The organism is Streptomyces flavalbus, assembly GCF_042674625.1.
GTDB classification, from domain to species: Bacteria; Actinomycetota; Actinomycetes; order Streptomycetales; family Streptomycetaceae; genus Streptomyces; species Streptomyces flavalbus.
The window spans coordinates 4698646-4807655 of record NZ_JBHTEB010000001.1 but is presented as its reverse complement, the minus strand read 5'-3'; the positions used below and the strand labels follow the sequence as shown (position 1 = coordinate 4807655).

The following is a 109010-nucleotide window of genomic DNA, read 5'->3' as shown; positions in this document are numbered from 1 at the left end:
CTACCAGGCGTTCCGCCCCGGCCCCGGCGTCGGCGGCCACGCCGTCCCCCAGGACCTGGCCAGCCACGCGGGCCGCCCGCTGCGCATGGTGGAACTGGCCGAACAGGTCAACAGCCAGATGCCCCGCTACGTCGTCCAGCGCGCCGCCGCCCTCCTCAACGAGCACGGCAAGTCCGCCCGCGGCGCCCGCGTCCTCCTCCTCGGCGTCACCTACAAGCCCGACCTCGCCGACCAGCAGGCCACCCCCGCCCGCGAGATCGCCCTGCGCCTGCTGGACCTCGGCGCGTCGGTCAGCTACCACGACCCGCACGTCCCCGCCTGGAACGTCGCCGACCGCCCCATCCCCCGCGCGGACTCCCTCTACGAGTCCGCCGCCGACGCCGACCTCACGATCCTTCTCCAACACCACCGCACGTACGACCTCCAGGGCCTGTCGGTGAAGGCCCAACTGCTCCTGGACACGCGGGGGGCCACGCCTACGGGGGCGGCGCATCGGTTGTGAAGGGGGGCGCGCGAGGTGCGCAAGCCCCGGGAGCCGGTGGCGTGGGCCGGACCACACCGGTACCTTGGACGCAGGTGGAGCCCACCGCAGCGGCTACTGCAGCGGGCTCCGAGCCGTTGAGCAGAGTGTCCACCCCTAGTTCTCGTAGGGGTGGCCGCTCAACGACCGTAGATCCACAAGACACACCTCCTCCGGAACTTCACCAACCGCAGTCGCGTGCGGTCCCAGCGGGTGGGCTTGCGGTGACGGCCCATGGCGCGCCCCCTTCCACGACGCCACCCATTAGCCCGGTAGGCAGCACGTTGGATGTCGGGCCGGGCCCCGAGGGCCGGGGTCCGGAACCGTTCTCCTTGGAAGGGAGCGCCCCAGAGAAGCGGGTCGCCGAGCAAGGACACTACCGCCCCACTTCGCCCGTTCGGCCCACATTCGCCCCTAACGCAACCGTGCGCCCCTCTCACCCAACACACGCCCCCACCAGGCCACTTGGGCACACGAAAGGGCCGGTCACCCCGCCAGGGAGTGACCGGCCCCGTCAGCCGTAAGGCCCTGCGGCCTACCGCCGGTGCTGGGAGTCCGCCACCGTCACCTCGACGCGCTGGAACTCCTTCAGTTCGCTGTAGCCGGTGGTGGCCATCGCGCGGCGCAGGGCGCCGAAGAAGTTCATGGAGCCGTCGGGGTTGTGGGACGGGCCGGTGAGGATCTCCTCGATGGTGCCGACCGTGCCGAGGTCGACCTTCTTGCCGCGGGGCAGCTCCTCGTTGACCGCCTCCATGCCCCAGTGGTGGCCCTGCCCCGGCGCGTCGACCGCCCGCGCGAGCGGCGAGCCCATCATCACCGAGTCGGCGCCGCAGGCGATCGCCTTGGGCAGGTCGCCGGACCAGCCGACGCCGCCGTCCGCGATGACGTGCACGTACCGCCCGCCGGACTCGTCCATGTAGTCCCGGCGCGCGGCGGCCACGTCGGCGACCGCGGTGGCCATCGGCACCTGGATGCCGAGGACGTTGCGCGTGGTGTGCGCGGCGCCGCCGCCGAAGCCGACCAGGACGCCCGCGGCGCCCGTGCGCATCAGGTGCAGCGCGGCGGTGTACGTGGCGCAGCCGCCGACGATCACCGGCACGTCCAGCTCGTAGATGAACTGCTTCAGGTTCAGCGGCTCGGCCGCGCCCGAGACGTGCTCCGCGGAGACCGTCGTACCGCGGATGACGAAGATGTCCACGCCCGCGTCCACCACGGCCTTGGAGAACTGCGCCGTGCGCTGCGGGGAGAGCGCGGCGGCGGTCACGACGCCGGAGTCCCGCACCTCCTTGATCCGCTGCCCGATCAGCTCCTCCTTGATCGGCGCGGCGTAGATCTCCTGGAGGCGCCGGGTCGCGGCGTCGACCGGCAGGCCCACGATCTCGTCGAGCAGCGGCTGCGGATCCTCGTACCGCGTCCAGAGCCCTTCCAGGTTCAGCACGCCCAGGCCGCCCAGCTCACCGATGCGGATCGCGGTGGCCGGGGAGACGACGGAGTCCATGGGGGCGGCCAGGAAGGGCAGCTCGAAGCGGTAGGCGTCGATCTGCCAGGCGATCGAGACCTCCTTCGGGTCCCGCGTACGACGGCTCGGGACGACGGCGATGTCGTCGAAGGCGTACGCCCGTCGCCCGCGCTTGCCGCGCCCGATCTCGATCTCAGTCACTGTCTGTGGCCTTTCCCTGATGCGTTGCAGCGCCTTCCAGTATCCCCGACGGGCATGGCGAAGGCGGCCCCGGAACCCTCCGGGACCGCCTCACGCGCGGGCGAGTGCCTACTTGCGGCTGTAGTTCGGCGCCTCGACCGTCATCTGGATGTCGTGCGGGTGGCTCTCCTTCAGGCCCGCCGCGGTGATCCGGACGAAGCGGCCCTTGGACTCCATCTCCTCGATGGTGGCGGCGCCCACGTAGCCCATGGTCTGCCGCAGACCGCCCACGAGCTGGTGCAGCACGTTGGCCAGCGGGCCGCGGTAGGGCACCTGGCCCTCGACGCCCTCGGGAACGAGCTTGTCGTCGGAGGCGACCTCCGCCTGGAAGTAGCGGTCCTTGGAGTACGACCGGCCCTGGCCGCGCGACTGCATGGCGCCCAGCGAGCCCATGCCGCGGTACGACTTGAACTGCTTGCCGTTGATGAACAGCAGCTCGCCCGGCGACTCCTCGCAGCCGGCGAGCAGGCTGCCCAGCATCACCGTGTCGGCGCCGGCGGCCAGCGCCTTGCCGATGTCGCCGGAGTACTGGAGGCCACCGTCACCGATCACCGGGATGCCCGCGGGGCGGGCGGCGAGGGCCGCCTCGTAGATCGCGGTGACCTGCGGGACGCCGATCCCGGCGACCACGCGCGTGGTGCAGATCGAGCCGGGGCCGACGCCGACCTTGATGCCGTCCACACCGGCGTCGATCAGGGCCTGGGCGCCGTCGCGGGTGGCGATGTTGCCGCCGATCACGTCGACGTTCACGCTCGACTTGATCTTCGCCATCCAGCTCAGGGCGTTGCTGTTGTGGCCGTGCGAGGTGTCGACGACCAGGAAGTCCACCCCGGCCGCGGCGAGCGCCTGGGCGCGCTCCAGGGCCTCGGGGCTGGCGCCCACGGCGGCGCCGACGAGCAGACGGCCCTCGGCGTCCTTGGCGGCGTTCGGGTACTTCTCGGCCTTGACGAAGTCCTTGACCGTGATCAGGCCCTTGAGGACGCCCGCGTCGTCGACCAGCGGCAGCTTCTCGATCTTGTGGCGGCGCAGCAGCTCCATGGCGTCCTGCCCGGAGATGCCGACCCTGCCGGTGACCAGCGGCATCGGCGTCATGACCTCGCGCACCTGACGGCTGCGGTCGGTCTCGAAGGCCATGTCGCGGTTGGTGACGATGCCGAGCAGCTTGCCCGCCGGGTCGGTGACCGGGACGCCGCTGATGCGGAACTTGGCGCACAGCGCGTCGGCCTCGCCGAGCGTGGCCTCCGGGTGCACGGTGATCGGGTCGGTGACCATGCCCGACTCGGACCGCTTCACCAGGTCGACCTGGTTGACCTGGTCCTCGATGGACAGGTTGCGGTGCAGCACGCCGACACCGCCGAGGCGGGCCATCGCGATCGCCATGCGCGACTCGGTGACCTTGTCCATGGCGGCGGACAGCAGCGGGATGTTGACCCGGACGTTGCGGGAGATGCGGGACGAGGTGTCGACCGCGTTGGGGAGCACCTCGGATGCGCCCGGCAGCAGCAGCACGTCGTCGTAGGTCAGCCCGAGTGTCGCGAATTTACCGGGCACTCCGTCGACGTTTGCAGTCATGACACCTTCCCCAAATGGCCTTGATCGGTGCGGATGTCCATGCTAACGGGAATGGGAGGTGTCTCATTCCACGGTACGGACGCCCTCCGGGCTTCGTATGTTCGTACGGAAACGGCTCACCGCCTGTTCACCGAAGGGGCGTCACTGCTCCGCCAGCGCCCGCAACCGGCTCAGCGCCCGGTGCTGGGCAACGCGTACGGCGCCCGGTGACATTCCCAACATCTGGCCGGTCTCCTCCGCCGTGAGGCCCACCGCGATCCGCAGCAGCAGCAGCTCGCGCTGGTTCTCGGGGAGGTTGGCCAGCAGCTTCTTGGCCCACTCGGCGTCACTGCTGAGCAGGGCGCGCTCCTCGGGCCCGAGGGAGTCGTCGGGCCGCTCCGGCATCTCGTCGGACGGCACCGCCGTGGACCCGGGGTGGCGCATCGCGGCCCGCTGGAGGTCGGCGACCTTGTGGGCGGCGATGGCGAACACGAACGCCTCGAAGGGGCGCCCGGTGTCCCGGTACCGCGGCAGCGCCAGCAGGACCGCGACGCAGACCTCCTGCGCGAGGTCCTCGACGAAGTGCCGGGCGTCGCCCGGGAGCCGGGACAGCCGGGTACGGCAGTAGCGCAGCGCCAGTGGGTGGACGTGGGCCAGCAGGTCGTGGGTGGCCTGCTCGTCCCCGTCGACTGCGCGGTGCACGAGACCGCCGATCGCCCCGGGCGCCTGGACAGCCTGGGTCGCCTCGTCGTCGCGCATCGGTCCATGGTGCCCTGCGGACGACTGCTCCGCGGCACCGCCTCCGTCGTTGTGCACCGAAGCGTTATGAGCAGGTGCGCCGGAACTCATCCCCTGCGCCCTCCCCTTCCGCTCGACCGACTCGTCCCCGAGGAACTCCACACCTCAAGGATGCGGCATCCGCGGCGAAACGAGCAGCGGGCCGTTGCGGGACGGTTCGCACCGCGCCCCCGAGGGGCGCGGGACGGCGTCGAAACGCGGCTCCGCCGCGTGGCGTGACCAGCCCGGCACGGTCCGCACGAGACCACGCACGGACGACGGTGGACGAGCGGCGACCGGCCCCTCGTCGCACCACCGGGGCACTCAGCGAACGAGCCCCCACCGAAAACCCAGCGCCACGGCATGGGCCCGGTCGGACGCGCCGAGCTTCTTGAACAGCCGCCGCGCGTGGGTCTTGACCGTGTCCTCGGAGAGGAACAGCTCACGGCCGATCTCCGCGTTGGACCGCCCGTGGCTCATCCCTTCGAGCACCTGGATCTCCCGCGCGGTGAGCGTGGGAGCCGCCCCCATCTCGGCGGAGCGCAGCCGCCGGGGCGCGAGCCGCCAGGTGGGGTCGGCGAGGGCCTGGGTCACCGTGGCGCGCAGCTCCGCGCGGGAGGCGTCCTTGTGCAGGTAGCCGCGGGCACCGGCGGCCACCGCGAGGGCCACGCCGTCCAGGTCCTCGGCGACGGTGAGCATGATGATGCGCGCACCGGGGTCGGCGGACAGCAGCCGCCGCACCGTCTCGACGCCGCCCAGGCCGGGCATACGTACGTCCATCAGAATCAGGTCCGAGCGGTCGGCGCCCCAGCGGCGGAGGACTTCCTCGCCGTTGGCCGCGGTCGTCACGCGCTCGACGCCGGGCACGGTCGCGACCGCGCGGCGGAGCGCCTCTCGGGCAAGCGGGGAGTCGTCGCAGACGAGGACGGATGTCATGGCCGTCCTCCGCAGCTGATGCGCGTCACCTTGAGCCTCCAGGCTGGTACGAATCGTCACCTGTGCGGTCGACCGTCTCGGACGCCTGCCCGAGCGCTTGTGTTTTCAACCGCCTCCGCACTCTCAACGACGGTCACTCGAAAGAGTTACGGGGCCGTGCGCCGTCTTCGGCACTCTACGTGAGGGGGCGGACACAGCGCAGACACGCGCGGCAGACCCTCAAGCTTTCATCACAACCATGCCCCATTTAGCCGTATTTCTTCCCATCTGCTGGTGTCTGAGGCTAGATTCGCAATGAGTCATATTTTCATCTCCTTAGATCGTAGTTGTACGGTCGTGGGCACCGTATCCGCCCAGAACGGCTACAAGGGGTCACGCAATGGCAGATTTCTCCCGCCTTCCCGGACCGAACGCGGACCTGTGGGACTGGCAGCTCCTGGCTGCCTGCCGCGGGGTGGACAGCTCGCTCTTCTTCCATCCGGAGGGCGAGCGCGGGGCGGCACGGAGCGCCCGAGAGAACTCGGCCAAAGAGGTCTGCATGAGGTGCCCGGTGCGCGCCCAGTGCGCGGCGCACGCGCTGGCGGTCCGTGAACCGTACGGCGTGTGGGGCGGGTTGACCGAGGACGAGCGCGAGGAGCTGATGGGGCGGGCCCGGCACCGGCTGGTCTCGGCGTCGGCGTCGGCCCCCGGCGGACAGGCCGGGGCTCCGAACGACTGAAGGAACGTTTCCGCACGGCACCCGCCCCTACCGCACGGCACCCGCCACGCACCCGCCACTACCGCCGAGGGCACGCGCACGCGTGCCCTTTTCGCTTCGCGAGGTCAGGCGCCCGCTACCGCGCCGCCGCCCGCGTGAGCTGGTCCAGCGTCGCCGCCACCGCGGGCACCTGGGCCAGGTCGGGCAGCGTCAGCGCGACGATCTCCCGCCGCACCGCCGGTTCCAGCGCCACCGCACGGGCACCCCGGGGCCGTACCGACTCGATCGCGAGCTGGGGCAGGACCGCGACGCCGAGACCGGCGCCGACCAGGCCGACCACCGCCGGGTAGTCGTCCGTGGCGAAGTCGATGCGCGGCGTGAAGCCCGCCCCCTCGCAGACCTCGACCAACTGCCCGCGGCAGCGCGGGCACCCGGCGATCCACGGCTCCCCGGCGAGTTCGCCGATGGCGACGGACTCCGCGCGCGCCAGCCGGTGCCGCTCGGGCACCAGCGCCACCAGCCGGTCGGTCAGCAGCGGCCGGACGACGAGGTCGTCCCACTCCTCGGCGCCCGCCGCGCCCTCGTAGCGGAAGGCGAGCGCCAGATCGCAGTCGCCCTCGCGCAGCAGCGCCACCGACTGCGGCGGCTCGGCCTCCTCAAGCGAGACCCGGGTGCCGGGGTGCGCGGCGCGCAGCGCGGCGAGCGCGGTCGGTACGAGGGTGGAACTGCCGCTGGGGAAGGAGACCAGCCGGACCCGCCCGGCGCGCAGCCCGGCGATCGCGGCGACCTCCTCCTCGGCGGCGGTGAGCCCGGCGATGATCCCCGCCGCGTGCCGCACCAGCGCCTCGCCCGCCTGCGTCAGCCGCATCTCCCGGCCGCTGCGCACCACCAGCGGGGTGCCGACGGACGCCTCCAGCGCCTTCATCTGCTGGCTGACGGCGGGCTGGGTGCAGCCCAGTTCCCGCCCGGCCGCCGAGAAGGAACCGGTGGCGGCGACGGCGCGCAGCACACGGAGATGACGAGCCTCGATCACCCCTTGAGCATAAGCCAGCCTTGGGTACGGCGGTGAATAAGGCGTCGACACTTTGACGACCGCTCGCCTACCGTGCGCCCATGAAGCTTCTCTCGGTGAACCTCGGCAAGGCCACGGCCGTGCCCTACACGGACCAGCCGGACGGCCTGACCGGCATCGACAAGCGCCCGGTGGACGGGCCGATACGGGTGGCGGCACCCGGACCCAAGGGCGTCGGCGGCAGCGGCCTCGCCGGGGACGCGATCTGCCACACCCGGCACCACGGCGGCGACGACCAGGCCGTGTACGCCGTGGCCCGCGAGGACCTCGACGACTGGGAGCGCGAGCTGGGCCGCACGCTGGCGAACGGCGCCTTCGGCGAGAACCTCACCACCTCGGGCCTCGACGTCTCCGGCGCGCTGATCGGCGAGCGGTGGCGGGTCGGCGACGAGGTGGTCCTGGAGGTCACCAGCGGCCGGATTCCCTGTCGTACGTTCCAGGGCCACATGGGTGAGAAGGGGTGGGTGCGGCGGTTCACGGAGAAGGCGGCGCCGGGGGCGTACCTGCGGGTGATCACGCCGGGTGAGATCCAGGCGGGCGACCCGGTGGAGATCGTGCACCGGCCGGACCACGAGGTGACGGTGGCCCTGTCGTTCCGCGCGGGCACCACGCACCGCGAGCTGCTGCCGAGGCTGCTGGCGGCGGGTGACGCCCTGCACCCGGAGGAACTGGCGACGGCGCGGAAGTACGCCGCGAAGTACGGCTCCTGAACGCGCCGGGTGACGCTCGGTCAAGTGCGTTCGCCTCGCCGCCCGTTGGCCGGAAGCGGCCCGCGGGGGCGGTACGGGCGGCGGACGAGAGGGGTCCCGGTAACTAATCTTGGGCCATGACAACGGCTCTGATTACGGGATCGACCGCGGGGATCGGCGCCGCGTTCGCGCGGCGGCTGGCGGCTGACGGGCACAACCTCGTGCTGGTGGCCCGGGACACCAGACGGCTGCGGGAGCAGGCGACCGAGCTGCACGACCGGCACGGCATCGAGGCGGAGGTGCTGACGGCGGACCTGTCGACGGACCAGGGCATCGAGGCGGTGGCGGACCGGCTCGGGGACCGCAGGAACCCCGTCGACCTGTTGGTCAACAACGCCGGGTTCGGCAACAAGGGCCGTTTCCTGGAGGTCCCGATGGCCGACGAGCTGACCATGCTCAAGGTGCACTGCGAGGCGGTGCTGCGGCTGACCTCGGCGGCGGTCGCGGCGATGCGGGAGCGCGGGCGCGGCGGTGTCGTCAACGTCGCCTCGGTGGCGGCGTTCGTGCCGCGCGGGACGTACGGCGCGTCGAAGGCGTGGGTCGTGCAGTTCACCCAGGGCGTGGCGCGGGACCTGGCGGGCAGCGGGGTGCGGCTGATGGCGCTGTGCCCGGGGTTCGTGCGCACCGAGTTCCACGAGCGGGCCGGGATGGGCACCGACAACATCCCCGGCTGGATGTGGCTGGACGCCGACAAGCTGGTGGCGTCGGCGCTGGCGGACCTGTCCCGCGGCAAGACGGTGTCGGTCCCCGACGCCCGCTACAAGGCGCTGATGGGCGTCGTGAAGGTGGTGCCGCGCGGGCTGCTGGGTGGGATCACCTCGAAGACGGGCCGCAAGTACGGCCCGCAGTAGGAGCACCTTCCGGAGCAGGAGCACGTTCCGCGGTGGGGCACGTTCCGCGGTAGCGCCCACCCACCCCGGTGGGAGAATGGCCGTGACAAACCCAGGCAAACCGGATACCCGGGCGGCCGGGAGGTGGCGCCATGACCTTCGTACAGCTCATCGACTGCAGGACGAGCCGGTTCGACGAGATGGACCGGCTGATGGACAGGTGGGTCGAGCAGACCAAGGGGAAACGGACCGCGACGCACGACGTGATCGGCCGCGACCGGTCCGACCGCACCCACTTCGTCGAGATCGTGGAGTTCCCGTCGTACGAGGAGGCGATGGAGAACTCCCAGTTGCCGGAGACGGACCGGATCTTCCAGGAGATGGTGGCCCTCTGCGACGAGCCGCCGACGTTCACGGACCTCGACGTGGTGCGGGACGAGCAGCTCCTCAAGGCGACCGCGCGGCGGTTCTACGACCTCCTCGCCGCCGACACCGCCGAACTGCCGCCGATGGACGAGGTGCTGGCCGAGAACTACCACGACCACGACCCGGCCAACGTCGAGGACAACATCGGCATGGACCACATCCGCCGCGAGATGGAGATGTGGCGCGACGCCTTCGACTTCACCTTCGAACTCCACGACCAGCTCGCGGACGGCGACCGCGTCTGCAACCGCTGGACCTGGCGGGGCACCCAGAAGGGCGAGTTCCTGGGCATCCCCTCCACCGGCAGGAACGCGACCATGACCGGCACGACGATCTTCCGCTTCGGAGACCACGGCAAGATCGTCGAGGGCTGGTGGCAGTACGACCGCCTGGGGCTGATGGACCAGCTCGGGGCGTTGGAGGAACTGGAACGGTAGAGCGGGAGCCGTGGACGGCCGGAGGCCCGGCACCCTTCGCGGGGTGCCGGGCCTCAGAGCTGACGTACGGGGCGCGTCAGTGAGCGTGGCCGTGGCTGTGGCCGGCGGCGGGCTCTTCCTCTTCCTTCTTCTCGACGACCAGGGTCTCGGTCGTGAGGAGGAGGGAGGCGATGGAGGCGGCGTTCTCCAGGGCGGAGCGGGTGACCTTCACCGGGTCGATGACGCCCGCCTTGAGCAGGTCGCCGTACTCGCCGGTGGCGGCGTTGTAGCCGTTGCCCTTCTCCAGCTCGGCGACCTTGGAGACGATGACGTAGCCCTCAAGGCCCGCGTTCTCCGCGATCCAGCGCAGCGGCTCGACGGCGGCCTTGCGGACCACGGAGACGCCGGTGGCCTCGTCGCCGGTCTTGCCGAGGTTGCCCTCCAGGACCTTGACCGCGTGCACCAGGGCGGAGCCACCACCGGAGACGATGCCCTCCTCGACCGCGGCGCGGGTCGCGGAGATGGCGTCCTCCAGACGGTGCTTGCGCTCCTTCAGCTCCACCTCGGTGGCGGCGCCGACCTTGATCACGCACACGCCACCGGCGAGCTTCGCGAGGCGCTCCTGGAGCTTCTCGCGGTCCCAGTCGGAGTCGGTGTTCTCGATCTCGGCCTTGATCTGGTTGACGCGGCCCTCGACGTCGGCCTTCTGACCGGCGCCGTCGACGATCGTGGTGTCGTCCTTGGTGACGGTGACGCGGCGGGCGGTGCCGAGGACGTCCAGACCGGCCTGGTCCAGCTTGAGGCCGACCTCCTCGGAGATGACCGTGGCGCCGGTGAGGACCGCCATGTCCTGGAGCATCGCCTTGCGGCGGTCACCGAAGCCGGGGGCCTTCACGGCGACGGCGTTGAAGGTGCCGCGGATCTTGTTGACGACCAGGGTCGACAGGGCCTCGCCCTCGACGTCCTCGGCGATGATCAGCAGCGGCTTGGAGGAGTTCGTCTGGATGATCTTCTCAAGCAGCGGCAGGAGGTCCTGGATGGAGGAGATCTTGCCCTGGTTGATGAGGATGTACGGGTCCTCCAGGACGGCCTCCATGCGCTCCTGGTCCGTCACGAAGTACGGCGACAGGTAGCCCTTGTCGAAGGCCATGCCCTCGGTGAAGTCCAGCTCAAGACCGAAGGTGTTGGACTCCTCGACGGTGATGACACCGTCCTTGCCGACCTTGTCCATCGCCTCGGCGATCAGCTCGCCGACCTGCTGGTCCTGGGCGGACAGCGCGGCGACGGCGGCGATGTCGGACTTCTCGTCGATCGGGCGGGCGGTCGCGAGCAGGTCCTCGGAGACGGCGGCGACGGCCGCGTCGATGCCCTTCTTCAGGGCGGCCGGGGAGGCACCGGCGGCGACGTTCTTCAGGCCCTCGCGGACCAGCGCCTGGGCCAGCACGGTGGCGGTGGTCGTACCGTCACCCGCGATGTCGTTGGTCTTGGTCGCCACCTCCTTCACGAGCTGGGCGCCCAGGTTCTCGTACGGGTCCTCGACCTCTACCTCACGGGCGATGGTGACGCCGTCGTTGGTGATGGTGGGGGCGCCGAACTTCTTGTCGATGACGACGTTGCGGCCCTTGGGGCCGATCGTCACCTTCACGGTGTCGGCCAGCTTGTTGACGCCGCGCTCAAGGGCGCGACGGGCGTCCTCGTCGAACTTCAGGATCTTCGCCATGGCAGCGGGAGCCCTCTCGGAAAGCTAGAAAGCTGGGGGTAAAGACACTGCGCCCCGGGCGCCCGGCTTCGTTATCGGTCGCGGGGGCAGCCAGGGGCGCAGTGTGAAGCAAGGTGCTTCGGGTGAACTACTTCTCGATGATCGCGAGGACGTCGCGGGCCGAGAGGACGAGGTACTCCTCGTTGTTGTACTTCACCTCGGTGCCGCCGTACTTGCTGTAGAGCACGACGTCGCCGACGGAAACGTCGAGCGGAAGACGGTTGCCGTCCTCGAAGCGGCCCGGGCCCACGGCCAGGACGACGCCCTCCTGGGGCTTCTCCTTGGCGGTGTCCGGAATGACCAGGCCAGAGGCCGTGGTCTGCTCGGCGTCCAGCGGCTGGACCACGATGCGGTCCTCGAGCGGCTTGATGGCAACCTTGGAGCTGGCGGTCGTCACGATCCGACCTCCCCCTTCGGAGATCTCACGGGGTTAACTGTCTGAGGTGGCGACCAGGTCGATCCGTCGTCGCGGGTGCCGGACCTGCCCGTCGCGTGGTTGGCACTCTCCGGTGGGGAGTGCCAGACCCGAGACTATGACCGCGATTAGCACTCGGTCAAGCGGAGTGCCAATTGCCTGCGGCGCGGCGCGGGGTTTGTTGGTGAACGCCGGTTCGTTTGCGGCACCCGGCGTGGGTGCTGGCCTCCGGGGGGTGCCGCCCCCTGGCCCCCGCTTCGGCCTGGACGGCCTCGTCCTCAAGCGCCGGACGGGCTGGATGGGTGCAGGTAGTCCTCCAGGCGGCCCACCCTCAGGCCCGCCCTCGCCACCTCCCGCAGTACCCGCTCCGTGCGGGTCACGACCGCCGCGCGGTCGGCGTCGTCCGGGGTCACGGAGATGATGTCGCCGGGGAGGAGGCGGTGCGGGCCGTGGGTGTAGCGCAGGCCGGTGTCGGTGGCGGCGGCCCGCCACAGGGCGACGGTGGTGATGCCGCAGTCGGCGGCGGCGCGGCGGGTCGTGACGTCGTGGGTGCCGTACGGAGGGCGCAGCAGCCGGGGGCGGACGCCGAAGCGGGCGTGGAGCTTGTGCTGCTGGCCGCAGATCTCGGCGCGCTGCCCGGCGTACGGCAGTCCGCGCAGGGCGGTGTGGTCGAGGGTGTGGTTCTGCAGGCCCGCGCCGACCGAGCGGAGCCGCGCGAAGTGGCCGTAACCGGGGCCCGCGACCCGGTCGGTGAGGAACAGGGTCACCGGCAGCCGCAGGTCGCGGATGGTGTCGACGAAGCGCGGGTCGCGTTCGGCGCCGTCGTCGTAGGTGAGGAAGACGACCGGGTCCCGGGTCGGCACCCGGTCGACGACGGGCGGCAGCCGGGCCTCGGTGCCCGCCGCGCGGGCGTCCACCCGGGGCGCGGGCTGCTCAGCGCACCCGGCGGCGACGGCGGTCAGGAGCAGCAGCGGGAGCACGGCCGCCCGGCGCCTCACAGGTAGTCCTCCAGGCGGGCCACCGCGTAGCCCTTCGCCGTCACCTTGTCGAGGAAGCGGCGGATCATGTCGGGCATGGTGCCCTTCCAGTGCTCGCGGCCCCGGAAGTGGCTGAGGACGATGTCACCGGGGTGCAGGTCGCGGTCCCACTCGCGGTAGTCCCAGTGGTCGACGAAGACTTCCTCGCTCCACAGCGGCACGTACTTGATGCCGCAGGACTTCGCCACCAGCAGGGTGGTCTTGTCGTAGCTGCCGAACGGCGGGCGGAAGACGGTGGGGCGGGTGCCGTAGCGCTCGCGCATGACCTCCTGCATCCCGCAGATCTCCCGCTTCTGGCGGTCGTAGGGGAGGCCGCGCAGGGCGGGGTGGTGGAGGGTGTGGTTGTTGAGGGTGACGCCGTTCGCGCGCATCCGCCGGAAGTAGCCGTAGTCCTCCTTGATCAGGTAGTCGCTGAGGAAGGCGGTGTACGGGACGCGCAGCTCGCGCATCATGCGCAGGAACTCGGGGTCCTTCTCGGCGCCGTCGTCGATGGTGAGGAAGACGACCTTGTGGCGGGTGGGGACGGTGGTGAAGACCGGGGGGAGGTTCAGGTTCCGGTGGCCGTCGACCTCGAAGCCGTCGCGGGTGGTGATGCGGGGTTTGCGGGCGGGCGGCGGCGGGGCCGTCAGCGGCACCCTGCGCAGCCGCCAGCGCACGGACGCCGCCACCCGCGCGGTGTACGCGGACTGGAGCCTGGTGGCGTAGGAGTGCAGGGCGCGGGCCTCCGGGGCGTGCAGGTGGGGCTGCTGGCCGGGGGCGGGACCGGCCTCGGAGCCGCTGCCGAGGGTGCCGGGGGCGCAGGCGGAGGCGATCGTGGCGGTGGCGGCGAGGCCGAGCAGCAGGGCGCGCCCCGCCCACACCCTCCCCCTCTCGTCACCTTGTCGTACAGCGTTTTGTCCTACTACTCGCATGGTGCGGGATCCTCGCAGCACCCCCGCCCCGGGCCCCGACGACACCGCCGCCCCACCCGCACCATCCACCGACTGGCCGACAGCGCGGACCACGGACCGAAGACAATGAAGCCGTGAACGAACCGCTGAACGACCCCCTCGCCGCCCTCCGCACCCCCGAGGGCCTGGCCCTCCTCGACGCGGTGCGCGGCACCGATCCCGCCCAGGAGCTGGCCGTCGCCACCCGGCTGCGCCGTGAGCACCCCGCCGAGCTGGTGTCGGCGGCGCTGGGGCAGGCGCGGCTGCGGCAGCGGGCGGTGGCGAAGTTCGGGGCGGAGGACGCGCCGCGGATGTTCTTCACGCCCAACGGCGTGGAGCAGTCGACGCGGGCGAGCGTGGCGGCGTACCGGGCGCGGCGGCTGACGGAGCTGGGCGTGACGTCGGTGGCGGACCTGTGCTGCGGGATCGGCGGGGACGCGATCGCGATGGCCCGCGCCGGTATCCGGGTACTGGCCGTGGACCGGGACCCGGTGACGGTGGCGGCGGCGCGGGCCAACGCGGAGGCGCTCGGGCTCGCCGGTCTGATCGAGGTGCGGCAGGCGGACGTCACGGAGGTGGAGGTGGCGTCGTACGACGCCGTGTTCGTCGATCCGGCGCGCCGGGGCGGGCGGGGGCGCGTGTTCGACCCGGAGGCGTACTCCCCGCCGCTGTCGTGGGCCGTGCGCGCCGCCGCGCGGGCCCCGCGCGCCGCGCTGAAGGTGGCGCCGGGCATCCCGCACGAGGCGGTGCCGCCGGAGGCCGAGGCGGAGTGGGTCTCGGACGGCGGGGACGTGAAGGAGGCGGTGCTGTGGTTCGGGACGGAGCCGGGCGCCGTCCGCGCGACCCTGCTGCCCGGTCCGCGCACGCTCGTCGGCCGCGGGCTGCCCGATCCGGACGTGCGGCCGGTGGGCCGGTACCTGTACGAGCCGGACGGCGCCGTCATCCGCGCGCACCTGGTCGCCGAGGTGGCCGAGGAGCTGGACGGCGGGCTGCTCGACGCGACGATCGCGTACGTCACCACCGACACCGTCCGCCCGACGCCGTACGCCGCCGGGTACGAGATCACCGACCACCTGCCCTTCAACGTCAAGAAGCTGAAGGCGCTGCTGCGGGAGCGGGAGGTCGGCACGCTGACCGTGAAGAAGCGCGGGTCGGCGGTGGAGCCGGAGGAGTTGCGGCGGAAGGTCAGGCCGCGGGGGCCGAACGCGGCGACCGTGTTCCTGACCCGGGTCGCCGGGGCCCCCGCGATGCTCGTCGGCCAGCCGCTGACGGCCGCTTAGAGCTCCTCCGCCCGGCGCGTCAGCAGCTCCCGTTCCCGCGCGTTCCGCGTGAGCGCCGCCGCGCGGGTGAACTCCGCCCGCGCCTCCGCCGTACGCCCGAGGCGCAGCAGCAGGTCGCCGCGGACGCTGGGCAGGAGGTGGTAGTCGCGCAGGGCGGGGGCGGCGGCGAGGGCGTCCACGCACTCCAGCGCCGGTTCCGGGCCCTCGGCCATGGAGACGGCCACCGCCCGGTTCAGCTCGACGACGGGTGACGGGGCGCGGGCGGCGAGCATGGCGTACAGGGTGGCGATCCTGGCCCAGTCGGTGTCGTCGTAGGACGGGGCGTGGGCGTGGCAGGCGGCGATGGCGGCCTGGAGGGCGTACGGGCCGAGGGGACCGCCGGTGGTGGCGTGGGTGAGGGCGGTGACGCCGCGGGCGATGAGCAGGCGGTTCCAGCGTGCCCGGTTCTGGTCCTTGAGCAGGACGGGGGCGCCGTCGGGACCGGTGCGGGCGGCCATCCGGGACGCCTGGAACTCCAGCAGGGCGGCGAGCCCGTGCACCTCGGGCTCCTTCGGCATCAGCCCGGCGAGTTGCCGGGCGAGCCGCAGGGCGTCCTCGCAGAGCGCCGGGCGCAGCAGGTCGTCGCCCTCGGTGGCGGCGTACCCCTCGTTGAAGATCAGGTAGATGACGTCGAGCACGGAGCCGAGGCGGGCCTCGCGGTCGGGGCCGTACGGCACCTCGAAGGCGACGTTCTTGCGGGCGAGGGTGCGTTTGGCGCGGACGACGCGCTGGGCGACCGTCGGCTCGGGCACCAGGTAGGCCCGTGCGATCTCGGCCGTGCTGAGACCGCCGAGCAGCCGCAGCGTGAGCGCGCAGCGGGCCTCGGCGGAGAGCACCGGGTGGCAGGCGGTGAAGACGAGCCGGAGCAGGTCGTCGTCGATGTCGTCGGGGTCGGCGGGCTCCGGGGGCGGGGCGGTGGTGGTGAGGTCGCGGCCGATCTCGGCGAGCTTGCGGGCGTAGTTCTCCCGGCGCCGGACCAGGTCGACGGCGCGGTGCCGGGCGGTGGCGGTGAGCCAGGCGCCGGGGTTGTCGGGGACCCCGTCGCGGGGCCACCGCTCCAGGGCGGCGACGAGGGCGTCCTGGGCGAGTTCCTCGGCGATGCCGACGTCCCGGACGGTCCGGGTGACGGCGGCGACGATCCGCGGGAACTCCATGCGGAAGACGGTCTCGGCGGTGGTACGGGCGTCGGCGGTGGGCTGTGGTCGCACAGCCCACCATCACACACCGGCTCAGCCCTCGACGACCTCGCGCACCTCGCAGAAGAGCCGGAACTCGTCCTCGTGGATCCTCAGGAACCGCTTGGTCCACTCGATGGCCTCGGCCTTGTCCTTGCACTGCATCATCGCGTAGCCGCCGACGACCTCCTTGGTCTCGGTGAACGGCCCGTCGGTGACGGAGGCCCGCTCGCCGTCCCAGTGCACGCGGGTGCCCTGCGCGGTCGGCGTCAGTCCGGCGGTGTCGAGCAGCACCCCGGCCTTGGTCATCTCCTCCAGCAACTCCCCCATCCGCTGCATCAGCGCGTCGCTGGGGCCGTCGGCGGAGGCGTTCTCGTCGATCGTCACGAGCGACAGGAAGCGGGGCATGGTGACTCCTCGGGTCGGTGGCGGCGGGGTCTCTCCCCGCCTCTCACCCTTGCGTCGATCGGGGGGCGCCCGGATCGACACGGCACCGGGAAATCTCCCAGGTTTTCTTCAGCGCAGCGACTCCCAGAGCTGTCCGGCCTCCGGTTCGTCGGCCACGACGCGGTTGCGGTCCCAGGCCGCCGGGACGACCGGCATGGTCACCGTGGTGACGTTCTCCGCCCGCAGGCCGCGCAGGCTCTCCCCCAGCCCGATCAGCTCGCCGAGGGAGTCGAGGCCGGTGTCGGTGGTCAGGTTGCCGGTGACCGTGTCGGCGACCCGGTAGAGACCGGCCGGGTCGGTGAGCAGGCTGGTGGCGGAGATCTGGGTCAGCAGGGCCGTGACCAGTTGCTGCTGGAGCGCGATGCGGCCGAGGTCGCTGCCGTCCCCGACGCCGTGCCGGGTGCGGGCGAGCGCGAGGGCCTGTTCGCCGTCGAGGTGGTGGGTGCCCGCCTCCAGGGTGAGGTGGCTGTCCTCGTCGTCGATGTCCTCCTCGGTGGTGACGGTGACCCCGCCGAGGGCGTCGACCAGCTTCGCGAACCCGGCGAAGTCCAGCTCGACGTAGTGGTCCATGCGGACGCCGGTGAGCGTCTCGACGGTCTTGACCGCGCACACCGGCCCGCCCACCGCGTAGGCGGAGTTGAACATCGCGTTCTGCTGCTCGTAGGTCTCGCCGCCGTCCTGAAGCGGGCAGGACGGGCGGGTGACGAGGGTGTCGCGCGGGATGCTGACGACGGTCGCCGCGGTGCGTCCGGCGTCCAGGTGGACGACCATCGCGGTGTCGGAGCGGGCGCCGCCCTCGGGGCCGCCGCCGAGTTCCTGGTTCTCCGCGCCGGTGCGCGAGTCCGAGCCGAGGACCAGGATGTTCAGGGAGCCGGTGGGCACCGGGGAGGCGGAGGCGGTCCCGGCGTCGGTCGGGGTGGTCACGGCGCGCGGCGGACGGTCGTCGCCGAGGGCGTTGTTGATGTCGACGCTGGTGATGTTGTCGTTGAGGTGCCAGTAGACCCAGCCCGCCGCCCCGGCCCCCAGCACCAGCGCTCCGGCGAGGGTGAGGCCGACGACCTTCAGCAAGGTCGGCCGTCGGCCCACTGGTCTCACGTCGTCGCTGTTCCCGTTCTCGTCACGTCCCGCCACACGGAGGAACATAAGTCCGAATTATTACGAGCGGGAACGTGAGGCCGTCCTTTCTTGGGAAAATCTCAGATTCCGGTGACTTTCCGGCGCCCCTGGTCAGCCCAGGGTCACCACGGGCACCGGATTGCTGCCGCTCCAGGTGCCGTTGAAGCCGAACGTCACCGAACCGCCGCGCGGCACCGTGCCGTTGTAGGAGGCGTTGGTACAGGTGACCGCCGCGCCCGACTGGGTGCAGGTGGCGTTCCAGGACTGGGTGATCCGCTGGCCCGCGCCGTAGGTCCAGGTCGCCCGCCACGCCGACAGGGCGGTGTCCACGCAGTCGATGCGCACCTCGCCGGTGAAGCCGGTGTTCCACTGGTTGACGACGCGGTAGGTCGCGGCGCAGCCCTCGCCGGGCGGTTCGGTGGTGCCGCCGAGGGACGCGGCGATCGCGTGGTACGCCGGTTTCGGCGCGTAGTTCTCGTCGTACGGGGTGGCCGCGCCGTAGCCCTCGAAGAAGTCCGGGATCCAGGAGTCGGAGTCGGTGAAGCCCCACACGGTGACGCCGGTGCAGCGGTCGACGGCGACGCAGGCGTCCATGACGGCCCGGTAGTCGGCGGCCTGCTGGGCCAGCTTGGCGTCGGTCGCCGGGAGCTGCATCCGGATGTCCAGCTCGGTGATGGCGACGTCCACGCCGAGGTCCGCGAAGCGCTGGATGTTCTGCTGGAAGGTGCCGGGGACCTGGCCGAGGATGAGGTGCGCCTGGAGGCCGACGCCGTCGATCGGGACGCCGCGCTCCTTCAGGGACCTGACCAGGTTGTACAGGGCGGTGGACTTCGCGTTGACGCCCTCGACGTTGTAGTCGTTGATGTAGAGCTTGGCGCCGGGGTCGGCGGCGCGGGCCCGGGTGAGCGCCTCGGCGATGTAGTCCTGGCCGAGGGCGTCGGACCAGATGGTCTGCCGGTAGGTGCCGTCCTCGTTGAAGGGCTCGTTGACCACGTCCCAGGCGGTGACCCGGCCCCGGTAGCGGGTGACCTCGGTGTCGATGTGGTCCATGAGCAGGGTGCGCAACTGTGCGGGCGTGAAGCCGCCGTTGGTGAGCCAGCCCGGGTTCTGGCTGTGCCAGACCAGGGTGTGGCCGCGCACCCGCTGGCCGTGGGCCTCCGCGAAGTCGACGATCTGGTCCGCCTCGGCCCAGTTGAAGGAGCCGCGGCTGGGCTCGACCGACTCCCACTTCATGGCGTTGCCGGGGGTGAGCCAGTTGAACTCGCGGGCGGCGACCTCGGCGTACGTGCCGTTCAGCTTGCCCCCGGTGACCGCGGTGCCGATGGCCCTGCCCTTGGCGGCGGCGAGGTCGCGCAGGGGGGTGTCGGCGGCGTGCGCCGCGGGGGCGGCGAGGAGTAACGCGCCGACCGTGGCGACGCCGGTGAGCAGCGCGGTGAGGGAGAAGCCTGGTCTCAGGGATCTCATGCGGGTGCCTCCGAAATTTTCGGCTGTAAAACCGATTGACTTCGGTGGAGTGTTGGCGTCCCCGCCCCCTCCGTCAATACGGCGACTTCCGGCCAGCGCCCTCCCGGACTCCTCGACGCGTCAGAACGGCGGCGCCCCCGAACTGCTGCGCACCACCAGGCTGGTCGCCAGCTCCACCCGGGTCGCGGCGGGTGTCGCGTCGTCGCCGCGGCCGAGTTCGAGGACCAGCCGGGCCGCCGCCTCGGCCATCTCCGTCAGCGGCTGCCGTACGGTCGTCAGCGGCGGGCCCACCCAGCGGGCCACCGGCAGGTCGTCGAAGCCGACCACGCTCACGTCCTCCGGGATGCGCAGCCCCAGTTCGCGCGCCGCCTCGTACAGCCCGAGCGCCTGGAGGTCGTTCCCGGCGAAGATCGCGGTCGGCCGGTCGTCGCGGCGCAGCAACTGCAGCCCCAGCCGGTAGCCGGAGTCGTGGTGGAAGTCGCCCGGCCTGATCAGGTCGGGGTCGACCGGCAGCCCCGCGGTCTCCAGGGCGGCCCGGTAGCCGTCGATGCGGGCCCGGCTGCACATCATCCTGGACGGCCCGGTGATCGCCCCGATCCGGGTGTGGCCCAGCTCGACCAGGTGCCGGGTGGCGGCGAGGCCGCCCTGCCAGTTGGTGGCGCCGATGGACGGCACGTCGGTGCCGGGGTCGCCCGCCGGGTCCATCACCACGAACGGGATGGAACGGCTGGTCAGCAGCGCCCGCTGGGACTCGTCCAGCTCGGACAGGACCAGGATCACCCCGTGCGGGCGGCGGGCCGCGACCTGGTCGGCCCAGGTCCGGCCGGGGGTGAGCCGCCCCGCGCTCTCGGAGAGCACCACGCTCAGCCCCGCGTCCCTGGCGACGTTCTCCACACCCCGGATGACCTCCAGCGCCCAGGCGCTCTCCATCTCGTGGAAGACCAGGTCGAGCAGGGGCGAGCGGGTCGCCTCGGCCCGGCGCCGCCGGTAGCCGTGGGTGCGCAGCAGTTCCTCGACCCGGGTGCGGGTCGCCGGGGCGACGTCAGCACGGCCGTTGAGGACCTTCGAAACAGTCGGCGCGGATACACCGGCCTCACGGGCGATCTCCGCGAGGGTCGCGGTCTGCGTGGACCGTCCTGTCGTCTGGGTTTGAGCGCGTTCCGGGGCAGTCATGCTGGCGATCGTATCTCTGCACGCCCTCTTGACGGACCCCCTGGAGCGCCATAGGTTCCCCAAAACATTCGGAACGCCACTCGAAACATTCGCGTGACGGACGCGTATCACGTGCCGAAACCAGTGTCGCAGCACGTGCCGCGTGTCCGCACGCACCGGTGGCCCCGGATCAACGCTCATCCACATGCTCGACATTCGCGAGAGGTGCGGTCATGGAGTCCACAAGAGGGCAGTCCAACGGCGGGCGGCCCGGCGGCGCAGGCCAGGACAGCCGGACGTTCAGCAGGCGCTGGGTCCTGGGGGCCGGCGCGACCACGTTGCTCGGCGCCGGTCTGACCGCCTGCGGATCCGGCGACAGCTCCGGTGGCGGCGGCGGCACCCTCACCGCGTTCGTCTACGGTGACGACGCGGTGAAGGTGCAGCAGGCGGCCGTGGACCGGTTCAACAAGTCGGCCGCGGCCAAGAAGGCGGGCGGCAAGATCAAGCTGGAGCGCATCCCGGGCTCCGACTACTCGCCCAAGCTGCGCACCGCCATGGGCTCGCCCAGCGCCCCCGACCTGTTCTTCAACTGGGGCGGCGGCTCCATCAAGCCGTACAAGGAAGCCAACAAGATCGTCGACCTCACCGAGATCATCGAGGACGACAAGACCCTCAAGGACGGCTTCCTGCCCTCCGTGCTCTCCGCGGGCGACCTCGACGGCCGCCACTACGGCATCCCGATGCGCGGTATGCAGCCGGTGATCCTGTTCTACAACAAGGCCGTCTTCGAGGAGCACAAGCTCCAGCCGCCCACCACCTGGGACCAGCTCCTCGACAACAACGCCAAGCTGAAGAAGGCGGGCATCACCCCCTTCGCGCTCGGCGGCTCCGACACCTGGCCCGAGCTGATGTGGCTGGAGTACCTCGTCGACCGCATCGGCGGCGAGCAGGTCTTCCGGCGCATCCAGAACGGCGACTTCGAGGGCTGGGGCGACCCGGCGATCCTGAAGGCCGCCGAACTGGTCAAGGAACTCGTCGACGACGGCGCCTTCGGCTCCAAGTTCACCTCGGTGTCCTACGTCAACGGCGGCGCCCCCGCGGTCTTCGCCAAGGGCAAGGCCGCCATGCACCTGATGGGCTCCTGGGAGTACTCCACCCAGCTCGGCAAGTTCCCGGACTTCGCCAAGAAGAACCTGGGCTGGGCCACCTTCCCCAGCGTCGAGGGCGGCACCGGCGACATCAGCAACGTCGTCGGCAACCCCACCAACTACTGGTCCATCCACAGCCGCGCCCGCAACAAGGACGCCGCGATCGCCTTCCTCAAGGAGTGCGCCTCCCAGCAGTACGCCAAGGACCTGGTCGCCAACGGTGACGTGCCGACCACCTCCAACGCGGCGCTGCTGCTGAACAACGCGCCCAACCCGGAGTTCGCCAAGTTCCAGTACGAGATGGTCGAGAAGGCCACCGCGTTCACCCTCTCCTGGGACCAGGCGCTCGGCGACGAGCTGGGCACCAAGATGCACACCGAGATCAGCAAGCTGTTCGCGGGGAAGTCCTCCCCGCAGCAGTTCGTGGATGCCTGCAAGGGGCTGAAGTGAGCACTACGGTCCCTGAGAAGACCGCACGGACCGGCAGGTCAGGCAGGACCCGGGTGGGGCGTCCACACGCCGCCTGGGCCCTGCCCGCCGTCCTGTTCTTCGCGTTCTTCGCGATCGTCCCGATGGCGCTGGCCTTCTACCTGTCCTTCACCAAGTGGGACGGCCTCACCGACCCGCAGCCCGTCGGCTTCGACAACTGGCAGCGACTCCTGGACGACCCGCGCCTGACGCAGTCCCTGTGGCTGACGGTCCTGCTGACCGTCACGAGCTGGCTGTTCCAGACCGTCGTCGCCCTGCTGCTCGGCGTCTGGGCGGCGGGCCCGCAGCGCAACCGGGCGATCCTGTCCGCGATCTACTTCACGCCGCTGCTGCTGTCGTCCACCGCCATCGCCATCCTGTTCTACGCCCTGCTTGACCCGAACTTCGGCATCATCCAGAAGGACACCCTCGGCTCCACCAGCGGCGCCTTCCTCGCGATCGTGTTCGTCGGCGGCTGGCAGTTCATGCCGCTGCACACGCTGATCTACCAGGGCGGCGCCCGCCAGATCCCCGCCGTGCTCTACCAGGCGGCGGCCATCGACGGCGCCGGCCGCTACCGGCAGTTCTTCTCGATCACCCTGCCGCAGCTCCGCCACACCATCACCACGTCCTCGGTGCTGATCATCGTCGGCTCGCTGACGTACTTCGAGACCGTCCTGATCCTGACCAAGGGCGGCCCCGGCACCGACACCGCGATCCTGCCGTACCTGATGTACGAGGCGGGCTTCCGCAACTACGACTTCGGCTACGCCAGCGCCATCGCGTCCTTCCTGGTCCTGGTGGCCACCGGCCTGTCCCTGCTGCTGGTCCGGCTGACCGGCTTCGGCCGTATGCGCAGCACCCGCGAAGGGATGTGACGTCATGTCGCACGACACACTGCCGCGCCCCGCCAAGACCCGTGGAACCCCGCCCAAGCACATGAACAGCGCGCACCGCCGCCGACGCCACTGGACCAAGCGCGCCAACCCGGTCGCGGGCCTCGGCTCGCTGGTCTGGCTGGTGATCGTCCTGGTCCCGATCTACGCCATGCTGTCGGCGTCCCTGACCCGCCAGGAAGACGCCCTCACCGGCAACCCGCTCAAGCCCCCGAGCAACCCCACCCTCGACAACTACAACACCGTTCTCGAGAGCGACTTCGCCCACCTGCTCACCAACACCGCGATCGCCGCGGTGTCCGTCGTCGCCATCGTCCTCGGCCTGTCCATCCCGCTGGCCTACGTCGCCGTCCGCACCCGCAACCGCTGGTCGGGCACCGCCTTCCGGGTCTTCCTGCTCGGCGTGGCCATCCCCGCCCAGGCGGTCGTCGTCCCGCTGTACCTGATCATCTCCGAACTCGGCCTCTACGACAGCCTGCTCGCCGTCATCCTCCCGACGGCGGCCTTCGCCATGCCCGTCTCGGTGCTGGTGCTCGTCGGCACCCTGCGCGACATCTCCGAGGAGATGTACGAGGCCATGGCCCTCGACGGCGCCTCACCCCTGCGGATGCTGTTCCAGCTCACGATCCCGCTGGCCAAGGGCGGCATCAGCACCGTCGTCATCTACTCCGCGCTCCAGGCATGGAACAACTTCCTGTTCCCGTTGATCTTCACCCAGTCCGACGGCCCGCGCGTGCTCACGCTCGGCATCTTCAACTACGTCAGCCAGTTCGGCGTGAACATCCCGGCGCTGCTCGCCTCGGTCATCCTCTCCGGCATCCCGATCTTCGCCGTCTACCTGGTGGCCCGCCGTGCCCTGGTCAGCGGCCTGATGGGGGTGGGCGGCAAATAGGACCCGGCACCCGCACCCCGCCCTCTGACGACGCCTTTTAACGACTGGAGTTCCATGACCACCGCCCCTTGGCGCGACCCCGCCCTGCCCGCCGCCGCCCGCGTCGAAGACCTCCTCTCCAGAATGACCCTGGAGGAGAAGACCGCCCAGCTTTACGGGGTGTGGGTGGGCGCCGCCACGGACGGCGACGGAGTCGCCCCCCACCAGCACGACATGACCCTCGACTTCGACTGGGACGACCTGATCACCCGCGGCCTCGGCCAGCTCACCCGCCCCTTCGGCACCGCCCCCGTCGACCCGGCGACCGGCGCCCAGGCCCTCGCCACCGCCCAGCGCCGGATCAGCGAGGCGGGCCGCTTCGGCATCCCCGCGCTCGCGCACGAGGAGTGCCTCGCCGGGTTCACCGCCTGGCAGGCCACCGCCTACCCGGTGCCGCTCGCCTGGGGCGCCACCTTCGACCCCGCCCTCATCGAGGAGATGGCCCGGCACATCGGCCGCGACCTGCGCTCCGTCGGCGTCCACCAGGGCCTCGCCCCGGTCCTGGACGTCGTACGCGACCTGCGCTGGGGCCGTGTCGAGGAGACCATCGGCGAGGACCCGTACCTGGTCGGGACGGTCGGCGCCGCCTACGTCCGGGGCCTGGAGTCGACCGGGATCATCGCCACCCTGAAGCACTTCGCCGGGTACGCCGCCTCCGCGGGCGCCCGCAACCTCGCGCCCGTGCGCGCGGGCGTGCGCGAGTTCGCCGACGTCACCCTGCCGCCGTTCGAGTTCGCCCTGCGCGAGGGCGGCGCCCGCTCGGTGATGGCCGCCTACAACGAGACCGACGGCGTGCCCGCCTCCGCGGACACCTACCTGCTCACCGAACTCCTGCGGGACGCGTGGGGCTTCACCGGCACCGTCGTCTCCGACTACTTCGGCGTCGGCTTCCTCGAGACCCTGCACCGCGTCGCGGGCACCCCCGCCGAGGCGGCGCACGTGGCCCTCGAAGCGGGCATCGACGTGGAACTGCCCAGCCCGAAGTGCTACGGCGACGCGCTGGTCGAGGCGGTCCGCGCGGGCGCGGTCCCCGAGGACCTCATCGACCGGGCGGTCCGCCGCGTCCTGGTCCAGAAGTGCGAGCTGGGCCTCCTCGACGAGGACTGGCGGCCCGAGCCCACCGGGAGCATCGACCTCGACTCGGCCGCCAACCGCGCCCTCGCCCGCCGTATCGCCGAGGAGTCGGTCATCCTCCTCGACAACCCGGACGGTGTGCTGCCGCTGGCCCCGGACACCCGGATCGCCGTCATCGGCCCCCGCGCCGCCGACCCGCTGGCCATGCTCGGCTGCTACTCCTTCCCCTCCCACGTCGGCACCCACCACCCCGACAAGCCGATGGGCATAGCCATCCCCACCGTCATCGAGGCGCTGCGCGGCGAACTGCCCGACGCCAAGGTGACCTTCGCGGAGGGCTGCGGCGTCGCCGACCCCGACACCTCCCGCATCGAGGAGGCGGTCGCACGGGCCGCGGAGGCCGACGTGTGCGTGGCCGTCCTCGGTGACCAGGCGGGCCTCTTCGGCCGCGGCACCTCCGGCGAGGGCTGCGACGCCGCCGACCTGCGGCTGCCCGGCGCCCAGGGCGAACTCCTCGACGCCCTCGTCGCCACCGGCGTCCCGGTGGTGCTGGTGCTGCTCACCGGCCGCCCCTACGCCCTCGGCCGCTGGCACGGCAGGCTCGCCGCCGCCGTCCAGGCGTTCTTCCCCGGCGAGGAGGGCGGCCCCGCCGTCGCGGGCGTCCTCTCCGGCCGCGTCACCCCCTCCGGCCGCCTCCCCGTCAGCGTCCCGCGCGACCCCGGCGGCCAGCCCTGGACCTACCTCCAGCCCCCGCTCGGCCTCGCGGGCGAGGTCAGCAACCTCGACCCGACGCCGCTGTACCCGTTCGGCCACGGCCGCTCGTACACGACGTTCGAGTGGACGGAGTTCGGCGGCTCCCCGCAGACCGAGATCGGCACGGACGGCTCGTACGACATCGGTGTCAACGTCACCAACACCGGTGACCGGGAGGCCGCCGAGGTCGTCCAGCTCTACCTGCACGACCCGGTGGCCAGCGTCACCCGCCCCGACGTCCGGCTGGTCGGCTACCGGCGGGTGCGCCTCGCCCCCGGCGAGAAGGCCCGCGTGACCTTCCGGTTCCACACCGACCTGTCCGCCTTCGCGGACCGCACCGGCCGCCGGATCGTCGAGCCCGGCGCCCTGGAACTGCGCCTCGCCGCCTCCAGCACCGACGTACGGCACACCGCGCACCTGACGCTGACCGGACCGCGCCGCGAGGTGGGCACGGACCGGCACCTGCTGTGCGAGACGGAGGTGACGCCCGGGGCGTGAACCCGACCCCGGACGGCCCGGCTCAGCCCGGGTCGGCTCAGCGCGGGTCGGCTCAGCCCGGGTCGGCTCAGCTCGGGTCGGCCGAGGAGGCGTCGGCCTCCTGCCGCTCCCGGTACTCCTCCAGCACGTTGAACACCGGCACCAGTCCCGTCGCCCGCACATCCACGCTGAACAGCCGCATCGCGGCCTCGCGGGCGGCGGGACTGCTCCGCAACTGCTCCCACAGCAGCCGACGCACCCCCACCGTCTCCGGCTTGCGGGCCGTCAGCGCCTCGAAGAAGTGCCGCGCCGCGTACTCGATGCCCGCCGAGTCCTCCGGCCGGGCCCGGTCGTAGCCGTTGGCCCGCCCGTACTTGGCCAGGCACAGCGCGTCCCCGACGCCCATGGTGAAGTCGATGCCGAGCAGCGGGTGCTGGTGGCCGACCGCGTCGCCGACCATCGCGATCCGGCCGTGCTCGTAGGTGTGCCGCAGCCGGATGCCCTCCCCCGACCAGGTGATCCGCTCCGGCTCGCTGGCCACCCGCAGCAGCGGGTCGTGCAGCTCCGGCGGCAGCATCGGCACGTAGTGCTTCTCCACGTACGCCCGCACGTCGTCGTCCGGGGGCCGCTCCTCGGGCAGGTCCAGGGCGATCCCGAGCAGGTCCCGGCCCATCGCGTGGACGCGGGCGCAGCGCCCCCGCTCGTCGGTGATCACCCGGGCCTGCTCGTAGCCGGTCAGCCCGGTGCCCTCCAGCATCACGGAGGCGGTGTGCGAGGTGACGGCCTGCCCCACCTCGCCGTACAGCCGGTGGCGCACGGCCGACCAGCGGCCGTCGGCGCCGACCAGCAGATCGGCGCGGAACTGGGTGTCGGACGTGCCGCGCGTGGTGTGGACCGAGCCGTCGAGCTCCACGCTGAGCACCTGGACGCCGTAGAGCATCTCGACCCCGTCCCGCTCCATCAGGCTCTCCCGCATCGCCTCGACGAGGTCCGGGTACGGCGTGACCAGGGGCTGGGCGTCGGGAGGGAACCGCAGCTCGACGGGGTCACCGCCGCCGTGCTCGTAGAGGGTGACGCCGGTGCCGCGCACGGACCGCCCGGGAGGCAGCTCGACCCCCCAGCGGTCCAGCAGCTCCACCGCCGGGGGAAAGACCATCTCCGCCGTCGGCCGGGGCGTCGGCGGGTCGAAGGCGTCGACCATCAGGACCGTCCAGCCCTGGTCGGCGAAGGCGTGCGCGGTGGCGCAGCCGACCGGCCCGGCACCAGCGATGAACACGTCCGCGTGGTCCAGGGACACATGGTCATCGTCCATCTCGGCCCCGTCCGTAGGGAACTACGCCCCGGCGCTACACCGACCGGGGCCTGCCGGGCAGGTACGGTACGCCGCTCCCACGGACGGCGGCGCCTCTCAGCCCCGTACGGCTGAAGTACCGGCGGACCAGCTTGACCTGACCGGGCGTCAGCGTGTAGGGCCCTCGGCCACCGACTCGAACCGCCACCGGTGCACCGGTCGGCTCACCAGCTCACCGTCCGGCTCCGGGAGTTCCGGCAGCTCGGCGTCGTAGGGCGCGTCCCACCAGGTGATGACGAGGACCCGGTCCTGCGGGGCGCGGAAGGTCTCCCGGCGCAGCGGCTCCCCGGCCAGCTCCCGCGCGCGGGCCCAGTCGAGCAGGTCCGCGCCCCGGCCGGGCACCGCCCGCGCCTCCCACATCAGGGCGACGGTCACGAGTACAGGTTCTCCTTGCTCACCTCGTGCACGTGGTCGTGCCCCGGCACGTGCGGGTCGGTCACCGGCAGCGAGGAGTCCGCCGACAGGTCCCAGGCGGAGGCGGCCCGGTTGCGGGCGACCATCTCGGCGCCGAGCGCGGCGACCATCGCGCCGTTGTCCGTGCACAGCTTGGGCCGCGGCACCCGCAGCCGGATGCCCGCCGCCTCGCACCGCTCCTGCGCCAGCGCCCGCAGCCGCGAGTTGGCGGCCACGCCGCCGCCGATCATCAGGTGGTCGACGCCCTCGTCCTTGCAGGCCCGTACGGCCTTGCGGGTGAGCACGTCGACGACCGCCTCCTGGAAGGACGCCGCCACGTCCCGCACCGGCACCTCCTCCCCGGCCGCCCGCTTGGCCTCGATCCAGCGGGCCACGGCCGTCTTCAGCCCGGAGAAGGAGAAGTCGTACGCCGGGTCGCGCGGCCCGGTCAGCCCGCGCGGGAACGCGATCGCCGCCGGGTCGCCCTCGCGCGCGTACCGGTCGATGACCGGGCCGCCCGGGAAGCCCAGGTTCAGCACCCGGGCGATCTTGTCGAACGCCTCGCCCGCCGCGTCGTCGATGGTGGCGCCCATGGGCCGCACGTCGGAGGTGATGTCGGAGGACAGCAGCAGCGACGAGTGCCCGCCGCTGACCAGCAGCGCCATCGTCGGCTCGGGCAGCGGGCCGTGCTCCAGTTGGTCGACGCAGATGTGCGAGGCGAGGTGGTTGACGCCGTACAGCGGCTTGCCCAGCGCGTACGCGTACGCCTTCGCCGCCGACACGCCGACCAGCAGCGCACCGGCGAGCCCGGGCCCCGCGGTCACCGCGATGCCGTCGAGGTCCTTCGCGCTGACCCCGGCGTCCTTCAGCGCGCGCTCGATGGTGGGGACCATCGCCTCCAGGTGCGCCCGGGAGGCGACCTCGGGGACGACGCCGCCGAAGCGGGCGTGCTCGTCGACGCTGGAGGCGACGGCGTCGGCGAGCAGGGTGGTGCCGCGGACGACACCGACGCCGGTCTCGTCGCAGGAGGTCTCGATCCCCAGGACCAGGGGTTCGTCAGCCATGGGTGTCGGTTCCTTCGGAGTCAGGGGGCGTGACGGGTACGGAGGTGGCGGGGTCGGTGAGCCGCATGACCAGGGCGTCCACGTTGCCCGGCTGGTAGTAGCCGCGCCGCTGGCCGATGACCTCGAAGCCGAACCGCTCGTACAGCCGCCGCGCGGGCGCGTTGTCGACCCGGCACTCCAGCATCACCTCGGCGCACTCGAAGGCCGTCGCCGCCCGCAGCAGCTCGGTCAGCAGCCGGGAGCCGAGGCCGGTGCCCCAGCGGTCCCGGGCGACGGCGATCGTCTGCACGTCGGCCAGCTCACCGGCGGCGGCGAGCCCGGCGTACCCGACGAGCCGGTCGCCCTCGGTCGCCACCAGGTACCGCCGGGTCGCGCCCGGCCCGCGCGCGTGGGCCAGCTCGGACCAGAACATCCCCCGCGACCAGGCGTCCTCGGGGAACAGGTCCCGCTCCAGTTCGAGCACCGGGCCGATGTCCCACCAGCGCATCTCACGCAGCAGCACGGGAGTCGTCTCGGGCGCGGTCACTTGGGCGTGACCACCTTGTAGTTCTTGGGCACCTGGGCGTCGGGCCGCCGCAGGTACAGCGGCCGGGGCGGCGCCAGCTCCGCCCCCGCGGCCAGCCGCTCCGCCGCCAGCCGGGCCAGCGCCGCGGCGGAGACGTGCTCGGGCTCGTGGACCTGCGGGAACGTGTCGGGGTAGAGCAGCGCGCCCGCGCCGACCGCGGGCAGTCCCGCGACCCGCTCGGCGATGTCGGCGGGCCGGTCCACGGCCGGGTCGGTGAGCCGGGTGCGCGAGTCGGCGTAGCGCGCCCAGTACACCTCCTTGCGCCGGGCGTCGGTGGCCACGACGAACGGGCCGGGCAGATCGGCGGCGTACGCCAGTCCGTCCAGCGTGCACACGCCGTGCACCGGCACCCCGAGCGCCAGCCCGAAGGTGTCGGCGGTCATCAGCCCGACCCGCAGCCCGGTGTACGGGCCGGGACCGGTGCCCACGACGATCGCGGTGACGGCGTCCAGTCGGTGCCCCGCCTCCCGCAGCACACGGTCGACGGTCGGCAGCAGCAGCTCACCGTGACGGCGTGCGTCGACCTGACCGGCGGAGGCGAGGACGTCCGTGCCGTCGTGCAGGGCGACGGTCACGGCGGGGGTGGCGGTATCCAGAGCGAGCAAGAGCACGCGAACAGCCTACGGCTCCCGCGCCGCGCGCACGGCCGCCCGGGTCGGGGCCGCGGTCGCTGCTACGGTCGCCGCAGGCGGCAGCCGGACATACGGCTCCTTACGATGACATACGGTGACACGGCGTAGAGGTGGGCGAGGGTGGCAAGCAGCAGCGCGGGGATCGTGGCCGGGCTCACCGCGGCGGCCCTCGGCACGGTCGGGTACCTCACCTACCAGGCGTCCGCCAACGTCCCCCTCGAACTCACCCGCCCGCGGGCGGCGGCGTCCCTGGCGGCGCTGGCCTCCAAGGCCCCCCGCGACGCCCGGCACCCCACGGCGCTGCCCGCCCACTCCGGCACGGGCGAACGCGTCGTGTACTCCCTCGACGACGACCGGGTCTGGCTCGTCGAGGACGACGGTCGGGTGCGGCGCACCTTCAGGGTCGCCCCCGGCACGGTCGATCCGGCGCCGGGCCCCTACACCGTCTCCTCCCGCTCGGGCCGGATCACCGGCTCCGACGGCGTGCCCGTGGAGCACGTCGTCCGCTTCGCCACCGTGGACGGCGTGACGGTCGGCTTCAGCGCCGCCGTGCCGGGCGCGACCCCGGCACCCGGCGTGAGCACGCGCACGGGCGGCATCCGGGAGACCCGGGCGGACGGCGACGCGATGTGGGAGTTCGCGACGGTGGGGCGCAGGGTGATCGTGGTCCCGTAGCCCCCGGCGGGAGCTGGATCAGGCGGCTTCGCGCGCCCGCTGGACCGGCGCCGAGCCGCCGTACGGCTCCGGGTCGCGGGGCGGCCGGGAGACGAGGTCGGCGGCGGCGCAGGACGCCAGCAGATCGCGCATGGACACGCCGTCGGGGAAGCCGGGCACCGTGCCGCGCGGGGCCTCGTCTCGTTCGCTGACCGTCATGGGGCGCCTCCTGAAGTGCGGGGGCGGATGCGGTTAGGTATACCTAACCAACGCGGGATACCATCTGAACACGCCGAAGCCACCCCGCGCAACAAGGTCCCGACAACATGTCGGAAACGCGGGGTGTGACGGTGAACCCTGAGGTCAGGCTGTCAGCACGCTGAGGTCGGCCCCGGCCCAGCGCGCCCCGATCCCGGTGAGCGTCACCCGGCGCACCTCGTCGGTGGTGTCCCCGACGGCCCGGTGGATGGCGAGGTGCAGCCGGTCGTCCGTCAGCTCCTCGACCTTGCCCTCGCCCCACTCGACCACGATCACCGAGTCGGGCAGCGAGACGTCGAGGTCCAGGTCCTCCATCTCGTCGAGCCCTCCGGAGAGCCGGTAGGCGTCGACGTGGACGAGCGGCGGCCCGTCCCCGAGGGACGGGTGGACCCGGGCGATCACGAAGGTCGGCGAGGTGACGGCCCCCCGGACGCCGAGCCCCTCACCGAGCCCGCGCGTCAGGGTCGTCTTGCCCGCGCCCAGTTCCCCGCTGAGCATCACGAGGTCACCGGCGCGCAGCAGCTTGGCGAGCCGACGGCCCAGGTCCCGCATCTGCTCGGGCGAGGTGACGACCAGTTCAGTCCCCCCGGGTCCGCCCGTGGGTCCGTCAGCCGGGTTGTGCGGTGCTGCTGGTGCTTCCATAGCCACTTACGGTAGCCCCTGCGGGCACGGCACCCACGCGGGTGAGCAGGTCCGCGAGCCGGTCGGTGACCACTTCCGGGTGCTCCAGCATCACCAGGTGCCCCGCGTCCGGTACGAGGACCAGCTCGGCGTCCGGCAACAGGTCCGCGATGGCCTCACTGTGCTCACTGGGCGTCACCAGGTCCTGCACCCCGGCCAGCACCAGCACCGGTATGTCGGCGAAGTGCACCAGCGCCTCGGTCTTGTCGTGCTCCGTGAACGCCGGGTAGAACTCCGCGACGACGTCGATCGGCGTCCCCTCGATCATCCGCTCGGCGAACCGCTCCACCGCCGGGTCGATGTCCCGGGCGGCGAACGAGTACCGCTTGATGATCCCGGCGAACAGGTCGGCGGTCGCCCGCCGCCCCTTCTCCACCAGCTCGGCCCGCTGCCCCAGCGCCTTCAGCACGCCCGGCAGCACCCGCCGCACCGCGTTCACCCCGGCGACCGGCAGCCCGAAGTTGACCTCGCCGAGCCGCCCCGACGACGACCCCACCAACGCGACCCCGACGACCCGCTCCCGCACCAGCTCGGGGTACTGGGCCGCCAGCGCCATGATCGTCATGCCGCCCATGGAGTGCCCGACCAGCACGAGCGGCCCCTCCGGCGCGGCCACGTCGAGCACGGCCTTCAGGTCCTGCCCGAGCTGGTCGATGCTGACCGGCCGCCCGTCCTGGATCTGTGCCACGCCGCGCCCGGACCGCCCGTGACTGCGCTGGTCCCAGTGCACCGTCCGGACGACACCGCGCAGCGCGGCCCGCTGGAAGTGCCAGGAGTCCTGGCTGAGGCAGTACCCGTGGCAGAACACGACGGTCACCGGGGCGGGCGCCTTGCGGCCGAACAGCCGACGCCTGCGGGGCGCGAGCTGCGCCTCCGGGTCCACGTCGTCCACCTCGAAGTACAGCTCGGTGCCGTCGTCGGCGTACGCCTTGCCCGGCAGCCCGCGCAGGGCGCCGTACGGACCGGCGGAGTCCAGCGCGAGGCGGGCCTTCTGCCGCATCCCGCGCCCGACGGTGAGCCGCTCGATCGCGACGCCCGCCGCCGCACCGGCCGCCAGCACGCCTATCGCGGTGCCCGCGATGCCGGTCGCCCTGCGCCAGCTCCCCGCGGCGGCCCCCGTGGCGGAGGCGACGGCCGCGGCAGCCGCGTCCGCGACGACGCCCTCCGCACTGCTCTCGCTCACGTACCGCTCCTCTTCGCCGTACCCGTCCGCCGACCTTGCCGCGCTGCCCGTGCCGTGTCGTGCCGTTCCGTGTCGTGCCCTCTGCGAGTTACCCGTCCGGCGGCTCGCTCACGTGCCCGGGGCACTCACCGGGACGTTTCACCCACCTGGCTGATCAGCTCCCCGCCCCGCTCGCCACCTCGTTCACATGGACGCGGGGAACGCGCGTTCCGATGCGGGTGACGATCTCATACGCGATGGTCCCGGCCGCCTGCGCCCAGTCCTCGGCGGTGGGCTCCCCGCGGTCGCCGGGCCCGAACAGCACCGCTTCCGCACCCACGGCGGGCTCGTCGCCGCCCAGGTCGACGACGAACTGGTCCATCGCGATCCGCCCGGCGACCGTCCGCCACTTCCCGCCGACCAGCACGGGCCCGGCCCCGGAGGCGTGCCGCGGTATCCCGTCGGCGTACCCCAGCGGCACGAGCCCGAGGGTCGTCTCACCCGGCGTCGTGTAGTGGTGCCCGTAGCTCACGCCGTGGCCCGCCGGTACGTGCTTCACCAGGGCCAGCGAGGCGGACAGGGTCATCACCGGCCGCAGTCCGAAGTCGGCCGGGACGCCGACCTCGGGGCTGGGCGAGATGCCGTAGAGCGCGATCCCCGTCCGGACGAGGTCGAAGTGGGACTCGGGCAGGGTCAGGGTGGCGGGCGAGTTGGCGATGTGCCGCACCTCGGGCCGCACGCCCTGCCGCTCGGCGTACCCGACCAGCTCCCGGAACGCGCCGAGCTGCGCGGCGATGGAGGGGTGCCCCGGCTCGTCGGCGCAGGCGAAGTGCGACCAGAGCCCGGTGACGCGGACGAGCCCGGCGCGCTCGGCGTCCAGGGCGGCGCCGACCAGCTCCGCCCAGTCTCCCGGCTGGCAGCCGTTGCGCCCGAGCCCGGTGTCGGCCTTGAGCTGCACCCGCGCGGGCCGCCCGGCGGCCCGCGCGGCGTCGCTGACCTCCCGCAACGCCCACATCCCGCTCACGGACACGTCGAGGTCGGCGTCGATGGCCTCCCGCCAGGGCCCGCCCGGCGTCCACAGCCAGCACATGATCCGCACGCCGTCGGGCAGCCCGCCCTTGGCCCGCAGGACCAGCGCCTCCTCGGGCGTGGCCGTCCCCAGCCAGCTCGCGCCCGCCGCGACGGCCTCGCGCGCGCAGCGCAGGGCACCGTGCCCGTACGCGTCCGACTTCACCACGGCCATCAGCGCGGCCCCCGGAGCCCGCTCCCGCAGGGCACGCACGTTCGCCCGCAGCGCGGCCAGGTCGATCTCGGCGCGGGCGCGCAGCGGGGCGGTCGGCAGAAGTGCTGTCTCAGTCATCGCGCCCAGTCTCTCAGAGGGCACTGACACGAGGTCCCGCGTGCCGGGCGGGAGGGGGCCTGTGCACGGCGACCACATCCCGGCGCCGCCGCGTCACCTCACGTCAGCCGCAGAGGGCCCGTTCAGCCACATTGGCCACACAGACCCCTCAGCCCCCTACGCCCCCTCAGTCACACACGTCCCGCCAGGCCCCCGGAACCGCCTCCGCGACGTCATGCGCCCCCACGGGAGCCCCGTCCGCCGCGTACCTCCCGGCCAGCCCGTGCAGATACGCCCCCACGCTCCCCGCGTCCAACGCCGAGAGACCGGCCGCGAGCAGCGACCCGACGAGCCCCGACAGCACGTCCCCGCTCCCGGCGGTGGCCAGCCACGACGTCCCCGTGGCGTTCACCCGTACGGCCCCGCCCTCGGGGTCGGCGACCAGGGTGGTCGACCCCTTCAGCAGCACGGTCGCCCGGTACCGCCGCGCCAGCTCGCGTACGGCGTCCAGCCGCCCGGCCTCGACCTCCTCACGGCCCACGCCGAGCAGGGCGGCGGCCTCCCCGGCGTGCGGCGTCATCAGGGTGGGCGCGGTGCGCGCGCGTACGGCGTCGGGGTCGGCCAACCGCAACCCGTCCGCGTCCAGCAGCACCGGCACGTGGGCGGCGATCACCTCACCCACGGCGGAGGCGTCGTCGGCGGCGCCCGGCCCCACGACCCACGCCTGCACGCGACCGGCGTGCCGGGGCCCCTGGTCCGACACGAGCGTCTCGGGGAACCGCGCGATCACGGCGTCCTTGGCGGGCCCGACGTACCGCACGGCACCGGCGCCGCCGCGCAACGCCCCCGCGACGGCGAGGACAGCGGCCCCGGGATACCGGGCGGACCCGGCGGCGATCCCGACCACACCGCGCCGGTACTTGTCGCTCTCGACGCCGGGCACGGGCAGCAGCCGGGCCACGTCAGCGTGCTGGAGGGCCTCAAGCTCGCCGACGTCCGGCAACTCCAGCCCGATGTCGACGAGCCGCACGACCCCGGCGTACTCCCGCGCGGGATCGACGAGGAGCCCCGGCTTGTACGCCCCGAAGGTCACGGTGAGATCGGCACGCACGGCGGCCCCGCGCACCTCCCCGCTGTCGGCGTCGACCCCGCTCGGCAGATCGACGGCGACGACGGCCCCGGGCCCCTTCCGGGCAACCTCAGCCAACTCGACGGCGGCCCCCCGGAGCCCGCCCTTCCCCCCGATCCCCACGATCCCGTCCACCACGAGGTCGGCCCTCTCGATGACCGCCGGAGCCCCGTCGCCAACGGATGCGACCCGCCCCCCGGCCGCCCGCAGCGCACGGAGCCCCCCGGGGTGCACCCGCTCCGGGTCGACCGGCACGGCCACGACCCCGGCCCCCCGCCGGGCGAGCCGCGCCCCGGCGTACAGGGCGTCACCCCCGTTGTCCCCGGTCCCCACGAGCAGCACGACGCGCCGCCCGTACACCTTCCCCAGCAACTCGGCACAGGCGGCGGCGAGCCCGGCGGCGGCCCGCTGCATCAGGGCCCCTTCCGGGAGCCGTGCCATCACCGCCCGCTCGGCCGCCCTGACGGTCTCCACGCTGTAAGCAGTCCGCATGACCCGAGTCTCTCCCGTCCACGCCGTCACGTACCGATCTCCGCTGCCCCCATTGACGCTTTGCCACCCCATTGCCAAACTCCCCACCCCCACAGGATGAATCGATTCACTCGAACCAGTTCGACGCGGAAGGACACCGGACTCTCATGGGACGCAGAGCCGCACTTCTGGCCGCCACCACCGCCACGGTCCTGCTCGCCGCGGCGGGCGCCCTCACCACGGCCCCCACCGCCTCGGCCGCCACCTGCGGCGAGGGCACGTACCAGGCCGAGGCCGCCCTGAACGGCAGCACCTGGACGGCCCGCCGGGGCGGCGGCACGGTCTACACGGGCACGGACATGCGTACGGCGATCCAGTCGGCGATCAACAGCCTGACGCCGACCCGCACGGCGAAGGAACGGGTGGTGGTCCGAGGCTCGGGCAGCGTCCCGGCGTCCACCCGCATCAGCCTCCCCTCCTACACCACCCTGGACGTCTGCGGCACGATCAACGTCACGGGCACGGGCTCGGGCGACCAGGCCCCGATCTACTCCAGGGGCACGAGGGACGTGGAGGTCCAACACCTGACGGTCACGGGCACCCCGCTCTACGGCGTCTTCATGCGCAACGTCGTGAACGCGACCCTGGGCCAGATAGACATGCGCCTCTCCTCGGGCCTGGGCATCCGCATCGACAACCGGGGCGACACGACCCAGTGGACCCGCAACGTCCGCATCGACAACGCCTACGTCTCCGGCGCCTCGAACCACGCGGTGGAGACGTACGGGGTGGACGGCCTGACGATCGGCACGGTGACGGCGAGGAACGTCGGCTACTCGGGCCTGCTCCTCAACCAGACCATCAACGCCACCGTGGGCAAGGTCGACGCGGACGGCGCGGGCACCGGCACGGGCTACGCCGCCTTCCGCATGGCCAACCGCAACGGCCGGGTGGGCAGCGGCTACCCCACGAACATCCGGGTCGGCGAGGTGGTGGCCCGGGGCGGCGGCCGGGGCGTGTTCTGCGTCTCGGAGAGTGGCGGAGCGGTCATCGACCGGGTCACGCTCTCCAACACGGGCAACAACGCCATCCTCATCGAGAACTGCTACAACGTGAACGTCGCGGCGCAGGGCGGCACGGTGACGGGCGGCGGCGAGATCCGCCTGGCGGCGCGCACGGAGTTCCCGAACAACGACAACATCACGATCCAGAACCTGACGGTGACCAACTCAACGATCCGAGAAAACCCCTGCGGCACGAACACCACGTTCCGCAACAACACCCTGATCAACAGCACCCAGTCGGTCTGCTGACCGCCCTCCCCCGCCCCACCCCAACTGGTACTACTGGTACATGCAGGAAGAGACCGCGCGGTCAGCGATCGACACGTTCATCTCCGCCTTCAACGCCTCGGACGACAGCTATGTGACGTCGCTGCTCTCCCAGGCACTGACCTCGGACGTGGTCTTCTGGGGCCCGCTGGGCCGCAGCGAGGGAATCGAGGCGGTCGAGCAGTTCGTCCTCGACATCCGACGCCACCCGGCGGGCACCGGCACGATGGTGCGCTGCTCGGCGGTGGACATGCCGAACGAGTGGGCCCGCTACCAGTGGGTCTTCACCACCCCGTCCGGAGGCCCCCGCCTGGCAGGCACGGACGTCGTCCACCTCCGCCGAAGCCTCATCGACCAGATCATCGTCTTCGCGGGCGAGATCAAACCACCGATGCCCTGAGCCGCGCGGGGGGGGCGTTGCTGCGGACGCCTACTGAAGGGGTTGCCGTCGGGGCCGCCCGCTTCTTTGCCAGGGTCGTGCTTCCACGGCCCGGCCTCAAGGGCGCTCCGCTGTCGCTCCGCGTCGCCTTCGGCGATCGGCCTGCGGCCGACCCTTGACCCCGGTCCGCTCCAGCACGGGTAAGAAGCGAGCGGACGGCCCGGAAAAAGGCGGGGGCCCAGGTCCGTTGTCCCTCCAGGTGGGGTGCGTAGTGGGCCGGGGCTGAGGGGGCGCGCTGGCGCCTCGCCTGCACGCCGGGTGGGCTTAGCGGCTTGCGGCCCGGTGGGGGGAGGGGGGCGAGGAAGCCGAGGGAGTAGAGGAGGAGGGCGAGGGCTTGCCTCTGCTGTCACATGGGCCCCAGGAGTGTGCGGGGAGGGGGCGATTGGCCCCTTTGACTCACGCCCTGACCGGTCTTCCCCGACTGCTCCCCAGGGGAGGGTGGGTGGTCGTCGGCCCTGGTCAGGAGGGCGTGAGCCAAAGGACCCAATCACCACCCACCCATTGACACACACCCCTCCCCCACTCCCCCTCCCCACCCCCACCGGGCCGCAAGCCGCTAAGCCCACCCGGCGTGCAGGCGAGGCGCCGACGCGCCCCCACACCCACCCCAACCAAGAAGCCCGCCCAAGGGACCGACCCACCCCGGCCCCCCGTCTTTCCGGGCCGCCCGCGCGCTTCTCACCCGTGCTGGAGCGGACCGGGGTCAAGGGTCGGCCGCAGGCCGATCGGCGCAGCCGACGCGGAGCGACAGCGGAGCGCCCTTGAGGCCGGGCCGCGGAAGCACGACCCTGGCGAAAGAAGCGGGCGGCCCCAACGGCAACCCCTCCCCAGACGCCCGCGTCATCACCCCTCGGCGATCACCACGGCCGACGCGACCCCGGCGTCATGGCTGAGGGACACGTGCCACGACCGCACCCCCAGCTCCGCCGCCCGCGCGGCCACGGTCCCGGTAACCCGTAGCCGGGGCTGCCCGCTGTCCTCGACGTACACCTCGGCGTCGGTCCAGTGCAGCCCGGCGGGTGCGCCGAGGGCCTTGGCCAACGCCTCCTTGGCCGCGAACCGCGCCGCGAGCGAGGCGACACCCCGGCGCTCACCGCTCGGCAACACCAACTCCCGCTCAACGAAGAGCCGCTCCGCCATCCCGGGCGTCCTCTCCAGGGACGCCCGGAACCGATCGATCTCGGCTACGTCGATGCCGACTCCGATGATGCTCATGCGGAGCACCTTACGGCGGGGTCCAGCTCAGGAGCCGCCCTGCGCCTCGGCGCTCTCACCGAACAGCTCATCGGCCCGTTCGACGGTGACGGCACGCACCAGCAGGTTGTCCAGGAGCGCGAGGTCGGTGCAGTCGCTGACGCGGTCCCGCACGGCGTCGGAGACGGAGAGGCCACGAGCCTCAAGGACACGCAGGATGCCCTCAGCCTTTCCTTCGGCCTTGCCCTTCACCATGCCTACGGCCTTGCCCTCCACCATTCCTACGGCCTTGCCCTTGGCTTCACCATCGAGGTATGCCTCCTCGAAAACAGTGCCCCGGCCAGGGAAGTAACTGATGACCATTCTCTCCAGCTCTCTCCACGTTTCTTTGGCCGGAGTGTTCTCCAGGCCGATTTCCAGCAGTTCCGACCAGTACTTGGCGGTGGCCATGTCGAACGACCGCATCGCGTGAGCCAGCAGATTCAGTATGCCGCTGATTCCCTCGCTCTCGCTGTGGACGATCGCCGCGAAGGTGGCCAGCGCGGGCTGGCGGGCCACGTCCGACTCGTCGGTGATGCGCGGGACGGTGTCCGGGCCCAGCACGAACGGGCGCAGGACCAGGGTCGACCAGTTGCCGACGCGGCACTCGAATGGCCCGGCCGCCCAAGTCGCCGTCGCCTTCTTCCGACAGACCGTGACAAGCAGCACCGGCAGACGGAACTTGGCCTGCAAGTACGCCGTGTAATACGTCCAGTTGACGCCCTTGTCGTCTGCCGGAGCGGTCTGGGCCTCGATGGCGAGCAGGAAGGCGTCGCCATCTGAGGGGATGACCTTCAGCACCGTGTCGACACGCCGCTCAAGTGGCTTGACCTCAGTCGCGTCCGGCGTGATCGCCTCGATGTCCGCCTTCACGGGCGGCGGCAGCCCCAACGCCTCGAAGACGGGGGTGAGGACCTCGGGGTGATCCTGGAAGATCCGGTGCGAGGTCTCGTGGGTGGATGTGACCATGAGCGCCACTTTCCCGATGCGAAGTCCGACAGATCCGATAAACGCGGAGGCGTTCACCCTTTCGAGCGGCGGTGAAACGTTCACGCCGCCGACGTCAGCTCGCACCCCACGTACTTGCCCCGGTTCCCGTCCCTGGCCAGCGGCTGCCACCCCCACACGTCCGAACAGGCCCGCACGAGCGCCAGTCCCCGCCCGCCCTCGGCGTCCCCGCTCCGCTCGAACGGCGTCGGCGGCTGCGGGGGTTCAGGATCGGCGTCCCACGCCCCGATCCGCAGCACGCCCGCCGCCCATCGCACTCGCAGGGCGGCGGGCCCTTTGGTGTGCAGTACGGCGTTGGACACCAGCTCCGCCGCGAGCAGCTCCGCCACGTCCACGAAGCGGATCAGCCCGTGCACGGTGAGGACGAGACGGAGGGTGCGGCGGCTCACGGTGACGGCGCGGGGGTCGTTCGGGACGGAGAGGGAGTACTCCCAGGAGTCGCTTTCGGACATGCGTCAGCTCCGGTTCGGTAGTGGGGGAGGTGGGGGTGGGGGCAGCCAGCGGTGTCATTGCCGCAGCCGTGACGGCAGGACGGAGCGGTGCGCTTCCGCAGTGTGCCCGTCGCGTCACCGACAGTAGGGCTAACCTGTCATACCGAGCAAGCCGGTCGCGTAATCTGCCCCCGAACGAGGCTCGCCTACGGGCGTGTTGGACAAGGAGCAACTCGATGGTCCTGAGGCGCGAACCCACAGCCCGCCAGATGCGCTTGGCGGTCGAACTGCGCAGACTCCGCGACGCCGCAGGACTCACTACCGTCGACGCGGCAGCCTTGCTCGGTGTGAGTCGCGTCCAAATCAGTCAGATCGAGTCCGGAGTCGCTGGCGTGAGCGAAAAGCGGCTGCGCCGCCTCGCCTCCCACTACTCCTGCACGAACGAGGAGTTCATCGACGCCCTCGCCGCCATGGCCACCGACCGAAGCCGCGGCTGGTGGGAGGAGTACCGCGGCCTGCTGCCGACACCGTTTCTCGACCTCGCCGAACTGGAACACCACGCCACGTTCATTCGGGAGGTCCAGTTCCTCTACATCCCCGGCCCACTCCAGACCGAGGAATACGCCCGCGCAGTGTATGCCTACCGAGTTCCTGAACTTCCACAGGATGAGTTGAACCTGCGCGTACGCCATCGAATGCAACGCAAGGTCATCCTGGACGGTTCTACCCCCACACCGTACGAAGTCGTCGTTCATGAGGCAGCGCTGCGCATCATGGTGAGCGACCGAGCCACATCGCGCACCCAGCTCACACGCATCGCGGAATTCTCCGAAGCCGAGCATGTCACCGTGCGTGTCATCCCCTTCAGCCTGGAGGGCTTCGCCGGTGCCACCAGTGCCATGACGTACGCAGGGGGCCCCGTTCGCAAGCTGGACACGGTCGTACGCGATGGCCCTCACGGCGCAGCGTTCATCGACTCCGAAGCCCAACTCAGCGCATTTCGAGCCCTGTTTCATAAGGTGGAGGCAGTGTCGCTCGATCCCGAGCGGTCACGTGACTACATCCACAGGCTGGCGAAGGAGCTGTGAGCCGCCCTATGAGAACCTCCGGCGACTGGTGGAAGTCGTCCTACTCCGGCCCCGGCGACGGCGACTCCTGCGTAGAAGTCGCGGACCACCGCACCCACATAGCCATCCGGGACTCAAAGACCCCAACCCGGGCCATACTCACATTCCCGGCCGCCACATTCACCGCCTTCGTTGACGCCCTCAAGACAGAAGGGGGTACGACCACTCCATGACTACGGCGCACGACAACTGGCGGAAGTCCCCCTATTCAGGCGGCGGAGACGGCAACAACTGCGTAGAGATCGCCCCCTCCCCCACCCACATATCCATCCGCGACTCCAAGGCCCCCACCCAAGCCACCCTCACCTTCCCCACCACCGCCTTCACCCCCTTCCTCGCAGCCCTCAAGTCACCAACCTCACTCCACCGTCACTGACTTCGCCAGGTTCCGAGGCTGGTCCACCTCGTTCCCCCGTGCCGTCGCCAGTTCGCAGGCGAAGACCTGCAACGGGACCGTCGCGACCAGCGGTTGGAGCAGCGTGGGGGTGACGGGCACCCGGACCAGGTGGTCGGCGTAGGGGACGACCGCCTCGTCCCCCTCCTCCGCGATGACGATCGTCCGCGCGCCCCGGGCCCGGATCTCCTGGATGTTGGAGACGATCTTGTCGTGGAGGACGGACCGCCCCCGGGGCGACGGCACGACCACGACGACCGGCAGGTCCTCCTCGATCAGCGCGATCGGCCCGTGCTTCAGCTCGCCCGCCGCGAAGCCCTCGGCGTGCATGTAGGCGAGTTCCTTGAGCTTGAGGGCGCCCTCCAGGGCGACGGGATACCCCACGTGCCGCCCCAGGAAGAGCACCGTCCCCTTCCCCGCCAGCGACCGGGCCAGCTCCCGCACGGGCCCCATCGTGCCGAGCACCCGCTCCACCGCACCCGGCATCCGCGACAGGTCGCGGACGACGTCCCGGATCTCGTCGGCGAACTTGGTCCCCCGTACCTGGCCCAGGTACAGCGCGACGAGATAGCAGGCCACCAACTGCGTCAGGAACGCCTTGGTCGACGCGACCGCCACCTCGGGCCCCGCGTGGGTGTAGAGGACGGCGTCGGACTCCCGGGGAATCGTCGAACCGTTGGTGTTGCAGATGGCCAGCACCTTGGAGCCTTGTTCGCGGGCGTGCCGCAGGGCCATCAGCGTGTCCATGGTCTCGCCGGACTGGGAGACGGCGATGACGAGGGTCTGCTGGTCGAGGATCGGGTCCCGGTACCGGAACTCCGAGGCCAGCTCCACCTCACACGGAATCCGCGTCCAGTGCTCGATGGCGTACTTGGCGATGAGCCCGGCGTGGAAGGCCGTACCGCACGCCACGATCACCACCTTGTCGACCTGCCGCAGCACACCCACCGGAATCCGCACCTCGTCAAGGCGCAGCGACCCGGCACCGTCGATACGCCCCAGCAACGTGTCCGCGACCGCCTTCGGCTGCTCGGCGATCTCCTTGAGCATGAAGTAGTCGTGGCCGCCCTTCTCCGCGGCGGAGGCGTCCCAGTCGACGTGGTACGACCGCACGTCCGCCGGACGCCCGTCGAAGCCGGTGACGGTCACCCCGTCCCGCCGTAGCTCGACGACCTGGTCCTGCCCCAGCTCGATGGCGTCCCGGGTGTGGGCGATGAAGGCCGCGACGTCGGAAGCGAGGAACGCCTCCCCCTCGCCCACGCCCACCACCAGCGGGGAGTTCCGCCGCGCGCCCACGACCACGTCGGGCTCGTCGGCGTGGACCGCGACCAGCGTGAACGCCCCCTCCAGCCGTCGGCAGACGAGCCGCATCGCCTCCGCCAGGTCGGCGCAGGAGGAGTACTCCTCGGCGAGCAGGTGGGAGACGACCTCCGTGTCGGTCTCGGAGGCCAGCTCATGCCCCCGCTCGGTCAACTCGGCCCGCAGCGCGGCGAAGTTCTCGATGATGCCGTTGTGGACGACGGCCACGCGGCCCGCGTTGTCCAGGTGCGGGTGGGCGTTGTCGTCGGTCGGCGCCCCGTGCGTGGCCCACCGGGTGTGGCCGATCCCGTTCGAACCGGTCGGCAGCGGCCGTTCCGTCAGCTCCTTCTCCAGGTTGACGAGCTTCCCGGCGCGCTTGGCCGCCGCCAGCCCGCCGTCGGCGAGCACGGCGACGCCCGCCGAGTCGTAGCCCCGGTACTCCAGCCGCTTCAGCCCGGCCATCACGACCTCAAGAGCCGACTGCGGCCCCACGTATCCCACGATTCCGCACATGTGCGGCACCCTACGTCCGAATCTCCGTCCGAACTCGCCCCCGCCTGCCCGAATTCGGAAATTCCCACCGTCGTACGAATCGTAAGAACGCACGGAGTGGAAGTCGGCCCAGCGGCGCCGGGACACGTGTCGCGATATAGCGCTAGCCTTGCTCAACGGCATTCCACGACACTCGACGGGACGCGACGGGACGCGACGGGAGCAGGACAGAAGCATGTCGGGAGAGATTTCGCCCAGCGGGAAGCACCCTCGTCCCGCCCCCGATTCCGCGGCCACGCCCGCCGCCTCGCCCGACCTGCGCGCCTCCCACGCGGACCGGGACCGGGTCGTGGACGTCCTCCGTGTCGCGGCGGGCGACGGGCTGCTGACCGTCGAGGAGTTGGACGAGCGCCTGGAGGCCGCCCTGTCGGCCCGCACCCTGAGCGAACTGGCCCCGCTCACCGCCGACCTGCCCTCCGTACCGGCGACGGCGGGCGTGGCCGGTACGGAGGTCAAGGACGTCGTCCGCATCGAGCAGGTGCACAGCGGGCCGGTCGAGCGCTCGGGGCGTTGGGTGGTGCCGCGGCGGCTGGAGCTGGCGGTGACGTTCTGCGCGGTGACGCTCGACTTCACCGAGGCCGTGATCACGCAGGACACCCTGCGTATAGACGTGGCCATGACCGGCAAGAACCTGACCCTGATCACCCGGCCCGGCATCGTGGTCGACACCGACGGCCTCAACATGCTCCACAGCCGGGTGAAGTACCGCCGTACCCCGCAGAACCCCGAAGCCCCGGTCACCCTGCGCGTGGAGCTGGTCGGGCAGAAGACCTTCGGCCGGGTGGTCGTACGCCCCGCGCGCCGCACGTTCGCCCAGTGGCTGCTGCGCAAGCCGCCGACCTCGCCCCGGCCCCTGCCATAGCCCGGTGACCAGCGCCAGCGGGCTACGGCAGTCAGACCCGAACCGGCTCCCGCTCCACCGGAAGCCACAGTTCCGCCTCGGCCTCCGTCCCGTCCGGTGACATCCGGGTGCGCAGGATCTCCGGACCCGGGCGACCGCGGTACGGGTTCGACGGGAACCACTCCGTGAACACGTCACGCCACAGGTACTGGATCGCCTCCGGCGTCGGACCCGAGGTGGTGAACACCGCCCACGTACCGGCCGGGACGGGCAGCGCCACCGCGCCCTCCGGGACGTCGGCGGCGGCGGCCGAGGTGACGACCCCGTGGTAGTAGTCCAGCTCGGTCCCCTCGGCACGGCTCGGGTCCAGGTCGTCGCAGACCGCGACGATGCCCTCCGGCTCCTGACCGGGGAGCCCCTTCAGCGCCTCCAGCACCCCCGGCTCCAGACCCCGCACGAAGTCGATGATCGCCTGGTTGGGTCCCACGTGCACCAACGGCACCCGGGCCTTCAGTCCTACGACGGTGAACTCCGCCCTCTCCACAACGCGGTACCGCATACTGCTGCTCCCTTCGACGGTGAGGCGGAAGGTCAGCCGGGGCTGTGACACGAGCGGGCTCCCATCACGCCGGGCCTCGCCGGGCCCGACTCCGTGCATGGCGCGGAACGCCCGCGCGAACGCCTCCCCCGAGCCGTAGCCGTAGCGCACCGCGATCTCCAGCAGTGTCACCCGCCCGTCCAGCACCTCGGCGCCCGCGACCGTCAGCCGACGGCGTCGGACGTACTCCGACAGCGGCAGGCCAGCGAGGGCCGAGAACATCCGGCGCAGGTGGTACTCGGAGGTGGCCGCGACACGGGCCAGCTCCGCCACGTCGACGGGCTGGTCGAGATGCCGCTCGATGTACTCCATGCACTGGTTGAGCCGCTCCAGCACCCCGGTCTCCTTCCTCTTTCGCACCTCCACGCTAGGAAGCGGGCGGCACCGCGGACCCGACATCCTGTGCCCGATCCGGTCGGGTTCCTGTGCCCGATCCGATCGGGTCCCGGCGACCGCAGACGGGGGGGCGTCCCCCTCACGTGACGTACCCCACCCCGCGCCCCGTTCCGATCCCGTTAACAATGGACTGTGATCTCTCCGGTCCCCGCGATGCCCCGGAGCGCCCACCGGCCCAGGCCGGAGGCGACTCCCTACGTCGATCTCACCCGAGCCGAGTGGAGCGCGCTGCGCGACAAGACGCCGTTGCCGCTGTCCGCCGAGGAGGTGGAGAAGCTGCGCGGGCTCGGGGACGTCATCGACCTCGACGAGGTGCGGGACATCTATCTGCCGCTGTCGCGGCTGCTGAACCTGTACGTCGGTGCGACGGACGGGCTGCGCGGGGCGCTGAACACCTTCCTCGGGGAGCAGGGGTCGCAGGCCGGGACGCCGTTCGTGATAGGGGTCGCCGGGTCGGTCGCGGTCGGGAAGTCGACCGTGGCGCGACTGCTCCAGGCGCTGCTGTCGCGGTGGCCGGAGCACCCACGGGTGGAGCTGGTGACGACGGACGGGTTCCTGTTGCCCACCCGGGAGTTGCAGGCGCGCGGGCTGATGTCGCGGAAAGGTTTCCCCGAGTCGTACGACCGCCGGGCGCTCACCCGTTTCGTCGCCGATATCAAGGCGGGGAAGGCCGAGGTCAGCGCGCCCGTCTACTCACACCTCATCTATGACATCGTCCCCGGCGAGAAGCTGGTCGTCCGGCGGCCGGACATCCTGATCGTCGAGGGGCTGAACGTCCTCCAGCCCGCCCTGCCCGGCAAGGACGGCCGGACCCGGGTCGGGCTCGCCGACTACTTCGACTTCAGCGTGTACGTCGACGCGCGCACCGAGGACATCGAGCGCTGGTACCTGAACCGGTTCCGCAAGCTGCGGGACACCGCGTTCCAGAACCCGTCCTCCTACTTCCGCAGGTACACGCAGGTGTCGGAGGAGGAGGCCCTCGACTACGCCCGCACCACCTGGCGGACGATCAACAAGCCGAACCTCGTCGAGAACGTCGCCCCGACGCGGGGGCGGGCCACGCTCGTGCTGCGGAAGGGGCCCGACCACAAGGTGCAACGGCTGAGTCTGCGCAAGCTGTGACGGCTACGCTGCCGCCATGCTGCATCTGCGTCTGATCGTCCCGCGGGAGAAGACCGACGACGTGGTGCGGCTGATCGACGACACCGTCGGCACCACCCATGTCGTCGTCATGCCGGGCGTGGCCAGGGAGCCCGCCGGGGACGTCGTCACCTGCGACGTCGCCCGGGAGGCCGGTGACGAGCTGCTCAACGGGCTCCAGCGGCTCGGCATCGAGGAGTGCGGTTCGATCGCCGTGGAGAACATCGACCTGTCGCTGTCCGAGCGTGCCGTCCAGGCCGAGAAGGACGCGCCCGGCGAGCCAGCGGACGCCGTGCTGTGGGAGCACCTGGTCGAGGAGACCCACGAGGAGTCGACGCTGTCGGTCACCTATCTCGCGTTCATCACGCTCGCCACGATGATCGCGGCCTGCGGTGTCGTCCTCGACAACGCGATCCTGATCGTGGGCGCGATGGCCGTAGGGCCGGAGTTCGGGCCGCTGACCGGGATCTCGACGTCGGTGGTGCAGCGGCAGCCCCGGCTCGCGCTGCGCTCGCTGAACGCGCTGCTGGCGGGGTTCGCGCTGGCGATAGCGGTGACGGTGTTGTTCAGCCTGCTCATGGACGCCGGGGGGCTGTTCACCGAGGCCAAGCTGGAGGGCGAACGGCCGCAGACCGGGTTCGTGTACGCCCCCGACGCCTTCTCCTTCGTGGTGGCGGTGCTGGCGGGGATCGCGGGCACGCTCTCCCTGACCTCCGCGAAGTCCGGTGCGCTGGTCGGCGTGGCCATCTCGGTGACGACGATCCCGGCCGCCGCCAACGCCGCGGTCGCCCTGAGCTACGGAGACATGGCCCAGACGGCCGGGTCGAGCAAGCAACTGCTGCTGAACCTCTTCGGCATCACGGTCGCCGGGACCACCACGATGCTGCTCCAGAAGTGGCTGTGGGCCAGACAGCGCGGACGACTGCACCTGCCACCGCGCGCCTGACCCCGAGGACTATCCGAGCGCCGACTTGACCACGTCCGCCAGCCGTCCCGCCACCGAGCGTGCCTGGTCGATGTCGGCCGCCTCGACCATCACCCGCACCAGCGGCTCGGTCCCGGAGGGGCGCAGCAGGACGCGGCCCGTGGAGCCCAGCTCCCGTTCCGCCTCGGTGACCGCCGCGAGCAGGTCGGCGGAGGTGCCGACGCGGGACCTGTCCACGTCGGGGACGTTGATCAGGACCTGCGGGAGGCGTTCCATCACGGACGCCAGCTCCCGCAGCGGACGGGACGTCTGGGCGACCCGGGCCGCCAGCAGCAGGCCGGTGAGGGTGCCGTCGCCGGTGGTGGCGTGGTCCAGGACGATGACGTGGCCGGACTGCTCGCCGCCGAGGGCGTAGCCGCGCTCCTTCATCTCCTCCAGGACGTACCGGTCACCGACCGCGGTCTGCACGAGCTGGATGCCCTCGCGCTCCATGGCCAGCTTGAAGCCCAGGTTGGACATGACGGTCGCGACGACGGTCCCGGCGCGCAGCGCGGAACGTTCCCGCATCGCCAGCGCCAGGACGGCCAGGATCTGGTCGCCGTCGACCTCCTCGCCGGTGTGGTCGACGGCCAGGCAGCGGTCGGCGTCGCCGTCGTGCGCGATGCCCAGGTCGGCGCCGTGCGCGAGGACGGCGGCCTTGAGGTGGTCGAGGTGGGTGGAGCCGCAGCCGTCGTTGATGTTGAGGCCGTCGGGTTCGGCACCGATGGTGACGACCTCGGCCCCGGCCCGGGTGAACGCCAGCGGCGAGACCTGCGCGGCGGCGCCGTGCGCCTCGTCCAGGACGATCTTCAGCCCGTCGAGCCGGTTCGGGAGGACGCCGAGGAGGTGCTCGACGTACTGCTCCGCGCCCTCGTCGTACGTCCGTACCCGCCCGACTCCGGCACCCGTAGGGCGCTGCCAGGGCTCGCCGGTGCGGTGCTCCTCGTACACGGCCTCGATACGGTCCTCCAGCTCGTCGGCGAGTTTGTGCCCGCCGCGGGCGAAGAACTTGATGCCGTTGTCCGGCATGGCGTTGTGGCTGGCGGAGAGCATCACGCCGAGGTCGGCGCCGAGCGCGCCGGTCAGGTACGCCACGGCCGGGGTGGGCAGGACGCCGACCCGCAGCACGTCCACGCCCGCGCTGGCGAGGCCCGCCACCACGGCGGCCTCCAGGAACTCCCCGGACGCACGCGGGTCTCTCCCGACCACCGCCGTCGGCCGGTGGCCCGCGAAGGTGCCCGCCTCGGCCAGTACGTGTGCCGCCGCGACGGAGAGACCGAGCGCCAGCTCGGCCGTCAGATCCGCGTTGGCGACACCCCGCACGCCGTCCGTGCCGAAGAGTCGTCCCACTTGTCCTCCTGAGAAAACATCAGTTCCGGAAGCCGCCGCCGTTCTGCGGCCCGCGCACACGGCTCCGGTGGCCATACCAGCTCATCACACCAGCTCATCACATCAGCCTTTGAGCACCTTGTGACGTTATACGCCCGATGGCCGCGATACACGAACGCCCCGACAGCACGATGGCGTGCCGCCGGGGCGTTCGGAGTACGGGGCAAACCGCAGGTTAGCGCTTGCTGTACTGCGGAGCCTTGCGGGCCTTCTTCAGACCGGCCTTCTTGCGCTCGACCGCACGGTCGTCGCGGCGCAGGAAGCCCGCCTTCTTCAGCGGACCGCGGTTGTTGTCGACGTCGGCCTCGTTCAGCGCGCGGGCCACGCCCAGGCGCAGGGCGCCCGCCTGACCCGAGACACCGCCACCGGCGATGCGGGCGATGACGTCGTAGCGGCCTTCCAGCTCGAGCACCTTGAAGGGCTCGTTGACCTCCTGCTGGTGCACCTTGTTGGGGAAGTAGTCCTCAAGGGTGCGGCCGTTGATCTTCCACTTGCCGGTGCCCGGGACGATCCGGACGCGGGCGATGGCGTTCTTGCGACGGCCCAGGCCCGCGGCGGGCTGGGGCTCGCCGAAGCGGGAGGCCATGGACTCCGAGGTGTACTCGCCCTCGACGGGGACCTCGGACTCGGTGGTGTAGCTGTCGATGTCAAGCTCTTCGAGCGGCTGCTCGGCAGTGGTCTCGGCCACGATTCTCCTCAGATTCTCTTCAGTCTTAGGGGGTGGCCGGACTTACTGCGCGACCTGGGTGATCTCGTACGGCTGCGGCTGCTGCGCGCCGTGCGGGTGCTGGTCACCCTTGTAGACCTTCAGCTTCGAGAGCATCTGACGGCCCAGAGTGTTCTTGGGGAGCATTCCCTTGACGGCCTTCTCGATGGCCTTCTCGGGGTTCTTGTCGAGCAGCTCGTCGTAGCGGACGGAGCGCAGACCACCCGGGTAGCCGGAGTGGCGGTACGCCATCTTCTGGGTCCGCTTGTTGCCGGACAGGTGCACCTTGTCGGCGTTGATGATGATGACGAAGTCACCGGTGTCGACGTGGGGCGCGTAGATCGGCTTGTGCTTGCCCCGGAGAAGGGACGCGGCGGTGGAGGCGAGACGGCCCAGGACGATGTCCTGAGCGTCGATGACGTGCCACTGGCGCGTCACATCGCCGGGCTTGGGGCTGTACGTACGCACGGTTCGTAGCCTTCGCTTCGAGTGAATGGTCCTGACAAGGTCACCGAAACGATCACGACAGCCTGTACCCACGGCGGCGACGCATACCGCGTGCGTGGGGTCGCTGGTCATCGGCCCGGTGGACCGGTGTAAGGGCCCGTCCCGTGAGAATGAGCAAGCCAATACACAACGAACCAGCAGGATACCGGGGTCGCCGGGACGGGTCAAAACGAGCGAACGGCGGACACCGGTAGCGACCAAGGGTGACCATACGGGGACGCAGCGCGACTAGGCACGCCCGGACACACCAACGCCACCTCCCCCAGGCGTCGTTGACCCGGGTCGGCGCGCGGCGCGGCCCGTCTAAGATGCGGCCCATGAGCTTTGGGCAGGGGGGACCTCAGTCGCAGTGGGATCCCTGGAAACCGCACTCACAGCAGCAGCCGTGGAACAGCGGCGGCAGCCAGACCCCGGACTGGGCCGCGCTGGCCGAGGCCTCCGAGGCGCGCAACAAACGCCGTCGGCTGCTGCTGATCGGCGGTGGCGCGCTGGCGACGGTCGCCGTGGGCGCCGCCGTCGCGGTGGCCGTCGTGTCGGCGAACGGCGGCGACCCGTCCGCCAAGACGCCGTCCTCCCAGTTGCCCGCCACCGCTGACCTGCCCAGCAGCCCGGCCGCGCCGTCGTTCGAGCCGACCTCGGCGCCGCCGCCGCTGGACCCGAAGGACTTCATCTCCAGCGCGAAGAAGGACAAGGCCGAGCTGAGCCCGCAGACCCTGTTCCCGGGCACCCAGCTCACCATGGGCGACACGGTCTACAAGAAGGGGCCGACCGCCGACACGACGACCTGCGCCTCCGCCGCGCAGGGCACCCTGCCGAAGGTCCTCCAGGCCCAGGACTGCACCCGGCTGATGCGGGTCACCTACACCAGGGACGGGGTCGCGGTCACGGTCGGCGTGGCCGTCTTCGACACCGAGGCGCAGGCCACCAAGGCCAAGGGCCAGGCCGACACCAAGAGCATCGTCCGGGCGCTGTCCGGCGGCGGCGTGAAGCCGTTCTGCACCGGCGCGGTCTGCCGTTCGACGACCAACTCCTACGGCCGGTACGCCTACTTCACCCTCGCCGGTTTCACCAACGGCAAGGACGTCACCACCAAGGACACGGCGGTCTTCTCGACCGGCGACGACCTGGCCGAGTTCACCTTCCGCCAGATCCGCCGCCGCGGCGAGGCCCAGGCTTCGGCCGCCGCCAGCGAGTAGTCGCCGGTACGGGCGTGCGCCCGGGGCTTGCGCCGGCGCTCACGCCCGCCGGTTGCGTGCCACCCGGCTGCGCTCCGCCAGCAGCTCGTCCGCCGGATAGCCGACCTCCTCCAGGCACAGGCCGTGCGGCCGGACCACGTGCACCGCGCTGTCGCGGACCCGCGCCTCCAGCACCTCCCGCGGCCACTCCACGCCCCGGTGCCCGTCCCCGACGAACAGCAGCGCGCCGACCATGGCGCGCACCTGGTTGTGGCAGAAGGCGTCCGCGCGGACCTCGATCTCCACGACGCCGTCCGCGTTCCGGCGCACCCCGAAGTCGAGGATCTCCCGGATCGTCGTCGCGCCCTCGCGCTTCTTCGCGTACGCCGCGAAGTCGTGCTCACCGATCAGCGACTTCGCCGCCGCGTCCATCGCGGCCACGTCCAGCGGCCAGTCGTGCCACAGCACGTGCCCCCGCAGCAGCGGGTCCACGCCCCCCGGGTTGTCGGTCACCCGGTACACGTACCGCCGCCACACGGCCGCGAACCGCGCGTTGAAGCCGCTCGGCGCCTCCCGCAGCGCCCACACCCTGACGTCCCTCGGCAGCCGCCCCGCGAGCCGCTTGAGCAGCTTCGCGCCCTGCTCCGCCCACACCTGGCGGGGCAGGTCCACGTGCGCCACCTGCCCGCGCGCGTGCACGCCCGCGTCGGTCCGCCCGGCCACGGTCAGCTCGTACGTCGTCCCCCCGGACCGCGTGACCGTCCGCAGCGCGTCCTCGACCTCGCCCTGCACGGTCCGCCGCCCCCCGGCCTGCTTGGCCCAGCCGGAGAAGTCGGTGCCGTCGTAGGACAGGTCGAGGCGGATACGGACGTCACCGGGCTGTACTTCGTCACTCACACCGGAATCCTCTCAGGTACGCGAACGGGCCCACCCCCGAGCAGGGGGCGGGCCCGTCGTGACGCGGGTCGGACTCAGGCGTCCTTGGACTCCTCGTCGGCGGCCTCCTCGGCTGCCTCCGGCTTGGCGTCCTCGACGGCCTCGTCCTTCTTGAGGGCGTCTTCCTTGACCGCGCGCTTGGTGGCGGCCTCGGCCTCACCCGTGGCCTCCTGGGCCACCGTCAGCGCCTCGACCAGCTCGATGACGGCCATGGGCGCGTTGTCGCCACGGCGGTTACCGATCTTGGTGATACGGGTGTAACCACCGGGCCGGTTCTCGTAGCGCGGGCCGATCTCGGTGAAGAGCGTGTGCACGATGCCCTTGTCCGTGATGACCTGGAGCACCTGGCGGCGGTTGTGAAGGTCGCCCTTCTTCGCCTTGGTGATCAGACGCTCCGCGTACGGGCGCAGGCGGCGGGCCTTCGCCTCGGTGGTGGTGATCTTGCCGTGCTCGAACAGCGACTTCGCGAGGTTCGCGAGCATCAGCTTCTCGTGCGCGGCGCTGCCGCCCAGACGGGCACCCTTGGTGGGCTTCGGCATGGTGTTTCTCCTAGGTGTCTGCCCCGGCCGTGTCAGGTACCGGGGTCAGTATCTGAGCAGACGGTTGTCTGTCAGAGATCCGGGCGACGAGCCCCGAAGGGGCTGTCGTCCGGAAGGGGCGCGGGGAACTGCGCGACAAGCCACAGCGCACCCGCACCCGAGTACGGACCGGATGGCCCGAGCTCTTAGTACTGCTCGGTCTCCACGAACCCGGCGTCCGCGTCGTCGTCCGCGCCGAACGCGTCCGCCGCGGCGGTCGGGTCGAACCCGGGAGGCGAGTCCTTCAGCGCGAGGCCCATACCCGCGAGCTTCGCCTTGACCTCGTCGATGGACTTCGCACCGAAGTTGCGGATGTCCAGCAGGTCCGCCTCGGACCGCGCGACCAGCTCACCCACGGAGTGGATGCCCTCACGCTTGAGGCAGTTGTAGGAGCGGACCGTCAGCTCCAGCTCCTCGATCGGCAGCGCCAGGTCCGCGGCCAGGGCGGCGTCCGTCGGGGACGGGCCCATGTCGATGCCCTCGGCGTCGATGTTCAGCTCGCGGGCGAGACCGAACAGCTCCACCAGGGTCTTACCGGCCGACGCCATGGCGTCACGCGGACGCATGGCCTGCTTGGTCTCGACGTCGACGATCAGCTTGTCGAAGTCGGTGCGCTGCTCGACACGGGTGGCCTCGACCTTGTACGTCACCTTGAGGACCGGCGAGTAGATCGAGTCGACCGGGATACGGCCGATCTCCTGGCCGACCTGCTTGTTCTGCACGGCGGAGACGTAGCCGCGACCGCGCTCGACGGTCAGCTCCATCTCCAGCTTGCCCTTGCCGTTGAGCGTGGCGAGGACGAGGTCGGGGTTGTGCACCTCGACACCGGCCGGGGGCGCGATGTCGGCGGCGGTGACCAGACCCGGGCCCTGCTTGCGCAGGTACATCACGACCGGCTCGTCGTGCTCCGAGGAGACGACGAGCTGCTTGATGTTCAGGATCAGGTCGGTGACGTCCTCCTTGACGCCCGGCACGGTGGTGAACTCGTGCAGGACGCCGTCGATGCGGATGCTGGTGACAGCAGCGCCGGGGATCGACGACAGGAGGGTGCGGCGGAGGGAGTTGCCGAGGGTGTAGCCGAAGCCCGGCTCCAGCGGCTCGATCACGAACCGGGAGCGGAACTCGTCGACGACCTCTTCGGTCAACGAGGGACGCTGAGCAATCAGCATGGTGCGTTCCTTCAGTCATGGACGCCCGCTATTTGACGTCCTTGAGTACTACAAGGGTACGGGCGATACGGCCCGGAAGAGCCGTACCGCCCGAAAACCTCAGACCAAGCAGCCCGCGTCGAAGATCAGACGCGGCGGCGCTTGGGCGGACGGCAGCCGTTGTGCGGCGTCGGGGTGACGTCCTGGATGGAGCCGACCTCGAGACCCGTCGCCTGGAGCGAGCGGATCGCGGTCTCACGACCGGAACCCGGGCCCTTCACGAACACGTCGACCTTGCGCATCCCGTGCTCCTGCGCACGCCGGGCGGCCGACTCGGCGGCCATCTGCGCGGCGAACGGGGTGGACTTCCGGGAGCCCTTGAAGCCGACGTGACCGGCGGAGGCCCAGGAGATCACGTTGCCCGAGGGGTCCGTGATCGAGACGATGGTGTTGTTGAACGTGCTCTTGATGTGCGCGTGGCCGTGAGCGACGTTCTTCTTTTCCTTGCGGCGCACCTTCTTGGCAGCGCCCTGACGACCCTTGGGGGGCATCTGTAACTCCTACGGGGAGGTGGTCGGTCCTACAGCGAAGACCGCTGATGAAGCGTTGTCCGCTGCGGACTACTTCTTGCCCGGCTTCTTCTTGCCGGCGATGGCGCGACGCGGGCCCTTGCGGGTGCGAGCGTTGGTGCTGGTGCGCTGACCGCGGACGGGCAGACCGCGGCGGTGGCGGAGACCCTGGTAGCAGCCGATCTCGACCTTGCGGCGGATGTCGGCCTGGATCTCGCGACGGAGGTCACCCTCGGTCTTGATGTTGTTGTCGACGTACTCGCGGATCGCGACGAGCTGCTCCTCGGAGAGGTCGCGGACGCGGGTGTTCGGGTCGACGCCGGTGGCGGCCAGCGTCTGCTGCGAAAGGGTCCGGCCGATGCCGAACACGTAGGTGAGGGCGACCTCCACGCGCTTTTCGCGCGGGATGTCAACACCGGAAACGCGTGCCATTCAATGGCTCCAGTTTTGTCTTCGGAGGTCTTCCACAGAACCGCCTCCCAGCCGCCGGCCTCTTCTGTTTCAAAGATTAGGTACGGCCTGGGTCCCCAGCCTCCGAACCGGGGGTGTCAGGCGGGGTACGCCTGGGTCCTGCGTATGAACATGTAACTCAGCTCGCGTCGCGCGAATCTCTGCGAAGGCAGAGGGATGGATCTACGGTCAGCCCTGGCGCTGCTTGTGGCGCGGGTTCTCGCAGATGACCATGACCCGGCCGTGACGGCGGATCACCCTGCACTTGTCGCAGATCTTCTTGACGCTCGGCTTGACCTTCATGGGGTGAGGTTCTCCGGGTCAGTGCCATCGCTCCGCTCGGAAGCGGGGCGCGGGCAAGATCTACTTGTAGCGGTAGACGATCCGGCCACGCGTCAGGTCGTACGGAGACAGCTCCACCACGACCCGGTCGTCAGGGAGGATGCGGATGTAGTGCATACGCATCTTGCCGCTGATGTGTGCCAGGACCTGGTGGCCGTTCTGGAGCTCGACCTTGAACATGGCGTTCGGCAGAGACTCGACGACAGTGCCCTCGATCTCGATGGCACCTTGCTTCTTGGCCACGCTTCGCCCTTCGAATCGACTACCTTGATCGGCCCCGTCACACTGAGCGCATGGAGACATGCGGGTGCACGGGAGCCGACGAGTCAGTCTACGTCAGCGCACCCGGAAAGACGAATCGAGCAATCCTGCCCCACCCCAGAGATCATCATGCGCCCGGGCCCAGCACAGCCATCAGCCCAGCGGATCCGGCGCAGCCGTGATGCCGTACTCGGCGAGCTTGGCCTTGCCGCCGACCGCTTCCCGACGCCGCCCTCGCGGGCGATCGGCGCCAGGGCGCCTCTCTGGCTTCGCGCGGCTGCGCTGGCCTCCGACCAGCGGTCCCGACCGCCCCCACCGTCAGCCCAGCGGATCCGGCGCAGCCGTGATGCCGTACTCGGCGAGCTTGGCCTTGCCGCCGACCGCTTCCCGACGCCGCCCTCGCGGGCGATCGGCGCCAGGGCGCCTCTCTGGCTTCGCGCGGCTGCGCTGGCCTCCGACCAGCGGCCGCGACCGCCCCCGCCGTCAGGCCAGCGGGTCCGGCGCAGCCGTGATGCCGTACTCGGCGAGCTTCGCCCTGCCGCCGTCGGGGGCCGTCAGGACCAGGGGGCCCTGGGGGGTGAGGGCGATGGAGTGTTCCCAGTGGGAGGACCAGGTGCCGTCGGTCGTGATGACCGTCCAGTCGTCCGACAGGACCTCCGTCTTCGGGGTCCCGAGGGAGAGCATCGGCTCGATGGCGAGGCAGATGCCGGGGACCAGCTTGGGGCCCTTGCCGCGCTTGCGGTCGACGTAGTTCAGCAGGTGCGGGTCCATGTGCATCTCGGAGCCGATGCCGTGGCCGCCGTAGTCCTCGACGATCCCGTACCGGCCGCCGCCGGGCTTCGGCTGGCGGCGGACGTACGTCTCGATGGCGCGGGAGATGTCGACGAGCCGGTTGCCCTGCTTCATCGCCGCGATCCCGGCCCACATCGACTCCTCGGTCACCCGGGACAGCTCAACCAGCTCCGGGGAGTGACCGGAGCCGACGAACGCGGTGTACGCCGCGTCCCCGTGCCAGCCGTCGACGATCGCCCCGGCGTCCACGGAGATGATGTCGCCGTCCTTCAGCACGACGTCCTCCGAGGGGATGCCGTGGACGACGACCTCGTTGACGGAGGTGCAGATCGTCGCGGGGAAACCGCCGTACCCGAGGAAGTTCGACTTCGCGCCGTGCTCCGCGAGCACCTTGCGGGCGACCTCGTCCAGATCCTTCGTCGTCGCGCCCGGCACCGCGGCCTCCCGGGTGGCCGCGTGGACGGCGGCGACGACCAGCCCCGCCTCACGCATCTTCGCGATCTGCTCAGGGCTCTTGATCTGCACCATGGGGACGGGGGCCTTTCTTCGACCGGGAGAGGGAGACAGGGGACGGACTACGTCAACGATACGGGCGCGGTCGCGCCGCAGCCGCGGTCCCGAGTACCAGGAACCGCGGCTGCGACACCGTATGACCGTGTGAGCGGGGACGCCTACTGGACGGGCTCGCCCTGACGCTTCAGCGCCTCCAGCGCGCGGCCCGTGACCTCGTCGACCGGGCCCAGGGCGTTGATGGTGACGACCAGGCCCTGCGCCTTGTAGTAGTCGATGATCGGCTCGGTCTGCGTGTGGTAGACCTCCAGCCGCGTGCGGACCGTCGCCTCGGAGTCGTCGTCGCGCTGGTACAGCTCACCGCCGCACACGTCACACACGCCCTCCTTCTTGGGGGCGCTGTAGGTGACGTGGAAGACGTGGCTGGAGTCCTTGCGGCAGATCCGCCGACCGGCGATCCGCTTGACGACCTCGTCCTCGGGGGCCTCCAGGTCGAGCACCGCGTCCAGCTCCATGTGCTCGGCCGTCAGCAGCTCGTCCAGCGCCTCGGCCTGCGACACGTTGCGCGGGAAGCCGTCCAGCAGGAAGCCGTTCTCCGCGTCCGGCTGCTCCATGCGGTCCTTGGCCATCGCGATGGTGACCTCGTCCGGCACCAGGTTGCCCGCGTCCATGTAGGACTTGGCGAGCTTCCCCAGCTCCGTCTGCTGGCTGATGTTGGCGCGGAACAGGTCACCCGTGGAGATGTGCGGGATCGACAGCTTCTCGGCAAGGCGGGTGGCTTGCGTACCCTTGCCCGCGCCCGGTGGCCCGACGAGGACGATTCGCATCAGCGGAGGAACCCTTCGTAATTGCGCTGCTGGAGCTGGCTCTCGATCTGCTTCACCGTCTCCAGACCGACACCCACGATGATCAGGATGCTGGTACCGCCGAACGGGAAGTTCTGGTTTGCCCCGAAACCAACCAACGCCATTGTTGGAACGAGAGCGATCAGACCCAAGTACAGCGAACCCGGCCAGGTGATCCGGTTGAGTACGTAGCTGAGGTACTCAGCGGTCGGTCGGCCAGCCCGGATGCCCGGGATGAAGCCACCATACTTCTTCATGTTGTCCGCGACTTCCTCGGGGTTAAAGGAGATTGCCACGTAGAAGAACGCGAAGAACACGATGAGCAAGAAGTACATACTGATGTAAAGCGGGTGGTCGCCCTTGACGAGGTGAGCCTCGATCCAGGTCTTCCACGACGAGTCGCCGTTGGAGAACTGGGCGATCAGCGCCGGGATGTAGAGCAGCGACGAGGCGAAGATGACGGGAATCACACCCGCCTGGTTCACCTTGAGCGGGATGTAGGTGGACGTACCGCCGTAGGAACGGCGGCCGATCATGCGCTTCGCGTACTGCACCGGAATGCGGCGCTGGGCCTGCTCGACGAAGACCACCAGGCCGACCATGACCAGACCGACCGCGATGACCGTGCCGAACTCGATCCAGCCGTCGGCCAGCGAGCCCTGCTGCTTGATGGCCCACAGCGCGGACGGGAAGGTCGCGGCGATCGAGATGAACATCAGGATCGACATGCCGTTGCCGATGCCGCGGTCGGTGATCAGCTCACCGAGCCACATGACGACGGCCGTACCGGCGGTCATGGTGATCACCATGGTGATGGTGACGAAGATCGAGCGGTCCGGGACGATCTCCGACGCGACCGGGCAGCCGCTGAACAGCGCGCCGCTGCGGGCGGTGGCCACCAGGCCGGTGCCCTGGAGCACGGCGAGCGCCACCGTCAGGTAACGGGTGTACTGCGTGATCTTCGCCGTACCGGCCTGGCCCTCCTTCTTCAGGGCCTCAAGGCGCGGGATCACCACCGTGAGCAACTGAAGGATGATGCTCGCGGTGATGTACGGCATGATGCCGAGGGCGAAGATCGTGATCTGCAGCAGCGCACCGCCACTGAACATGTTGACCAGGCCGAACAGACCCTGGTTGCCCTCGGCGACGTCGATACAGGTCTGGACGCTCCGGTAGTCGACACCCGGGATCGGGATGTGCGTACCGATCCGGTACACCACGATGATGCCGAGCGTGAAGAGCAGCTTCTTGCGCAGGTCGGGCGTCTTGAACGCCCGGGCGAACGCGGTGAGCACGGTGCCTCCTGCGACCCCCGCGCATCTGCGTCAAGGGTGACGGTCTTGAAGGTCCAATGAAACAACGACTTAGGTAACGGCCAACCGTAGCCTGGAGTGCCCTTGTGGGGTACCCGGTGAAAGTTGGCAGTGCAGGCCACCTTACCGGCGAGACTGCCACCCTTGGAACGACCAACCGGGGATACCCCATTTGTGGGGTATCCCCGGCCGGGATCGCTCAAGTCATCGAGACGCCTGTGGAATTCAGACGAGCTCGGTGACGGTACCGCCAGCGGCGGTGATCTTCTCCTTGGCGGAGCCGGAGACGGCGTCGACCGTCACCTGCAGCGCCACGGAGATCTCGCCCTGCCCAAGGACCTTGACGAGGCTGTTCTTGCGAACGGCGCCCTTGGCCACCAGACCCTCGACGGTGACCTCGCCACCCTCGGGGTACAGCGCGGCCAGCTTGTCGAGGTTCACGACCTGGTACTCGGTCTTGAACGGGTTCTTGAAGCCCTTCAGCTTCGGGAGGCGCATGTGGAGGGGCATCTGCCCACCCTCGAAGCGCTCCGGAACCTGGTAGCGGGCCTTCGTACCCTTCGTACCACGACCGGCCGTCTTACCCTTCGACGCCTCACCACGACCGACACGGGTCTTGGCGGTCTTGGCGCCCGGGGCGGGACGGAGGTTGTGGATCTTCAGCGGGTTGTTCTCCGCCATGATCAGTCGACCTCCTCGACCGTCACGAGGTGGCGGACGGTGTGCACCATGCCGCGGAACTCGGGGCGGTCCTCCTTGACGACCTGCGTGTTGATGCCCTTGAGACCAAGGGAGCGCAGGGTGTCACGGTGGTTCTGCTTGCTGCCGATGTAGGACTTGACCTGCGTGATCTTGAGCTGCGCCATGATTACGCACCCGCCCCGGCACGCGCACGCAGCAGGGCCGCGGGGGCGACGTCCTCCAGCGGCAGACCGCGGCGGGCCGCGATCTCCTCGGGACGCTGCAGGCCCTTCAGGGCCTCCACGGTCGCGTGCACGATGTTGATGGCGTTGTCGGAGCCGAGCGACTTCGACAGCACGTCGTGGATACCGGCGCACTCCAGCACGGCACGCACCGGACCACCGGCGATAACGCCGGTACCCGGGGAGGCGGGCTTGAGCAGCACCACACCGGCAGCCTTCTCACCCTGGATGGGGTGCGGGATGGTGCCCTGGATCCGGGGGACCTTGAAGAAGTGCTTCTTGGCCTCCTCAACGCCCTTGGCGATGGCGGCCGGCACCTCCTTGGCCTTGCCGTAACCGACACCCACGGTGCCGTCACCGTCGCCCACCACGACCAGCGCGGTGAAGCTGAAGCGACGACCACCCTTCACAACCTTGGCGACGCGGTTGATCGCGACGACGCGCTCAACGTACGCGGTCTTCTCGGCGGCAGCAGCGCCGCCGTCACGGCCCTTCCGGTCCCGCCGCTCGCCGCCACCGGCACCGCCACCGCGGCGCTGGGGTCCAGCCATTGGAATTACCTCTCTTCGTTTCCGCTAGCTACGGCAGGCTCAGAACTTGAGCCCGGCTTCGCGGGCGGCGTCCGCCAGGGCGGCGATGCGCCCGGCGTACTGGTTGCCACCACGGTCGAACACGACGGCCTCGACACCGGCGGCCTTGGCACGCTCGGCGACCAGGGCGCCGACCTTCTTGGCCTGCGAGGACTTGTCCTCGGCACCGCGGATCGACGCGTCCAGGGACGACGCCGACGCCAGGGTGTGACCCTTCAGGTCGTCGATCACCTGCGCCACGATGTGACGGTTGGAGCGGGTCACGACCAGACGGGGGCGCTCCGCCGTACCGTTGATCCGCTTGCGGATCCGGATGTGACGGCGCTTGATCGCGGCGCGCTTGTAGGCGTCGCCCTTGAGGATCTTCTGCCCGTATGCCATGGCTTACTTACCCGCCTTTCCGACCTTGCGGCGGATGACTTCGCCCTCGTACTTGACGCCCTTGGCCTTGTACGGGTCGGGCTTGCGCAGCTTGCGGATGTTGGCCGCGACCTCGCCGACCTTCTGCTTGTCGATGCCCTCGACCGAGAAACGGGTGGGGGCCTCGACCTTGAAGGTGATGCCCTCGGGGGCCTCGACCAGGATCGGGTGGCTGTAGCCGAGGGAGAACTCCAGGTTCGAGCCCTTGGCGACAACGCGGTAACCGACACCGCTGATTTCGAGCTTCTTCACGTAACCCTGGGTCACGCCGGTGATCATGTTCGCCACCAGCGTGCGGGACAGGCCGTGGAGGGCCTTGTTCTGACGCTCGTCGTTGGGGCGGGTGACGTTCAGGACGCCGTCCTCACCCTTGGCGATCTCGATCGGCGCCGCGACGGTGTGGGTCAGCTGGCCCTTGGGGCCCTTGACCGAAACCGTCTGGCCGTCGATGGTGACGTCCACGCCGGCGGGAACCGCGATGGGGAGCTTGCCGATGCGCGACATAGCTGTTTCCTCCGTTCCCTTCCGCTACCAGACGTAGGCGAGGACTTCCCCACCCACGCCCTTCTTGCCGGCCTGCTTGTCGGTGAGGAGCCCGTGCGACGTGGAGATGATCGCCACGCCCAGGCCGCCGAGCACCTTCGGCAGGTTGGTGGACTTCGCGTACACCCGGAGACCGGGCTTGGAGATCCGCTTGATGCCCGCGATGGAGCGCTCACGGTTGGGGCCGAACTTCAGCTCCAGGACGAGGTTCTTGCCGACCTCCGCGTCCTCGACGCGCCAGCCCGTGATGAAGCCCTCCTGCTGGAGGATCTCCGCGATGTGAGACTTGATCTTGGACGCCGGCATCGTCACGGAGTCGTGGTACGCCGAGTTCGCGTTCCGCAGACGCGTCAGCATGTCTGCGATCGGATCAGTCATGGTCATGAATTGGCCTTCGGCCTCTCTCGCCGGGGTTTCCTGGTGCGCCATCCCTCTCCCCGATCCGAGACGGGACGGGTGCGGCGCGGTGGACCTACGGCGTAGTAAGTCGTCTGGGCGTCCAGGCGCCCAACCCTCCTAGCCTAAGCCATGGAGGGGTGGGCACCTGACACCGCCCTTTACTTACCGAGAGCTTCCGGAATCCCTGAAAAGGGGGATTACCAGGAACTCTTGGTCACGCCCGGCAGCTCGCCACGGTGAGCCATCTCACGAAGGCACACGCGGCAGAGGCCGAACTTGCGGTACACGGAGTGCGGACGACCGCAGCGCTGGCAGCGGGTGTACGCGCGCACGCCGAACTTGGGCTTGCGAGCAGCCTTCGCGATCAGAGCCTTCTTCGCCATCTCGCTCACGCCTCCTTGAAGGGGAAGCCGAGGTGACGAAGGAGCGCGCGGCCCTCAGCGTCGTTGGTCGCCGTGGTGACCACGGTGATGTCCATACCCCGGACGCGGTCGATCTTGTCCTGGTCGATCTCGTGGAACATGACCTGCTCGGTGAGACCGAAGGTGTAGTTGCCACGGCCGTCGAACTGCTTGGGGGACAGGCCGCGGAAGTCGCGGATGCGCGGCAGCGCGAGCGACAGGGTGCGGTCCAGGAACTCCCACATGCGGTCGCCACGGAGCGTGACGTGGGCACCGATCGGCTGGCCCTCACGCAGCTTGAACTGCGCGATGGACTTGCGGGCCTTGGTGACGGCCGGCTTCTGACCGGTGATCGTGGTGAGGTCGCGGATGGCGCCCTCGATCAGCTTGGAGTCGCGGGCGGCGTCGCCCACACCCATGTTGACCACGATCTTGACGAGGCCGGGAACCTGCATGACGTTCTCGTACTTGAACTCGTCACGCAGCTTGCCCGCGATCTCCTCGCGGTACTTCGTCTTCAGACGCGGAGTGGTGGTGGTAGCCATCAGATGTCCTCACCCGTCCGCTTGGCAACGCGGATCTTGTTGCCCTCTTCGTCGAAGCGGTAGCCGACACGCGTGACGACCTTCTTGCCGTCCTTCTCCACGACCAGCTGGACGTTGGAGACGTGGATCGGCGCCTCGGTCGTGACGATGCCACCGGCCTGCGAACCGCGAGCCGTGGGACCGGCCTTGGTGTGCTTCTTGACCCGGTTGACACCCTCGACCAGGACGCGGTCCTCGCGCGGGTAAGCGGCAATGACCTTGCCCTGCTTGCCCTTGTCCTTGCCGGTGATGACCTGGACCAGGTCGCCCTTCTTGATCTTCATGCTTACAGCACCTCCGGCGCGAGCGAGATGATCTTCATGAACTTCTTCTCGCGCAGCTCACGGCCGACCGGGCCGAAGATACGGGTGCCGCGAGGGTCGCCGTCGTTCTTCAGAATGACGGCGGCGTTCTCGTCGAAGCGGATGTACGAGCCGTCCGGACGGCGGCGCTCCTTGACGGTGCGAACGATGACCGCCTTGACGACGTCACCCTTCTTCACGTTGCCACCGGGGATCGCGTCCTTGACGGTGGCGACGATGACGTCACCGATACCCGCGTAGCGGCGACCGGAGCCACCGAGCACACGGATGCAAAGGATCTCCTTCGCACCAGTGTTGTCGGCGACACGCAGTCGCGACTCCTGCTGGATCACGTCTATCTCCTGTTTGTCTGCCGGTTCCCGGCAGGGGCCCTGTTACGGGACCCCTGCCGAGCCTGGCGGAACGACCTGCGGGATTTGTCCCGCAGGAATTACTTGGCCTTCTCGAGGATCTCGACGACGCGCCAGCGCTTCGTCGCGGACAGCGGCCGGGTCTCCATCAGGAGGACGCGGTCGCCGACACCCGCGGCGTTCTGCTCGTCGTGCGCCTTGAGCTTGTTCGTACGGCGGATGACCTTGCCGTACAGGGCGTGCTTGACGCGGTCCTCGACGGCGACGACGACGGTCTTGTCCATCTTGTCGCTGACGACGTAACCCTCGCGGGTCTTGCGGAAGCCGCGCGCCTCGGTGTTCTGCTCAGTCACGTTGTTCTCGCTCATGCGTTCTCCACCGTTTCGATGCCCAGCTCACGCTCGCGCATCAGGGTGTAGATCCGCGCGATGTCCTTCCGGACGGCCTTCAGCCGACCGTGGTTTTCGAGCTGACCCGTGGCCGCCTGGAAGCGGAGGTTGAACAGCTCTTCCTTGGCCTCGCGGAGCTTCGCCAGAAGCTCCTCGTTGCCCAGCTCGCGCAGCTCGGACGCCTTGGTACCGGCCGACATCACGCTTCACCTGCCTCGCGCTTGACGATCCGGCACTTCATCGGCAGCTTGTGGGCCGCACGCGTGAGCGCCTCACGGGCGATCTTCTCGTTGGGGTACGACAGCTCGAACATGACGCGTCCGGGCTTGACGTTGGCCACCCACCACTCGGGCGAACCCTTACCGGAACCCATGCGGGTCTCGGCGGGCTTCTTCGTGAGGGGGCGGTCCGGGTAGATGTTGATCCAGACCTTGCCGCCACGCTTGATGTGGCGGGTCATGGCGATACGAGCCGCCTCGATCTGGCGGTTCGTGACGTACGCCGGGGTCAGCGCCTGGATGCCGTATTCGCCGAACGCAACCTGCGTCCCACCCTTGGCAGCGCCGCTGCGCTTGGGGTGGTGCTGCTTGCGGTGCTTGACCCTACGGGGGATCAGCATGGGGTCAGCTCTCCTTTCCGGCAGCGCTCGGCTCGGCCGCGGCGGCGGCCGGGGCCTCCGCCTTGCTGGCCTCGGCAGCCGGGGCGGACTGCTGCGGCTTACGACCGCGCCGCTCGCCACCGCGGCCACCACGGGCCGGGCGGTCGGCACCGCCACGCGCCGGGCGGTTGCCCGCACGGGCGGCGGCGTTCTCGGCGCGGACCTCGGCGATGTTCTTGACGTCGCCCTTGTAGATCCAGACCTTCACACCGATGCGGCCGAAGGTCGTCTTGGCCTCGAAGAAGCCGTAGTCGACGTTCGCGCGGAGCGTGTGCAGGGGCACGCGGCCCTCGCGGTAGAACTCCGAGCGGGACATCTCGGCGCCGCCGAGGCGGCCACCGCACTGGATCTTGATGCCCTTGGCGCCCGCCTTCATCGCCGACTGCATACTCTTGCGCATCGCGCGGCGGAAGGAGACGCGGGAGGACAGCTGCTCGGCGACGGCCTGGGCCACCAGCTGAGCGTCCGTCTCCGGGTTCTTGACCTCGAGGATGTTGAGCTGGACCTGCTTGCCGGTCAGCTTCTCCAGGTCACCGCGGATACGGTCGGCCTCGGCGCCGCGGCGGCCGATGACGATGCCCGGACGCGCGGTGTGGATGTCGACGCGGACGCGGTCACGGGTGCGCTCGATCTCCACCTTGGAGATACCGGCGCGCTCCATGCCGGACGTCATCATCCGACGGATGGCGACGTCTTCCTTGACGTAGTCCTTGTACAGCTTGTCGGCGTACCAACGCGACTTGAAGTCGGTCGTGACACCGAGCCGGAACCCGTGCGGGTTTACCTTCTGGCCCATTACCGGGTTCCTTCCTTGCTGCTGACGACCACGGTGATGTGGCTGGTCCGCTTGCGGATCCGGTAGGCACGGCCCTGGGCGCGCGGCCGGAACCGCTTCAGGGTCGGGCCCTCGTCGACGTACGCCTCGGAGATGTAGAGGCTGTCGGCGTCGGTGTGGTCGTAGTTGTGCGCGGCGTTGGCGATGGCGCTGTCGAGCACCTTGCCGACCGGCACGGAGGCTGCCTGCGGAGCGAATCGCAGAACAGCCTGGGCCTCCGTGGCGTCCATGCCACGGATGAGGTCCACCACGCGGCGGGCCTTCATGGGCGTGACGCGGATGTACCGCGCCTGGGCCCTGGCTTCCATGGTTGTCCCTTCAGTTACTTACGTGTCTGAATGCGATCCGCTGCTAGCGGCGCTTCGACTTCCGGTCGTCCTTGACGTGGCCCCGGAAGGTGCGCGTCGGCGAGAACTCGCCGAGCTTGTGGCCGACCATCGACTCGGTGACGAACACCGGGATGTGGGTCTTGCCGTTGTGCACCGCGAGCGTGTGGCCGAGCATGGCCGGCACGATCATCGAGCGACGGGACCAGGTCTTGATGACGTTCTTGGTGCCGGCTTCGTTCTGGGCTTCCACCTTCTTGATCAGGTGGTCGTCGACGAAGGGCCCCTTCTTCAAGCTACGAGGCATCTCAACCCGTCCTTAGCGCTTCTTGTTCGTCTTGCGGCGGCGGACGATGTACTTGTTCGACGCCTTCTTGGGCGAACGAGTACGGCCTTCCTTCTTGCCCCACGGGGACACGGGGTGGCGGCCACCGGAGGTCCGGCCCTCACCACCACCGTGCGGGTGGTCCACCGGGTTCATGACCACACCACGGACGGTCGGGCGAACGCCCAGCCACCGCTTGCGGCCCGCCTTGCCCCAGTTGATGTTCGACTGCTCGGCGTTGCCGACCTCGCCGACGGTGGCGCGGCAGCGGACGTCGACCAGGCGGATCTCACCGGACGGCATACGAAGGTGGGCCATGGTGCCCTCCTTCGCGAGCAGCTGCACCGAGGCGCCGGCGGAGCGGGCGAACTTGGCGCCGCCGCCCGGCCGCAGCTCGATGGCGTGCAGCGTGGTACCGACCGGGATGTTGCGCAGGGCGAGGTTGTTGCCCGGCTTGATGTCGGCCCCGGGGCCGTTCTCGATGCGGTCGCCCTGCGACAGGCCGCGCGGCGCGAGGATGTAGCGCTTCTCGCCGTCGGCGTAGTGCAGCAGCGCGATGCGCGCGGTGCGGTTGGGGTCGTACTCGATGTGCGCGACCTTCGCCGGCACGCCGTCCTTGTCGTGACGACGGAAGTCGATCACTCGGTAGGCGCGCTTGTGGCCACCGCCCTGGTGGCGGACGGTCACACGACCGGAATTGTTACGGCCGCCCTTGCTGTGCAGGGGGCGAACCAGCGACTTCTCCGGCGTGGACCGCGTGACCTCGACGAAGTCGGCGACGCTGGCGCCACGACGGCCCGGCGTAGTCGGCTTGTACTTGCGGATTCCCATTTCTCAGTCCTCGTCCGATATCGGACGATCCGACCCGCTTACGCGGACGGACCGCCGAAGATGTCGATACGGTCGCCCTCGGCGAGGGTCACGATCGCGCGCTTGGTGGCGGCACGCTGGCCGAAGCCCGTGCGGGTCCGCTTGCGCTTGCCCTGGCGGTTGATCGTGTTGACCCCGGTGACCTTGACGTCGAAGACCGCCTGCACGGCCTCCTTGATCTGGGTCTTGTTGGAGCCCGGCGCGACGATGAACGTGTACTTGTTCTCGTCGAGAAGCGCGTAGCTCTTCTCGGACACGACCGGCTTCAGCAGCACGTCACGGGGGTCCGTGAACGCCTTGCTGGCCGGGGTGACGACGGTGTTCTTGCCCTCGGTGGCCTGGCGGCGTGCCTTGGCGACGCGCGCGGCCTTGGCGGCCTTGGCGGCCTTCGAGGCGATGGAGGGGTGGCGGATGGCCATCAGACCTCGCTCCCTTCGGTGTCGGTGGCGGCCTTCGGGCCGGACACGAAGGACTCGAAAGCGGCCTGGGTGAAGACCACGTCGTCCGAGACGAGAACGTCGTACGTGTTCAGCTGGCCCGGCTCCAGGATGTGGACCTGGGGCAGGTTGCGGGCGGACAGCCACGCGGCCTCGTCGGAGCGCTCGACGACCAGGAGCAGGTTCTTGCGCTCGCTGATCTTGCCGAACAGGCTCTTGGCGGCCTTGGTGGAGGGGCTGTCGCCCTCGATCACGCCGGAGACGACGTGAATGCGGTTGTGACGCGCCCGGTCGGTGAGGGCGTGCCGCAGGGCGGCGGCCTTCATCTTCTTCGGGGTGCGCTGCGAGTAGTCGCGCGGCACGGGACCGTGCACGACGCCACCACCGGCGAACTGCGGCGCGCGGGTCGAACCCTGACGGGCGCGGCCGGTGCCCTTCTGGCGGTACGGCTTCTTGCCACCGCCGCGGACCTCGCCACGCGTCTTGGTCTTGTGGGTGCCCTGGCGGGCAGCGGCCAGCTGTGCGACGACGACCTGGTGGATCAGCGGGACGCTGACCTTCTCAACGCCGAAGATCTCCGCGGGGAGCTCGACGGTACCGGCCTTGTCGCCCGCCGGCGAAAGGATGTCAACAGTGCTCATCGGTTACCTCAGGCCCCCTTGGCCGCGGTGCGGACCAGGACGAGGCCGCCGTTCGGACCGGGAACCGCGCCCTTGATGAGCAGCAGACCCTTCTCCGCGTCAACGGCGTGGACGGTCAGGTTCTGGGTGGTGACCCGCTCGTTGCCCATGCGACCCGCCATGCGGAGGCCCTTGAACACGCGGCCCGGGGTGGCGCAGCCACCGATGGAACCGGGAGAGCGGTGCTTGCGCTGGGTACCGTGTCCGGCGCCGAGGCCACGGAAGTTGTGGCGCTTCATGACACCGGCGAAGCCCTTGCCCTTGCTCTTGCCGGTCACGTCCACCTTGACACCGGCCTCGAAGACCTCGGCGGTGACTTCCTGGCCGAGGGTGTACTCGGAGGCGTCCGAGGTACGGATCTCGACGAGGTGACGGCGGGGGGTGACGTCGGCCTTGGCGAAGTGACCCTTGAGGGGCTTGTTCACCTTGCGCGGGTCGATCTCGCCGAAGGCGAGCTGGACGGACTCGTAGCCGTCGACGTCGTTCGTACGGACCTGGGTCACGACATTGGGCCCGGCCTTGACGACGGTGACCGGAACAACGCGGTTGTTCTCGTCCCACACCTGCGTCATGCCGAGCTTCTCGCCCAGGATGCCCTTGATCTGCTTAGCCATTCTCAGACCACGACCCCTCAGAGCTTGATCTCGATGTCGACACCGGCCGGGAGGTCGAGTCGCATCAGAGAGTCAACGGTCTTGGGCGTCGGGTCGAGGATGTCGATCAGGCGCTTGTGCGTGCGCATCTCGAAGTGCTCGCGCGAGTCCTTGTACTTGTGCGGCGACTTGATGACGCAGTACACGTTCTTCTCAGTGGGCAGCGGCACCGGGCCCGCGACCGACGCACCAGTACGGGTCACCGTCTCGACGATCTTCTTCGCCGAGGAGTCGATGACCTCGTGGTCGTAGGCCTTGAGCCGGATGCGGATCTTCTGTCCCGCCATGGCTACTCAGTAGTCCTGTCTCTCGTAACGCTCTGGAACCCGGTTTCTCCGACCCACGCGGTCGGGCGTGTCGCGCTCCCGCTGACATGAATGTCCCTTGTTCGAACATCCCTGCTGGGGTAGCACGGCTCTACCGAACCGCTGGACCGGGGGCGAAAGCCCACCGGGCGCCTGGCCGGTGCCGCGCCCACGCTTCCCGGAAGATTCCCGTACGTCCGCCCCATTGCTGCCTTACGGCAGTTGGAACGACGAGTACTGTGGGACTCGCTTCCGGTCCTCCCGGCGGGAGGCGCGCAGCATCAACACTCGACCGAGCAACTCGGACAGTCTGCCATACGGGGCAAGGGCGACGCCAATCGAGCGGAAGAGATTACCCCGGGCGTGACGTAGGTCAAACCCGGGGCGGGTGGAGCGGGCGGCGCGGCGTCAGAGCGCCCGCCACAAGGCCGGGGCCGCGGGGGGCTCCCAGCCGGGCTGCGCGGTGTGCGCCTGGAGGCAGGAGTAGGCCCGTCCCGCGTACGTGACCCGGTCACCGACCCGGTAGGTGGTGCCCTGCGCCCAGGTGCCGCCGGTCGCGGTCGGCGTCGGATCGGGGCCGCCCGGGTCCTGGGGGACGTTCAGTACGAAGTCGAAGGCGGCCTCCTTGGCGCCGCCCCCCGCGTCCCGCACGGTCATCAGCAGCCGGGGGTCGAAGATCGTGTCGGTGTTGTTGCGGGGTTCGTTCGGGAAGTAGAGCTGCGTGGTCAGGACCGGCCGGTTCGGCGCCTGCACCTTCACGTGGATGTGCCGGGTGCGGCCGGGGTAGAGCCCCGGCACGATCGTCGTGAGCGTGAAGGAGCCGTCGGCGCCGGTGAACTGGTGGCCGCGCAGCCGGTAGCCGGTGTTGTCGTAGGCCCCGTTCGCGTCGGCCTGCCAGAAGTCGAGCAGGACGGCGCCGATCGGTCGGCAGGCGAGCCCGAAGACGTACCCGCTGACGGTGAGCCGCGTCCCGGTCGTACCGGCGTCCAGCAGGCTGGCGCGGCGCGGGGAGCCCGGCTTGAAGTAGGGGCCCTCCATCTGCGGCGGCGTGGGGTCGTCCCCGTCGTCGCAGGCCGGGGTGAGCGGGGGCACGGTGTCGCCGCTGGCGAGGGTGCGGGCCAGGGCCGGGCCGCCCAGCAGGGCCGCCGGGACCGCGGCGGTGGCGGCGAGTGCGGCGCGTAAGACGGTCTTGCGGCGGACGAGGTGGGGGCCGTCCGTGGGGGGTGTGGTGTCGTCCATGACTGGTGCGCTCCTCGTGGGGTGTGGGAACGGCACCGAACCTAGGACCGCCCCGGCCCGCCTTCGAGGGACAGGTGAACGCGGCTGTGGTGTTTTCGGAAGGCGCCGGGGCTGTGTCCGGTCTCCCGGCGGAAGAAGCGGCTGAAGTAGGCCGGGTCGCTGAACCCGGTGCGGGCGGCGACCTGCCGTACGGACAGCTCGGTGTGGGCGAGCAGCCGCTGGGCCCGCTGGGTGCGGGCCTCGATCAGCAGCCGACCGGGGCTGCGGCCGGTGGCGGCGCGGACGGCCTGGGTGAGGTAGCCGGGGGTGACGCCCAGCCGCTCGGCGCACTCCCGCACGGTCCAGGTGACGGCCTCCCGGCGGGCGATCAGTCGCCCGAAGGCCTCGGCGACCGCGGCGGGCCGCCCCTCGGCCGGGGCGCCGGGCCCGGGGTCCCCCGCGAGCCGGGACGCCCGGACGACCAGCACGTGCAGCAGGGACCGCAGGACGCTGTCGTACGCCGGTGCCCGCTGCCGGTACTCCCGCACCAGGTCCGCCATCAGCCGCCCGATCCGCTCGTCCTCCCCGGCGCCGGGCCGCAGCCAGGGGTGCGCGGCGAGCCGCAGCAGCAGATCGCGGTCGCCGGGGTGGTCGACGAGGAAGTCCTCGGTGAACAGCACCAGCGTGCCGTCGAGACGGCGGTCCTGCTCCCAGTGGTGCACCTGCCCCGGGCGCAGGACGACGAGCTGCGGCGGGGCCAGCGGCCGACGGGCCAGGTCGACGACGTGGGCGCCGGACCCGGCGGTCACGTGGGCGATCTCGTAGAAGGTGTGCCGGTGCGGCCGGGCGGACCGCGACAGCGGCCCTACGGCGTCGAAGCTGCCCACGGCGAACGGCGGGTCCCCCGGCCCGGCCACTTCCAGCCGGTGCAGGGGGACGCCGTCGGCGCGGGGCGCGAGGCAGGGCGTGCCGGGGAGGACGGTGGTGCCGCGCATGGACCAGACCTTTCATGGCGGACTACATGGCAGGTTCAGACCAATGGAGCACCACCAGACTCTCAGGCCCGCTTCAGCGCCGCCAGCAGGGCGTAGAAGGCGGGCTTGCGGCTGAAGTCCTCCGTCATGACCGTCGCGGAGCCCTCGCCCTGGAAGAACACCGGGACCCAGGAGTACTTGTCGGTGAAGCCCCAGATGGTGAAGGAGTTGCAGTCCTCGACGGCCAGGCAGGCGGTCAGGGCGCGCTCGTAGTACTCGGCCTGCTGGGTGAGCTGCGCGGGGGTCGGCACGCCGCTCTCCGGCAGGTCCATCCGGACGTCGAGTTCGGTGATGGCGGTCTCCAGGCCGAGCGCGTCGAAGCGCCGCAGGTTCTGCTCCAGGTCGCCCGGGAAGCCGTAGCGGGTGCTCAGGTGGGCCTGGGCGGAGAAGCCGTGCACGGGGACGCGCTGGGCGCGCAGGTCCTTGACGAGGGCGAGGTAGGCGTCGCTCTTGGCGTTGACGCTCTCCACGCCGTAGTCGTTGAGGAAGAGCTTGGCGCGCGGGTCGGCCCGGTGCGCCCAGCGGAACGCGTCGGCGACGATGCCGGGTCCGAGTTCCCGTATCCAGATGTTCTCCTGGGTGCGCAGGTTGCCCTCGCCGTCGAAAATTTCGTTGGCGACGTCCCACTGCTGGATGCGGCCCGCGTAGCGCCCGACGACGGTGGTGATGTGGTCGCGCAGGATCGCGCGCAGCTCGGCCTTGGTGAAGTCGCCCTGCTCCAGCCACGCCGGGTTCTGGCTGTGCCACAGCAGGGTGTGCCCGCGGACGACCTGTCCGTGCTTGGCCGCGAAGTCGACGATGGCGTCGGCGGCGGCGAAGTCGTACCGGTCCCGCTCGGGGTGGATGGCGTCCCACTTCATCTGGTTCTCGGGCGAGACCGAGCTGAACTGCTGCCCGAGGATCTTCCGGTACTCCTTGTCGTAGGTGAAGGGGTCCGGGTAGTCCTGCTCCAGGTGGTGCCCGCCGCCCGCGGCGGCGGTGCCGACGTAGAACCCCTTGGGCGCGGCGGCGCGCAGCCGGTCCTGCTTGGCGTGGGAGTGCGGGTCCTTCCGCTGGGCGGAGGGCTCGGCGGTGGCGACGCCCGACAGCAGCGGCAGGGTGAGGGCGGCGGCGGTGAGGGCGACAGTGGCGAAGCGCAGGGGGCGTATGGGGCGTGCGGGTCTCATACGGGGGCCTCATTCCGTTTCTTCGAATGTTTCGAAGTGTCATCCGAAACTTTTGGAGACGGAGCGGAAGTTAGGGCCAGCCCGAGGCGCGGGTCAATACCCGTGCACGAACGGGACGCACACGGCGTACAACCATCCCCGCGCGCCACGGGTCTCGACCCGCAAGCCCAGCACCGATCAGCACCGGTCAACGCTGGTCAACACCGGTCATCACCACAGGAGCCGCATGTCCAGACGCAGCAGCATCCGCCTGGCGGTCGCCACGGCCACCGCCGTCTCCCTCACCGGCGGACTGCTCACCCTCGCCACGGGCGCCGCCAGCGCGGTCACCGTCCCCGCCAAGTACGCCGACGACTTCAACGGCGACGGCTACCGCGACTACGCCCACGGGAACTACGGCGGCCAGGTGGTCGTGGTGTACGGCACCGCCACCGGCCCCGGCACCACCAAGAAGGTCTTCTCCCAGGCCACCTCGGGCATCCCCGGCACGGCCGGGGACGCGGGCGGCTACGCCGACGCCTTCGGTGAGGACCTGGCCGCCGCCGACCTCAACCGCGACGGGTACGCCGACCTGGCCGTGGCCGACTTCACCGAGAAGGTCGGTGACAAGGTCAGCTCGGGCGCGGTCACCATCCTGTGGGGCAGGGCGTCCGGCCTCTCCGGCTCCGACGCCACCCGCCTGCCGAAGAAGTCGGGCACCTACCAGGGCTTCGGCAAGGAGATAGAGACCGGCGACTTCGACGGCGACGGCAAGGCCGACCTCGCCGTCGCCAACGGCATCGACAGCGTCTACGTCTACCGGGGCGGCTTCACCAAGTCCGGTACGACGGGCTCGATCACCCGGCACACGCCCAACGACATCCTCGAACCCAGCGGCCTGGTCGCGGGCCGGGTCACCAACGACAAGGCGACCGACCTGTTCCTCCTCGGCCAGGGCTACCACGACGACAAGATCACCCAGGACGCCTGGTTCCTGCGCGGCGGCTCCACGATCAGGCCGGGCAAGGTCACCGTCATCAACAACGCCGAGCCCGACTACAGCCCCACCGGCGTCGTCGCCGACTTCGACAAGGACGGCTACGGCGACCTCGCGGTCAGCGACCGCAGCTACAACCGCAAGGCCGGTTCGGTCGTCGTCTGGCGTGGCGGCGGCACCGCCCCGACGACGAAGTACCGCATCACCCAGGGGTCGCCGGGCGTGGCCACGGCCGCCACGCCCGGCGACTGGATGGGCTCCGGCCTCTCCGCCGCCGACACCAACGGCGACGGCTACCCGGACCTGGCGGTCGGCGTCCCCGGCGAGAAGGTCAGCACCCGGACGGGCGCGGGCGGCGTCCACATCCTGCGCGGCAGCCGCGCGGGCCTGACCGGCACGAACTCCCAGTACTTCAGCCGCGCCACGTCCGGCGTCCCCGGCTCCCCGGCCGCGTACGAGTTCTTCGGCATCGACGTGCGCCTGCGCGACACCGACCGCAACGGCCGCCCCGACCTGCTCGTGTCGGGCGACAGCCGCGAAACGTCCCTCCGCCTCCCCGGCACGTCGTCCGGCATCACGACGACCGGCGCGACGACGCTCTACGTGGCCGCGTCGTTCCCGCAGTAACCAGCGAGAAACGCCCCCCAGACCTCCGGCGCGAGCGCGAGCCGGGGGCTCTGGGCGGGGGCGTGCTTGGAGTCACGGACGTGGATGGTGCCGGGGGCTATGGCTATCTCGACGCAGGACTCGCCGTCGTTGCCGCTGCTGTAGCTGCTCTTGAACCAGGCCAATTCACTCATGCTTCTCCCCGCAACTGCTCGATGAAGGCCAGCGACTCCCGGGGCGGGAGAGCTTGCGCCCGGATCGTGCCATACCGCAACTCAAGGATGCGCAGATGCCTGGCGTCCGTCGTGGGGCGGCCGTTGAAGGCCCCGTCCGAACGGCCCACTGCCGTACCGTCCGCGAACTTCAGCAGCTCGATCTTGCCGTCGATGCCTGAGTGCGTCTCGCAGTTGAGCGGCATCACCTGGAGCATGACGTTGCGCATCCGCCCCACATCAAGCAGCCGTTCAAGCTGCCGTCGCCACACCATTGTGCCCCCGATAGGCCGCCGCAGCGGCGCCTCCTCCAGCACGTAGTGGATCGACGGTGCCGGGTCACGCTCGAACACCGACTGCCGGGCTAGACGAGCGGCCACCATACGTTCCACATCGTCCGGCGAGTACGGCGGCTGGGCTGCCTCGATCAAGGCGCGTGCGTGCTCGGGGGTCTGCAACAGCCCATGGATGCTGTGGCACTCGTACACCCCGATTTCCACGGCCTTGGCCTCCCACTTGCCCAGTTCCCGCACCTTCTTCGGATACCGGACCTTCCGCACGTCCTCCCACGTCGCCGCGATCAACCCATCCGCCGCCAACACCTCGTCCGCCTGCTCCAGATACTCCCGGCGAGGAATCCGCTTCCCGCCCTCGATCTTGTAGACGAGGTCCTCCCCGTACCCGACGGCCGCCCCGAACTCGGCGGCGCGCATCCCGACGGCCTCCCTGCGCAGCTTCAACTGCCGTCCCACCGTGGTGATCACGGCGACACCCCACTCATCGTCCGGATCGACTTCCCACCCGGGCTCATCCACGTCGACGTTCATCCCCCGTCCCTCCCCACTCACCCCGCCCCGACAGTCCGGACAGCACCGGACAACGTGCGGACAGTGACCGTACGTATCCACAGAGTCACTTCCCACAGTACGCACCCACCGCCACGCTGAGTGATGTGAACCAGGAAATCGCCCACTCCCTGACGCCCGTCCGCAACTTCAGCGTGCAGCTCTCCTCCACACCCCGCGGCGCCCGCCTGGCCAGGCTGCTCGCGGTGGAGCAACTCCGCGCCTGGAGCCTGCCGTTGGACCCGGCACGGCAACTGATCGCGGAGCTGTCGGCGAACGCGGCGACGCACGGCCGGGTACGAGGTCGGGACTTCCGGCTCACGCTGTACGTGATCGGGAACGTCCTCCGCATCGAGGTCACCGACACCCGCGGTAACCACCTCCCCCAGCCCCGCCAGACACCCCCTGACGCGGAGTCGGGCCGCGGCCTGCTCCTCGTGGAGGCCCTCTCGGACCGCTGGGGCGTGTCGGAGGGCCGCTTCCCCCGGAAGACGGTGTGGGCGGAACTGCGCGTCACCTCACGGTGAACGCCACCACCCTCAAACCCCCCGCCCCCGCTCCACCGCCGCGTCCAACCCCCGCTTCACCGCCCGCCCCACCGGCCGTTCCACCCACCGGTGCACCGCCCAGCTCAGCCCTAGGAAACCGGCGACCAGCGCCGCGACCAGCAACCGTGCGTCCAGCACGTCACGCAACCGCGCGATCAGTGACGTACCGGCGACGTAGTGCAGCAGGTACAGCGGGTACGTCAGCGCGCCCGCCGTCACCAGCCAGCGCGCCCGTACCCGGTCGGTGTAGCCCAGCGCGACCGCCACCATGAGCAGCAGGAAGGCGGAGTAGATCAGTACCGCCCCGCGCCAACTGCTGACCTGCTCGTACGCCACCCGCTCGCCCAGTTCCAGCTGCCCCATGAGGTAGGCCATGCCGAGGATGCCCCACAGCAGCAGGTCCTGGCCGAAGCGGTACATCAGGTACAGGGCGAGCCCGGCGATGAAGAACCACGCGCCGGACGGGTTCGCCACCAGCACCAGGAGCGGGAAGTCGGCCACCGGGGCGAGCATCGCCACCGCGCCCCAGACACAGCAGAACACCACCACCCTGCGGTAGGTGAGACCCATCGCCACGACCACCAGGAAGAGGAGGTAGAAGCGGAGTTCCGACCAGAGGGTCCAGTAGACGAGGTCCACGTGCGGGACGCCCGAGCCCTGCTGGAGCATCGTCAGGTTCAGCAGCACCTCCCGCACCGGCAGGCGGGGCCATACTCCCGGCAGCAGCGCCACCACCCCGGTGGTGAACAGCACCGCGAACCAGTACGCCGGGTAGAGGCGGATCACCCGGGAGACGAAGAACTGCCTCGGCGTGCGGCCCCAGCACGACATGCAGATCACGAAGCCGCTGATGACGAAGAAGATCTCCACGCCGATCCAGCCGAAGGACGCCACCCGGAACCAGTTCGGGACGATCTCCGACACCGGGCGGTCCCAGATCGGGTTGCCCGGCTCGTTGGTCCGTCTGGTGCCGACGTAGTGGTGCAGGACCACCATCAGCGCCGCCGCCAGCCGGATGCCGTCGATCAGGTGGAGCCGGGGCCGCCCCCGCGCGGCGGGCACGACCCGTGGGCGGTGGGAGGCGGCGGGGCGGTCGGCCAGCGCGACGCCCCCGGAAACCATCGACGATCCACGAAACACCCACAGCACGCTAGGGGGTACGCGCCCCGCCCGGCGCCCGGGAACACGCGGATTCACACGGAGGGGGAGCGTTCCTCCACACCGCCGTCACCACTGGTCCGGACCAAAGTCTTGCCTCGCCCCGGCGGACGGCCCAAGCTCCCTTCATGGAGCTGGAGTTGCGGCATCTCAGAACCGTCCGCGCCATCGCCGACGCAGGCAGCCTCACTCGGGCCGCGACGGCGCTCGGCCTCGCACAGCCCGCGCTGAGCGCGCAGCTCAAGCGCATCGAACGCGCCCTCGGCGGCCCTCTCTTCGAACGCCACCGACACGGAGTGCGCGCCACCGCCCTCGGTGAACTCGTCCTCGACCACGCCCGGGTGCTGCTGCCCGCCGTCGCCGAGCTGCAACAGGAGGCGACCCGGTTCGCCCACGCGCCCCGGCACACCCCGCGGCTGCGCATCGGCGGCACCCACGGCCCCCTCCTCGGCGCCCTCCTCGACCGCCTCGCCCAGGCCGCCCCCGGCATCGACGTCACCACCCGCACCTCCTGGTCCGAGCGCGAACTGGCCGACCTGCTCGCGGAAGGGCGCCTCGACTACGCCCTCACCGGCACCTGCGGCTCCGCTCCCCCGCCCGGCCCCGACCGGCTCACCTGGCGGGAAATCGCCGTCGACCCGGTGTGTGTGATGCTCGCGGACGACCATCCGCTCGCGCACACCGACCCGATCGAGCTGGCCGAACTCGCCGGGCAGGAGTGGGCCTGCGTCCCCGGCGACAGTTGCTTCGCCGACTGCTTCACCGCCGCCTGCGCCCGCGCCGGGTTCACCCCACGGCGCCTGTACGAGACGGACACCGCGTCCTGCGTGCACCTCGCCCAGGTCGGCCGGGCGGTCGGCCTGTGCCGGGCCACCTTCCCCAGCACCCCCGGCATCACCGTCCGCCCGCTCGCCGGTACGCCGCTGACCTGGCGGCACCTGCTCGGCTGGCACCCGGCGACCCAGCACCCCGACACCGCCGCCCAGGTCCTCGCCCAGGCCCGCGCCGCCCACCCGACGCTGGCCACATCGCGCCCATAACGCCGTGCAGGGGGCCAACTGATTCCTTACGCCCCGGCGCGCACGCTCCCTACGGTTTCGGCACCTCCGTACCTCCCCGGCACCACACCACACGACCCACGGAGCCGAAACCTAGGAGAGAACCTCCCCATGCCCCCACGTTCACGTCACACCAGAGCCGTCTGCGCCGCCGCCGCGGCCACCGGCGCGCTCCTGCTCACCGGCCTGACCGGCGGCTCCGCCAGCGCGGGCACCGCCCCCACCGCCCCCACCGCCCCCACCGCCGCCGAGACCCTCCGCACCGACCAGGCCCCGCCCGCCCTGCTGCGCGCCATGCAGCGCGACCTCGGCCTCACCGCCGACCAGGCCCGCCACCGCCTCGCCAACGAGGCCGACGCGGGCGCCACCGCGGGACGGCTGCGCGTCGCCCTCGGCGCCGACTACGCGGGCGCCTGGGTCAGCGGCACCGACTCCGGCACCCTCACCGTCGCCACCACCGACCCCGCCGACACCGCGGCCATCGCCCGGCAGGGCGCCCGCGCCACCGTCGTACGGCACTCCCTGAGCGCCCTCGACGCCGCGAAGGCCCGCCTCGACCGGGTGGCCACCAGCGGGCGCGACACCTCCGCCACCCCGGTCTGGTACGTCGACGTCCGCGGCAACTCCCTCGTCGTGCGGGCGGAACGCGCCGACGCCGCCCGCGACCTGCTGCGCGCCGCGGGCGTCGACGCCTCCCTCGCCCGGGTCACCAAGTCGGTCGAGCGGGTCCGCCCGCTGTACGACCTGCGCGGCGGTGAGGCGTACTACATCAACGGCAGCGGCCGGTGCTCCATCGGCTTCCCCGTCACCCGCGGCACCCAGCAGGGCTACGCCACCGCCGGGCACTGCGGCCGGGCCGGGGCCAGCACCAGCGGCTACAACCAGGTCGCGCAGGGCACCTTCCAGGCGTCCACCTTCCCCGGCCGGGACACCGCGTGGGTGGCCACCAACTCCAACTGGACCGCCACCCCGTACGTCAAGGGCTCGGGCGGGCAGAACGTGCAGGTCGCCGGGTCCACGCAGGCGCCCGTCGGCTCCTCGGTGTGCCGCTCCGGCTCCACGACCGGCTGGCACTGCGGCACCATCCAGCAGCTCAACACCAGCGTCACCTACCCCGAGGGCACCATCACCGGCGTCACCCGCACCTCGGTGTGCGCCGAGCCCGGCGACTCCGGCGGCTCCTACATCTCCGGCAGCCAGGCCCAGGGCGTGACCTCGGGCGGCTCGGGCAACTGCTCCTCCGGCGGGACGACGTACTTCCAGCCGATCAACCCCCTGCTCCAGGGGTACGGCCTCACCCTGAAGACCACCACCGGGGGCGGCGACCCCGGCGACCCCGGTGAGCCCGGCGGCACCTGGGCGGTCGGGACCGTCTACCAGCCCGGCGACACGGTGACCTACGGCGGCGCCACCTACCGCTGCCTCCAGGGCCACCAGGCGCAGCCCGGCTGGGAGCCCCCGAACGTCCCCGCGCTCTGGCAGCGCGCGTAACGACCACCCAGGGGGGTGGAAGGGGCCCGTACGACACCTGACGTCGTACGGGCCCCTCTTCCGCGCACTCAGGTGGTGCCGAGGTCGGCCCCCTTGCGGGCGATCCAGCCCCGCGTCACCAGGTGCACCGCCACCGCCACCAGCAGCGCCCCGAGGAACACCACCGTCGCGCCGACCACGTCCTCCATGACCTCCGGCGCCGTCACCATCACCCCGGCCAGCGCCAGCATCACCGTGCCGCTCAGCAGCTTCAGCAGCCGTCCGTGCTTCTCCTGGAGCTTCGCCGCCCGCATCGTCACCACGGCCGCGCAGAACACCAGGAACTCGTCGATGAGGAACGGGATCATGTAGAGCGCGTACAGCCCGGCCGCCTCCGCGAACGGCACGTCCCGCGCCGCGAGCATCCCCGTCCACATCACCGGGAACCCGGCCGTGCACGGCGTCTCCAGCAGCGACACCGCCACCGCCAGCGCGGTCGTCGCCGCGAGCGCGGGCAGCAGCGAACGGTGCAGGGCGATGGACCGCATCCGCTTGTAGAGGGCGGGCTTGCGGGCCTCCGGGATGGACAGGGTGGCGCCCTTGCGGAACCAGAAGTAGTCCTTGACGCTCAGCAGCCCGAAGACCCCGGCGAGGACCGCGATGCCGACCTGGATGGCGTCGAGGAAGCCCACGACGCTCAGCGCGCTGTAGATCCCGGCCATGTAGACGGCGTACATCCCCGCGGTGACCAGCAGGAACACCGTGCCCACCGCGAGCACCCGGCGGCGGCTGCCGGTGCGCAGCACGATCGCCAGCAGGATGGAGATCGCCCACAGCGAGCAGGGGTTGATGCCGTCGACGAAGCCGATCACCAGGGTGGAGACGACCAGTGACTGGTCGGCGAGTTCCACGCTCCCGACGAGCGGTACGTCGACCTTGTTGCTCTCCTTCTGGACCTCGCACTTCTCGGTGATGTCGCACGTCGACGACGACCCGCCGGTGCCGTACACGCCCGCGGGGACGGGCTCGCCGCGCAGCGCGCCCTCCAGGACCTCGCGCAGGTCGTCCTCGATGGCGTCGGTCCAGCCGACCCAGGCCCGTTCACCGACGAAGGTGGCGGGGACCGCGGTGGCCTTGATGCCGTGCCGGTCGGCGTACTCCTTGAACAGGCCGCGGTTGCCCGTGTTGTTCCAGACCTCGTACTGGACGACCTCCAACCGCGGGTGGTCCGCGCCGAAGTCCTCCAGGAAGGCGCGCTCGGCCTTGCACTTGGGGCAGGTCTGGCCCCAGAAGAGGGTGAGGGTGACCGGCTGCTCCCCGGCGGGGCTCGCCACCGCCGGGGAGGCGGAGGGAAACAGGGTGAACAGGGCGGCGAGCAGCAGGAGCAGCGCGGCACCAAGGCCGCGCCTGAGGTGTATCGGTGGCGTCACGCTCCCACTCTCGGCGAGCGTGACCGCCCGGTGCCCGGGGCCGAAGGTCCTGCCCCCATGGCAAAAGGGCCCGTACGACCGAAGTCGTACGGGCCCTTTCGAGCACTCAGGTCAGACGACCCTCAAGCAAGTGGTACTTACTTGACGATCTTGGTGACCTGGCCGGCGCCCACGGTCCGGCCACCCTCACGGATGGCGAACTTCAGGCCCTCCTCCATGGCGACGGGCTGGATCAGCTCGACGCGCATCTCGGTGTTGTCGCCCGGCATGACCATCTCGGTGCCCTCGGGGAGGTGCACGACACCGGTCACGTCAGTCGTACGGAAGTAGAACTGCGGGCGGTAGTTGTTGAAGAACGGGGTGTGGCGGCCACCCTCGTCCTTCGACAGGATGTAGGCCTGGGCCTCGAACTCGGTGTGCGGGGTGACAGAGCCCGGCTTGATGATGCACTGGCCGCGCTCGACGTCCTCGCGCTTGATGCCGCGGAGCAGCAGACCGACGTTCTCACCGGCCTGGCCCTCGTCGAGCAGCTTGCGGAACATCTCGATACCGGTGACCGTGGTGGTGGTCTTCTCGGTCTTGATGCCGATGATGTCGACGGTCTCGTTGACCTTCAGGACACCACGCTCGATACGGCCGGTGACGACCGTACCGCGACCGGTGATCGTGAAGACGTCCTCGATGGGCATGAGGAACGGCTTGTCGACGTCACGCTCGGGCTGCGGGACGGACTCGTCGACAGCCTTCATCAGGTTGAGGACGGAGTCGACCCACTCCTGCTCGCCCTCGAGGGCCTTGAGCGCGGAGACGCGGACGACCGGCAGGTCGTCGCCCGGGAACTCGTACTCGGAGAGCAGCTCACGGACCTCGAGCTCGACGAGCTCCATGATCTCCTCGTCGTCCACCATGTCGGCCTTGTTCAGGGCGACGACGATGTACGGGACGCCGACCTGGCGGGCCAGGAGCACGTGCTCCTTGGTCTGCGGCATCGGGCCGTCGGTGGCGGCGACCACCAGGATGGCGCCGTCCATCTGGGCGGCACCGGTGATCATGTTCTTGATGTAGTCCGCGTGACCCGGGCAGTCGACGTGGGCGTAGTGACGCGCCTCGGTCTGGTACTCGACGTGCGCGATGGAGATGGTGATACCGCGCTGGCGCTCCTCGGGCGCCTTGTCGATGTTGTCGAACGGGGTGGCCTCGTTCAGGTCCGGGTACGCGTCGTGCAGCACCTTGGTAATGGCGGCCGTGAGGGTCGTCTTACCGTGGTCGATGTGACCGATGGTGCCGATGTTGACGTGCGGCTTAGTCCGCTCGAACTTCGCCTTCGCCACTGGGGTCCTCCTGTGGAGTGGTTCTGTACGCCTTACTTCATCGGCGCCAGGTGATCTTTGCTGTTAGGTCCCGGGCCTCGGGCCATTCCGCCAGCAATGCGGAGGAATGGCCCGGGAGGCACCGGAGTCAAGCCTACGGCGTTCGGACGAGGTCCGTTACTCGCCCTTGGCCTTCGCGATGATCTCCTCGGCGACGTTCCGCGGAACCTCGGCGTAGGAGTCGAACTGCATCGAGTAGCTCGCGCGACCCGACGTCTTGCTGCGGAGGTCGCCGACGTAGCCGAACATCTCCGACAGGGGCACGAGGCCCTTGACGACGCGGGCACCCGCCCGCTCCTCCATGGCCTGGATCTGGCCACGGCGGGAGTTGATGTCGCCGATGACGTCACCCATGTAGTCCTCGGGCGTGGTGACCTCGACGGCCATCATCGGCTCCAGGAGCACGGGGGACGCCTTGCGCGCGGCCTCCTTGAAGGCCTGCGAACCGGCGATCTTGAACGCCAGCTCGGAGGAGTCCACCTCGTGGTAGGCACCGTCGAGCAGCGTCACACGGACACCGGTCATCTCGTAACCGGCGAGGATGCCGAACTGCATGGCCTCCTGCGCACCGGCGTCGACCGAGGGGATGTACTCCTTGGGGATACGTCCACCGGTGACCTTGTTGATGAACTCGTACGAGGCGTCGCCGCCCTCGATCGGCTCGATCGCGATGATGACGCGCGCGAACTGGCCGGTGCCACCCGTCTGCTTCTTGTGGGTGAACTCGACCTTCTCGACCGACTTGCGGATGGTCTCGCGGTACGCGACCTGCGGCTTGCCGACGTTGGCCTCGACCTTGAACTCGCGCTTCATGCGGTCGACGAGCACCTCGAGGTGAAGCTCGCCCATACCGCCGATGACGGTCTGGCCGGTCTCCTCGTTGGTGTGCACCTGGAAGGAGGGGTCCTCCTCCGCGAGCCGCTGGATGGCGACACCCAGCTTCTCCTGGTCGCCCTTCGACTTCGGCTCGATGGCGACCTCGATGACCGGCGCCGGGAAGTCCATGGACTCCAGGATCACCGGGTTCTTCTCGTCGGCCAGCGTCTCACCGGTCGTGGTCTGCTTCAGACCCATGACGGCGACGATGTCACCGGCGCCCACCGACTCGATCTCCTCACGCTTGTTGGCGTGCATACGGTAGATCTTGCCGATGCGCTCCTTGCGGCCCTTGACGGAGTTCAGTACGGCGGTGCCGGACTCCAGGCGGCCGGAGTACACGCGGACGAAGGTGAGCTTGCCGAGGTGCGGGTCGCTCATGATCTTGAACGCCAGCGCCGCGAGCGGCTCGTCGTCGGACGGCTTGCGCGCGATGACCTTCTCCGGGTCCTTCACGTCGTGGCCCTCGATGGCCTCGACGTCCAGGGGGGAGGGCAGGTAGCGCACGACCGCGTCGAGCAGGGGCTGGACGCCCTTGTTCTTGAAGGCGGTGCCGCAGAACACGGGGGTGACGGTGGTGCCGCCGCCCTTGCCGGAGGCGATGGTGATACGGCGGATCGCCGCGTACAGCTGCTCCACGGAGGGCTCCTCGCCCTCCAGGTACAGCTCCATCAGCTCCTCGTCGTTCTCGGCCACGGCCTCCAGGAGCTTGCCGCGGTACTCCTCGGCGGCCTCCAGGTGGGTGTCCGGGATGTCGACGACGTCGTACATCTCGCCCTTGGTGGCCTCCGCGGACCAGACCAGGGCCTTCATCGTCACGAGGTCGATGACGCCCTTGAAGTCGGCCTCCGCGCCGATCGGCAGCTGCATGACCAGCGGCTGCGCGCCCAGACGGTCGGAGATCATGTCGACGCAGCGGTGGAACTCGGCACCGGTGCGGTCGAGCTTGTTGACGAAGCAGATACGCGGAACGCCGTAGCGGTCCGCCTGACGCCACACCGTCTCGGACTGGGGCTCGACGCCGGCGACGCCGTCGAACACCGTCACGGCACCGTCGAGCACGCGCAGCGAACGCTCCACCTCGACGGTGAAGTCGACGTGGCCCGGCGTGTCGATGATGTTGATGGTGTGGTCGACGTCTTCCAGCGGCCAGTGGCAGGTGGTGGCAGCAGAGGTGATCGTGATGCCACGCTCCTGCTCCTGCTCCATCCAGTCCATGGTGGCAGCGCCGTCGTGGACCTCACCGATCTTGTAGGAAACGCCGGTGTAGAACAGGATCCGCTCGGTGGTGGTCGTCTTGCCCGCGTCGATGTGGGCCATGATGCCGATGTTGCGCACCCTGGCCAGGTCAAGCGAAGTGGTAGCCATAAGGCTTCAGTCTTCTCTCGGTCTCGATGTGGGTAGCGACTACCAGCGGTAGTGCGCGAAGGCCTTGTTGGACTCGGCCATCTTGTGCGTGTCCTCGCGCTTCTTGACGGCCGCACCGAGGCCGTTCGAAGCGTCGAGAAGCTCGTTGAGCAGACGCTCGGTCATGGTCTTCTCGCGACGGGCGCGGGAGTAACCGACCAGCCAGCGCAGCGCCAGGGTGTTGGCGCGGCCGGGCTTGACCTCGACCGGCACCTGGTAGGTGGCGCCACCGACACGGCGGGACTTGACCTCAAGGGTCGGCTTGATGTTCTCCAGAGCGCGCTTCAGCGTGATGACCGGGTCGTTGCCGGTCTTCTCGCGCAGGCCCTCCATGGCGCCGTAGACGATGCGCTCGGCGGTGGAGCGCTTGCCGTTCAGCAGCACCTTGTTGATCAGGGAGGTCACCAGAGGGGAGCCGTAGACCGGGTCGATGATGACCGGGCGCTTCGGGGCGGGGCCCTTACGAGGCATTCTTACTTCTCCTTCTTGGCGCCGTAGCGGCTGCGGGCCTGCTTGCGGTTCTTGACACCCTGGGTGTCGAGCGAGCCGCGGATGATCTTGTAGCGAACACCCGGCAGGTCCTTCACACGGCCACCACGCACGAGCACGATGGAGTGCTCCTGCAGGTTGTGTCCCTCACCCGGAATGTAAGCGGTGACCTCGATCCCGCTGGTCAGACGCACACGCGCGACCTTACGCAGGGCCGAGTTCGGCTTCTTCGGGGTGGTCGTGAACACACGCGTGCAGACGCCGCGACGCTGAGGGGAACCCTCGAGTGCGGGCGTCTTGTTCTTCTCGACCTTGTCCTGCCGGCCCTTGCGGACCAGCTGCTGGATCGTAGGCACTACTTCTCCGGTTTCTGTGTGCCGATGGGTACAGCTAACCTGGAACGTCTCCGACCCACGCGGTCGGGTGTGTCGAATCCCGCGGACCTCCGCCGCCAGGCGGGAAGAAGCGCGATTTCGGTGGCCGCTCACGGCCCCGCAGTGCGGTGTGAAGGCACGCACGAGGGCCAGGGCACACCCCAGGCACAAGGTCTGAGCGTACCTACCTCATTCGCTGTGGTCAAAACAAATGGGCGGGCCCACCCGAGCCGCACGAATCATGCCAAAGCCCAGCCCCTCGGATGATCTTCGAATCCCTGGTACGCCCTTCCTCGCGCCCGGCGTTTGCCCAGGTCAGCCGCCCGAGGCCAGCGCCGCCACGAAAACCAGCGTCAGCATCAGCGCCCAGCCCGCCACCGACAGCCAGCCGAGCACCAGCCCCGTCATCGCGAACCCCTCGCCGCCTTCACCGGTGCGCCGCATCTCGCTGCGGGCCGTGTGCCCGAGGATCACCGCGGGGATACCGGTGGCGCCGAGCGTCACCACCGTGAGCACCCCGCAGACCATGGCGCCGACGGCCTTGCCGTTGACCGGCGGCTGCGGTGCGGGCAGGAAGGTCCGCGGCACGGGCTGCTGCACGGGCCCGGCGAACGGCATGGGCCCCTGCGGCAGGTCGGCGACCAGCAGGGCCAGCTCCCCCACCGTACGGGCCTGGTAGGCCCGCGCCACCCGCTTCTCCAGCTCGTCCTCCAGCAGCCTCCCCTCGCCGTACCCCGCTCTGAGCACGTCCACGGCCCGCTCACGGTCGGCGTGCGAGGCGAGCATCGACGCATGACCGCTCTGCGGCTGCCACTGCCGCCACGGCGACGGTTCGGACATGGGCGCCTCCCAGCCGATTGCGACCCCTTGCCCCCTTCAACGCCCATTGCTCCGGATCGGTTCCGGATACGCCGAAGGGCGGCCACCCCTGACGAGGTGACCGCCCTTCGAAACGACTTGCCTACTGGTTGTACGGACCGTAGTCGTAGTCCTCCAGCGGCACGGCCTGGCCGGAGCCCGTGCCGAACGGCGAGTAGTCGATGTCGTCGTAGCCGACGGCCGAGTACATCGCGGCCTTGGCCTCCTCGGTCGGCTCCACCCGGATGTTGCGGTAGCGGGACAGACCCGTACCGGCCGGGATGAGCTTACCGATGATGACGTTCTCCTTGAGGCCGATGAGCGAGTCGGACTTGGCGTTGATCGCCGCGTCCGTGAGGACTCGCGTCGTCTCCTGGAAGGACGCCGCCGACAGCCAGGACTCGGTCGCCAGCGAGGCCTTGGTGATACCCATGAGCTGCGGACGACCGGAGGCCGGGTGACCGCCCTCCTGGACCACACGACGGTTCTCGGTCTCGAACTTCGAGCGCTCGACCAGCTCACCGGGCAGCAGCTCGGCGTCGCCGGACTCGATGATCGTCACGCGGCGCAGCATCTGCCGGATGATGATCTCGATGTGCTTGTCGTGGATCGACACACCCTGCGAGTTGTAGACCTTCTGGACCTCGCCGACCAGGTGGACCTGGACGGCCCGCTGGCCCAGGATGCGCAGCACGTCGTGCGGGTTGGTGGCACCCACGGTGAGCTTCTGGCCCACCTCGACGTGCTCGCCCTCGGACACCAGGAGACGGGCGCGCTTCGAGATCGGGTACGCCGTCTCGTCGCTGCCGTCGTCCGGGGTGACGACGATCTTCTTGGTCTTCTCGGTCTCCTCGATCCGGACGCGGCCGGAGGCCTCGGAGATCGGGGCGACACCCTTCGGGGTACGGGCCTCGAACAGCTCGACGACACGCGGCAGACCCTGGGTGATGTCGTCACCGGCCACACCACCGGTGTGGAAGGTACGCATCGTGAGCTGGGTGCCGGGCTCACCGATGGACTGGGCGGCGATGATGCCGACCGCCTCACCGATGTCGACCAGCTTGCCGGTGGCCAGCGAGCGGCCGTAGCACATGGCGCAGGTGCCGACGGCGGACTCGCAGGTCAGGACCGAGCGGGTCTTGACCTCCTCGACGCCGTGCTTGACCAGCTCGTCGATGAGCACGTCACCGAGGTCGGTACCGGCCGGGGCCAGCACCTTGCCGTCGACGACGATGTCCTCGGCGAGGCAGCGCGCGTACACGGACGTCTCGACGTTGTCCGCCTTGATGAGGACGCCCTCGGCGTTGCGCTCGGCGATCGACAGCCGCAGACCGCGCTCGGTACCGCAGTCCTCCTCGCGGATGATGACGTCCTGCGAGACGTCGACCAGACGACGGGTGAGGTAGCCGGAGTCGGCGGTACGCAGGGCGGTGTCCGCCAGACCCTTACGGGCACCGTGCGTGGCGATGAAGTACTCCAGCACGGTGAGACCGTCGCGGTACGACGCCTTGATCGGCCGCGGGATGGTCTCGTTCTTGGCGTTGGACACCAGACCGCGCATACCGGCGATCTGACGGAGCTGCATCATGTTTCCTCGCGCGCCGGACTCGATCATGATGAAGATCGAGTTGGTGCGCGGGAAGTTCCGCTGCATCGCCTCGGCGACCTCGCTGGACGCCTTGTTCCAGATGACGATCAGTTCCTGCGTGCGCTCTTCCTTGGTGACGAGACCACGCTCGAACTGCTTCTGGATCTTCAGCGCCTGGTCCTCGTACCGCTCCAGGATCTGCGGCTTCTCCGGCGGACCGACGATGTCGGAGAAGGCCACGGTGACGCCGGAACGGGTGGCCCAGAAGAAGCCCGCCGCCTTCAGGTTGTCGAGCGTCGCCGCCACGATGACCTTCGGGTAGCGCTCGGCCAGGTCGTTGACGATCTGGGAGAGCTGCTTCTTGCCGACCTCGTAGTCGACGAAGGGGTAGTCCTCGGGCAGCAGCTCGTTGAAGAGCGCGCGGCCCAGCGTGGTGCGCAGCGTGAAGCTGTCACCCTGCTGCCACTCCGGCTCGCCCTCCTCACGCGTCGGCGGGGTCCACCCGCGCGGCGGGATGGTGCCGACCGGGAAGCGGACGTCGATCTTCGACTGGAGCGACAGCTCGCCCGCGTCGAAGGCCATGATCGCCTCGGCCACGGACGCGAACGCCCGGCCCTCGCCCTTGACCTCACGGGCGTCGCTGTCGGTCGTCAGGAAGTACAGACCCAGCACCATGTCCTGGGTCGGCATCGTCACCGGACGGCCGTCGGCGGGCTTGAGGATGTTGTTCGAGGACAGCATCAGGATGCGGGCCTCGGCCTGCGCCTCCGCGGACAGCGGCAGGTGCACGGCCATCTGGTCACCGTCGAAGTCCGCGTTGAACGCGGTGCAGACGAGCGGGTGGATCTGGATGGCCTTGCCCTCGACGAGCTGCGGCTCGAAGGCCTGGATGCCGAGGCGGTGCAGGGTGGGGGCGCGGTTCAGCAGCACCGGGTGCTCGGCGATGACCTCTTCGAGGACGTCGTACACCACGGTCCGGCCGCGCTCCACCATGCGCTTGGCGCTCTTGATGTTCTGCGCGTGGTTCAGGTCGACCAGCCGCTTCATCACGAACGGCTTGAACAGCTCCAGCGCCATCGCCTTCGGCAGACCGCACTGGTGCAGCTTGAGCTGCGGGCCGACGACGATCACGGAACGGGCCGAGTAGTCGACGCGCTTGCCGAGCAGGTTCTGCCGGAAGCGGCCCTGCTTGCCCTTCAGCATGTCGCTGAGGGACTTCAGCGGGCGGTTGCCGGGACCGGTGACCGGACGGCCACGACGGCCGTTGTCGAACAGCGCGTCCACGGCCTCCTGGAGCATCCGCTTCTCGTTGTTCACGATGATCTCGGGCGCGCCGAGGTCGAGAAGCCGCTTCAGGCGGTTGTTGCGGTTGATGACACGGCGGTACAGGTCGTTCAGGTCGGAGGTCGCGAAGCGGCCACCGTCGAGCTGCACCATCGGACGCAGGTCCGGCGGGATGACCGGCACGCAGTCCAGCACCATGCCCTTGGGGCTGTTGCTGGTCTGCAGGAACGCGGAGACGACCTTCAGGCGCTTGAGCGCACGGGTCTTCTTCTGGCCCTTGCCGGTGCGGATGATCTCGCGGAGCTTCTCGGCCTCCTCGTCGAGGTCGAAGGACTCCAGCCGCTTCTGCAGCGCGGCGGCGCCCATCGAGCCGTCGAAGTAGGTGCCGAAGCGGTCGCGCAGCTCGCGGTAGAGCAGCTCGTCGCCCTCCAGGTCCTGGACCTTGAGGTTCTTGAACCGGTTCCACACCTCGTCGAGGCGGTCGATCTCGCGCTGCGCGCGGTCGCGGAGCTGCTTCATCTCACGCTCGGCGCCCTCGCGCACCTTGCGGCGCACGTCGGCCTTGGCACCCTCGGCCTCCAGCTCGGCCAGGTCGGTCTCGAGCTTCTTGGCGCGGGCCTCCAGGTCGGCGTCGCGGCGCTGCTCGATCTGCTGGCGCTCGACGGAGACGTGCGCCTCCAGCGAGGGCAGGTCGCGGGTGCGGCGCTCCTCGTCGACGAACGTGATCATGTACGCCGCGAAGTAGATGACCTTCTCCAGGTCCTTCGGGGCGAGGTCCAGCAGGTATCCGAGGCGCGAGGGAACGCCCTTGAAGTACCAGATGTGCGTGACGGGGGCGGCCAGCTCGATGTGGCCCATCCGCTCACGGCGCACCTTGGCACGCGTGACCTCGACGCCACAGCGCTCGCAGATGATGCCCTTGAAGCGGACGCGCTTGTACTTGCCGCAGTAGCACTCCCAGTCCCGGGTCGGACCGAAGATCTTCTCGCAGAAGAGCCCGTCCTTTTCCGGCTTGAGGGTGCGGTAGTTGATGGTCTCGGGCTTCTTGACCTCGCCGTGGCTCCACTGACGGATGTCGTCAGCGGTGGCCAGGCCGATCCGGAGCTCGTCGAAGAAGTTGACGTCGAGCACTATGCGTCAATCCCTCTCAGGGTCGTGAGTCTTTGGGTCTGATACGGGGGTCCTGGGGCCGGAGACCTCCGGGTGGAGGTCTCCGGAACTCCCGTCAGACCTCTTCGACGCTGCTCGGCTCGCGCCGGGACAGGTCGATGCCGAGCTCCTCCGCAGCGCGGAAGACGTCCTCGTCGGTGTCGCGCATCTCGATGGACATACCGTCGCTGGACAGCACCTCCACGTTCAGGCAGAGCGACTGCATCTCCTTGATGAGCACCTTGAAGGACTCGGGGATGCCGGGCTCGGGGATGTTCTCGCCCTTGACGATGGCCTCGTAGACCTTCACGCGGCCGGTGACGTCGTCGGACTTGATGGTCAGCAGCTCCTGGAGGGCGTAGGCGGCGCCGTACGCCTCCAGCGCCCACACCTCCATCTCGCCGAACCGCTGGCCACCGAACTGGGCCTTACCACCCAGCGGCTGCTGGGTGATCATCGAGTACGGGCCGGTCGAGCGGGCGTGCAGCTTGTCGTCGACCAGGTGGTGCAGCTTCAGGATGTACATGTAGCCGACCGAGATCGGGTCCGGGAACGGCTCACCCGAGCGGCCGTCGAACAGCCGCGCCTTGCCGGACGGCTGGACCATGCGGTCACCGTCGCGGTTGGGCAGGGTGTTCTCCAGCAGACCGGTCAGCTCGTCCTCACGGGCGCCGTCGAAGACCGGCGTCGCCACGTTCGTCCGGGGCTCGACCACGTCGGCGCCGATCTGCTGGAGGCGCTGCGCCCATTCGTCGGCGAGGCCGGAGACGTCCCAGCCCTGGCTGGCGAGCCAGCCGAGGTGGATCTCCAGGACCTGTCCCGGGTTCATTCGGGACGGCACACCGAGCGGGTTGAGGATGATGTCGACCGGGGTGCCGTCCTCCAGGAACGGCATGTCCTCGATCGGCAGGATCTTCGAGATGACGCCCTTGTTGCCGTGCCGGCCGGCGAGCTTGTCACCGTCGGTGATCTTGCGCTTCTGCGCCACGTACACGCGCACGAGCTGGTTGACACCGGGGGGAAGCTCGTCGCCCTCCTCGCGGTCGAAGACGCGGACGCCGATGACCTTGCCGGTCTCGCCGTGCGGCACCTTCAGCGAGGTGTCACGGACCTCACGGGCCTTCTCACCGAAGATCGCGCGCAGCAGGCGCTCCTCCGGGGTCAGCTCGGTCTCACCCTTGGGCGTGACCTTGCCGACGAGGATGTCACCGGCGATGACCTCGGCGCCGATGCGGATGATGCCGCGCTCGTCGAGGTCGGCGAGGACCTCCTCGGAGACGTTCGGGATGTCCCGGGTGATCTCCTCGGGGCCGAGCTTGGTGTCACGGGCGTCGACCTCGTGCTCCTCGATGTGGATCGAGGAGAGGACGTCGTCCTGCACGAGGCGCTGCGACAGGATGATCGCGTCCTCGTAGTTGTGACCCTCCCACGGCATGAACGCGACCAGCAGGTTCTTGCCGAGCGCCATCTCGCCGTTCTGGGTGGCCGGGCCGTCGGCGAGGACCTGGCCCTCGATGACGCGGTCGCCCTCGTTGACGATGACCTTCTGGTTGACCGAGGTGCCCTGGTTGGAGCGGGCGAACTTGGCCAGCCGGTAGGTGATGTACGTGCCGTCGTCGTTGGCGGTGGTGATGTAGTCCGCGGAGACCTCCTGGACCACACCGGCCTTCTCCGCCTTGACGACGTCACCGGCGTCGACCGCGGAGCGGTACTCCATGCCGGTGCCGACCAGCGGCGACTCCGCCTTGATGAGCGGAACGGCCTGGCGCATCATGTTCGCGCCCATGAGGGCGCGGTTGGCGTCGTCGTGCTCCAGGAACGGGATCATGGCGGTCGCGACCGACACCATCTGGCGCGGCGAGACGTCCATGTAGTCGACCTCGTCACCGGGGACGTAGTCGACCTCGCCGCCGCGGCGGCGCACCAGCACGCGCTCCGAGAAGTGCATGTCCTCGGTGAGCGGCGCGTTGGCCTGGGCGATGACGAAGCGGTCCTCCTCGTCGGCGGTCAGGTAGTCCACCTCGTCGGTGACCTGGCCCTCGACGACCTTGCGGTACGGCGTCTCGACGAAGCCGAACGCGTTGACCCGGCCGTACGAGGCGAGCGAGCCGATCAGACCGATGTTCGGGCCTTCGGGGGTCTCGATCGGGCACATGCGGCCGTAGTGCGACGGGTGCACGTCACGGACCTCGAAGCCCGCCCGCTCACGGGAGAGACCACCGGGACCGAGCGCCGACAGACGGCGCTTGTGGGTGAGACCCGACAGCGGGTTGTTCTGGTCCATGAACTGCGACAACTGGCTGGTGCCGAAGAACTCCTTGATGGAGGCGACGACCGGCCGGATGTTGATCAGCGTCTGCGGCGTGATCGCCTCGACGTCCTGGGTCGTCATGCGCTCGCGCACGACGCGCTCCATCCGCGCCAGACCCGTGCGGACCTGGTTCTGGATGAGCTCGCCGACGCTGCGCAGACGACGGTTGCCGAAGTGGTCGATGTCGTCGGTCTCGACGACGACCTTGTCGCCGTTGTCACCGACGGTCTCGGTCTCACCGGCGTGCAGCTTCACCAGGTACTTGATCGTCGCGATGATGTCCTCGACGGTCAGGATGCCCGCGTCCAGCGGGGTGTCCGTACCCAGCTTCTTGTTGACCTTGTAGCGGCCGACCTTGGCGAGGTCGTAGCGCTTGGGGTTGAAGTAGAGGTTCTCGAGCAGCGTCTGCGCGGCCTCACGCGTGGGGGGCTCGCCCGGACGCAGCTTGCGGTAGATGTCGAGCAGCGCGTCGTCCTGGCCCTGGGTGTGGTCCTTCTCCAGGGTGGCGCGCATGGACTCGTACTCGCCGAACTCCTCGAGGATCTGCTCGGTGGTCCAGCCGAGCGCCTTCAGCAGGACGGTCACGGACTGCTTGCGCTTGCGGTCGATGCGGACACCGACCATGTCGCGCTTGTCGATCTCCATCTCCAGCCAGGCACCCCGGGACGGGATGATCTTGGCGGAGAAGATGTCCTTGTCGGACGTCTTGTCGATGCTGGAGTCGAAGTACACGCCCGGCGAACGAACGAGCTGCGACACCACGACACGCTCGGTGCCGTTGATGACGAAGGTGCCCTTGTTCGTCATGAGCGGGAAGTCGCCCATGAAGACGGTCTGGGACTTGATCTCGCCGGTCTCGTTGTTGGTGAACTCGGCGGTGACGAAGAGCGGAGCCGCGTAGGTGAAGTCACGCTCCTTGCACTCGTCGATCGAGTTCTTCGGCGGCTCGAAACGGTGGTCGCGGAAGGTCAGCGACATCGACCCGCTGAAGTCCTCGATCGGGGAGATCTCTTCGAAGATCTCCTCGAGCCCGGACTTGGTGGGGACGTCCTGACCGTTGTCCAGAGCCCGCTCGACACGAGCCTTCCACGCGTCGTTGCCGAGCAGCCAGTCGAAGCTCTCGGTTTGCAGCGCAAGAAGGTTCGGAACCTCAAGCGGCTCCTTGATCTTTGCAAAGGAGATGCGCAGCGGGGCGGTGCTGGCGCCGTTGTTCGTATTCGCGGAGGCAGTGCGCGAGGCGGCCAAGAGGGGGTCCTTCCGAGGGCTCGGACTCACTACGCGCGTACCGGCCCCTCACCGCCGCAGGAGACAGAAATCCCAGGTCGGGGACTTACTGGTCATCGATGCTGAGGCGAGGGCAGACCCCTGGTGACGGGCAGGGGACAGCTAACAGGCAGCGCAAAGGGTCAGTGTAGCCACTTGGCACACTGATGTCCAGTGCGGGTCTTTGGCACCCGTGTTGGCCCTCGTTGTCCTCGTTGTTCTCGACACCTGCGACAAGGCCCTGCCCTCAACGCACGTTGATACTGCCCTCTTCGTCGCCGATCCATGCCTCGGATTCGGATCCTTGTGACGACGCGTCCTGAGAATTGCGCGCTGCGTGCGGTTCGTCAAGGCCCCCCAGTCCGAACCCCCTGCCCGAACGGGGCCACCCAGAGACACGACGAAGATCACCATACCCCTCGCGTACGCGGGTGCAAGGCAACCGTGGTCGCGCCCCCGAACACGCCGAAGAGCGACCACCCGGATGGATGATCGCTCTTCGGTACGTCGGTGTTACAGCCCGGCGAGGACCGCGGTCACCTCAGTGGTGTCACTTGACCTCGACGGAGGCGCCGGCGCCCTCAAGGGCCTCCTTGGCCTTGTCGGCGGCGTCCTTCGCGACCTTCTCCAGGACGGGCTTCGGGGCGCCGTCCACCAGGTCCTTGGCCTCCTTCAGGCCGAGCGAGGTCAGCTCACGCACGACCTTGATGACCTGGATCTTCTTGTCGCCGGCGCCGGTGAGGATGACGTCGAACTCGTCCTTCTCCTCGGCGGCCTCGGCGGCGGCGCCACCAGCGGCACCACCGGCGACGACGACCGGCGCGGCAGCGGCGGCGGTGACGTCGAACTTCTCCTCGAACGCCTTCACGAACTCGGAGAGCTCGATGAGGGTCATCTCCTCGAACTGCGCGAGCAGGTCTTCCTGGCTGAGCTTCGCCATGATGGCGGTCCTTCCACTAATTCGGCAGGTGCCGGATGTACTGGTGTGGCGGGCGTACGTCTGGCCCGCGACGGCCTCCGCGTTCAGGCAGCGGCGGCCGGGTTGCGAGCCGAGTTACTCGGCACCGCCCTGCTCGTCCTGCTTGGCACGGAGCGCGTCCACGGTGCGGACGAGCTTCGACGGCAGCGCCTGGAAGACGGAGGCAGCCTGGGACTGCTTCGCCTTGAAGGCACCGGCCAGCTTGGAGAGCAGAACCTCGCGGGACTCGAGGTCCGCAAGCTTCTTGATCTCGTCGGCGGACAGCGCCTTGCCGTCAAGGACACCGCCCTTGATGACGAGATTCGGGTTGTCCTTGGCGAAGTCGCGCAGACCCTTCGCCGACTCCACCGGGTCACCGGTGACGAAGGCGACCGCTGTCGGACCGTTGAACAGGTCGTCGAGCGTCGTGATCCCGGCCTCGTTGGCCGCAATCTTGGTCAGCGTGTTCTTCACCACGGCGTACTGGGCGTTCTCACCGAGCGACCGGCGCAGCGTCTTGAGCTGCGCCACGGTGAGACCGCGGTACTCGGTCAGCACGGCGGCGTTCGAGTTGCGGAACTGATCCGTCAGCTCGGCAACCGCGGCAGCCTTGTCGGGCCTCGCCATAGAGCCTCGGCCTCCTTCCGGGTGATTCGGACCGCGCGGACCCGAAGGAGGACTGGGAAAAACGAAACGCCCCGGCGCAGGCGCACGGGGCGGACTCGACCGGGCGGGCGTACGGCGGGCGCACGCACTCCGGGAGCTCTTCCACTGTCACCTGCGCGGGTCGTCCGCTGTTCAGCGGATCCTTCGGCCACCATGCCCTCGAACGAGCGCACGGCAACGACCAGCGGTCTTTGGCTTCGTGGACGAGAGTACGGGACCGGCTCGCCGTCAAGCAAATCCGGTCCCGGACGATCATCTCGCGGTCGCGGCTCAGCTCTCGGCCGCCGCGGCCTCCTCCATCGCCTCGGCGAAGTCGAAGGTGTCCGCGGCGGGCGGCGCCTCGACCTCCACCGGCTGGTTGTACTCCAGGAAGGTGATCGTCATGTCGAGCTGGCCGCTGTCGGTGTCACCCTGCATCCGGACCTGCTTGGCACGGTCCTCGCCGTCGATCCACAGGTCCATGTCGAGGGCGTCGACGCCCATCTTCTCGTACTGCTCGATGCTCTTCTCGCGCTGCTCGCGCAGGGCCTTGCCCTCGCCCTTGTTCGCCTTGCGGAGCTGGTCGAGGGTGACCGTGCCCTTGTAGTGGGTGGTCTTCACGCCCTCGACGGTCTCGGTGCCGACCTCCTCCACGTCCTCGGCGTCCGCGAGGAAGCTGGACTCGGCGTTGGGGTTCTGACCGGCCTGGCCCGCGCCCAGCTCGTTGAGCGGGTTCTCCTCGCCGAGCGCCGACAGGTCCATCTTCATCCAGCTCTTGCCGTCCATCTCCTTGGCCATCTCGGCGCCGCCGCCGATGTACATGACCTGGTCGACGAGCCGGATCTCGACCTTGCCGGACTCGCTGGCGGTGGCGCCGTCGACGGACATCTCCATGTCCATGGCCAGCGGGTCGATGGACATCGCCGCCTCGCCCTCGACCTCACCGGCGTCGGGGACCTCGCCGGTCATCCGGTACCGGAGGGACGTGATCTCCTCGGCGCTCTTCGCCGCCGCCGCGACCGCCGCCGCGGGCTCCATCTTCGGCGAGTCGCCGTCGCCGTCGCCGGAGGAGCAGCCGACCGCGCCCGCGGCCAGCAGCAGCGCGGAGACCCCGGCGCCCAGCGCGCCGCCCCGGACACGGCGGGTACGTATGGAAAGACTCATTGATTCCCCCCAAGGAACACATGGCCGATTCAACGAAACGTGAGCGTATCTCAGCGAGGTGACAGAGTCCGCCCGATTGCCGGTGCCTCAGGACCCCTGGCCCTGGCCGTCCAGCAGCTCGGTGAAGTCCACCGTGTCATCCGACGGCGGTCTCTCGACAGAGACCCGCACGCCGTAGTCGTCGTAGAAGGCGGTCTGCCGCAGCTCGCCCGTCTCCTCGAGCTGGCCCTTCTCCACCTTCTTGACCAGCAGGTTCCGCTCGTCGACCCAGATGTCGACGGACTGGGTGACGACCCCGGCGTCGGTGAGCCGCCGCTTCAGCGGGGAGTCGGCCAGCTCCGCCACCTCCAGCGTGCCCGAGTAGCGGGTGGCGGGGTGGCCGCCCACCGGGTCGGGGCCGACCCTGCGCGCGCTCTCGCAGGCCAGCAGCAGCTCTATCGGCTGGACCGGAGCCGTCCGCTCCAGCTCCTCCTTCAACTGCGCCCCGGAGCCGCCCGGCAGGTCCTTGAGGCTGTCGTGGTCGTACCTGATCCAGTGCCTGCCGTGTGTCCGGGCCGCGAAGGCGTCACCGAACCGGGCGTAGTAGGCGTCGGGCAGCAGCCGCGCCCGCATGGAGGCGCTGCCCAGCTCCCGCATGGTGTCGGCGACCTCCCCGCCGGTGTAGGTGAGGGTGAGGCGGCCCACGGGGCCCCTGGCCCAGGACAACAAGCCGGTGGTCTCCATGGAGAGCATCCGGCCCATGGCCGTCGTGGAGGTCACGCGGGCGGAACCGGCCTCTCCGGTCGCCTTCTCCACCGCGCGCAGCGCCTCCCGCACGGCGGCCGGGGCGCCGTCGGCGCTGCCGGTGGGCGCGGGTGTGGCGGTGGGCCCCGTCGGCGCGTCCGAGCCACCGGGCGAGCCGCAGGCGGCCATCATCACCAGCGCCACCGCGGCGACTGCCCGCCCCACCCGCCCGTACCTCACCTGTGCCCCCCTCGTCCGCCCGAGCCCCACCCCTTCACGCTAACCCGCGGGTACGACAACGGGCCCCGCACCTCGGAAGGTTGCGGGGCCCGTCGGCGGATTCGCGTGCGCGGACCGCGGTCGTCGTCAGGATCAGACGGCGGCCGGGTCCTCCTCGACGAGGAGGTTGCGGGTGCGGTTCGGGTCGACCGGGATGCCGGGGCCCATCGTGGTGGTGATGGCGGCCTTCTTGATGTAGCGACCCTTGGCGGCGGACGGCTTCAGACGGAGGATCTCCTCCAGCGCGGCGCCGTAGTTCTCCACCAGCTTGGTGTCGTCGAAGGACGACTTGCCGATGATGAAGTGCAGGTTCGAGTGCTTGTCGACGCGGAACTCGATCTTGCCGCCCTTGATCTCGGTGACGGCCTTGGCGACGTCGGGGGTGACGGTGCCGGTCTTCGGGTTCGGCATCAGACCACGCGGACCGAGCACGCGGCCGAGGCGGCCGACCTTGCCCATGAGGTCCGGGGTGGCGACGACGGCGTCGAAGTCCAGACGGCCCTTCGACACCTCGTCGATCAGTTCGTCGGCGCCGACGATGTCGGCGCCCGCGGCACGCGCGGCCTCGGCACGGTCGCCGGTCGCGAAGACCAGGACCCGGGCGGTCTTACCGGTGCCGTGCGGGAGGTTCACGGTGCCACGCACCATCTGGTCGGCCTTGCGCGGGTCGACGCCCAGACGGAAGGCGACCTCGACGGTGGAGTCGAACTTGGTCGTGGAGGTCTCCTTGGCGAGACGGACGGCCTCGAGCGGGGCGTAGAGCTTGTCCCGGTCGACCTTGGCGTCCGCAGCGCGGAGAGACTTGCTGCGCTTGCTCACTACTGCTCCTGGGTTTGCTGAGGAGTCGTGGTCCGGGCCGAGCAGGCCCTGCCACTCATCTGCTGATGGGGGGTTGGGACTCAGCCCTCGACCGTGACGCCCATGGAACGGGCGGTGCCGGCGATGATCTTCTCGGCGGCGTCCAGGTCGTTGGCGTTGAGGTCGGCCATCTTGGTGGTGGCGATCTCACGGACCTGCTCGCGGGTGATCTTCGCGACCTTGGTCTTGTGCGGCTCGCCGGAGCCCTTCTCCACGCCCGCGGCCTTGAGGATCATCTTCGCGGCCGGCGGGGTCTTGGTGATGAAGGTGAACGAACGGTCCTCGTAGACCGTGATCTCCACCGGGATGACCCAGCCACGCTGCGACTCGGTCGCGGCGTTGTAGGCCTTGCAGAACTCCATGATGTTCACGCCGTGCTGACCCAGCGCGGGGCCGACCGGCGGGGCCGGGTTGGCGGCACCGGCCTGGATCTGGAGCTTGATGAGCCCCGTGACCTTCTTCTTCTTGGGAGGCATGGCTCTCCGGGTCCTTTCGATTCGGGTCCTGCCCGCGTGCAAGGTCGCGACCCTGACGCAGGCATACCGCACAACGATAACGGGTATAGATGCGCGGCCAAAAACCGAGCAGGTCAGGCGCACGCTCGCACGTTGCCTGACCTGCGCGGAAGCAGTGGCTCCAGAAGGACTAGTTCTTCTGGATCTGGTCGAAGCTCAGCTCGACCGGGGTCTCACGCCCGAAGATCTCCACCAGACCCTTGACCTTCTTCGAGTCGGCGTTGATCTCGTTGATGGTGGCCTGGAGCGTGGCGAACGGGCCGTCGGTGACGGTGACCGAGTCGCCGACCTCGAAGTCCAGCACCTGGACCTCGACCTTGCGCTGCGGCGCGGGCTTGCCCTCGGCCTCGGCGGCCTCGCGGGCGGCCTTCTCCTCGGCCTCCGGGGCGAGCATCTTGACGATCTCGTCCAGCGTCAGCGGGTACGGGTCGTAGGCGTTGCCCACGAAGCCGGTGACACCGGGGGTGTTGCGGACGACACCCCAGGACTCGTTCGTCAGGTCCATGCGGACCAGGACGTAGCCCGGGAGCTTGTTCTGCTTGATCGTCTTGCGGTCGCCGTTCTTGATCTGGACGACCTCCTCCTGCGGCACCTCGGCCTGGAAGATGTAGTCCTCGACGTTCAGCGAGACGGCGCGCTGCTCCAGGTTGGTCTTCACGCGGTTCTCGTAACCGGCGTAGGTGTGGATGACGTACCACTCGCCGGGCAGGACGCGGAGTTCCTGGCGGAGCTTCTCGACCGGGTCGATGTCGGCCTCGGGCTCCTCGGCCTCGGCCGCCTCAGCGCCCTCGGCCTCCGCCTCGGCCGCCTCGTCCTCGTCCGTCTCCTCGTCGGCGGCGGTGTCCGCAGCCTCGGCCGCGTCGGCCTGGGTCTCGTCGACCTCGTCCGCGCCCGCGACGATGTCGAGATCGTCATCCACGGACTCGACGACGTCCTCGCGAGGCTCCATGGCGTCGTTCACGTTCGGGTCAGACACGGTGGCTGCTTCTTCCTGGATACATACGGGTGGAACACGCGAAAGGGGCGCCGATCACGGCGCCCTTCGCTTCTGGCTCAGCCGAAGACGTACTTGGCGGCGTGGTCGAGCCCATAGTCAATCACGGTCACCAGGCCGATCATCACGACCACGAAGAAGATGACCACGGTCGTGTAACGCGTGAGCTGGCTGCGCGTCGGCCAGACGACCTTGCGGAGTTCCGCGACGATCTGGCGGTAGAAGAGAGCGAGGCGCTTCAGCGGGCCCTTCTTGGCGCGCTTGCCACCCTTGCGGGTCTTCTTCCTCGACTCGGGAACCTCGTCCTGGGCATCAGGCGTGTCGAGGGAGCCCACGGCGTCCGACATTCATCCTCACCTGATCCCGGGTCGTGGCCGTGCCGCGCCCGGTCTGAGCCGCACGGCGGTGCAATGCTGTACGTACCTGCGCACACATCCTGGCGGTGTGTGTAGCAGGGCCGGAGGGACTTGAACCCCCAACCGCTGGTTTTGGAGACCAGTGCTCTACCAATTGAGCTACGACCCTTTGTGTCTCCCCCAACGTACCGCATCCGGACGGGTGCTCGGTGTGCACCCGATGAGCGCGGCTCGCTGAAGGCCAACGACGTGAGAGTGTACGTGCTCCTCGACCGATCGTCGAACAGAAAGTGCCCGTGAGGGCGTTACGGCGAGAAAGATCGCCTGATGGCGGCCGTTCCGGCGATCATTTCGGACGGCTGTCCGACGGTTTGCCCCGCGCTGTTCAGTTCGTGAAACCCGCGTGCCAGGGTCATTTCCGGTCTGAAACGATGGGCCCATGAGCGCTGCAACCCCTCCCACCGAGCGCCGGGTCTCCGCCCGAGTCGGCGCGATCTCCGAGTCCGCCACCCTCGCCGTCGACGCCAAGGCCAAGGCCCTCAAGGCCGCCGGGCGCCCGGTGATCGGCTTCGGGGCGGGCGAGCCCGACTTCCCGACCCCGGACTACATCGTCGAGGCGGCCGTCGAGGCCTGCCGGAACCCGAAGTACCACCGCTACACCCCGGCGGGCGGCCTGCCCGAGCTGAAGGCCGCGATCGCCGCGAAGACGCTGCGCGACTCCGGCTACGAGGTCGACGCGTCCCAGATCCTCGTCACCAACGGCGGCAAGCAGGCCATCTACCAGGCGTTCGCCGCGATCCTCGACCCGGGTGACGAGGTCATCGTCCCGGCGCCGTACTGGACGACGTACCCCGAGTCGATCCGGCTGGCCGGTGGTGTGCCGGTGGAGGTCGTCGCCGACGAGACGACCGGCTACCGAGTGAGCGTGGAGCAGTTGGAGGCGGCCCGCACCGAGAAGACGAAGGTCGTCCTCTTCGTGTCGCCGTCGAACCCGACCGGCGCCGTCTACACCGAGGCCGAGACCGAGGCGATCGGCCGCTGGGCCGTCGAGCACGGCCTGTGGGTGCTGACCGACGAGATCTACGAGCACCTGGTGTACGGCGACGCGGTCTCCGTGTCGCTGCCCGCCATCACGCCGGAGCTGCGGGACAAGTGCGTCGTGGTCAACGGCGTCGCCAAGACCTACGCGATGACCGGCTGGCGGGTGGGCTGGATCATCGGCCCGAAGGACGTGGTCAAGGCCGCGACGAACCTCCAGTCGCACGCCACGTCCAACGTCTCCAACGTCGCCCAGGTGGCGGCGCTCGCCGCGGTCTCCGGTGACCTGGACGCGGTGGCGGAGATGCGGGAGGCGTTCGACCGGCGCCGCAAGACGATCGTGCGGATGCTCAACGAGATCGACGGCGTGGTCTGCCCGGAGCCCGAGGGCGCCTTCTACGCCTACCCGTCGGTGAAGGCGCTGATCGGCAAGGAGATCCGCGGCAAGCGTCCGCAGGACACCGTCGAGCTGGCCGCGCTGATCCTGGAGGAGTCCGAGGTCGCGGTCGTCCCGGGCGAGGCGTTCGGTACGCCGGGCTACCTGCGGCTGTCGTACGCGCTCGGTGACGAGGACCTGGTGGAGGGCGTGAGCCGGATCCAGAAGCTGCTGGCCGAGGCGCGCGACTGAGCTGGTTCCATGGTGGGGGGCGTCCTTCGGGGCGCCCCCCACTTCTGTGTGCGAGCAAGACCACGAACGGGGAAAGCGCTACCGGGGCGCCAGGGGCGTACGGCAGGATCACGGAATGGAACGTGTACGTGATGTCTCTGCGCTGCCGAAGGCCCATCTGCACCTGCACTTCACCGGGTCGATGCGACCCGGGACCGTTCTGGAACTGGCCGACAAGTACGGCGTACGCCTCCCGGACTCGCTGACCGAGGCGCTGGTCAGCGGGGAGCCGCCGCAGTTGCGGGCCACGGACGAGCGGGGCTGGTTCCGCTTCCAGCGGCTGTACGACGCGGCCCGGTCGTGTCTGCGGCGGCCGGAGGACATCCAGCGGCTGGTGCGGGAGGCCGCGGAGGAGGACCTGAAGGACGGCTCCGGCTGGCTGGAGATCCAGGTCGACCCGACGTCGTACGCGCCCCGGCTCGGCGGGCTGATCCCCGCGCTGGAGGTCATCCTGGACGCGGTGGAGACGACGTCGCGGGAGACCGGCCTCGGGATGCGGGTGCTGGTGGCCGCGAACCGGATGAAGCACCCGCTGGACGCGCGGACGCTGGCGCGGCTGGCGGTGCGGTACGCGGACCACGGCGTGGTGGGCTTCGGCCTCTCCAACGACGAGCGGCGCGGTATGGCCCGGGACTTCGACCGGGCGTTCGCGATCGCGCGGCAGGGCGGTCTGCTGTCGGCCCCGCACGGCGGTGAGCTGACCGGCCCGGCGTCGGTGCGGGACTGCCTGGACGACCTGGAGGCGAACCGTATCGGCCACGGGGTGCGGGCGGCGGAGGACCCACGGCTGCTGAAGCGGCTGGCGGACCGGGGCGTGACCTGCGAGGTGTGCCCGGCGTCGAACGTGGCCCTCGGTGTCTACGAGAAGCCCGAGGACGTGCCGCTGCGCAGGCTCTTCGAGGCGGGCGTGCCGATGGCCCTCGGCGCCGACGACCCCCTCCTGTTCGGCTCCCGGCTGGCCGCGCAGTACGACATCGCGCGCCGCCACCACGGCTTCAGCGACCAGGAACTGGCGGAACTGGCCCGCCAGTCGGTGCGCGCGTCGGCCGCCCCGGAGGACGTGAAGGCGCGGCTCCTGGCGGGGGTGGACGACTGGCTCACCGACTGAGCCGGGAGGGGGCCGGGCCGGTCAGGTGTGCGCGCCCGTGAAGGCGATCACCAAGGGCAGCGTGTCCCTGTCGAAGATGCCGCCGAAGTACTCCTCGGAGACGAGGGTGCCGTTGACTTCCATGGCGGGCGTGCCGTCGGCCTGGGAGTCGTCGTACGCCTGCTGGGAGGCGGTCACGAAGTCGCGGTACTTCATGCCCTTCACCGCGGCGTCGAACTCGGGGCCGCGCAGTCCGCGTACCTTGGCGGCCATCTCCAGCAGGAACTCGTCGGTGTAGCCGTCGACGAGTTCCTCGGGCTGGTGGGCGAAGAGCACGTCGTGGTACTCGACGAACTTGCCCTCCTCCAGCGCGGCCCGCAGCGCGTTGGCGGCCTTCCGGGAGCCGTGGCCGGTGAGCCGGTCGTCGAGGAAGGACGCGAGGGTGTACTCGGTGCGGACGTCGCCGGAGAGGACCATCTCGCGCAGGGCGTCGGCGCCGCCCTCGGTCTCGAACTCCCCGCAGACCGGGCAGCGCATGTCCTCGTACAGGTGGACGGTGATCTCCGCCCGGGTGGAGCCCACGCGGATGGTGGTGCCGTCCGGTGCGATGCTCTCGGTGATCTGCTCGACGCTCTCGTACATCTCGGCGTCGTGCCGGTCGGTGCCGGTGTCCTCGTTGGCCCGCTGGCCGCAGCCGGTGGCGAGTGCCCCCGCCGCCACGAGCGCGGCCACGCCGTGCCACGCCCTTCGTCCCGCCCACATGGTCTGGTCCCTCCCCTTGGTCCGCGTCTCCCCTGACGCGGCGGAGGCCGACCCTATGTGATCTCTGTGCGGCGGCTCCACTCGTTTGCCGCGGCCACGCGCGCTGCCGTCTCTACAGGGTCACGCCGACGGTCACCGGCTCGTTGACCAGGGTGATGCCGAACGCCTCGCGGACGCCCGCGACGACCTCGCGGGCCAGCGTCAGCAGGTCCTCGGTGGTGGCGCCGCCGCGGTTGGTGAGGGCGAGGGTGTGCTTGGTGGAGATGCGGGCCGGGCCGGTGCCGTAGCCCTTGGTGAAACCGGCCTTGTCGATCAGCCAGGCCGCGGACGTCTTCGTACGGCCTTCTCCGGCCGGGTAGGCGGGCGGCTCGACGCCGTCGCCCAGGCGGTCGCGCACGCGCGCGTGGAAGGCGGCGAAGTCGGCGTCGGTGAGGATCGGGTTGGTGAAGAAGGACCCGGCGGACCAGGTGTCGTGGTCCTCGGCGTCCAGGACCATGCCCTTCCCGGCGCGCAGCTTGAGCACGGTCTCGCGCGCCCGCGTGACCGGCACCCGGTCGCCCACCTGGACGCCCAGGGCGCGGGCGGTCTCGGCGTATCTGATCGGCGCGGACAGCCCGTCCGCGTCCTCCAGGTGGAACCGCACCCGCAGGACCACGTACCGCTCGGGGTCGGCCTTGAAGCGGCTGTGGCGGTAGGAGAAGGCGCAGTCGGCGTTGGCCAGTGTCACCGTCTCGCCCGTGCGGCGGTCGTAGGCGATCACCTCGGTGATGGTGGAGGAGACCTCCTGCCCGTACGCCCCCACGTTCTGGATCGGTGTCGCTCCCGCGGAGCCTGGGATTCCGGCGAGGCACTCGACGCCGGCGAGCCCGGCCGCCACGGTGCGCTCGACCGCGTCGGTCCAGACCTCGCCCGCGGCCAGCTCCAGGCGGGTGCCGTCGAGTTCGAAGCCGGTGGTGGCGATGCGCAGGGCGGTGCCGTCGAAGCCCTTGTCGCCGATGACCAGGTTCGACCCGCCGCCGATCAGCAGCAGGGGCGTGCCGCTGGCGTCGGCGTCGCGGACGGCGGCGACCACCTCGGCGTCGGTCGTCGCGGTGACCAGCCGGGTGGCGGGGCCGCCCAGCCGGAAGGTCGTCAGCGGGGCGAGGGGGGCGTCGTGGAGTTCCTGCACGCGCCCAAGACTACGAGACGGCACTGACAGCGCGGGGCGCGGCGACGGCCGGGGACGGGCACGCGCGCGTACGGCCCCGTCGGCGGGGACGGGGCCGTACGCGCGCGTGGCGTCAGGTCAGGCGGCGTGCCGCTTCCGGCCAGCTCAGCGGGAGGTCGTCGCTTGACGTGGTCCAGGAGGCGAACTTCACGTCCCGCATCTGGGCGGCGAGGCCCCGCGCGGTGGGTGCGTGGGGGCCCGTGTGGGCGAACGCCTTGAGGGCTTCGGGTGACTCCCAGGCGGAGAGCGTCCAGAAGGTCCGCTTGAGGGGTTCGGCCTTCAGGGTGGCCCCGTAGGCGCCGGGCGCGCGGCTCACCTGCCGCCAGACCCCGGGCGTACGGGCGAAGAACTTGAGCGCTCCCCACAGGCTGCGGGTCTCGAAGCGGGAGGCGAAGACGTGGACGTCGGTGGCGCGGGGCGGGGTGTTGGGCTGGGTCCAGGGCAGAACAGGCATGTCGTGCTCCTTCCGTGCCGGGTTCCGTGCCGGGGGCCGGTTCAGTGGGCGGCGGTCTCGGCCAGCGGCCGGGGGTCCAGCTCGGGGAGGTCGGGGGCCGCCGTCCGACGCCGGGTGGGGATCATCAGGGCCGCCGCTCCGGCGAGCGCCACCACGGCCGCGCCGACGGCGATCGCGGGCCGCAGCCCGTCGACGAAGGTCTGCGGGGTCTCGTAGCCGCCCTGGGCCGCGAAGATCGAGGACATGATCGCGATGCCGAGGGCGCCGCCGACCTCGCGCAGCGCGTTGTTGGCGCCGGAGGCGATGCCCTGCTCCTTGGGTATGACGCTGCCCATCACCAGGGCGGACGCCGGGGCGAAGTACAGGGCCATGCCGACGCCGCTGATGATCAGGCCGGGCAGTTGGATGCCGTAGGAGGCGTCGGCGGTGATGACGTAGGCCAGGTAGCCGAGTCCGGCGGACTGGAGGAAGAGGCCGGTGGCGACGACGGGTCGGCCGCCGATCCGGTCGGAGAGGATGCCCGCGATCGGCGCGACGAGCATGGGCATCCCGGTCCAGGGCAACATGCGCAGCCCGGCCTCGGTGGGCGAGTAGCCGAGGACGCCCTGCATGTACTGGCTGAGCAGGAAGATCGAGCCGAACATGCCGAGGAACATCAGCAGGCTGGCCGCGTTGATCCCGGCGAAGGCGCGGGAGCGGAACAGCCGCATCGGCAGCATCGGGTTGCGCCCGCGGATGCCGTGCCGGACGAAGGCGGCCAGCAGGACGGCGCCCGCGGTCAGGCCCGTCAGCACGATCGTGTCGGTCCACCCGTCGGCGGGGCCGCGGACCAGGCCGTAGACGATGCCGAAGAGGCCGCCGCTGGCGAGCAGGGTGCCGGTGACGTCGAGCGGGTTGCCGGTGCCGTGGGACTCGGCGAGGCGGAGTCGGGCGAGGGGCAGCAGGGCGACGCCGAGGGGCACGTTCAGCCAGAAGATCCACTGCCAGGAGATGTGTTCGGTGAGGCTGCCGCCGATGAGGGGTCCGGAGGCGACGGCGAGTCCGTTGACGGCGCCCCAGATGCCGAACGCCATGCCGCGCCGTTCGGCGGGGACGGCGGCGGTCAGCAGGGTCAGCGTCAGCGGCATCATGACGGCGGCGCCGACGCCCTGGACCGCGCGGGCCGCGATCAGGGAGTCGATGCCCGGGGCCATGGCCGCGGCGGCGGAGGCGGCGGTGAAGATCGTGATGCCGACGAGGAAGAGCCGTCGGCGGCCGAAGCGGTCACCGAGTGCCGCGCCGAACATCAGCAGCACGGCGAAGGTGAGCGTGTAGGCGCTCACGGTCCACTCCAGGTCGTGCAGGGCGCCGCCGAGGTCGTCCCGGATCGCGGGCAGCGCGGTGGTGACGACGAGGTTGTCCAGGGCCGCCATGAATCCGGCGACGCTGGTGATGACGAGCGCCCAGACGACGCTCCCGCGCGGGGCGTCCGGTGGCGTGGACAAGGTCTTTGCGGGCTGTGCGGACTGCGGTGACATCGCTCCCCCTGAGCGTCCGATCACTTATACGGTTAGTAATTGCTGACTAACTTTTGCGGGCGTACGACGGCCCGGTAGTCCTCCGCGAGGAGGCGGCCGGACGTCTACCCGTCCTCCGCCTGCCGCCGCACCCGGGCGGAGACGTACAGCCCGTCCCACACCCGGTGTTCCGGCGGGAAGCCCATGGCGGCGAGAGTGTTGACGAGCATTCCGTAGGCCAGGAAGGTCGTGGTCTCGCCGATGTCGGCCCCGAGCGGCAGGTGCACGGTGTCCCAGATCTCCATCCAGCCCTTGCGCACCATCTCACCGAACTCGTGGTCCCCGGCCGCCTGGGCGGCGGCCACCGTGATGTACGTCTGCAACTGCATCTGGACCCGCTCGGGCTCCTCCGAGATCAGCCGCGTGTACGCCTCCGCCATGGCGTGCAGGGCCTCCTCGCCCCGCAACCCCTCGGCGGCCTTCTCGAACAGTTCGCGCGTGTCGCGCAGACAGCGCTCGGCGGCGGCCAGGAAGATCGCCTTCTTGCCGGGGAAGAGCCGGAAGAGGTACGGCTGTGAGACGCCCACCCGTTTGGCGATCGTCTCGGTGGAGGTGCCGTAGTAGCCGCTCCGCGCGAACTCGGTGATCGCCGCACGGATGACGCTCTCCCGTCGCTCTTCTGCGCTCATCCTGACCATGGGCAGTAAGTTAGTACTCAATCACTAACTAGGTCAAGAGGTCCCAAGGGCCGGGCTCTACGGGTCTCAGGCAGCGGAGAGGGGCACCCGCGCGGGTGCCCCTCTTCAGGCTTCTTCCGGGCTCACGCCAGGCGGACGACCGCCCGGGACATCCCCAGCACCTTCTGGCCGCCGCTGGTCGCGGTGAGGTCGACCCGGACGGTGTTGTCGTCGAGCTTGGCCGCCACCTTGCCGCTGACCTCGATGGTGGCGCCCTGGTCGTCGTTGGGGACGACGACGGGCTTGGTGAAGCGCACGCCGTACTCGACGACCGCGCCCGGGTCGCCGGTCCAGTCGGTCACCACGCGGATCGCCTCGGCCATGGTGAACATGCCGTGCGCGATGACATCCGGCAGGCCCACCTCCTTGGCGAACCTCTCGTTCCAGTGGATCGGGTTGAAGTCCCCGGAGGCGCCCGCGTACTGCACGAGTGTGGCGCGGGTCACGGGAAAGGTCTGCGCGGGCAGCTCGGCGCCGACCTCGACGTCGTCGTAGGCGATCTTGGCGGTCATCTGCTCACGCCTCCTCGGCCGCGCGGGCCACCAGCTTGGTGATGGCGGTCACGACGTGCTCCCCGGCCTCGTCGTGGACCTCACCGCGGATGTCCAGGATGTCGTTGCCCGCGAGGGACTTGATCGTCTCGATGGTCGAGGTGACCGTGAGCCGGTCCCCGGCGCGCACCGGACGGCTGTAGGCGAACTTCTGGTCGCCGTGCACCACCCGGCTGTAGTCCAGGCCGAGCTGCGGGTCCGCGATGACCTGTCCGGCGGCCCTGTAGGTGATCGCGAAGACGAAGGTCGGCGGGGCGATCACATCGGGGTGGCCCAGTTCCTTGGCGGCCTCCGGGTCCGTGTAGACCGGGTTGGCGTCCCCCACGGCCTCCGCGAACTCACGGATCTTCTCCCGACCCACCTCGTAGGGGGCGGTGGGCGGGTAGGTCCGCCCGACGAAGGACTGGTCGAGCGCCATGGCTCGGCACCTCCTGGTGTCTGCTGCTGTGTGCTGCCGCTGTGGCTGGTGGTCTGCTGCCAAACGCCACGAGGCCGCCCCTGTACGCCAGGGACGGCCTCGTGAAACGAGCCTAGTTATCGCGTTTCGCGGTGCGCGGTGTGCGCGTTGCAACGCGGGCAGTGCTTCTTCATCTCCAGTCGGTCCGGGTTGTT

The 109010-nt window shown here is 70.0% G+C and carries 119 protein-coding genes and 1 tRNA gene (2 of these 120 only partly in view); 26 read left to right on the top strand and 94 right to left on the bottom strand.

Annotated features, from left to right (window positions below):
• Window positions 1–502: the end of a nucleotide sugar dehydrogenase gene (locus tag ACFQZ6_RS21830; RefSeq protein ID WP_381611616.1), read on the top strand. 707 nt of this gene lie to the left of the window's left edge; only the last 502 of its 1209 coding nucleotides appear in the window; its start codon lies beyond the left edge, outside the window; the stop codon is at window positions 500–502.
• Window positions 503–1055: 553 nt separating this feature from the next.
• Here ACFQZ6_RS21830 and ACFQZ6_RS21825 read toward each other — a convergent pair.
• The 4 genes from ACFQZ6_RS21825 to ACFQZ6_RS21810 all read right to left on the bottom strand — a co-directional run bounded on the left by ACFQZ6_RS21825 (window position 1056) and on the right by ACFQZ6_RS21810 (window position 5483).
• Window positions 1056–2180, bottom strand: a complete 1125-nt coding sequence (locus ACFQZ6_RS21825) for a GuaB3 family IMP dehydrogenase-related protein (protein ID WP_381611614.1) — start codon at window positions 2178–2180, stop codon at window positions 1056–1058.
• 108 nt (window positions 2181–2288) lie between these two features.
• Window positions 2289–3791 (bottom strand): IMP dehydrogenase, encoded by a 1503-nt coding sequence (gene guaB / locus ACFQZ6_RS21820; RefSeq protein ID WP_381611612.1) that lies wholly within the window; start codon window positions 3789–3791, stop codon window positions 2289–2291.
• Window positions 3792–3932: 141 nt separating this feature from the next.
• Window positions 3933–4529, bottom strand: coding sequence for a sigma-70 family RNA polymerase sigma factor (locus tag ACFQZ6_RS21815; RefSeq protein ID WP_381611610.1), 597 nt, complete (start codon window positions 4527–4529; stop codon window positions 3933–3935).
• A 342-nt stretch (window positions 4530–4871) separates the two neighbouring features.
• Window positions 4872–5483 carry a response regulator transcription factor gene (locus ACFQZ6_RS21810; RefSeq protein WP_003948568.1) on the bottom strand — a complete coding sequence of 204 codons (612 nt, stop codon included), beginning with the start codon at window positions 5481–5483 and terminating at the stop codon, window positions 4872–4874.
• 379 nt (window positions 5484–5862) lie between these two features.
• On the opposite strand from ACFQZ6_RS21810, the gene ACFQZ6_RS21805 reads away from it, so the two are divergent.
• Complete coding sequence (locus ACFQZ6_RS21805; RefSeq protein WP_381611608.1) at window positions 5863–6201, top strand: WhiB family transcriptional regulator; 339 nt, start codon at window positions 5863–5865, stop codon at window positions 6199–6201.
• 115 nt (window positions 6202–6316) lie between these two features.
• Here the strand turns inward: ACFQZ6_RS21805 and ACFQZ6_RS21800 are convergent, their stop codons facing one another.
• Complete coding sequence (locus tag ACFQZ6_RS21800) at window positions 6317–7213, bottom strand: LysR family transcriptional regulator (protein ID WP_381611607.1); 897 nt, start codon at window positions 7211–7213, stop codon at window positions 6317–6319.
• A gap of 80 nt (window positions 7214–7293) precedes the next feature.
• On the opposite strand from ACFQZ6_RS21800, the gene ACFQZ6_RS21795 reads away from it, so the two are divergent.
• The 3 genes from ACFQZ6_RS21795 (at window position 7294) to ACFQZ6_RS21785 (ending at window position 9694) form a co-directional block, all read left to right on the top strand.
• The gene (locus tag ACFQZ6_RS21795) at window positions 7294–7962 is read left to right on the top strand and encodes an MOSC domain-containing protein (protein ID WP_381611605.1); all 669 of its coding nucleotides are present in this window, start codon (window positions 7294–7296) and stop codon (window positions 7960–7962) included.
• Between the two features lie 116 nt (window positions 7963–8078).
• A complete protein-coding gene (locus ACFQZ6_RS21790) occupies window positions 8079–8852 on the top strand; it encodes an SDR family NAD(P)-dependent oxidoreductase (protein ID WP_381611603.1) in 774 nt (257 codons plus the stop codon).
• 131 nt (window positions 8853–8983) lie between these two features.
• Entirely contained in the window at window positions 8984–9694 is a 711-nt protein-coding gene (locus tag ACFQZ6_RS21785) for an ester cyclase (RefSeq protein ID WP_381611601.1), read from the top strand.
• Between the two features lie 76 nt (window positions 9695–9770).
• On the opposite strand, the gene groL is transcribed toward ACFQZ6_RS21785, so the two are convergent.
• The 4 genes from groL to ACFQZ6_RS21765 all read right to left on the bottom strand — a co-directional run bounded on the left by groL (window position 9771) and on the right by ACFQZ6_RS21765 (window position 13795).
• Window positions 9771–11393 carry a chaperonin GroEL gene (gene groL / locus ACFQZ6_RS21780; protein WP_381611599.1) on the bottom strand — a complete coding sequence of 541 codons (1623 nt, stop codon included), beginning with the start codon at window positions 11391–11393 and terminating at the stop codon, window positions 9771–9773.
• A gap of 127 nt (window positions 11394–11520) precedes the next feature.
• A complete protein-coding gene (groES, locus tag ACFQZ6_RS21775) occupies window positions 11521–11829 on the bottom strand; it encodes a co-chaperone GroES (protein WP_132856129.1) in 309 nt (102 codons plus the stop codon).
• A 296-nt stretch (window positions 11830–12125) separates the two neighbouring features.
• Window positions 12126–12845, bottom strand: coding sequence for a polysaccharide deacetylase family protein (locus ACFQZ6_RS21770; RefSeq protein WP_381611597.1), 720 nt, complete (start codon window positions 12843–12845; stop codon window positions 12126–12128).
• Window positions 12842–13795 (bottom strand): polysaccharide deacetylase family protein, encoded by a 954-nt coding sequence (locus ACFQZ6_RS21765; RefSeq protein ID WP_381611595.1) that lies wholly within the window; start codon window positions 13793–13795, stop codon window positions 12842–12844. Before ACFQZ6_RS21765 ends, ACFQZ6_RS21770 begins: the two co-directional genes overlap by 4 nt.
• 125 nt (window positions 13796–13920) lie before the next feature.
• Between ACFQZ6_RS21765 and ACFQZ6_RS21760 the strand changes: the two genes are divergently transcribed.
• Entirely contained in the window at window positions 13921–15093 is a 1173-nt protein-coding gene (locus ACFQZ6_RS21760; RefSeq protein WP_381618521.1) for a class I SAM-dependent methyltransferase, read from the top strand.
• On the opposite strand, the gene ACFQZ6_RS21755 is transcribed toward ACFQZ6_RS21760, so the two are convergent.
• From ACFQZ6_RS21755 to ACFQZ6_RS21735, 5 genes are all read right to left on the bottom strand, one after another.
• A complete protein-coding gene (locus ACFQZ6_RS21755) occupies window positions 15090–16286 on the bottom strand; it encodes an RNA polymerase sigma factor (protein WP_381618518.1) in 1197 nt (398 codons plus the stop codon). The genes ACFQZ6_RS21760 and ACFQZ6_RS21755 overlap by 4 nt on opposite strands.
• A 75-nt stretch (window positions 16287–16361) precedes the next feature.
• A complete protein-coding gene (locus ACFQZ6_RS21750) occupies window positions 16362–16715 on the bottom strand; it encodes a YciI family protein (RefSeq protein WP_381611593.1) in 354 nt (117 codons plus the stop codon).
• A gap of 108 nt (window positions 16716–16823) precedes the next feature.
• On the bottom strand, window positions 16824–17897 hold the full coding sequence (locus tag ACFQZ6_RS21745; RefSeq protein WP_381611591.1) for an LCP family protein: 1074 nt from the start codon (window positions 17895–17897) through the stop codon (window positions 16824–16826).
• Between the two features lie 84 nt (window positions 17898–17981).
• Window positions 17982–19334 (bottom strand): endo-1,4-beta-xylanase, encoded by a 1353-nt coding sequence (locus tag ACFQZ6_RS21740; RefSeq protein WP_381611589.1) that lies wholly within the window; start codon window positions 19332–19334, stop codon window positions 17982–17984.
• A 120-nt stretch (window positions 19335–19454) separates the two neighbouring features.
• Window positions 19455–20507: a LacI family DNA-binding transcriptional regulator gene (locus ACFQZ6_RS21735; protein ID WP_381611587.1), complete on the bottom strand. Its 1053-nt coding sequence runs from the start codon at window positions 20505–20507 to the stop codon at window positions 19455–19457.
• A gap of 212 nt (window positions 20508–20719) precedes the next feature.
• On the opposite strand from ACFQZ6_RS21735, the gene ACFQZ6_RS21730 reads away from it, so the two are divergent.
• From ACFQZ6_RS21730 to ACFQZ6_RS21715, 4 genes are read left to right on the top strand one after another with little or no spacing between them, the layout of a single operon-like run.
• Window positions 20720–22084 carry an ABC transporter substrate-binding protein gene (locus ACFQZ6_RS21730; protein WP_381611585.1) on the top strand — a complete coding sequence of 455 codons (1365 nt, stop codon included), beginning with the start codon at window positions 20720–20722 and terminating at the stop codon, window positions 22082–22084.
• Window positions 22081–22980, top strand: coding sequence for a carbohydrate ABC transporter permease (locus ACFQZ6_RS21725; RefSeq protein WP_381611583.1), 900 nt, complete (start codon window positions 22081–22083; stop codon window positions 22978–22980). Before ACFQZ6_RS21730 ends, ACFQZ6_RS21725 begins: the two co-directional genes overlap by 4 nt.
• 4 nt (window positions 22981–22984) lie before the next feature.
• The gene (locus ACFQZ6_RS21720) at window positions 22985–23890 is read left to right on the top strand and encodes a carbohydrate ABC transporter permease (protein ID WP_381611581.1); all 906 of its coding nucleotides are present in this window, start codon (window positions 22985–22987) and stop codon (window positions 23888–23890) included.
• A gap of 54 nt (window positions 23891–23944) precedes the next feature.
• Window positions 23945–26254 carry a beta-xylosidase/alpha-l-arabinosidase gene (locus ACFQZ6_RS21715; protein ID WP_381611579.1) on the top strand — a complete coding sequence of 770 codons (2310 nt, stop codon included), beginning with the start codon at window positions 23945–23947 and terminating at the stop codon, window positions 26252–26254.
• A 67-nt stretch (window positions 26255–26321) separates the two neighbouring features.
• On the opposite strand, the gene ACFQZ6_RS21710 is transcribed toward ACFQZ6_RS21715, so the two are convergent.
• The 5 genes from ACFQZ6_RS21710 to tsaB form a co-directional block, all read right to left on the bottom strand.
• Window positions 26322–27545, bottom strand: coding sequence for an FAD-dependent oxidoreductase (locus tag ACFQZ6_RS21710; protein WP_381611578.1), 1224 nt, complete (start codon window positions 27543–27545; stop codon window positions 26322–26324).
• Between the two features lie 147 nt (window positions 27546–27692).
• Entirely contained in the window at window positions 27693–27959 is a 267-nt protein-coding gene (locus ACFQZ6_RS21705; protein ID WP_381611576.1) for a hypothetical protein, read from the bottom strand.
• Window positions 27956–29041, bottom strand: coding sequence for a tRNA (adenosine(37)-N6)-threonylcarbamoyltransferase complex transferase subunit TsaD (tsaD, locus tag ACFQZ6_RS21700; RefSeq protein WP_381611574.1), 1086 nt, complete (start codon window positions 29039–29041; stop codon window positions 27956–27958). Before tsaD ends, ACFQZ6_RS21705 begins: the two co-directional genes overlap by 4 nt.
• Window positions 29034–29528 (bottom strand): ribosomal protein S18-alanine N-acetyltransferase, encoded by a 495-nt coding sequence (gene rimI, locus ACFQZ6_RS21695; protein WP_381618515.1) that lies wholly within the window; start codon window positions 29526–29528, stop codon window positions 29034–29036. Before rimI ends, tsaD begins: the two co-directional genes overlap by 8 nt.
• Window positions 29529–29563: 35 nt before the next feature.
• Window positions 29564–30217: a tRNA (adenosine(37)-N6)-threonylcarbamoyltransferase complex dimerization subunit type 1 TsaB gene (gene tsaB, locus ACFQZ6_RS21690; protein WP_381611572.1), complete on the bottom strand. Its 654-nt coding sequence runs from the start codon at window positions 30215–30217 to the stop codon at window positions 29564–29566.
• Between the two features lie 141 nt (window positions 30218–30358).
• Here tsaB and ACFQZ6_RS21685 point away from each other — a divergent pair, with 141 nt between their 5' ends.
• Window positions 30359–30913, top strand: a complete 555-nt coding sequence (locus ACFQZ6_RS21685; protein ID WP_381611570.1) for a hypothetical protein — start codon at window positions 30359–30361, stop codon at window positions 30911–30913.
• Window positions 30914–30931: 18 nt separating this feature from the next.
• On the opposite strand, the gene ACFQZ6_RS21680 is transcribed toward ACFQZ6_RS21685, so the two are convergent.
• From ACFQZ6_RS21680 to ACFQZ6_RS21660, 5 genes are all read right to left on the bottom strand, one after another.
• On the bottom strand, window positions 30932–31111 hold the full coding sequence (locus ACFQZ6_RS21680) for a hypothetical protein (RefSeq protein WP_381611568.1): 180 nt from the start codon (window positions 31109–31111) through the stop codon (window positions 30932–30934).
• A gap of 144 nt (window positions 31112–31255) precedes the next feature.
• The gene (tsaE, locus tag ACFQZ6_RS21675) at window positions 31256–31792 is read right to left on the bottom strand and encodes a tRNA (adenosine(37)-N6)-threonylcarbamoyltransferase complex ATPase subunit type 1 TsaE (protein WP_381611566.1); all 537 of its coding nucleotides are present in this window, start codon (window positions 31790–31792) and stop codon (window positions 31256–31258) included.
• Window positions 31758–33014: an alpha/beta fold hydrolase gene (locus tag ACFQZ6_RS21670; RefSeq protein WP_381611564.1), complete on the bottom strand. Its 1257-nt coding sequence runs from the start codon at window positions 33012–33014 to the stop codon at window positions 31758–31760. The genes tsaE and ACFQZ6_RS21670 overlap by 35 nt, the downstream gene beginning before the upstream one ends.
• 154 nt (window positions 33015–33168) lie before the next feature.
• Window positions 33169–34353: an alanine racemase gene (alr, locus tag ACFQZ6_RS21665; RefSeq protein WP_381611563.1), complete on the bottom strand. Its 1185-nt coding sequence runs from the start codon at window positions 34351–34353 to the stop codon at window positions 33169–33171.
• 166 nt (window positions 34354–34519) lie between these two features.
• A complete protein-coding gene (locus ACFQZ6_RS21660; RefSeq protein ID WP_381611561.1) occupies window positions 34520–35953 on the bottom strand; it encodes an NAD(P)H-hydrate dehydratase in 1434 nt (477 codons plus the stop codon).
• 146 nt (window positions 35954–36099) lie between these two features.
• Between ACFQZ6_RS21660 and ACFQZ6_RS21655 the strand changes: the two genes are divergently transcribed.
• Window positions 36100–37245, top strand: a complete 1146-nt coding sequence (locus ACFQZ6_RS21655; RefSeq protein WP_381611560.1) for a hypothetical protein — start codon at window positions 36100–36102, stop codon at window positions 37243–37245.
• A 40-nt stretch (window positions 37246–37285) separates the two neighbouring features.
• On the top strand, window positions 37286–37663 hold the full coding sequence (locus ACFQZ6_RS21650) for a nuclear transport factor 2 family protein (protein WP_381611558.1): 378 nt from the start codon (window positions 37286–37288) through the stop codon (window positions 37661–37663).
• A gap of 882 nt (window positions 37664–38545) precedes the next feature.
• On the opposite strand, the gene ACFQZ6_RS21645 is transcribed toward ACFQZ6_RS21650, so the two are convergent.
• The 3 genes from ACFQZ6_RS21645 to ACFQZ6_RS21635 are packed head-to-tail and all read right to left on the bottom strand — an operon-like array spanning window position 38546 to window position 40395.
• Window positions 38546–38917, bottom strand: coding sequence for a holo-ACP synthase (locus tag ACFQZ6_RS21645; RefSeq protein ID WP_381611557.1), 372 nt, complete (start codon window positions 38915–38917; stop codon window positions 38546–38548).
• Between the two features lie 27 nt (window positions 38918–38944).
• Window positions 38945–39988, bottom strand: coding sequence for a hypothetical protein (locus tag ACFQZ6_RS21640; RefSeq protein WP_381611555.1), 1044 nt, complete (start codon window positions 39986–39988; stop codon window positions 38945–38947).
• On the bottom strand, window positions 39985–40395 hold the full coding sequence (locus ACFQZ6_RS21635; protein WP_381611553.1) for an ATP-binding protein: 411 nt from the start codon (window positions 40393–40395) through the stop codon (window positions 39985–39987). The genes ACFQZ6_RS21640 and ACFQZ6_RS21635 overlap by 4 nt, the downstream gene beginning before the upstream one ends.
• Before the next feature lie 215 nt (window positions 40396–40610).
• On the opposite strand from ACFQZ6_RS21635, the gene ACFQZ6_RS21630 reads away from it, so the two are divergent.
• The 3 genes from ACFQZ6_RS21630 to ACFQZ6_RS21620 are packed head-to-tail and all read left to right on the top strand — an operon-like array spanning window position 40611 to window position 41877.
• Window positions 40611–41462 carry a helix-turn-helix domain-containing protein gene (locus ACFQZ6_RS21630; protein ID WP_381611551.1) on the top strand — a complete coding sequence of 284 codons (852 nt, stop codon included), beginning with the start codon at window positions 40611–40613 and terminating at the stop codon, window positions 41460–41462.
• A gap of 8 nt (window positions 41463–41470) precedes the next feature.
• Complete coding sequence (locus tag ACFQZ6_RS21625; RefSeq protein ID WP_381611549.1) at window positions 41471–41674, top strand: DUF397 domain-containing protein; 204 nt, start codon at window positions 41471–41473, stop codon at window positions 41672–41674.
• On the top strand, window positions 41671–41877 hold the full coding sequence (locus ACFQZ6_RS21620) for a DUF397 domain-containing protein (RefSeq protein WP_381611547.1): 207 nt from the start codon (window positions 41671–41673) through the stop codon (window positions 41875–41877). Before ACFQZ6_RS21625 ends, ACFQZ6_RS21620 begins: the two co-directional genes overlap by 4 nt.
• On the opposite strand, the gene glmS is transcribed toward ACFQZ6_RS21620, so the two are convergent.
• On the bottom strand, window positions 41860–43707 hold the full coding sequence (gene glmS / locus ACFQZ6_RS21615) for a glutamine--fructose-6-phosphate transaminase (isomerizing) (RefSeq protein WP_381611545.1): 1848 nt from the start codon (window positions 43705–43707) through the stop codon (window positions 41860–41862). The genes ACFQZ6_RS21620 and glmS overlap by 18 nt on opposite strands.
• Before the next feature lie 214 nt (window positions 43708–43921).
• Here glmS and ACFQZ6_RS21610 point away from each other — a divergent pair, with 214 nt between their 5' ends.
• A complete protein-coding gene (locus tag ACFQZ6_RS21610) occupies window positions 43922–44608 on the top strand; it encodes a DUF1707 SHOCT-like domain-containing protein (protein ID WP_381611543.1) in 687 nt (228 codons plus the stop codon).
• Window positions 44609–44639: 31 nt separating this feature from the next.
• Here ACFQZ6_RS21610 and ACFQZ6_RS21605 read toward each other — a convergent pair whose 3' ends face one another.
• Window positions 44640–45521, bottom strand: a complete 882-nt coding sequence (locus ACFQZ6_RS21605; protein WP_381618512.1) for an AraC family transcriptional regulator — start codon at window positions 45519–45521, stop codon at window positions 44640–44642.
• Between the two features lie 213 nt (window positions 45522–45734).
• On the opposite strand from ACFQZ6_RS21605, the gene coaA reads away from it, so the two are divergent.
• Both coaA and ACFQZ6_RS21595 read left to right on the top strand, forming a co-directional pair.
• The gene (gene coaA / locus ACFQZ6_RS21600) at window positions 45735–46703 is read left to right on the top strand and encodes a type I pantothenate kinase (protein ID WP_381611541.1); all 969 of its coding nucleotides are present in this window, start codon (window positions 45735–45737) and stop codon (window positions 46701–46703) included.
• A 16-nt stretch (window positions 46704–46719) separates the two neighbouring features.
• Entirely contained in the window at window positions 46720–47667 is a 948-nt protein-coding gene (locus ACFQZ6_RS21595; RefSeq protein WP_381611539.1) for a DUF389 domain-containing protein, read from the top strand.
• Between the two features lie 9 nt (window positions 47668–47676).
• On the opposite strand, the gene glmM is transcribed toward ACFQZ6_RS21595, so the two are convergent.
• The 3 genes from glmM to rplM form a co-directional block, all read right to left on the bottom strand.
• Entirely contained in the window at window positions 47677–49035 is a 1359-nt protein-coding gene (gene glmM / locus ACFQZ6_RS21590) for a phosphoglucosamine mutase (RefSeq protein ID WP_381611537.1), read from the bottom strand.
• A gap of 214 nt (window positions 49036–49249) precedes the next feature.
• Window positions 49250–49762, bottom strand: a complete 513-nt coding sequence (gene rpsI, locus ACFQZ6_RS21585; RefSeq protein ID WP_019526966.1) for a 30S ribosomal protein S9 — start codon at window positions 49760–49762, stop codon at window positions 49250–49252.
• A gap of 42 nt (window positions 49763–49804) precedes the next feature.
• Window positions 49805–50248, bottom strand: coding sequence for a 50S ribosomal protein L13 (gene rplM, locus ACFQZ6_RS21580; protein ID WP_360225301.1), 444 nt, complete (start codon window positions 50246–50248; stop codon window positions 49805–49807).
• A gap of 356 nt (window positions 50249–50604) precedes the next feature.
• Here rplM and ACFQZ6_RS21575 point away from each other — a divergent pair, with 356 nt between their 5' ends.
• A complete protein-coding gene (locus ACFQZ6_RS21575; RefSeq protein WP_381611535.1) occupies window positions 50605–51483 on the top strand; it encodes a hypothetical protein in 879 nt (292 codons plus the stop codon).
• A 39-nt stretch (window positions 51484–51522) separates the two neighbouring features.
• Here the strand turns inward: ACFQZ6_RS21575 and truA are convergent, their stop codons facing one another.
• The 34 genes from truA to ACFQZ6_RS21405 form a co-directional block, all read right to left on the bottom strand.
• A complete protein-coding gene (gene truA, locus ACFQZ6_RS21570) occupies window positions 51523–52359 on the bottom strand; it encodes a tRNA pseudouridine(38-40) synthase TruA (RefSeq protein WP_381611533.1) in 837 nt (278 codons plus the stop codon).
• A 74-nt stretch (window positions 52360–52433) separates the two neighbouring features.
• Entirely contained in the window at window positions 52434–52937 is a 504-nt protein-coding gene (gene rplQ, locus ACFQZ6_RS21565) for a 50S ribosomal protein L17 (protein WP_381611531.1), read from the bottom strand.
• A 185-nt stretch (window positions 52938–53122) separates the two neighbouring features.
• Window positions 53123–54145 carry a DNA-directed RNA polymerase subunit alpha gene (locus ACFQZ6_RS21560; RefSeq protein WP_003966937.1) on the bottom strand — a complete coding sequence of 341 codons (1023 nt, stop codon included), beginning with the start codon at window positions 54143–54145 and terminating at the stop codon, window positions 53123–53125.
• Between the two features lie 125 nt (window positions 54146–54270).
• The gene (gene rpsK / locus ACFQZ6_RS21555) at window positions 54271–54675 is read right to left on the bottom strand and encodes a 30S ribosomal protein S11 (protein ID WP_003956432.1); all 405 of its coding nucleotides are present in this window, start codon (window positions 54673–54675) and stop codon (window positions 54271–54273) included.
• Between the two features lie 69 nt (window positions 54676–54744).
• Window positions 54745–55125 (bottom strand): 30S ribosomal protein S13, encoded by a 381-nt coding sequence (rpsM, locus tag ACFQZ6_RS21550; protein WP_037858429.1) that lies wholly within the window; start codon window positions 55123–55125, stop codon window positions 54745–54747.
• Between the two features lie 207 nt (window positions 55126–55332).
• A complete protein-coding gene (gene rpmJ, locus ACFQZ6_RS21545; RefSeq protein ID WP_003998809.1) occupies window positions 55333–55446 on the bottom strand; it encodes a 50S ribosomal protein L36 in 114 nt (37 codons plus the stop codon).
• A gap of 60 nt (window positions 55447–55506) precedes the next feature.
• Window positions 55507–55728, bottom strand: coding sequence for a translation initiation factor IF-1 (gene infA / locus ACFQZ6_RS21540; RefSeq protein ID WP_003948620.1), 222 nt, complete (start codon window positions 55726–55728; stop codon window positions 55507–55509).
• 501 nt (window positions 55729–56229) lie between these two features.
• Window positions 56230–57066, bottom strand: a complete 837-nt coding sequence (gene map, locus ACFQZ6_RS21535; RefSeq protein WP_381611529.1) for a type I methionyl aminopeptidase — start codon at window positions 57064–57066, stop codon at window positions 56230–56232.
• Between the two features lie 143 nt (window positions 57067–57209).
• Complete coding sequence (locus ACFQZ6_RS21530; protein WP_381611527.1) at window positions 57210–57875, bottom strand: adenylate kinase; 666 nt, start codon at window positions 57873–57875, stop codon at window positions 57210–57212.
• Window positions 57875–59188, bottom strand: coding sequence for a preprotein translocase subunit SecY (secY, locus tag ACFQZ6_RS21525; protein ID WP_381611525.1), 1314 nt, complete (start codon window positions 59186–59188; stop codon window positions 57875–57877). Before secY ends, ACFQZ6_RS21530 begins: the two co-directional genes overlap by 1 nt.
• Before the next feature lie 243 nt (window positions 59189–59431).
• Window positions 59432–59887: a 50S ribosomal protein L15 gene (gene rplO / locus ACFQZ6_RS21520; protein WP_067018996.1), complete on the bottom strand. Its 456-nt coding sequence runs from the start codon at window positions 59885–59887 to the stop codon at window positions 59432–59434.
• Window positions 59888–59889: 2 nt separating this feature from the next.
• Complete coding sequence (gene rpmD, locus ACFQZ6_RS21515; protein ID WP_003974250.1) at window positions 59890–60072, bottom strand: 50S ribosomal protein L30; 183 nt, start codon at window positions 60070–60072, stop codon at window positions 59890–59892.
• Between the two features lie 2 nt (window positions 60073–60074).
• Window positions 60075–60680 carry a 30S ribosomal protein S5 gene (gene rpsE / locus ACFQZ6_RS21510; protein WP_009190144.1) on the bottom strand — a complete coding sequence of 202 codons (606 nt, stop codon included), beginning with the start codon at window positions 60678–60680 and terminating at the stop codon, window positions 60075–60077.
• Window positions 60681–60719: 39 nt separating this feature from the next.
• Window positions 60720–61100, bottom strand: a complete 381-nt coding sequence (gene rplR / locus ACFQZ6_RS21505) for a 50S ribosomal protein L18 (protein WP_019753098.1) — start codon at window positions 61098–61100, stop codon at window positions 60720–60722.
• A 3-nt stretch (window positions 61101–61103) separates the two neighbouring features.
• Window positions 61104–61643: a 50S ribosomal protein L6 gene (rplF, locus tag ACFQZ6_RS21500; RefSeq protein ID WP_381611522.1), complete on the bottom strand. Its 540-nt coding sequence runs from the start codon at window positions 61641–61643 to the stop codon at window positions 61104–61106.
• Window positions 61644–61667: 24 nt separating this feature from the next.
• Window positions 61668–62066 carry a 30S ribosomal protein S8 gene (gene rpsH / locus ACFQZ6_RS21495; protein ID WP_030046382.1) on the bottom strand — a complete coding sequence of 133 codons (399 nt, stop codon included), beginning with the start codon at window positions 62064–62066 and terminating at the stop codon, window positions 61668–61670.
• 212 nt (window positions 62067–62278) lie between these two features.
• Window positions 62279–62464, bottom strand: coding sequence for a type Z 30S ribosomal protein S14 (locus tag ACFQZ6_RS21490; protein ID WP_003956452.1), 186 nt, complete (start codon window positions 62462–62464; stop codon window positions 62279–62281).
• Between the two features lie 5 nt (window positions 62465–62469).
• Complete coding sequence (rplE, locus tag ACFQZ6_RS21485; protein ID WP_053661885.1) at window positions 62470–63027, bottom strand: 50S ribosomal protein L5; 558 nt, start codon at window positions 63025–63027, stop codon at window positions 62470–62472.
• Complete coding sequence (gene rplX / locus ACFQZ6_RS21480) at window positions 63027–63350, bottom strand: 50S ribosomal protein L24 (RefSeq protein WP_350962687.1); 324 nt, start codon at window positions 63348–63350, stop codon at window positions 63027–63029. Before rplX ends, rplE begins: the two co-directional genes overlap by 1 nt.
• A gap of 2 nt (window positions 63351–63352) precedes the next feature.
• Window positions 63353–63721, bottom strand: a complete 369-nt coding sequence (gene rplN, locus ACFQZ6_RS21475) for a 50S ribosomal protein L14 (protein ID WP_003998823.1) — start codon at window positions 63719–63721, stop codon at window positions 63353–63355.
• Window positions 63722–63819: 98 nt separating this feature from the next.
• The gene (gene rpsQ / locus ACFQZ6_RS21470; RefSeq protein WP_028420769.1) at window positions 63820–64107 is read right to left on the bottom strand and encodes a 30S ribosomal protein S17; all 288 of its coding nucleotides are present in this window, start codon (window positions 64105–64107) and stop codon (window positions 63820–63822) included.
• Window positions 64104–64328 (bottom strand): 50S ribosomal protein L29, encoded by a 225-nt coding sequence (gene rpmC / locus ACFQZ6_RS21465; protein ID WP_007494763.1) that lies wholly within the window; start codon window positions 64326–64328, stop codon window positions 64104–64106. Before rpmC ends, rpsQ begins: the two co-directional genes overlap by 4 nt.
• Window positions 64328–64747, bottom strand: coding sequence for a 50S ribosomal protein L16 (gene rplP / locus ACFQZ6_RS21460; protein ID WP_210922737.1), 420 nt, complete (start codon window positions 64745–64747; stop codon window positions 64328–64330). Before rplP ends, rpmC begins: the two co-directional genes overlap by 1 nt.
• A 4-nt stretch (window positions 64748–64751) precedes the next feature.
• Window positions 64752–65582 carry a 30S ribosomal protein S3 gene (gene rpsC / locus ACFQZ6_RS21455; protein ID WP_381611519.1) on the bottom strand — a complete coding sequence of 277 codons (831 nt, stop codon included), beginning with the start codon at window positions 65580–65582 and terminating at the stop codon, window positions 64752–64754.
• Complete coding sequence (gene rplV / locus ACFQZ6_RS21450) at window positions 65582–65929, bottom strand: 50S ribosomal protein L22 (RefSeq protein WP_019329637.1); 348 nt, start codon at window positions 65927–65929, stop codon at window positions 65582–65584. The genes rpsC and rplV overlap by 1 nt, the downstream gene beginning before the upstream one ends.
• 43 nt (window positions 65930–65972) lie before the next feature.
• A complete protein-coding gene (gene rpsS / locus ACFQZ6_RS21445; RefSeq protein ID WP_019753092.1) occupies window positions 65973–66254 on the bottom strand; it encodes a 30S ribosomal protein S19 in 282 nt (93 codons plus the stop codon).
• 12 nt (window positions 66255–66266) lie between these two features.
• Window positions 66267–67103: a 50S ribosomal protein L2 gene (gene rplB, locus ACFQZ6_RS21440; protein WP_360225278.1), complete on the bottom strand. Its 837-nt coding sequence runs from the start codon at window positions 67101–67103 to the stop codon at window positions 66267–66269.
• A gap of 38 nt (window positions 67104–67141) precedes the next feature.
• Entirely contained in the window at window positions 67142–67561 is a 420-nt protein-coding gene (gene rplW, locus ACFQZ6_RS21435; protein ID WP_381611516.1) for a 50S ribosomal protein L23, read from the bottom strand.
• Window positions 67561–68220, bottom strand: coding sequence for a 50S ribosomal protein L4 (rplD, locus tag ACFQZ6_RS21430; protein WP_381611514.1), 660 nt, complete (start codon window positions 68218–68220; stop codon window positions 67561–67563). The genes rplW and rplD overlap by 1 nt, the downstream gene beginning before the upstream one ends.
• Window positions 68221–68228: 8 nt before the next feature.
• The gene (gene rplC, locus ACFQZ6_RS21425; RefSeq protein ID WP_210922727.1) at window positions 68229–68873 is read right to left on the bottom strand and encodes a 50S ribosomal protein L3; all 645 of its coding nucleotides are present in this window, start codon (window positions 68871–68873) and stop codon (window positions 68229–68231) included.
• A 17-nt stretch (window positions 68874–68890) separates the two neighbouring features.
• Entirely contained in the window at window positions 68891–69199 is a 309-nt protein-coding gene (rpsJ, locus tag ACFQZ6_RS21420; RefSeq protein WP_003948644.1) for a 30S ribosomal protein S10, read from the bottom strand.
• 426 nt (window positions 69200–69625) lie between these two features.
• Entirely contained in the window at window positions 69626–70456 is an 831-nt protein-coding gene (locus ACFQZ6_RS21415) for a carbohydrate-binding protein (RefSeq protein ID WP_381611512.1), read from the bottom strand.
• Window positions 70457–70497: 41 nt separating this feature from the next.
• Window positions 70498–71430, bottom strand: a complete 933-nt coding sequence (locus ACFQZ6_RS21410) for a helix-turn-helix domain-containing protein (protein WP_381611510.1) — start codon at window positions 71428–71430, stop codon at window positions 70498–70500.
• Window positions 71431–71492: 62 nt separating this feature from the next.
• On the bottom strand, window positions 71493–72635 hold the full coding sequence (locus ACFQZ6_RS21405) for an endo-1,4-beta-xylanase (protein ID WP_381611508.1): 1143 nt from the start codon (window positions 72633–72635) through the stop codon (window positions 71493–71495).
• A gap of 226 nt (window positions 72636–72861) precedes the next feature.
• Between ACFQZ6_RS21405 and ACFQZ6_RS21400 the strand changes: the two genes are divergently transcribed.
• Window positions 72862–74238: an FG-GAP and VCBS repeat-containing protein gene (locus tag ACFQZ6_RS21400; RefSeq protein ID WP_381611506.1), complete on the top strand. Its 1377-nt coding sequence runs from the start codon at window positions 72862–72864 to the stop codon at window positions 74236–74238.
• Here the strand turns inward: ACFQZ6_RS21400 and ACFQZ6_RS21395 are convergent.
• Both ACFQZ6_RS21395 and ACFQZ6_RS21390 read right to left on the bottom strand, forming a co-directional pair.
• Window positions 74211–74411, bottom strand: a complete 201-nt coding sequence (locus ACFQZ6_RS21395; protein WP_381611505.1) for a DUF397 domain-containing protein — start codon at window positions 74409–74411, stop codon at window positions 74211–74213. The two genes, ACFQZ6_RS21400 and ACFQZ6_RS21395, sit on opposite strands and share 28 nt — an antisense overlap.
• Window positions 74408–75256 carry a helix-turn-helix domain-containing protein gene (locus ACFQZ6_RS21390; protein ID WP_381611503.1) on the bottom strand — a complete coding sequence of 283 codons (849 nt, stop codon included), beginning with the start codon at window positions 75254–75256 and terminating at the stop codon, window positions 74408–74410. The genes ACFQZ6_RS21395 and ACFQZ6_RS21390 overlap by 4 nt, the downstream gene beginning before the upstream one ends.
• A gap of 125 nt (window positions 75257–75381) precedes the next feature.
• Between ACFQZ6_RS21390 and ACFQZ6_RS21385 the strand changes: the two genes are divergently transcribed.
• Window positions 75382–75801 (top strand): ATP-binding protein, encoded by a 420-nt coding sequence (locus ACFQZ6_RS21385; RefSeq protein WP_381611502.1) that lies wholly within the window; start codon window positions 75382–75384, stop codon window positions 75799–75801.
• Between the two features lie 12 nt (window positions 75802–75813).
• Here ACFQZ6_RS21385 and ACFQZ6_RS21380 read toward each other — a convergent pair whose 3' ends face one another.
• Window positions 75814–76944: an acyltransferase family protein gene (locus ACFQZ6_RS21380; protein WP_381611500.1), complete on the bottom strand. Its 1131-nt coding sequence runs from the start codon at window positions 76942–76944 to the stop codon at window positions 75814–75816.
• Window positions 76945–77108: 164 nt separating this feature from the next.
• Between ACFQZ6_RS21380 and ACFQZ6_RS21375 the strand changes: the two genes are divergently transcribed.
• Window positions 77109–78020, top strand: coding sequence for a LysR family transcriptional regulator (locus tag ACFQZ6_RS21375; protein ID WP_381611499.1), 912 nt, complete (start codon window positions 77109–77111; stop codon window positions 78018–78020).
• A gap of 129 nt (window positions 78021–78149) precedes the next feature.
• On the top strand, window positions 78150–79529 hold the full coding sequence (locus ACFQZ6_RS21370) for a carbohydrate-binding protein (RefSeq protein ID WP_381611497.1): 1380 nt from the start codon (window positions 78150–78152) through the stop codon (window positions 79527–79529).
• Between the two features lie 68 nt (window positions 79530–79597).
• On the opposite strand, the gene ACFQZ6_RS21365 is transcribed toward ACFQZ6_RS21370, so the two are convergent.
• The 17 genes from ACFQZ6_RS21365 to ACFQZ6_RS21285 all read right to left on the bottom strand — a co-directional run bounded on the left by ACFQZ6_RS21365 (window position 79598) and on the right by ACFQZ6_RS21285 (window position 100568).
• A complete protein-coding gene (locus ACFQZ6_RS21365; protein ID WP_381611495.1) occupies window positions 79598–80938 on the bottom strand; it encodes a hypothetical protein in 1341 nt (446 codons plus the stop codon).
• A 137-nt stretch (window positions 80939–81075) separates the two neighbouring features.
• The gene (gene tuf, locus ACFQZ6_RS21360; RefSeq protein WP_381611493.1) at window positions 81076–82269 is read right to left on the bottom strand and encodes an elongation factor Tu; all 1194 of its coding nucleotides are present in this window, start codon (window positions 82267–82269) and stop codon (window positions 81076–81078) included.
• A 156-nt stretch (window positions 82270–82425) separates the two neighbouring features.
• On the bottom strand, window positions 82426–84552 hold the full coding sequence (gene fusA / locus ACFQZ6_RS21355; protein ID WP_381611491.1) for an elongation factor G: 2127 nt from the start codon (window positions 84550–84552) through the stop codon (window positions 82426–82428).
• Between the two features lie 39 nt (window positions 84553–84591).
• Window positions 84592–85062, bottom strand: coding sequence for a 30S ribosomal protein S7 (gene rpsG / locus ACFQZ6_RS21350; protein ID WP_003998848.1), 471 nt, complete (start codon window positions 85060–85062; stop codon window positions 84592–84594).
• A 2-nt stretch (window positions 85063–85064) separates the two neighbouring features.
• Window positions 85065–85436: a 30S ribosomal protein S12 gene (rpsL, locus tag ACFQZ6_RS21345; RefSeq protein WP_003948652.1), complete on the bottom strand. Its 372-nt coding sequence runs from the start codon at window positions 85434–85436 to the stop codon at window positions 85065–85067.
• Window positions 85437–85769: 333 nt separating this feature from the next.
• Window positions 85770–86294 (bottom strand): DUF1707 and DUF4190 domain-containing protein, encoded by a 525-nt coding sequence (locus ACFQZ6_RS21340; RefSeq protein ID WP_381611489.1) that lies wholly within the window; start codon window positions 86292–86294, stop codon window positions 85770–85772.
• 121 nt (window positions 86295–86415) lie between these two features.
• A complete protein-coding gene (locus ACFQZ6_RS21335; RefSeq protein ID WP_381611487.1) occupies window positions 86416–90315 on the bottom strand; it encodes a DNA-directed RNA polymerase subunit beta' in 3900 nt (1299 codons plus the stop codon).
• Between the two features lie 94 nt (window positions 90316–90409).
• Window positions 90410–93889 carry a DNA-directed RNA polymerase subunit beta gene (gene rpoB, locus ACFQZ6_RS21330; protein WP_381611485.1) on the bottom strand — a complete coding sequence of 1160 codons (3480 nt, stop codon included), beginning with the start codon at window positions 93887–93889 and terminating at the stop codon, window positions 90410–90412.
• Between the two features lie 568 nt (window positions 93890–94457).
• A complete protein-coding gene (rplL, locus tag ACFQZ6_RS21325; protein ID WP_189417941.1) occupies window positions 94458–94847 on the bottom strand; it encodes a 50S ribosomal protein L7/L12 in 390 nt (129 codons plus the stop codon).
• A 114-nt stretch (window positions 94848–94961) separates the two neighbouring features.
• Window positions 94962–95492: a 50S ribosomal protein L10 gene (rplJ, locus tag ACFQZ6_RS21320; RefSeq protein ID WP_381611483.1), complete on the bottom strand. Its 531-nt coding sequence runs from the start codon at window positions 95490–95492 to the stop codon at window positions 94962–94964.
• A 309-nt stretch (window positions 95493–95801) separates the two neighbouring features.
• Window positions 95802–96674, bottom strand: a complete 873-nt coding sequence (locus tag ACFQZ6_RS21315) for an LppX_LprAFG lipoprotein (RefSeq protein ID WP_381611481.1) — start codon at window positions 96672–96674, stop codon at window positions 95802–95804.
• Window positions 96675–96761: 87 nt separating this feature from the next.
• The gene (locus ACFQZ6_RS21310) at window positions 96762–97589 is read right to left on the bottom strand and encodes a hypothetical protein (protein ID WP_381618510.1); all 828 of its coding nucleotides are present in this window, start codon (window positions 97587–97589) and stop codon (window positions 96762–96764) included.
• A 180-nt stretch (window positions 97590–97769) separates the two neighbouring features.
• Complete coding sequence (gene rplA / locus ACFQZ6_RS21305; RefSeq protein WP_381611480.1) at window positions 97770–98495, bottom strand: 50S ribosomal protein L1; 726 nt, start codon at window positions 98493–98495, stop codon at window positions 97770–97772.
• A gap of 80 nt (window positions 98496–98575) precedes the next feature.
• A complete protein-coding gene (rplK, locus tag ACFQZ6_RS21300; RefSeq protein ID WP_360225221.1) occupies window positions 98576–99010 on the bottom strand; it encodes a 50S ribosomal protein L11 in 435 nt (144 codons plus the stop codon).
• 169 nt (window positions 99011–99179) lie between these two features.
• Window positions 99180–100025 (bottom strand): transcription termination/antitermination protein NusG, encoded by an 846-nt coding sequence (gene nusG, locus ACFQZ6_RS21295; protein ID WP_381611477.1) that lies wholly within the window; start codon window positions 100023–100025, stop codon window positions 99180–99182.
• Between the two features lie 77 nt (window positions 100026–100102).
• A complete protein-coding gene (gene secE, locus ACFQZ6_RS21290; protein ID WP_381611475.1) occupies window positions 100103–100390 on the bottom strand; it encodes a preprotein translocase subunit SecE in 288 nt (95 codons plus the stop codon).
• 105 nt (window positions 100391–100495) lie between these two features.
• Window positions 100496–100568: transfer RNA gene (locus tag ACFQZ6_RS21285), tRNA-Trp, on the bottom strand.
• Between the two features lie 270 nt (window positions 100569–100838).
• Between ACFQZ6_RS21285 and ACFQZ6_RS21280 the strand changes: the two genes are divergently transcribed.
• Both ACFQZ6_RS21280 and ACFQZ6_RS21275 read left to right on the top strand, forming a co-directional pair.
• Window positions 100839–102065, top strand: a complete 1227-nt coding sequence (locus ACFQZ6_RS21280; RefSeq protein ID WP_381611473.1) for a pyridoxal phosphate-dependent aminotransferase — start codon at window positions 100839–100841, stop codon at window positions 102063–102065.
• A 115-nt stretch (window positions 102066–102180) separates the two neighbouring features.
• Window positions 102181–103212 carry an adenosine deaminase gene (locus ACFQZ6_RS21275; RefSeq protein ID WP_381611471.1) on the top strand — a complete coding sequence of 344 codons (1032 nt, stop codon included), beginning with the start codon at window positions 102181–102183 and terminating at the stop codon, window positions 103210–103212.
• A 21-nt stretch (window positions 103213–103233) separates the two neighbouring features.
• On the opposite strand, the gene ACFQZ6_RS21270 is transcribed toward ACFQZ6_RS21275, so the two are convergent.
• The 8 genes from ACFQZ6_RS21270 to rpmG form a co-directional block, all read right to left on the bottom strand.
• Window positions 103234–103923, bottom strand: a complete 690-nt coding sequence (locus ACFQZ6_RS21270; RefSeq protein ID WP_381611469.1) for a DsbA family protein — start codon at window positions 103921–103923, stop codon at window positions 103234–103236.
• 142 nt (window positions 103924–104065) lie between these two features.
• Complete coding sequence (locus ACFQZ6_RS21265; protein ID WP_381611468.1) at window positions 104066–105121, bottom strand: UDP-N-acetylmuramate dehydrogenase; 1056 nt, start codon at window positions 105119–105121, stop codon at window positions 104066–104068.
• A 112-nt stretch (window positions 105122–105233) separates the two neighbouring features.
• A complete protein-coding gene (locus ACFQZ6_RS21260; RefSeq protein ID WP_381611466.1) occupies window positions 105234–105614 on the bottom strand; it encodes a DUF3291 domain-containing protein in 381 nt (126 codons plus the stop codon).
• A 41-nt stretch (window positions 105615–105655) separates the two neighbouring features.
• Window positions 105656–107131 (bottom strand): MFS transporter, encoded by a 1476-nt coding sequence (locus ACFQZ6_RS21255; protein WP_381611464.1) that lies wholly within the window; start codon window positions 107129–107131, stop codon window positions 105656–105658.
• A gap of 104 nt (window positions 107132–107235) precedes the next feature.
• On the bottom strand, window positions 107236–107808 hold the full coding sequence (locus ACFQZ6_RS21250; RefSeq protein ID WP_381611462.1) for a TetR/AcrR family transcriptional regulator: 573 nt from the start codon (window positions 107806–107808) through the stop codon (window positions 107236–107238).
• 122 nt (window positions 107809–107930) lie between these two features.
• Entirely contained in the window at window positions 107931–108359 is a 429-nt protein-coding gene (locus tag ACFQZ6_RS21245) for a MaoC family dehydratase (protein WP_381611460.1), read from the bottom strand.
• Between the two features lie 4 nt (window positions 108360–108363).
• Window positions 108364–108816, bottom strand: coding sequence for an FAS1-like dehydratase domain-containing protein (locus ACFQZ6_RS21240; RefSeq protein WP_381611458.1), 453 nt, complete (start codon window positions 108814–108816; stop codon window positions 108364–108366).
• 116 nt (window positions 108817–108932) lie between these two features.
• Window positions 108933–109010, bottom strand: partial view of a 50S ribosomal protein L33 gene (rpmG, locus tag ACFQZ6_RS21235; protein ID WP_003948671.1) — the end only. The gene runs 87 nt beyond the window's last position; the window shows 78 of its 165 coding nt (coding positions 88–165); its start codon lies off the right edge, out of view; the stop codon is at window positions 108933–108935.

What these genes read in the sequence shown, in the direction of transcription:
- ACFQZ6_RS21395 (WP_381611505.1), bottom strand. Translation starts at nt 74,411, where the DNA reads ATGAGTGAATTGGCCTGGTTCAAGAGCAGCTACAGCAGCGGCAACGAC.
- ACFQZ6_RS21660 (WP_381611561.1), bottom strand. Translation starts at nt 35,953, where the DNA reads ATGCGGACTGCTTACAGCGTGGAGACCGTCAGGGCGGCCGAGCGGGCG.
- rpsG (WP_003998848.1), bottom strand. Translation starts at nt 85,062, where the DNA reads ATGCCTCGTAAGGGCCCCGCCCCGAAGCGCCCGGTCATCATCGACCCG.
- ACFQZ6_RS21380 (WP_381611500.1), bottom strand. Translation starts at nt 76,944, where the DNA reads ATGGTTTCCGGGGGCGTCGCGCTGGCCGACCGCCCCGCCGCCTCCCAC.
- ACFQZ6_RS21810 (WP_003948568.1), bottom strand. Translation starts at nt 5,483, where the DNA reads ATGACATCCGTCCTCGTCTGCGACGACTCCCCGCTTGCCCGAGAGGCG.
- ACFQZ6_RS21245 (WP_381611460.1), bottom strand. Translation starts at nt 108,359, where the DNA reads ATGACCGCCAAGATCGCCTACGACGACGTCGAGGTCGGCGCCGAGCTG.
- ACFQZ6_RS21255 (WP_381611464.1), bottom strand. Translation starts at nt 107,131, where the DNA reads ATGTCACCGCAGTCCGCACAGCCCGCAAAGACCTTGTCCACGCCACCG.
- ACFQZ6_RS21275 (WP_381611471.1), top strand. Translation starts at nt 102,181, where the DNA reads ATGGAACGTGTACGTGATGTCTCTGCGCTGCCGAAGGCCCATCTGCAC.
- ACFQZ6_RS21310 (WP_381618510.1), bottom strand. Translation starts at nt 97,589, where the DNA reads ATGATGGCCGCCTGCGGCTCGCCCGGTGGCTCGGACGCGCCGACGGGG.
- ACFQZ6_RS21625 (WP_381611549.1), top strand. Translation starts at nt 41,471, where the DNA reads ATGAGAACCTCCGGCGACTGGTGGAAGTCGTCCTACTCCGGCCCCGGC.
- ACFQZ6_RS21370 (WP_381611497.1), top strand. Translation starts at nt 78,150, where the DNA reads ATGCCCCCACGTTCACGTCACACCAGAGCCGTCTGCGCCGCCGCCGCG.
- ACFQZ6_RS21790 (WP_381611603.1), top strand. Translation starts at nt 8,079, where the DNA reads ATGACAACGGCTCTGATTACGGGATCGACCGCGGGGATCGGCGCCGCG.
- ACFQZ6_RS21315 (WP_381611481.1), bottom strand. Translation starts at nt 96,674, where the DNA reads ATGAGTCTTTCCATACGTACCCGCCGTGTCCGGGGCGGCGCGCTGGGC.
- rplQ (WP_381611531.1), bottom strand. Translation starts at nt 52,937, where the DNA reads ATGCCGAAGCCCACCAAGGGTGCCCGTCTGGGCGGCAGCGCCGCGCAC.
- ACFQZ6_RS21805 (WP_381611608.1), top strand. Translation starts at nt 5,863, where the DNA reads ATGGCAGATTTCTCCCGCCTTCCCGGACCGAACGCGGACCTGTGGGAC.
- ACFQZ6_RS21710 (WP_381611578.1), bottom strand. Translation starts at nt 27,545, where the DNA reads ATGGACGATGACCATGTGTCCCTGGACCACGCGGACGTGTTCATCGCT.
- ACFQZ6_RS21635 (WP_381611553.1), bottom strand. Translation starts at nt 40,395, where the DNA reads ATGTCCGAAAGCGACTCCTGGGAGTACTCCCTCTCCGTCCCGAACGAC.
- rplX (WP_350962687.1), bottom strand. Translation starts at nt 63,350, where the DNA reads ATGAAGATCAAGAAGGGCGACCTGGTCCAGGTCATCACCGGCAAGGAC.
- ACFQZ6_RS21755 (WP_381618518.1), bottom strand. Translation starts at nt 16,286, where the DNA reads ATGGAGTTCCCGCGGATCGTCGCCGCCGTCACCCGGACCGTCCGGGAC.
- rplC (WP_210922727.1), bottom strand. Translation starts at nt 68,873, where the DNA reads ATGGCTAAGCAGATCAAGGGCATCCTGGGCGAGAAGCTCGGCATGACG.
- groL (WP_381611599.1), bottom strand. Translation starts at nt 11,393, where the DNA reads ATGGCGAAGATCCTGAAGTTCGACGAGGACGCCCGTCGCGCCCTTGAG.
- rplF (WP_381611522.1), bottom strand. Translation starts at nt 61,643, where the DNA reads ATGTCGCGCATCGGCAAGCTCCCCATCGCGGTTCCCGCCGGCGTGGAC.
- ACFQZ6_RS21620 (WP_381611547.1), top strand. Translation starts at nt 41,671, where the DNA reads ATGACTACGGCGCACGACAACTGGCGGAAGTCCCCCTATTCAGGCGGC.
- ACFQZ6_RS21595 (WP_381611539.1), top strand. Translation starts at nt 46,720, where the DNA reads ATGCTGCATCTGCGTCTGATCGTCCCGCGGGAGAAGACCGACGACGTG.
- ACFQZ6_RS21815 (WP_381611610.1), bottom strand. Translation starts at nt 4,529, where the DNA reads ATGCGCGACGACGAGGCGACCCAGGCTGTCCAGGCGCCCGGGGCGATC.
- tsaE (WP_381611566.1), bottom strand. Translation starts at nt 31,792, where the DNA reads ATGGAAGCACCAGCAGCACCGCACAACCCGGCTGACGGACCCACGGGC.
- rpsQ (WP_028420769.1), bottom strand. Translation starts at nt 64,107, where the DNA reads ATGAGCGAGAACAACGTGACTGAGCAGAACACCGAGGCGCGCGGCTTC.
- ACFQZ6_RS21730 (WP_381611585.1), top strand. Translation starts at nt 20,720, where the DNA reads ATGGAGTCCACAAGAGGGCAGTCCAACGGCGGGCGGCCCGGCGGCGCA.
- rplK (WP_360225221.1), bottom strand. Translation starts at nt 99,010, where the DNA reads ATGCCTCCCAAGAAGAAGAAGGTCACGGGGCTCATCAAGCTCCAGATC.
- ACFQZ6_RS21260 (WP_381611466.1), bottom strand. Translation starts at nt 105,614, where the DNA reads ATGCCTGTTCTGCCCTGGACCCAGCCCAACACCCCGCCCCGCGCCACC.
- ACFQZ6_RS21650 (WP_381611558.1), top strand. Translation starts at nt 37,286, where the DNA reads ATGCAGGAAGAGACCGCGCGGTCAGCGATCGACACGTTCATCTCCGCC.
- ACFQZ6_RS21655 (WP_381611560.1), top strand. Translation starts at nt 36,100, where the DNA reads ATGGGACGCAGAGCCGCACTTCTGGCCGCCACCACCGCCACGGTCCTG.
- ACFQZ6_RS21410 (WP_381611510.1), bottom strand. Translation starts at nt 71,430, where the DNA reads ATGCGCGGCACCACCGTCCTCCCCGGCACGCCCTGCCTCGCGCCCCGC.
- coaA (WP_381611541.1), top strand. Translation starts at nt 45,735, where the DNA reads ATGCCCCGGAGCGCCCACCGGCCCAGGCCGGAGGCGACTCCCTACGTC.
- glmS (WP_381611545.1), bottom strand. Translation starts at nt 43,707, where the DNA reads ATGTGCGGAATCGTGGGATACGTGGGGCCGCAGTCGGCTCTTGAGGTC.
- rpsJ (WP_003948644.1), bottom strand. Translation starts at nt 69,199, where the DNA reads ATGGCGGGACAGAAGATCCGCATCCGGCTCAAGGCCTACGACCACGAG.
- rplL (WP_189417941.1), bottom strand. Translation starts at nt 94,847, where the DNA reads ATGGCGAAGCTCAGCCAGGAAGACCTGCTCGCGCAGTTCGAGGAGATG.
- rplO (WP_067018996.1), bottom strand. Translation starts at nt 59,887, where the DNA reads ATGGCGGAGAACAACCCGCTGAAGATCCACAACCTCCGTCCCGCCCCG.
- ACFQZ6_RS21735 (WP_381611587.1), bottom strand. Translation starts at nt 20,507, where the DNA reads ATGACTGCCCCGGAACGCGCTCAAACCCAGACGACAGGACGGTCCACG.
- ACFQZ6_RS21340 (WP_381611489.1), bottom strand. Translation starts at nt 86,294, where the DNA reads ATGTCCGAACCGTCGCCGTGGCGGCAGTGGCAGCCGCAGAGCGGTCAT.
- rplW (WP_381611516.1), bottom strand. Translation starts at nt 67,561, where the DNA reads ATGGCCATCCGCCACCCCTCCATCGCCTCGAAGGCCGCCAAGGCCGCC.
- ACFQZ6_RS21250 (WP_381611462.1), bottom strand. Translation starts at nt 107,808, where the DNA reads ATGGTCAGGATGAGCGCAGAAGAGCGACGGGAGAGCGTCATCCGTGCG.
- ACFQZ6_RS21415 (WP_381611512.1), bottom strand. Translation starts at nt 70,456, where the DNA reads ATGGACGACACCACACCCCCCACGGACGGCCCCCACCTCGTCCGCCGC.
- ACFQZ6_RS21575 (WP_381611535.1), top strand. Translation starts at nt 50,605, where the DNA reads ATGAGCTTTGGGCAGGGGGGACCTCAGTCGCAGTGGGATCCCTGGAAA.
- rpmJ (WP_003998809.1), bottom strand. Translation starts at nt 55,446, where the DNA reads ATGAAGGTCAAGCCGAGCGTCAAGAAGATCTGCGACAAGTGCAGGGTG.
- ACFQZ6_RS21240 (WP_381611458.1), bottom strand. Translation starts at nt 108,816, where the DNA reads ATGGCGCTCGACCAGTCCTTCGTCGGGCGGACCTACCCGCCCACCGCC.
- rpsE (WP_009190144.1), bottom strand. Translation starts at nt 60,680, where the DNA reads ATGGCTGGACCCCAGCGCCGCGGTGGCGGTGCCGGTGGCGGCGAGCGG.
- rpsM (WP_037858429.1), bottom strand. Translation starts at nt 55,125, where the DNA reads ATGGCACGCGTTTCCGGTGTTGACATCCCGCGCGAAAAGCGCGTGGAG.
- rpmD (WP_003974250.1), bottom strand. Translation starts at nt 60,072, where the DNA reads ATGGCGCAGCTCAAGATCACGCAGGTCAAGTCCTACATCGGCAGCAAG.
- alr (WP_381611563.1), bottom strand. Translation starts at nt 34,353, where the DNA reads ATGACTGAGACAGCACTTCTGCCGACCGCCCCGCTGCGCGCCCGCGCC.
- ACFQZ6_RS21765 (WP_381611595.1), bottom strand. Translation starts at nt 13,795, where the DNA reads ATGCGAGTAGTAGGACAAAACGCTGTACGACAAGGTGACGAGAGGGGG.
- rplR (WP_019753098.1), bottom strand. Translation starts at nt 61,100, where the DNA reads ATGGCATACGGGCAGAAGATCCTCAAGGGCGACGCCTACAAGCGCGCC.
- rpmC (WP_007494763.1), bottom strand. Translation starts at nt 64,328, where the DNA reads ATGTCGGCCGGTACCAAGGCGTCCGAGCTGCGCGAGCTGGGCAACGAG.
- ACFQZ6_RS21400 (WP_381611506.1), top strand. Translation starts at nt 72,862, where the DNA reads ATGTCCAGACGCAGCAGCATCCGCCTGGCGGTCGCCACGGCCACCGCC.
- fusA (WP_381611491.1), bottom strand. Translation starts at nt 84,552, where the DNA reads ATGGCTACCACTTCGCTTGACCTGGCCAGGGTGCGCAACATCGGCATC.
- rpsK (WP_003956432.1), bottom strand. Translation starts at nt 54,675, where the DNA reads ATGCCCCCCAAGGGTCGTCAGGGCGCTGCCAAGAAGGTGCGCCGCAAG.
- map (WP_381611529.1), bottom strand. Translation starts at nt 57,066, where the DNA reads ATGGTGCAGATCAAGAGCCCTGAGCAGATCGCGAAGATGCGTGAGGCG.
- ACFQZ6_RS21680 (WP_381611568.1), bottom strand. Translation starts at nt 31,111, where the DNA reads ATGACGGTCAGCGAACGAGACGAGGCCCCGCGCGGCACGGTGCCCGGC.
- ACFQZ6_RS21560 (WP_003966937.1), bottom strand. Translation starts at nt 54,145, where the DNA reads ATGCTGATTGCTCAGCGTCCCTCGTTGACCGAAGAGGTCGTCGACGAG.
- ACFQZ6_RS21490 (WP_003956452.1), bottom strand. Translation starts at nt 62,464, where the DNA reads ATGGCGAAGAAGGCTCTGATCGCGAAGGCTGCTCGCAAGCCCAAGTTC.
- guaB (WP_381611612.1), bottom strand. Translation starts at nt 3,791, where the DNA reads ATGACTGCAAACGTCGACGGAGTGCCCGGTAAATTCGCGACACTCGGG.
- tsaD (WP_381611574.1), bottom strand. Translation starts at nt 29,041, where the DNA reads ATGGCTGACGAACCCCTGGTCCTGGGGATCGAGACCTCCTGCGACGAG.
- rpsH (WP_030046382.1), bottom strand. Translation starts at nt 62,066, where the DNA reads ATGACCATGACTGATCCGATCGCAGACATGCTGACGCGTCTGCGGAAC.
- ACFQZ6_RS21280 (WP_381611473.1), top strand. Translation starts at nt 100,839, where the DNA reads ATGAGCGCTGCAACCCCTCCCACCGAGCGCCGGGTCTCCGCCCGAGTC.
- ACFQZ6_RS21375 (WP_381611499.1), top strand. Translation starts at nt 77,109, where the DNA reads ATGGAGCTGGAGTTGCGGCATCTCAGAACCGTCCGCGCCATCGCCGAC.
- rpsS (WP_019753092.1), bottom strand. Translation starts at nt 66,254, where the DNA reads ATGCCTCGTAGCTTGAAGAAGGGGCCCTTCGTCGACGACCACCTGATC.
- ACFQZ6_RS21610 (WP_381611543.1), top strand. Translation starts at nt 43,922, where the DNA reads ATGTCGGGAGAGATTTCGCCCAGCGGGAAGCACCCTCGTCCCGCCCCC.
- ACFQZ6_RS21750 (WP_381611593.1), bottom strand. Translation starts at nt 16,715, where the DNA reads ATGCCCCGCTTCCTGTCGCTCGTGACGATCGACGAGAACGCCTCCGCC.
- ACFQZ6_RS21745 (WP_381611591.1), bottom strand. Translation starts at nt 17,897, where the DNA reads ATGTTCCTCCGTGTGGCGGGACGTGACGAGAACGGGAACAGCGACGAC.
- ACFQZ6_RS21720 (WP_381611581.1), top strand. Translation starts at nt 22,985, where the DNA reads ATGTCGCACGACACACTGCCGCGCCCCGCCAAGACCCGTGGAACCCCG.
- rplV (WP_019329637.1), bottom strand. Translation starts at nt 65,929, where the DNA reads ATGGAAGCCAGGGCCCAGGCGCGGTACATCCGCGTCACGCCCATGAAG.
- rplJ (WP_381611483.1), bottom strand. Translation starts at nt 95,492, where the DNA reads ATGGCGAGGCCCGACAAGGCTGCCGCGGTTGCCGAGCTGACGGATCAG.
- rplD (WP_381611514.1), bottom strand. Translation starts at nt 68,220, where the DNA reads ATGAGCACTGTTGACATCCTTTCGCCGGCGGGCGACAAGGCCGGTACC.
- rplE (WP_053661885.1), bottom strand. Translation starts at nt 63,027, where the DNA reads ATGGCTACCACCACCACTCCGCGTCTGAAGACGAAGTACCGCGAGGAG.
- ACFQZ6_RS21740 (WP_381611589.1), bottom strand. Translation starts at nt 19,334, where the DNA reads ATGAGATCCCTGAGACCAGGCTTCTCCCTCACCGCGCTGCTCACCGGC.
- ACFQZ6_RS21530 (WP_381611527.1), bottom strand. Translation starts at nt 57,875, where the DNA reads ATGCGAATCGTCCTCGTCGGGCCACCGGGCGCGGGCAAGGGTACGCAA.
- ACFQZ6_RS21715 (WP_381611579.1), top strand. Translation starts at nt 23,945, where the DNA reads ATGACCACCGCCCCTTGGCGCGACCCCGCCCTGCCCGCCGCCGCCCGC.
- rpsC (WP_381611519.1), bottom strand. Translation starts at nt 65,582, where the DNA reads ATGGGCCAGAAGGTAAACCCGCACGGGTTCCGGCTCGGTGTCACGACC.
- ACFQZ6_RS21795 (WP_381611605.1), top strand. Translation starts at nt 7,294, where the DNA reads ATGAAGCTTCTCTCGGTGAACCTCGGCAAGGCCACGGCCGTGCCCTAC.
- ACFQZ6_RS21630 (WP_381611551.1), top strand. Translation starts at nt 40,611, where the DNA reads ATGGTCCTGAGGCGCGAACCCACAGCCCGCCAGATGCGCTTGGCGGTC.
- ACFQZ6_RS21645 (WP_381611557.1), bottom strand. Translation starts at nt 38,917, where the DNA reads ATGAGCATCATCGGAGTCGGCATCGACGTAGCCGAGATCGATCGGTTC.
- ACFQZ6_RS21390 (WP_381611503.1), bottom strand. Translation starts at nt 75,256, where the DNA reads ATGAACGTCGACGTGGATGAGCCCGGGTGGGAAGTCGATCCGGACGAT.
- rplP (WP_210922737.1), bottom strand. Translation starts at nt 64,747, where the DNA reads ATGCTGATCCCCCGTAGGGTCAAGCACCGCAAGCAGCACCACCCCAAG.
- rimI (WP_381618515.1), bottom strand. Translation starts at nt 29,528, where the DNA reads ATGCGCTGGTGGGACATCGGCCCGGTGCTCGAACTGGAGCGGGACCTG.
- ACFQZ6_RS21785 (WP_381611601.1), top strand. Translation starts at nt 8,984, where the DNA reads ATGACCTTCGTACAGCTCATCGACTGCAGGACGAGCCGGTTCGACGAG.
- ACFQZ6_RS21405 (WP_381611508.1), bottom strand. Translation starts at nt 72,635, where the DNA reads ATGAGACCCGCACGCCCCATACGCCCCCTGCGCTTCGCCACTGTCGCC.
- rplB (WP_360225278.1), bottom strand. Translation starts at nt 67,103, where the DNA reads ATGGGAATCCGCAAGTACAAGCCGACTACGCCGGGCCGTCGTGGCGCC.
- secE (WP_381611475.1), bottom strand. Translation starts at nt 100,390, where the DNA reads ATGTCGGACGCCGTGGGCTCCCTCGACACGCCTGATGCCCAGGACGAG.